The following is a 115,343-nucleotide window of genomic DNA, read 5'->3' on the forward strand; positions in this document are numbered from 1 at the left end:
GGACGACAGGCCGCTGATGGCACGCTGGTGCCGGACGATGTTCGTCGCGACGATCCTGACGGGGTCGTTCCTGCTGTTTCTCGTCCAGCCGATGGTGGCGCGGATGGCGTTGCCGCGGCTGGGTGGCGCGCCGGCGGTCTGGAACTCGGCGATGCTGGTGTACCAGGCGCTGCTGCTCGCGGGCTATGCGTATGCGCATTGGCTCGGCCGGGTGCGGCCGCGGGCGCAGGCGGCGATCCATATCGGCGTGCTGATCGTCGCGGCACTTTGGTTGCCGATCGGGCTGATCGCGATGGACCTGCCGGCGGATGCGTTGCCGGCCTTGTGGGTGCCGTGGCTGCTCGGGCTGTCGATCGGGCCGTTGTTCTTTGCAGTCTCTGCGCAGGCACCGTTGATCCAGCGCTGGTTCAGTGCGGCCAGCGGCGGTGGCGATCCGTATGCGCTGTATGCTGCGTCCAATCTCGGCAGTTTTGCGGGGCTGATCGCCTATCCGCTGTTGGTCGAGCCCTTGATGGCGATCCATGCGCAGAGCTTGTTGTGGAGCGCGGGCTATGTCTTGCTCGTCGTACTGGTGCTGGCTTGCTCCACGCGCCTGCCGAAGACCCTCGCGAGCGAACACGTCGTTGCCACCAGCGCGCCGCCGGGTGCCAAGCGGATCCTGCATTGGATCGCGTTGGCGCTCGTCCCATCGGGGCTGATGCTCGCGACGTCGACCTATATCTCGACCGATATCGTCGCGATGCCGCTGCTCTGGGTCATTCCGCTCGGGCTGTATCTGCTGAGCTTCAGCGTCGCGTTCGCCAACGATCGCTGGCTGGCCGACCTGCTGACGCGGATCGCGCCGATCACGATTTTGCTGTTCGGCGGGGTCATCATGAGCGGTGGCTACACCGAGCGGCCCTTCTTCAGCGCCGGTATCGCGCTGGTGCTGCTGTTCATGATCTCGGTCGCGCTGCATACGGCGCTCTATCGCAAGCGGCCGGCCCCCGACCGGCTGACCGGCTTCTATCTGGCGATGTCGGCGGGCGGGGCACTCGGCGGCGTGTTTGCCGCGTTGGTGGCGCCGGTGGTGTTCGACTGGACCTACGAATATCCGCTGCTGATCCTCGCGGCGGGGGCGCTGGTGCCGCAGGTCTATCTGATCGCGCGATTGCGCAATTTGTGGATGGCGAGGGGAGGGACGAAATGGGTCGCGCTCGCTGCGATCGTTCTCGTCCTGCTGGCCGTCGCCGGTCTGCGTACCGGTAACCCCGACGGCCTGTTGGGCGACAGCCAGCAGGGTATCGCTTTCCTGATCGTCGCGACGATCGGCTTCGCGGCGATCGGTGCGCGATTGCCCTACATGATCGTGCTGGCGGGCTCGCTCGTCCTGTTCGGCGGCTATCGCTCGCTCGAGCTGTCGATCGAGCCCGGCGCGCGCGTCCGCAGCTATTTCGGCGTCTATACCGTGCGGGACGAGCCGGGGCCGGATGGCGGTACGCGCGAGCTCGATCACGGGACGACGGTCCACGGCATCCAGCTGCGCGGTTCGCCGGCGCGTGAGCGGACGCCGACCACCTATTACGCGGTCGGTTCGGGTGTGGGGCAGGCGATGCTCGCCGCACCCGCGCTATATGGTCCGACCGCGCGGATCGGTGTCGTCGGGCTCGGGACGGGGACGCTGTCGTGTTACGCAAGGCCCGGCCAGCGCTGGCGGTTCTACGAGATCGATCCGGCGGTGGTCGCCATCGCACGCGATACGGGCCAGTTCACCTATCTGTCGCGATGCCTGCCCAACCCCGATATCCGGATGGGCGATGCGCGGATTGCGCTGGCGCATGACGCGTCGAACAGCCTCGACCTGCTCGCGCTCGATGCGTTCTCGTCCGATTCGGTGCCGATGCATCTGATGACGCGCGAGGCGTTCGCGACCTATGGCCGGGTTCTGGCGCCGGGCGGTCTGTTGCTGGTGCATATCTCCAACCGCTTCATCGATCTCGAACCGGTGGTGGCCGCAGCGGCACGCGAGGGCGGCTGGACCGCGGTGATCCTGCGGTATCGTCCCTCAAGCGTACTCGTCGACCGTGCCTCGGCGTCGGACTGGGTGGCGTTGTCGCGTGATCCGCGCGCGATTGCGGCGTTACGCGCGAAGGACCCGGGTTGGGCCACGCCGACGCCGCGAAAAGGCTTTGCGGGGTGGACCGACGATTACTCGACGATCCTGCCGTTGTTGAAGGGGTTCTGAGCTGTCGATCCTCCCCTGCCGGGGGGAGGAAGGGCGCGTTTATGCCGAGGGCAGGCTCGCCTGGATGCGCGCGATCGTTGCGCCCTGCCGGTCGGCTTCGGCCTGCGCCTTGTTGCGGATCATCGCCAGCGCGGGATAATCGGGCTGCAACTTGGCCGCACGGTCGGTGGCACGCGATTCCATGTCGGTGACCAGCGACGAACTCTGCGCGCGCCAGTCGTCGAGCCCGGCGAGGGCGGTCTGCGCCGCGATCCACGGCTCGCTGCCGACCGCCGCACCGCGCGCGGTCCGCGCCAGCGTCTCGGCCTTCGCTGCATCGCGCGCGAACCCGGTGGCGATCGCGTCGAGCTTGCCAGACAGCGTCGCGATCTCCGCGTCGAGCGCCGGATCGGGGGCCGCGACCGCCGCTTTCACCGTGGGTTCGGCAAAGCCGAGCTTCTCGATCGGCCGGGCGCCGAGCGACGGGTAGCTGGTCCTGTCATGGCTGCACGCACCCGTTGCGAGGACGAGCGCGAGCGATACGTGACGGAGCGAAGCGGCGTGTTTCATGTCCGCCGCTCTATGCTGCGAAAGCTTTGCGCACAACTTTCTCGCGGCAAACCCTTGCACCGCCGAAAATGCCTGCTATCAGCGCCCCTCCAGTGCACCCATAGCTCAGCTGGATAGAGCATCAGACTACGAATCTGAGGGTCGGGCGTTCGAATCGCTCTGGGTGCACCAGGATTTTCCGCTTCATAGCGGGCTTGCCGAACCGGACACGGGACGGCGATGCACCCATAGCTCAGCTGGATAGAGCATCAGACTACGAATCTGAGGGTCGGGCGTTCGAATCGCTCTGGGTGCACCATTTTCCTTATAGCGGCGGGTCGCGCGAGAGCCGTTTCTACAGCATCGATGCGGTATCCGGACGCGGTCCGTGGTACCACCACCGATCCCGGGCCGCCGCAATGCGACTTTGGCCAAGCCGCGGCGTTGAGATGCCGGACCATATTCAGGAGATCACGATGCGGCGTACGGGCAAGGGATTGATCGGGGGGGCGCTGCTGGCCGCGGTGTCGGGGCTGGGGCTGTCACTCTATTCGAGCCGGCTCGCGCGCCATGCCGAAGACCTGGTGCCGCCCGACGGACGCTTTCTCGACGTCGACGGGGCCCGACTTCATTACATCGACGTCGGGTCTCAGACCGGGCCGACGATCGTCATGATCCACGGCCTCGGCGGACAATTGCGCAACTTCAGCTATGCGCTCGTCGATCTGCTGAAGGACGAATACCGCGTCATCGTCGTCGATCGGCCTGGCTCGGGCTATTCGGTCGCGACCGGGAACACCACGCCGGGGATCATCGCGCAGGGTGCGATCATCGCCGACTTCATCCAGAAGCTCGGGCTCGATCGGCCGTTGTTCGTCGGCCATTCGCTGGGCGGCGCGATCGGGCTGGCGGTCGGGCTCGACCATCCGCACCTCGTCCGCGCGCTGGCGTTGATCGCGCCACTGACGCAACCGCTGGAACAGGTGCCCGAGAGTTTTCGCGGACTCGCGCGGATTCCTGCCGGCGCGCGGCTCGCCTTCGCGCAGGTGCTCGGTACGCCGCTCAGCCGGCTGACGGCGACCAGGACGCTGCAGGGCGTGTTTGCACCCGAGGCGGTGCCCGAGGACTTCGTGACCCGCGGCGGCGGTGCGCTCGCGGCGCGACCGGTCGCGATCGCCGCGGCGGCGGCCGATCTGGCAGGGGCGAATGACGACGTGACGGCGATGGCGGCGCGCTATGGCGAAATCCAGCTTCCGACGCGCATCCTGTACGGGCGGCAGGACGCGATCCTCGACCCGGCGTGGAATGGTCACCGGACCGCGGCGGTTATTCCGGGGGCGAAGATCGACACGATCGAGGGCGGGCACATGATCCCGATTACTGCGCCGGAGGCGTGTGCACGGTTCGTGCGGGCTGCGTTTGCGGCTGGGTGAATTTGTGCCTGGGGTCAGCGTACTCGAGTGAACTATCCACCCCGGCGTAGGCCGGGGTCCAGTTGGAAAGGTCGATGTAACTGAGGACGGCGCTCCGTTAGCGACGTTCCCCAACTGGGCCCCGGCCTTCGCCGGGGTGGTTGCAGCATGGTCGGCACCGACACACAGCCAATTGAGCGGCAACCCCCGCTCCTTGTTCTCCCGCGAAGGCGGGAGTCCAGTCTGGGCTCCCGCCTTCGCGGGAGAACAAGCTTTAGGTAAGGTTTAGCCCGCGACGGGGAGCTTCACCTTGCCCTTGTCGTCTCGCTCCAGAGGCCCGTAGGACAGTACGACCTCCAGCAGCAGCGGGCCGCCATGGATGTGCGGGAACAGTTGCCCGCCACGCGACTCTTCCCACTTCACGTCGTCACCCAGCGCTTCGAGATCGATCGCCGCCACGTGCAGGTCCGACTGCCCGGCGAAGTGCTTGTCGACCGTCTCCGTCAACTGCTCGGCGGTCGACAGGTGGATATAGCCATCGGCCACATCCACCGGCGCGCCCGCGAAGCTGCCGCTTTCCAGTGTGGCCAACTGTTCGCCGGTCAAGACCTTGTACGCGATCGGATCGCGGATCATTCGCCGTCCTCCGGACCTGCTGCGTCGTCTTCGCCGATCGTCGCGCCGGTATCCGGTGCGACCTCCGGCACGGCGTCCGCCAGGTTGATCTCGGCGTCTTCCTCGGTTTCCTCAATCCGTGCGGCGGAGACGACATGTTCGCCCTTCGCCACGTCGAACAGCTTCACGCCCGCCGAGTTGCGGCTGATGACGCGGAGCGACGCGAGCGTCGTGCGGATCAGTTTCGCCTGGTTGGTCACCAGCATCAGCTGATGGCCCTTCGCCGCGGCGAAGCTCGCCACGACGGGGCCGTTGCGCGCGATGTTGTCGATGTTGGTGATGCCCTGGCCACCGCGGCCGGTGCGGCGGTAGTCATAAGCGCTCGACAGCTTGCCGTAACCATTCTCGCAGACCGTCAGGATGAACTGCTCGCGGTCCTTGAGGTCGTTGTAGCGGTCGGCGCCCATGCCGTGATCGCCCTCGCGTTCGCCCTTCCACGGTGCGAACTTGAGATACGTCTCGCGCTCCTCGGGCGTTGCGCCGACACGGTGGAGGACCGACAGCGAGATGACCTCGTCGTCGCCCTTCAGCGTGACACCGCGCACGCCGGTCGACGTCCGGCTCTGGAACTCGCGCACGTCGTCGCCGGCAAAGCGGATCGCTTTGCCGAGCTTGGTCGCGAGCAGCACGTCGTCATGCTCGCTGAGCAGCGCGACGCCGATCAGCTTGTCCTCCGAACCCTCTTCAAAGCGCATCGCGATCTTGCCGTTCGACGGCACGTTGGTGAACGCATCCATCGCGTTGCGGCGCACGAGCCCGCGCTGCGTCGCGAACATCACGTGCAGGCGGCTCCACTCGCTCAGATCCTCCGGCAGCGGGAGCACGGTCGAGATCGTCTCGCCCGGCGCCAGCGGCAGCAGGTTGATCATCGGCCGACCGCGCGTGGCGGGGCCACCCTCGGGCAGGCGCCAGACCTTGTAGCGGTACACCTTGCCGAGGTTCGAGAAGAACAGCACCGGGGTGTGCGTCGAGGTGACGAACAGCTCGGTGACGACGTCCTCGTCCTTCGTCGACATGCCCGCGCGACCCTTGCCGCCACGCGCCTGCGCGCGGAACGTGTCGAGGCTGGTGCGCTTGATATAGCCCTGCATGGTCACGGTGACGACCATGTCCTCGCGCTCGATCAGATCCTCGTCGTCGATGCCGTTGGCGGCGGCGGCGATCTCGGAGCGGCGCGGGGTGGCGAACTCGTCGCGGATCGCGATCAGCTCGCCGCGCATAACCTCGTACAGCTTCGCACGGTCGCCGAGGATGTGGAGCAGCTCGCCGATCGTCGCGGCCAGCGCCTTCAGCTCGTCGCCGATTTCGTCGCGGCCGAGCAGCGTGAGGCGGTGCAGGCGGAGATCGAGGATCGCGCGGACCTGCGGCTCGGACAGCTTGTAGATGCCGTCGGCCTGCTTGTCCTCGACCGCCTCGACCAGCGCGATGTACGGCGCGATCTCCTCGACCGGCCATTCGCGCGCGAGCAGCTTGCCGCGTGCTTCGGCGGGGCTCGACGAGCCGCGGATGATCTTGACGACTTCGTCGAGGTTGGTGACCGCAATGACGAGGCCGAGCAATAGGTGCGCGCGCTCGCGTGCTTTGGCCAATTCGAACTTCGAGCGGCGGGTGATGACCTGCTCGCGGAAGGTGATGAACGCGCCGATGATGTCGCGCAGGTTGAGCAGCTCGGGACGGCCGCCGCGGATCGCCAGCATGTTGGCGGGGAAGCTCGACTGCGCGGGCGTGTGTCGCCAGAGCTGGTTGAGCACCACGTCGACGGTCGCGTCGCGCTTCAGGTCGATGACGATGCGGACGCCCATCCGGCTCGATTCGTCGCGGATGTCGCTGACGCCTTCGATCCGCTTGTCCTTGGCGGCTTCGGCGATCTTCTCGACCAGGCCGTTCTTGCCGGTCTGGAACGGGATTTCGGTGAGCACGATCGAGCGACGGTCGCCCTTGCCCTCCTCGACGATATGGCGCGAGCGGACGATGATCGAGCCGCGGCCGGTCTCGTAGGCGGACTTGGCGCCTGCACGGCCGAGGATGATCGCGCCGGTCGGGAAGTCGGGACCGGGGACGATCTCGAACAGTTCCTCGGTCGTGATCGCGCCATTGTCCATGTAGGCGAGGCACGCGGCGATGACTTCGCCGAGATTGTGCGGCGGGATGTTGGTCGCCATGCCGACCGCGATGCCGCCCGCGCCGTTGACCAACAGGTTCGGGAAGCGTGCCGGCAACACCGAAGGCTCGCGCTCCGAGCCGTCATAGTTCGGCGTGAAGTCGACCGTATCCTTGTCGAGATCGCCGAGCAGCGCGTTCGCGACCTTTCCGAGACGGGCCTCGGTGTAGCGCATCGCCGCGGGTGGATCGGGATCCATCGAGCCGAAGTTGCCCTGGCCGTCGATCAGCGGCACGCGCATCGACCAGTCCTGGGTCATGCGGGCCAAGGCGTCGTAGATCGAGCTGTCGCCGTGCGGATGGTATTTACCCATCACGTCACCGACGATGCGCGCGGACTTGCGGTAGGGCTTGCCGGCGACGAAGCCGCTTTCGTGCGCGCCGTACAGGATGCGGCGGTGGACGGGCTTCAGGCCGTCGCGGACGTCGGGCAGCGCGCGCGCGACGATGACGCTCATCGCATAGTCGAGATAGCTCGACTTCATCTCGTCGACGATCGAGATCGTGGCGATGCCGGCGGGCTCGCCGCCCTGGGGTTCGGCGAGTATGGTCTCGTCGGTCAAATCTGAACGCTTTCGGCTTGTTGCGGTATGATGACATACCTTAGCCGAGGGGGGGGCACCTTACTACCCCCGCGCACGCGTACGCACGCGAGGGAGCAAGGTTTCATCGTTAATTTCGGGCTTATTTGCAGGCGGTCTTGGTCTTGTTGCCGGCGAGCGAGCAATCGTACGTCACGGTCTTGCCGTTCGCGAGCTTGGCGCTGACCATGCGGCCCTTCTTGACCGTGGTGGTGCGCTTGGCGACCTTGGTGTTGCCCGTGGGCGTGGTGGTCTTGGTCGTCGTGGTGTGCGTCGCGACGGTCTTCGGCTGGACGGTCTTGGTCTGAGCCTGAGTGGCGGCAACCGCTGCGCCGCCGGAGAGCAGCGCGCTACCGGCGAGGATCGCGAGGGGGAGGGACTTCTTCATGCGGGTATCCTCTCGTTTCGGCCTTGATGGACGATGTGGAGAGACTGCGCCGGAGGACCTGAACGGAAAATGGCAGAAGGGTGAAATCTGCGTCATGCATTGTGCATTAGTTTTTCCAACACCCTGTCATTCCCGCGGAGGTGGGAACCCATACTGGCGAACCTTGCGACTTTATCGCTGCCGTCTGAGCATATGGATCCCCGCCTGCGCGGGGATGACGGGGTGTAGGATAGGGGAGTAGGTTTTGGCGGCGTTAGGGCGTAACCTCGGCGCCGTCCCAGGCGAACAACTTGCCGCTGTCCGGTGCGCGCAGGCCGTCGATGACGTCGAGCAACTGCACCGCCGCCCGGTCGGCCTTGAACAGGTTGCCGGGGGTGACGTTGCCCTGGAACGGGCGGGACAAACCGGTGTCGACCGTGCCGGGATGCAGGCCGACGACGATCCCGCTCGAGTTCCGGCGCTTGTCCTCGATCGAGATCGTCTTCACCAACTGGTTCAGCGCCGCCTTCGACGCACGATACCCGTACCAACCACCGAGCTTGTTATCGCCGATGCTACCCACGCGAGCAGACAGAACCGCGAACACGATCCGCCCCACCTTCGGCATCGTCGGCAGGAAGTGCTTCGCCACCAGCGCCGGCCCGATCGCATTGACCGCGAAGTTGCGCGCCATCCACACCGGATCGAGCTCGCGCATCGCCTTTTCCGGGCCCTTGTCGCCGTCGTGCAGCAACCCCGTCGCGACGATCACCAGCGTCGGCGAGCTGATCCGCAAAGCCGCCGCCGCAATGCTCGCCTCGTCCTCCAGATCCAGATGCCGATCGCCACTCTCCGACCGCGCGAACCCATGGACCTTGTCGAAAGCCCCCTCGTCGATCAGCGCCTCTTCCAGCGCCTTGCCGATCCCGCCCGACACACCGATGACGACCGCGCTGCTCACTTGCGCACGAACCGGAACTGCGCGTCGCTGCTGCCCGCCGCGTCATACGCATAGCCGTCGCTGTCGAACCCCTTGATCCCTTCGATGTCGTCGACCCGGTGCTCGACCAGCCAGCGCGCGACCATCCCACGAGCCTTCTTCGCATGGAAGCTGACGAACTTCTGCGCCTCGCCTTCGCGGAAATCGATCGCGACGACGCGGATCGAATTTGGCAGCTTGCCGTCCGCCGCCGCCCAATATTCCTGGCTCGCGAGGTTGAGGATTGTCCCCGATCCCTCCGCCTCGACATCGTCCGCGAGCAGCTTGGCGATCCGGTCCCCCCACCAGTCGGTCAGCTTCGTCTTCCGCGGCGCCCAGCGCGTGCCCATCTCCAGCCGGTAGGGCCGCATCAGGTCGAGCGGTCGCAGCAACCCGTACAGCCCCGACAGCATCCGCACGTGATCCTGCGCGTAATCCACCGCCGCCTCGTCGAGCGTTTTCGCCTCCAGCCCGGTATAGACGTCACCCGCGAACGCGAACATCGCCGGCCGCTCGGGCAGCGTGTCGAAATCGCGGAACCGATCCGCGTTCAGCTTCGCCAGCGCCGGCGAGATATGCATCAGCTCGGACAGCTTCTTTTGCGTCAGGTGCGCCGCTGCATGCGCGAGCGTTTTCGCCTCTTCGCTGAACCGCGGCGCGGTCGGGTCGAGCTGGGGTAGCGCGCTCTCGTAATCGAGCGTCTTGGCGGGCGAAAGGACAGCGATCATGCCCGCGATCTAGCGACCGCAATGGGTGCGTTCAATCGACGTTCACGCGCAAAAACGCTTTGATGGGATCCAAGCCGCTTGCTTGAACGTATCCACGACGGACCATATAGCGTCGCCGCGCGCCACGAAGGTATTCGAGGTCGGCGCAGAGGGAGAGTTTCCGCATGAAGACCATTTCGAAGCTTGCACTGATTGCGGCGTTCGCCACCGGCACGAGCGGCCTCGCGCTGTCGACGCCTGCGTTCGCCAAGGACAAGAAGGCCGACGCGGCGCCAGCGATGAAGCTGAGCCCCGAAGTCCAGAAGCCCGGCGTGGCCGCGCAGACCGCGCTGGCCGCCAAGGATTTCGCCGGTGCGCAGACCGCGATCGACCAGATCGATGCCGCCGCCAAGACCGATTACGAGAAGTATATCGGTGCTGCGCTGCGCTACCAGCTCGAGAACGACAAGATCGTCGCGACGCAGACCGCCAACCCGAACGCGCCGGTCAACGAGACCACGCTCGCCAAGCCGCTCGATGCGCTGATCGCCAATGCGGCCACCCCGGCGGCGGATCGCGGCAAATATGCGTATCGTCGCGGTGCGCTCGCATTCAACGGCAAGCAGTATCCGATCGCGCTCCAGTATTTCGCGAAGGCCAAGGAACTCGGCTATACCAACCCGGACCTCGGGCTGCAGATCGTCAAGGCGAAGATGGAAAGCGGCGACGTGACCGGCGCGACCGCCGATCTCGACGCTGCCATCACGCAGATGACCGCGTCGGGCCAGAAGGCCCCCGAGGATTATTATCGGTACGCGATCGCCAAGTCGTACGCCGCCAAGCGTAACGCCGATACGATGGCATGGCTGAAGAAGTGGGTCACCGCCTATCCGTCGGCCAAGAACTGGCGCGACACGCTGATCCTCGCGGGGATCCAGCAGAACGCGCTGATCACGCTGGACGAAGCGCAGAAGGTCGACATCTTCCGCCTGATGCGGGCGACCAACTCGCTCGCCGACCAGACGGACTATCTGCAATATGCGGACAGCGTGAACCGTCGCGGCCTGCCGAGCGAAGCGCAGGCGGTGATCAAGGAAGGCATGGCGCAGGGCAAGATCCCCGCCGGTAATGCGATGTCGAAGGGCCTGCTGGCCGACGCGACCAAGAACATCGCTGCCGATGGTCCGCTCGCTGGCCTCGAAAAGCGCGCGACGACCGCAGCCAACGGCAAGCTCGCCGCGGGTACGGCCGATGCGTATCTCGGGCAGAACAACTACGCCAAGTCTGCCGAGCTTTATAAGCTGGCGTTGACCAAGGGTGGTGTCGACGCCGACGACGTGAACCTGCATCTCGGCATCGCGCTCGCGAAGTCGGGCGACAAGGCCGGCGCTGCGGCTGCGTTCGCCGCGGTCAAGGCCTCGCCGAAGGCCGACGTCGCAGGCCTGTGGACGACCTGGCTGGCGGCTCCTGCCGCATAAGTCGATCCGATTGGGTCTGGGGAAGCGGGGTGGCAGCGATGCCGCCCCGTTTTCGTTTCAGGTGACGCGACCGGCTTTGGGCAGCGCGTCGAGGGCCGGTCAGTCGCCGACTACCACGGGGATGCCCGACAGCGCCTTGGCGGTGCGGATGGTCAGCGACGTCTTCACGCTTGCCACGTTGGGTGCCGGTGTAAGGTGGGTCGTCAGGATTTCCTGGAAGCTCTTCAGGTCGGCGGCGACGATCTTCAGGATGAAGTCGATCTCGCCGTTGAGCATGTGGCATTCGCGAATCTCGGGAATGTCGGCGATGTGATTCTCGAACGCGGCGAGGTCGTGCTCGGCCTGGCTGCGCAGCGAGACCATCGCGAACACCGTGATCGGAAACCCGAGCCGGCTCGCGTCGAGATCGGCGTGATAGCCGCGGATCGCCCCGGCTTCCTCGAGTGCACGGACACGGCGCAGGCAGGGGGGCGCGGTCAAGCCGACCTGATCGGCCAGATCGACATTGGTCATCCGTCCGTCCGCCTGCAACAGCGACAGGATCTGCCGATCGATCCGGTCAAAACTCATTTCACGCAACTCCCGAGCAACATCGCAAACCAATTGGTTCGTTCCCCATAGCCATAAGATTGTTGCGGCGAAACGCAATTGTCCCACTATGCGACGAACCCGTCGGCGCCGGAAAATGCGGAGTTCCTTCGAAGAGTCGTGCGCGTTAAGGAATCGCAACGGCGGGCATGCTAGGTCATCCGTTCCGGGAGACAATGTGCGGTTCGACGACAGCCTGAAGACGATCCTCTCTGCAGACATGGCCTCCGAATTCGGAGCGCAGTCGGCATGGCGGCAACTCGTCGACCTGATGGGCCGTGGTCGCATCCCGTGCGACGCGCCGTCGATCGCCAGGTTGCGCATGCTGCGTCCTGAAGTGCCGGTCGCGGTTCGTGCGGCCAGTGCGCGTGCGCTCGCCTTTGCCGCGCCGGATGCGTTGCTGGTCGGGTTCTTCGCCGAAGACGCGTTGGCGATCGCCGCGCCCGTGTTGCGGACCGCGAGGCTGGCGCCGGACGCGTGGCTGGCGATCCTGCCCCGGCTGACGCCCGCGGGTCGCTCGGTCCTGCGCCATCGTCGCGACCTGCCGGATGCGGTCCAGCGCGGCTTGCAGAGCTTCGGGCCGGTCGACTTCATTTTGCCCCAGCCTGAGGCCGTGCCCGATGCGGTAGCGGACGATGATCGGGCCGACGCGGTGCCCCCGCTCGACGATACAGCCGTAGCCGCTCGGGTCGCCGCAGAAACCGCGACGGTCGAGCCGGCGGCGATTACTGCGGAAACAGCCACCGCCGAGCCCGTGGCGGCTGTCGCAGAACCAGCCACCGTGGAGCCTGCGGCTGCGGTGTTGCCGCTGCCGAGCGCGCCACTGAGCGAAACGCCGTTCATCGCGCTCGGCGATGTCGCGCGTGGACTGCCGTTCATGGCGGAGGCACTGCGTCACGCGAAGCTGGCCGAGAGCGCCCCGGCGATCGACGACGAGCAGACTGCCGGCACCGATGTCGAGCGGTTCGAGATCTCCGATCTCGTCGCGCGGATCGAGGCGTTCAACAAGGATCGCACGGTCGAGGCGGGCGCTCCGGCGGCCGTATCCGTCGAAGTGGAGACCTTCCGGTACGAAACCGATGCGCACGGCGTGATCCGGGTGATCGAGGGCGTCGCCCGCTCGGCGCTGGTCGGCGTGTCGCTCGGCTATGCGGCGCGGCAGGGCGAGGCGCAGCTCGATGGTGCCGTGGCGGGTGCGTTCAGGCGCCGGTCGCGGTTCAGCGACGCGCGGCTCGAGGTTGGCGGGCTGTCCGACGCGTTCGGATCGTGGCGGTTGTCCGGCGTACCGGCGTTCGAGCACGCGTCCGGTCGGTTCATTGGTTTTCACGGGACCGGACGACGGCCGCGACGCGACGAGACCGCGGAGCCGGCGCGCGCGTCTTCGCCGGTATCCGACTCGCTACGCCAGCTTGTTCACGAGCTGCGGACGCCGACCAATGCGATTTCCGGGTTCGCCGAGCTGATCGAGACGCAGTTGCTCGGCCCCGTCTCGCCGACCTATCGCGACCGGGCGACGGCGATCCGCACGCAGGCGAGCGATCTGCTCGCGGCGATCGACGACCTGGATATCGCCGCGCGGATCGAAGGCCATGCACTCGATCTGCGCCCCAGCGTCGTGCCGGTCCTGCCGCTGCTCGACCGCGTGGTGGCCGATCTCAAACCGCTCGCGGCGCTGCGCGGGACGAGCGTGGCAATCGTCGCACCGGCGGGCGACTGCGATATCCTCGGCGACGATCGCGCGGTCGAGCGATTGATCGGGCGGCTGATGGCGGCGCTGGTGTCGGCGGGACGGCCGGACGAGCGGCTCTGCATCGTCGTGCGACCGGTCGGGGAGACGGTCACCATCGCGTTCGACCGACCGGCCGCGCTGGCCGCGCATGCGACCGACGTCCTGCTGAGCATCGACGCCGAGCAGGAGAGCGACGACGACGGGGCACCGTTGCTCGGCACGGGCTTCGCCCTGCGGCTCGCGCAGAATCTGGCCGTCGAGCTTGGCGGTGCGCTGACGATCGGCATGGAGAGCCTCACGTTGCAGCTCCCCGCGTCGGAGACGCAGTCCGCCGCCGACCAGCCCGAGCGCGCGGTCGACGAGCACCGGTGATTTCGGACCGCGCGTATCGCCCCGCGCGGCCGACGACCGCGCAACGCATCGTCTGGCCGGACTCGTTCGGGACCCGTTTCACGGTCATGGTCGATGTCGAGGAGGAGTTTGACTGGGACGCGCCGCCCGATCCTCGCAACCGCGCGACCACCGCGATGGCGGCGTTCCCCGCCGCGCATCGCCGGTTCGCCGAGCGTGGCGTCGGGCTTACCTGCATGGTCGATCACCCGATCGCCACGGATCCCCGTTCGGTCGCGATCCTCGCGCGCGTTATCGAGGACGCGCGGTCGGAGATCGGTGCGCAGCTGCATTCGTGGGTCACGCCGCCGTTTGAGGACGGCACCGTTGACACATCGAGCTTTGCCGGCAATCTTCCCGCTGCGGTCGAGGCGGCGAAACTCGAAACGCTGACGAGGGAGATCACCGCGGCGTTCGGCGTTCGTCCTCGCGCCTATCGGGCGGGACGCTATGGCATCGGCCCGAACAGTTTCGACCTTCTGAGGCGACTGGGCTATGAGATCGATAGCTCGGTACGATCGGGATACGATTACCGCGCCAAGGGCGGCCCCGATTTCGGGATGGCGGACGCGCAGGCGTATCGCGTGCAGGGGATCGTCGAGCTGCCGTTGACGACGGTTTTCACGGGTTACGCACGGAAGGGCGGTGCGCGCCTGTTTCGGGCACTGGGGGGAATCCCCAAGGGCAGGGGAGTGTTCGCGCGTGCTGGGCTGTTGTCGCGGATCGCGCTGACGCCGGAGGACATGCCGATCGATGCCGCGCTCGAAGCGGTCGCGGTTGCGGCGGGCGAGGGGCTGCGGTTGCTCAACCTGTCGTTCCACTCGCCGTCGCTGGTGCCGGGGCATACGCCGTATGTGCGCGACGCGGCGGACTTGAAGCGGTTTCACGGGTGGTGGACGACGATGCTCGACGAATTCGATCGCCGTGGTATCCGCAATGCGTCGCTCGATGAAATCCTGAGGGCGCTGGCCTAGCCAGGCGCCGGCTGCAGCGCATCGACCTGGGTCGGTTCTTCATCGCACTTCGAACGCACTCCCCTCCCTGGAAGGGAGGGGCAGGGGGTGGGTCGGTTTCCGCATATTCGACCGCTTGAGGCTCAAGCTGGCCGACCCACCCCCAACCCCTCCCTTTCAGGGAGGGGAGGCTGTTGCGGTTTGGGATTCGTTAGAGCTATCAACTTGGCGCGAACGTAGCTGAACGCCGAAAACCAGAAAGGGCGGCCCGTTTCCGGACCGCCCTCTCGGTAAGCAATACTGAAAGCGAGATTAGCGCTTCGAGAACTGGAAGCTGCGACGGGCCTTCGCCTTGCCGTACTTCTTGCGCTCGACGACGCGGCTGTCGCGGGTCAGGAAGCCTGCTGCCTTCACCGAGGCGCGCAGCACCGGCTCGAAGCGGGTCAGAGCCTGGCTGATGCCGTGCTTGACCGCGCCGGCCTGGCCCGAAAGGCCACCGCCCTTGACGGTGCAGACGACGTCGTACTGACCTTCGCGCTCGGTGATGCCGAACACCTGGTTGATGACGAGGCGCAGCGTCGGACGTGCGAAATACACTTCCTGGTCACGACCGTTGATCGTGATCTTGCCGGTGCCGGGCTTGACCCAGACGCGGGCGACGGCGTCCTTACGACGGCCGGTCGCATAGGCGCGGCCCTGCTTGTCGAGAATCTGCTCGCGCAGCGGCATCGGCTCGCGGACGGGCTCGTTAGAGACCGGCGCTGCGAGATCGCCTTCGCTGGTCGGCAGAGCCTGCTCGGCGGGGGCAGCCGGCGCGGGCTGGTTGGTCAGGCTCGCGAGATCGGCGAGCGACTGGCGGTTGTCGGACATTATGCGCCCACCTTGTTCTTGCGGTTCATGCTGCCGATGTCGAGCACGGCAGGGTTCTGTGCCTCGTGCGGATGCTCGGTACCCTTGAAGATACGCAGGTTGCGCATCTGCTCACGACCCAGCGGGCCGCGCGGGATCATGCGCTCTACGGCCTTTTCGAGAACGCGCTCCGGGAAGCGGCCGTCGAGGACCTTGGCGGCAGTGATGCCCTTGATGCCGCCGGCGTAACCGGTGTGCTTGTAATAAATCTTCTTCGCGGCCTTGTTGCCGGTGAAGCGGATCTTGTCGGCGTTGATCACGACGACGTTGTCACCGCAATCGACATGCGGGGTGAACGACACCTTATGCTTGCCGCGCAGGACGTTGGCGATGATCGATGCGGCACGACCGACGACGAGACCTTCCGCGTCGACGATATGCCACTGCTTCTCCACCTCAGCCGGCTTCGCCGACTTGGTGGTCTTCATGAGCGCCTTCATGGGCGTTAGACCTTCCAGATTGAATGCAAGCGCACCAAGGGGAGGCCCCGCAGCGCGAATGCCGGCCTAATGCTGAAAGGGGGGCTTCAAGTCAAGCTTTCCGCCGGTTTCCTGACGGGTATTATTATACCCGCTGCTTCAGGCCCCGTTGATTCAGGCGGGGTGCGCTGCCGACTGCGTGCGCGGCGAACATCGCCGCGATCAGCAGGAGCGCGGCATTGCCCTGATGCGCGACGGCGACGTCGATCTGCACGCCGGTCATCAACGTCGCGATGCCGAGCATGATCTGGAGCGTGACGAGCCCAACGACGAAGAACCCCGCGCTGCTGCCCGTCTTGGTCGCCTTGATCGCCAGCCAGATCAGCCCGGCAGCGGCGGCGAAGGCGAACCAGCGGTGGATGAACTGCACGACGATCGGATTGTCGACTGCGTTGCTCCAGGCGGGATTGACCATCGGTACGTCGGCGGGGAACAGCCCGCCGCCCATCAGTGGCCAGCTTGCAAAGGCATAGCCGGCGTCGAGCCCGGCGGTGAAAGCACCATAGACCAATTGCACGAACAGCAGCGCCAGCGCGAGGATCGCGACGGGTGCGAGCCGGGCAGGGGCGGCGAGCGGATTGCGGTGCAGCGCCATCAGGTCGAGCGCGGTCCACACGATCCCGGCGAGGATCGTCAGTGCGGTCAACAGGTGGACGGCGAGTCGGATGTGGCTCACGTCGGTGCGCACCGACAGGCCGGAGGCGACCATCCACCAGCCGATCGCGCCCTGGAACGCGCCGAGCGCCAGCAGAGCCGACAGCCGCCAGCCATAGCCGACCGGGATCCGCTTGCGGACCGCGAACCAGATCAGCGGCGCGGCGAAGGCCAGACCGATCAATCGTCCCCACAGCCGGTGCAGATATTCCCAGAAGAAGATCGCCTTGAACCCGCCGAGCGTCATGTCGGCATTGAACGCGGCGTATTCGGGGATGCGCTTGTAGGCGGCGAACTCGGCCTGCCACTGCGCGTCGGTCAGTGGTGGAATGATCCCGCTGATCGGCTTCCACTCGGTGATCGACAGCCCCGACTCGGTGAGCCGGGTGATCCCACCGATGACGACCATCGCGACGATCAGCGCCGCCACCGTGTACAGCCACAGGGCGACCGCACGAGGACGGGCTTTGGTGAGAAAGGCGGCGCTGGGTTGTAGCATGGCGGTGAGATAGTGCTTCGCGCGGCGCGGCGCCATCGCTTCGTGGAATGCCATTGCTTCATGTTGCCGGACTTGGTGAGTTGGGGGCGTCAAACCCCTCTCCGTCATCCTGACGAAAGTCAGGATCCAGAGCCTCGAGGGGTGCGTGCGTTACTCTGGGACCTGACTTTCGTCAGGATGACGGACGAGCAGTATGACGCGATCCCGGACGGTCATGCGGCCAAACCAACCCCAAAACTCTCCGCAAGAAAAATGCGATGTAATGTTGTATCCTTTCGTTGAGCCATCTATATCCGGGACACGATGACTCCCTCCGCCACGCATACCCACCGTTTCGCCGGTCTCGATCGCTACGCGATCGGGCTGTCGGGGCTGTGCATGGTGCATTGCCTGGCGACGTCGGTACTGGTCGCGTTGATGTCGACCGCGGGCGGGTTCCTGCTCGACCCGATCTTCCACGAAGTCGGCCTGACGATCGCGATCGGCCTCGGCGCGCTCGCACTAGGCCGCGGCGTGCTCAATCACGGCTATATGATGCCCGCCGCGATGGGCGCGCTTGGGCTCGGCATCATGGCGGGCGCGATGACGCTGCCGCACGACAGCGGCGGCGGCGAGACCTTGTGGACGATCGTCGGGGTCGGCCTGCTCGCGTTCGGCCACGATCTCAACCGTCGCGCCGAAAGCTGAGCGGGTTGCTGGAACCCTTCCGGCATCCTACTTCACCCAGCATGGCGCACGCTCACACCCACACCGAACCGCAGGGCGCCGATCTCACCGTCGCGGCGCAGACGACGCTCGAAAAGGCCGGTGAGCAATGGACGACGATGCGGGCGAGCGTGTTCGCTGCGCTGGCCAGCTTCGAGAAGCCCGCCTCGGCCTATGATATCGCCGAAGCCGTCTCGAAAGCCGAAGGACGCCGGGTCGCGGCGAACAGCGTGTACCGCATCCTCGATCTGTTCGTTGGCGCGAACCTCGCGCGGCGGGTCGAAAGCGCCAACGCCTATGTCGCCAATGCGCATCCCGATTGCCTGCACGACTGCATCTTCCTGGTCTGCGACTCGTGTGGCCAGACCACGCATCTCGATAACGACACGATCACCAAGGGTGTGCGGAACGCGGCTGAGGCGGCGGGCTTCTCCCCGGTGAGGCCCGTGATCGAAGTCCGCGGGCGATGTGCGGACTGCGAGGCGAAGTAGAAGCTTACCCTGCACGCGCAATCTCATGATTGAGCCGTCCCTCCCTGGAAGGGAGGGGTAGGGGTGGGTCGGCTAGTTTTGGCCAGTACCGCCTGATACGGAAGCCGACCCACCCCCGGCCCCTCCCTTCCAGGGGGGGCAGAAGGGAAAGCTTTTACCTTAGATCCTTCCCCATCCGGATCATCGGCACCGGGACCTCGCCCGGCGTCTCGATCCGCTCGATCGGCAGATACCCGCAGGCCCGGTACAGTGGCTCCCCGGCCAGCGTCGCCATCATTTCCGCGCGCGCAAACCCAGCCTCTCGCGCGGCAGTTTCGCAGACCGACAACACCAATCGTCCGACGCCCCGCCGCGTAAAGTCTGGGTCGGTATACATCGCGCGTATCCGCGCCGCGTCGCGCGCCGGATCGAGCAGCGCCGCGTCCCGCAACGCTGTGCTGTGATCGCCCCCATACAGCGTTGCCCGCCGGCTCCACCCGCCACACCCGGCCAGCTGACCGTCCGTCTCGACGAGCAGGTACGTCCCATCCGCGATCAACTGCGTGTCCAGTCCCATCACAGCGCGGCTCGCCACGACCTGCGCCGCGTGAGAAAATCGCTTTGTAAGGCACCGATCGCGCGCCCCATAAGTGCCGAGATCGCCGGAATGTCCGTCACGTCGGCAACACGGTGCGTAAAGTTCATAAGCGTGCACTTCCCAAGCGATTTCAGTGCGAATGCTACGCCATGATACGGTAACAATCGACACGATACGCGCACTGCATTAAGCCGGTACGATGGCCGACCTTCCATCGACACCGCTGCTCGACACAGTTTCGACGCCCGACGACCTCCGCAAGCTGCAACCGGACCAGCTCCGCCAGCTCGCCGACGAACTGCGTACGGAGACGATTTCCGCGGTCGGCACCACCGGCGGGCATCTCGGTTCCGGGCTCGGCGTGGTCGAGCTGACCACCGCGATCCACTATGTCTTCGACACCCCGCGCGACCGATTGGTGTGGGACGTCGGTCACCAATGCTATCCGCACAAGATCCTGACCGGCAGACGCGACCGGATCCGCACGCTGCGCCAGGGCGGTGGCCTCAGCGGCTTCACCAAGCGAAGCGAGAGCGAATACGATCCGTTCGGCGCGGCGCATTCCTCGACGTCGATCTCGGCGGCGCTGGGCTTTGCGATCGCCAACAAGATTGCGGGGACGCCGGGCAAGGGCATCGCGGTGATCGGCGACGGCGCGATGTCTGCCGGCATGGCGTACGAGGCGATGAACAACGCCGCGCAGGCGGGCAACCGGCTGGTCGTGATTCTTAACGACAACGACATGTCGATCGCCCCGCCGGTCGGTGGACTGTCGGCGTATCTGAGCCGGATCGTGTCGAGCCGCGAGTTCCTCGGCTTCCGCGATCTGGCACGCAAACTCGCCAAGCGGCTGCCACGGCCGATCGCCAGTGGCATGCGCAAGACCGACGAGTTCGCACGTGGCATGACGATGGGCGGTACGTTGTTCGAGGAATTGGGCTTCTACTATGTCGGCCCTATCGACGGCCATAATCTCGAGCATCTGATCCCGGTGCTCGAGAATGTCCGCGATGCGGAGGAGGGCCCGATCCTCGTCCACGTCGTCACCAAGAAGGGCAAGGGTTACGCACCCGCCGAGGCCGCCGCGGACAAATACCACGGCGTGCAGAAGTTCGACGTGATCTCCGGCGTCCAGACCAAGGCGCCCCCGGGGCCGCCGCAATACCAGAACGTGTTCGGTGCGCAGCTCGTCGCCGAGGCCGCCAAGGACCCGCGGATCTGCGCGATCACCGCGGCGATGCCGTCGGGCACCGGGCTCGATGCGTTCGCCAAGGCGTATCCCGACCGGTTCTTCGACGTCGGCATCGCCGAGCAGCACGGCGTCACCTTTGCGGCCGGCCTCGCCGCGCAGGGGATGCGGCCGTTTTGTGCGATCTATTCGACGTTCCTCCAGCGCGCCTATGATCAGGTCGTGCACGACGTGGCGATCCAGAACCTGCCGGTGCGGTTCGCGATCGATCGTGCAGGCTTGGTCGGCGCGGACGGGGCGACTCATGCCGGATCGTTCGATGTCACGTACCTCGCGACGCTGCCGAACTTCGTCGTGATGGCCGCGGCGGACGAGGCCGAACTCGTCCACATGACGCACACCGCGGCGCAGTACGACACCGGCCCGATCGCGGTCCGCTATCCGCGCGGCAACGGCACCGGTGTTGCGCTCCCGGAGACGCCGCAGTTGCTGGAAATCGGCAAGGGCCGTGTCGTGCGCGAGGGCAAGAAGATTGCGATCCTGTCGCTCGGTACGCGTCTCGAGGAAGCGCTGAAGGCCGCGGAGGTTCTCGAAGCCAAGGGGTTGAGCACGACGGTAGCGGACCTCCGCTTCGCCAAGCCGCTCGACGTCGATCTGATTCGGAAACTGCTCACGACGCACGAAGTCGCGGTGACGATCGAGGAGAACTCGGTCGGTGGCTTCGGCGCGCACGTCCTGACGATGGCGTCGGATGAGGGGCTGATCGACGGCGGGCTCAAGCTGCGTACGTTGCGTCTGCCCGACGTGTATCAGGATCAGGACAAGCCCGAGGTGCAGTATGCCGAAGCCGGGCTCGACGCGACCGCGCTCGTCGATACCGTGCTCAAGGCGCTCCGCCACAATTCGGGCGGGGTTGCCGAAGCGCGCGCATGACCGGGGCTACCAAGGGGCTTGTGATCATCGTTCTGGCGGTGGTCGTGATGGTGTCGTTGAATATTGCGATGTGGCGGCGGATGCGGGGTGGGCTGGCTGCGGCGAAGGCCGAGCAGGCGGCGAACCCTGAGTTGTTTGATGAGGACGGTTCGCGGATTTCGTAAGCTGGCGTTGTAGGCAGGCACCACCCCGGCGAAAGCCGGGGCCTAATTGGCAAGCGTTGATAACGAAGCGCGGTCCCCGTTACTACGACCTCACCAATTGGGCCCCGGCCTTCGCCGGGGTGGTGTATGGTTTGGGGGGCGTCACCCACCCAGATAATGTGTCTGTGCGGCGTCAGTCGCACTCACCGCAAGGATTGAGCGCGCCTTGCTCGGCGGTAGAGCCTGTCCCCGACCATCGCCACTCGCCGCGATGACGCGCTCCAGCAGATCTTGCCCTTCGCGCCACCAGCCGATCCCGCTCGCGGCATTCAAATGCCCTTGCGGCCCGGCATCGACGAAGTGGCTACCCCAGTCCGCCGCCATGCTGTGCGCTCGCTCGGGCGTGACCCAGGGGTCGTCGCTGCTCGCCACCACGATCGACGGGAATGGCAGGGGCGTGCGCGGCGTCGGCGAGAAGCCCTTTAGTTCGGCCTGCGCGCCGCCGCGATCGACATCCGCCGGCGCCACGAGAAGCGCGCCCGCGACCGGCCAGCCATAAGGCTGTGGACTTAGTTCGGCCGACCACGCCACCGCAAGGCACCCGAGGCTGTGCGCGGCGAGGATCACCGGTGCCTGTGCCTGCCGGATCGCTTCGTCGAGCCGCGTCACCCAGGCGTTGCGGTGCGGCGTGTTCCACATGCCGAGCTCGACGCGCACCGTGTCGGGCCGCGCCTCTTCCCATAACGTCTGCCAGTGCGAAGGACCCGATCCACCAAGGCCGGGCACGGTCAGGATCGTCGGCTGGACGGAATCATACGGTGCGAAAGAACCCACAGCGCTTCTCCTTCTCCAAAACCTCGTTCTGCGAGGTCGGGAGCGTGGCCGAAGGACGCTCTAGGACACGCCATCCGGTCACGATCCCATGCGCTCAAGATAATCCTACCGCTTCGGTAGGCAATGACATTGCGGCGAAAGGAAGGCAGCTTGCGGCAATCGGATCAGACGGCGATACGCACGCCATGGTGAAGGTACGTGCAGACCAAATGCTGGTCGACAGGGGGCTGGTCGAGTCGCGGACGCGCGCGCAGGCGCTGATCATGGCGGGCCTCGTGTTCGCGGGGACGAAGAAGGTCGACAAGCCGGGGCAGACGCTCGCGGACGACGTGCAACTCGATGTGCGCGGTCGCGATCACCCCTGGGTCTCGCGTGGCGGGATCAAGCTGGCGCACGGCCTTGCGCATTTCGGTTGGGACGTGACCGGCGCGGTGGCAATCGACGTCGGTTCGTCGACCGGCGGCTTTACCGACGTCATGCTGAAGAACGGCGTGGCTAAGGTCTACGCGGTCGACAGCGGGACCAACCAGCTTGCCTGGTCGCTGCGGCAGGACGAGCGCGTCATGGTCCACGAACAGACCAGCGCGCGGATCCTCACGCCCGCGCATATCCCGGAGCCGATCGACCTGATCGTCTGCGATGCGAGCTTTATCGGTTTGGCCAAGGTGCTCGAGCGGCCGATGTCCTTCGCCAAACCTGATGCGCGACTGATGGCGCTAGTCAAACCGCAGTTCGAGGCGGGGCGCGGCGAAGTGGGGAAAGGCGGGGTCGTCCGCGATACCGCGATCCACCAGCGCGTCTGCGACGAGGTCGCGGCGTGGTTGACGGGACAGGGGTGGAGCGTGATCGGCGTGGTCGAGAGCCCGATTACGGGGCCTGAGGGTAATGTCGAGTTCCTGATTGCTGCTTTGCGTGGCGAGAGTTCGACGGTCGAACAGCCGGCATCGGACGTGCCAAACGATCCCCAAACGTCCCCGTCATCCTGACGAAAGTCAGGATCCAGCGCCACGCGGGGCGCGCTTGGTATCCTGGGTCCTGACTTTCGTCAGGATGACGGCGTGGGGAGGTAGCGTACCGGAATGAACCACTAGCGGAACGATTATCCACCAAACTCGGTTTACCGATCGCAAAATGCACGCCAGGACGAGCGCGTGTAGAGGCGAAAGGATTTGTGTGGGCGGTATCGCTTCGAAGGGCCAGTTGAGGATGTCGTTCCTCCGCTGGGCGGTCGTGACCGTGCCCCTGATCCTGCTGCTGGGGTTCCTATCCGGACGATCGGTCAGCGTCGGCAACGAGAATGCCTGGTACATGGCGCTCGCCAAACCTGCGCTGAACCCGCCGGGCTGGGTCTTCCCGGTCGTCTGGACAACGCTCTACATCCTGGTCGGGCTGGCGCTCGCGATGATCCTCAACGCGCGTGGCGCTCGGTTGCGCGGCTTGGCCGTCGGCCTGTTCGTCGGTCATTTCCTGCTCAACCTCGCCTGGACGCCGATGTTCTTCGGCGCGCACAAGATCGGCGCGTCGGTACTGGTGATCGTCGCGATGCTCGTGCTGTCGATCGCCGCAACGGTCGTGTTCGCGCGCATCCGCCCCGCCGCGGCGTGGCTGATGGTGCCGTATATGGTGTGGATCAGCTTCGCCGGCGTGCTCGCGTTCAGCATCGGGCAGTTGAACCCCGGCGCCGAAACCCTTGCGCCCGCCAGCCATACGTCCCAAATGCTGTGACGCAGCAGCCGTTTCGGCATTCACTGGGATTTTGAAGCAATGCAGTCCGAAAACCGCGTGTTCGACGATATCGTCAAGGTCTTGAACGGCGCGGCCGGTACGCTTGCAGGCGTCGGTCGCGAAGCCGGTTCGGGTGCGCGCGAGCGTGCCCGCGAATGGCTTGGCGGGCTCGACTTCGTCAGCCGTGAAGAGTTCGATGCGGTCAAGGCGATGGCCGCGGCCGCGCGCGACGAGAACGATGCCCTGAAGGCGCGTCTCGATGCGCTCGAGGCGAAATCGACGGTCAATGCGCCGCTCGGGGCGTCTTTCGACTGACTTTTCCACAGTTTTCCGCAGAATTGGGGCCGATGGGGTTGTCGGGGCGTTTTTGCCTCGGCACCCTTTGTTGTGCGATAAGGATCGCCAGGACCCTGTGATGCTTGAACACGCCGACCACGACCACGAAGACGCCGCTCCGATCGACATGCTCGAAAGCTATTACGCTGCGCATGGCTGGGAGCATGAGCGCCACGACGACGAGATCGTCGCGACCGTCAAAGGCAGCTGGGCGACGTACGAGTTGCGCGCGTTGTGGCGTGAAGACGATAGCGTCCTGCAATTCCTCGCTTTTCCCGATATAAAGGTGCCCGACGAACGCCGTCTCGCGGTGTACGAGACGATCGGCCTGGTCAACGAACAGCTTTGGATCGGTCATTTCGAACTCTGGTCGACGAGTGGCATTCTGTTGTTCCGGCACGCGGCGATGGTCGACGGCGGCGACGACGGGACGATGTCGCTGGAGGCCGCCGAACTGCTCGTCGAATCGGCGATCGAGGAGTGCGAGCGGTTTTATCCCGTGTTCCAGTTCGTGCTGTGGGGCGGCAAGAGTCCGAAGGAAGCGATCGCCGCGGCGCTGATCGAAACCCACGGCGAGGCATGAGCACGCGCTTTCCAGCAGGTCCGCTTTGGCTGATCGGCTGCGGCAACATGGGGGGTGCGATGCTGCGGCGCTGGATCGCCGCCGGGCTCGATCCTTCGACTGTGACGGTGATCACGCGGAGCGGGAAGGGGGCGCCCGAGGGAGTCCGCTCGCTGACCGCGCTGCCTGACGAGAATGCCCCCGCAACGCTGATGCTTGCGCTCAAGCCGCAACAGATCGATGCAGCGCAGGCCATGCTCGCGCCCATGCGGGGTGCGCCGACGCTGCTGCTGTCGATCCTGGCTGGGGTCGATCACGCGACTTTGTCGGAACGATTCGCAGCGGATACGATGGTTCGGGCGATGCCCAACTTGCCGGTGGCGATCGGCAAGGGCGTGACGTCGCTCTATACGGTCGCCGCGTCGGACGAGGCGATCGCAGCGGCAGAGGCCTTCGCCGCCCCGCTCGGTCACTATGAATGGATCGCCGACGAAGCGCATTTCGATGCGGTGACGGCGCTCGCAGGCTGCGGCCCGGGATTCGTATTCCGATTCGCCGATGCACTGGCCAAGGCAGGCGCCGCGCTGGGGCTGCCAGCAGGGCAAGCGGCGCGGCTGGCGATTGCCACGCTCGAGGGCGCGGCGATCATGGCGGCCGATGCGGATGTATCGCCTGCCGTCCTGGCGGACCGCGTGGCGAGTCCGGGCGGATCGACTCGGGAGGGTATGAAGGTGCTGGACCGCGACGATGCGTTGGTTGCGTTGCTCACCCAAACATTGGCTGCGTCCGAGCGGCGCAATGCCGAGATGGCCGCCGCCGCGCGCTGACGTGGGCGCTCAGCCGCGCAGGCCGAATACCTGCGAGCGATCGCTTTCCGGGACCAAGCCTTCCAGCACCGCCCAGAACCCCGAGACCGCGCTCTGTCCGGCGCTGGCATAGGCTTCGGCCATGCGAATCCGCGCCGCCTCGAACAGGTCGCGTTCCATTTTCGCGCCTTCCGGGGTGAGCTTCAGCAACCGTTGGCGGCGATCGCGCTCGCCGGGGCGCGTTTCGACCAGCTTGCGTTCGGCGAGCTCGTTCAGCACGCGGCCGAGCGATTGCTTGGTGATCGCCAGCAGCGACAGCAATTCGCTCACCGTGAGATCGGGTTTGCGCGCGATGAAATACAGCGCGCGGTGGTGCGCCCGCCCGAGTCCTTCTTCGGCGAGGCCCTGGTCGATCGACCGCGTCAGGTGGCTATAGCCGAAATAGAGCAGCTCCATGCCGCGGCGGAGTTCGGGTTCGCGAAGGAACAGGGGCGACGCAGGCGAAGCTGTGGCAGACATGTTGACCGGTTTAGCCATCGCCCGTAGTCGTCGGCAACCCGCCTTGAGAGAGAATTCGATGTCCGCTCCAGCTTTTACGCCCTCTTCAACCTTCCGCCACGAGCCAAACGCGGCTCCGGTCGAGGCGAACGAGCGCGCGAAGCGGCTGATCGATCCCGGATTCGGGCGAGTCTTCACCGATCACATGGCGATGATCCGCTATAGCGATGCCGAGGGCTGGCACGATGCGCGGATCACTGCGCGTGCGCCGCTGACGATCGATCCGGCGTCGTCGGTGCTGCATTATGCGCAGGAAATCTTCGAGGGAATGAAGGCGTATCGACTCGCGGACGGCGGCACTGCGCTGTTCCGTCCCGAGGCGAACGCGCGCCGCTTTCAGGATTCGGCGCGGCGTCTCGCGATGCCGGAACTGCCGACCGAGCTGTTCCTCGAATCGGTCGAGCGGCTGGTCAAGACCGACGCGAACTGGATCCCGGAGAGCGACGGCGGCGCACTGTACCTGCGCCCGTTCATGTTCGCCTCCGAAGTGTTCCTCGGCGTGAAGCCCTCGGCCGAATATCTCTACATGGTGCTCGCGTCGTCGGTCGGCGCGTATTTCAAGGGTGGCGCGCCGACCGTGTCGATCTGGGTGAGCCAGCAGTACACGCGCGCTGCACAGGGCGGCACCGGCGCCGCCAAGTGCGGCGGCAATTACGCCGCCAGCCTGCTCGCGCAGTCCGAGGCGATCCGCAACGGCTGCGATCAGGTCGTGTTTCTCGACGCGGCCGAGCGCCGCTGGGTCGAGGAACTCGGTGGGATGAACATCTTCTTCGTGTTCGACGACGGCAGCATGGCGACGCCGGCGCTGACCGGCACGATCCTTCCCGGTATTACGAGGGACTCGATCCTCACGCTCGCGCGGGCTCAGGGCATCACCGTGCGTGAGGAGGGCTACACCTTCGATCAGTGGCGCGCCGATGCGTCGAGCGGCCGGCTGGTCGAGGCTTTCGCCTGCGGCACCGCGGCGGTGGTGACGCCGATCGGCACGGTGGCGAGCCCCGAGGGGCGTTTCACGATCGGTGACGGCGCTCCCGGTGCGCTGACGATGCGGATGCGCGACGCGCTCGTCTCGATCCAGCGCGGCACCGCGCCCGACGACAACGCCTGGCTGCACCATCTCGCGGTTTGACGTCCGCGAGGGCTTTTCACGCGGCGCGGCCCCGCTATAAGGCCGCCTCTGTTGGGGCGTCGCCAAGTGGTAAGGCAGCGGCTTTTGATGCCGCCATGCGCAGGTTCGAACCCTGCCGCCCCAGCCAATCCTTGATCTATTCTGCCAAGCGAACCGGAAGCCTCGATGTCTCCGGCTCTGGGTGAATTCGACCATCGCGTTGCGTCAACCGACGCCAGATGATTGCCTGGCTTTTCCTTTGAACTAATCCTGACGACCAGTCCCAGCGCGTCGGTGAGGCGCACAGCACCATAACGCCGTGCGAATACGCCGCGACGGGTACGGCGCGGCAGTCCGTGCGACAAATGAGGGTACGGCGAACACGGCGGAGCACAGCGCCGAGGTTGACGTTGTCGTTACAATATAACATTGCGGGGCAACGGAGAAATCAAACTGTGTCGACCGTGACTGCCGCTACATCCCCCACCGCAACGTCCGCCACTTCGCCAGCCGTAAGAGACGACGTCGTTTCTACGGCGCCGGTGCGCCGTGGTGCTCGAATCGAGTCGATCGACGGGCTGCGCGGGCTCGTCATGCTGTTGATGCTGGTCGATCACACCCGCGAATTCTTCTATTATGGTCATCAGGTCGCAGATCCGATGGACCTGACCACGACGTCGCCCGGCTTGTTCTTCACGCGGCTGGCGGCACATCTGTGCGCGCCCGTCTTCGTCGCGCTGACCGGGCTCGCCGCGTGGCTGTACGGCGCGCGCAAGCCCGTGATGGCGACCTCCGCCTTCCTGGTGAAACGGGGGGCGTTCCTGATCGCGCTGGAACTGACGATCGTCGGGTTCGCCTGGTCGTTCACCGTGTCGCCAGCGACGGTCTTCCTGCAGGTCATCTGGGCGATCGGCTGGTCGATGCTAGCCTTGGCCGCACTGGTGCATCTGCCGCGCGTCTGGATCGCCGCGATTGGTTTGACGATCGTCGTCGGGCACAATCTGCTCGATCCGATCACCTTTGCAGTGGGCGAGCCCGGACATGCGATCTGGGCCGTGCTGCACGATCGGGGCTTTGTCGACCTGTGGGAAGGGACGCGCGCTCGGACCTCCTATCCGGTCTTGCCGTGGATTGGCGCGATCGCGCTGGGCTATGCGATCGGCCCCTGGTTCGCGGCTGCGACCGCGCCGACGACGCGGGTTCGCCGGTTATGGATGGTCGCGGCAGGCTTGCTGGCCGCGTTCTGTTTGGTGCGCGGGCTGAACGGCTATGGCGATCCGACCCCGTGGATCGGGGGCGCGACCCCATTACTCACAGCCATGTCGTTTCTGAACGTGACGAAATATCCCCCGTCGCTCGATTTTCTGCTGCTGACGCTGGGGATCGGATCCGCCTTGCTGGCGCTATGGGACAGCCGCTCGCCGCGGTGGCTGGCGGTGTTGGGCAGCGCGCCGTTGTTCTTCTATATTCTACATCTCTACGTGCTGCATCTCGTCCAGATTGCTGCCGGCGTAGTGCCCGGTGCAGCAGGGGTAGACGTGCCGTCGGTCGGCTGGATCTGGCTGATTGCCGCCGCAGTGCTCGGGCCGCTCTGCCTCGCGACCCGGTCATTCGCGACGATGAAGCGCAAAAGCGATCGGTGGTGGATGCGGTATCTGTGATGGCGACGCTTTTGAGAGGGTACTTCAGGAAGAGTGACCGTGTTGCCGAGGCGCAGCCTCTGCGAGTGCTACACGGCCGACTTCCGGCGCCTGGCAGGAGCCGCTCGTCAATTGTGCCGGCGTGATGGCGTTGGGACGTCCGCAACTCGGCGGGTAGTTGGCGTTCTCGCGTAAGCGCTGCCGCTCCAACAAAAGCGGTTTATATCTGGCGCTCGCCGCATAACCTGTCTCGTGGGCTATGCTTCAGATCGATCGCAGTTGAGCTTCGTCTCCGCCGATGCGTCGGCATCTGCGGAGACCTCAGGACGGTGGGTTTGTCAGGCGGCCTTCGCGGCCATCCGCGCGGCGAGCTTCTCTTCCTCGGTCCAGACTTTCCGCACGCGCTCCTTGGTCGGCTTGATCTGCTTGACGGGGCCGCCGCCGAGCACCGGAGCGCGCTGGGTGGAGTGGCGCGCGACTTCGCAATGCCATTCGTGATCGTCCTGGACGGTCAGCGTGCGACCGATCTCGCGTTCCACGTCATGCAGCCAGGCGCGTTGCTCGGCATCGCACAGCGTGATCGCGAAGCCACTGCGACCGGCGCGACCGGTGCGGCCGATGCGGTGGACATAGCTCTCGGGCAGGCTCGGCAGGTCGTGGTTGAACACGTGCGTCACGGTATCGACATCGATCCCGCGTGCGGCGATATCCGTCGCCACCAGAACCTGCACGGTGCCGGCACGGAACGCGTCGAGCGCGCGCTCGCGCTGGCCCTGCGACTTGTTGCCGTGCAGCGCCTCGGCGGTGATGCCCTCTTCGCTGATGAATGCACACACCTCGTTGGCGATGTTCTTCTGGAGCGTGAAGACGACCGCCTGGCCCATGTCGGGGGTGCGCAGCAATGCGAGCAGCGCCGCCTTCTTGTTGGCGGCGTCGAGGAACATCACCGACTGGTCGATCCGGTCGACCGTCGTCGACGGCGGCGCGATCTCGACCTTGGCCGGATCGCGCAGCAGGCTCTCGGCCAGCGCGGCGATCGACTTCGGCATCGTCGCCGAGAACAGCAGCGTATGGCGGTCCTGCGGCAGCGTCGCGACGATCCGCTCGATCGGCTTGGCGAAACCCATGTCGAGCATCTGGTCGGCCTCGTCGAGCACCAGCGCCTCGAGCGCGGACAGATCGCACAGCCCCTGGTCGATCAGATCGAGCAGACGCCCCGGTGCTGCGACGATGATGTCGACGCCGTCCTTGAGCGCGTTGACCTGATGGAACTGGCTGACGCCGCCGAAGATCGTCGTCACGCGCGGCTTGATGTGTCGGCCGAAACTCTCGAAGCCCGCGGCGATCTGCGACACCAGTTCGCGCGTCGGGGCGAGCACGAGCACGCGCGCGCCGCCCTTGGGCGCCGGCCGGGGATCGGCGGCAAGGCGGTGCAGCAACGGCAGCGCGAAGGCGGCGGTCTTGCCCGTGCCGGTCTGCGCCATGCCGAGCATGTCGCGGCCCTGCAGCAGCATCGGGATCGACTGCGCCTGGATCGGCGTCGGGTTGGTATAGCCCTCTTCCGTTAGCGCCTGCAGCAAAGCCGGGGCGAGGGCGAGATCAGCAAAAGTCATGGTCATGGTCAAGCGGCGCCTCCGGCGCAGAGCAAAGCGGCACCGTGAAGGGCTTGGCATAATGAGGAGGCGCGCGTCTAGGATCGATGCTGCACCGCGTCAATGTGGAAAGCGATGGGCTGCCTCAGGCCCTCAGAGAGCGCTCGCCCCACGACCCGGTCATCTGCGGCGGGCCGCACCGGAGCCATCCGTGTCCAACGCTACGCTGACCGCCTTTCCGGTGTAGGCGATCGTCCTACCGATGCCTTCGCCTAGCCCGACACCATTACCTGCGCCGACCGACACCACGTGGAAAATGCGCGCGGCCGACATCCCCGGGTAGCGGCCCTGCCGCGCGCCGATCGTCAGCGTCCCGGTCTTGTCGTTAAGTGCAAGATCGATCGTCGCGCGCTCGCCGCGCCGCCAGCCCTGGCCGTCCCCGGCATCGTCGTAGAGCGTGAAGCGTCCGTCGCGACCGCGGTATACGCGCAGTTCGGTCGGCAGCGTTGTCGACTGTTCGGCATATTGGACGCGTTGCCCCAGCGGCAGGATCGTCCCCGCCGCGATGTGCACCGGGATCTGGCCGATCGGCGCGGCCACGGTGACGCGCGTGCCGCCGGCCAGCCGTGCGCCCAACCAGAAATCATACCAGTCCGCACCCGCCGGCAGATAGACCTGCCGCGACGTCGCACCCTTCTCGACCACCGGGCTGACCAGGATCGACCGGCCGAACAGATATTCGTCGCGCATGTCTCGCGCCGCTTCGTCGTGCGGGAACGCCATTCCTGCCGGATACAGGAACGACGCGCCGTGCTGCGTGACCTGCCACGATTGCGCATACAGGAACGGCAGCAGCCGGTAGCGCAGCGCGACCGCATCGAGCAGCGGACCGCGAGCGGTCTCGGGGAAGCTGTAGACCTCCTTGCCGGCGCCGGTTCCGTGGATGCGGAACATCGGATTGAACACGGCGAACTGGAGCCAGCGGGTGAACAGCTCCTGATAGGCGGGATCGTCCGGGCTGCCGCCGAAGAACCCGCCGATGTCGGCCGACCAATAGGGAATGCCGGTCATCGAGAAGTTGACGCCGGCGGGGATCTGCGCGCGGAACACGTCCCACCGTCCGGCAACGTCGCCCGACCAGGTGATCGCGGCATTGCGCTGCTGCCCGGCCCACGCCGACCGCGTCAGGATGATCGGGCGCTTGGTGGCGAAGTCGGTCGCCATGCCATCGTGCACCGCGCTGGTGTGCATCAGCGGATACGCGTTGTAGACGTCCGCGCCGGATCCGATCGCGGTCCGCACGTCGCGCATCTCGCCCCAGTGGCCACCGAGTTCCGCCTCGCTGCCGTCGAGCCAATAGCCGTCGAAGCCGACCTTGCCCAAGCGCTCGGACACAAACCGCCAATAGGTCGCGCGTGCGGTCTTCGAGAACGCGTCGTACCAGCGGCCTTCGCCGGCGGGATAGACGTTGGGATAGGTCTTTGCGTACAGCCCGCCGACCGCGTCGAGCGCATTGGTCGTGTCTAGGTCGCGGTCGAACCGGGGCCAGATCGACACGATGCTGTGTACATTCTGCCGGTGCAGCGTATCGAGCATCCCCTTGGGATCGGGATAGCGCGCCGGGTCCATCCGGTGGCTGCCCCATTCGCCGGGCTTCCAATATTGCCAGTCCTGGACGACCGCATCGAGCGGGATCTTCATCGCACGATAGCGCGCGGCGACGCCCAGCAACTCCGCCTGCGATCCGTAGCGCTCCTTCGATTGCCACAGCCCCCAGGTCCAGCGCGCCATCAGCGGTGCTTGCCCGGTCAGGCCTCGGTAGGCGCCGATCACGTCGTCGACGTCGGGGCCGCCGAACAGGAAATAATCGATTCCCTTGCCCGCCTGCGATCGGAACACGATCCGGTCCGTGGCCTGCGGTACGGCGACCGCGACATCGGTCACCGCCGGGTTGTTCCAGAACAGGCCGTAGCCCGCGCTGGAGACGAACACGGGGACGCCGACATCGGTGTTGGCCTGCTGCAACCGCACCGTCGTGCCGCGATAATCGAGCAACCCGGCCTGATGCTGGCCAAGGCCGTAGATCGCCTGGCCGCCGCCGATCTCGAACCGCTGCTGGACGCGACCGTCGGGCTCCGGCGCGTCGCCCAGTCGTCGGGTCACCGGATCGCTTTCGCCGATCAGCGGCTTGCCGTCCGCCCCAAGCAATGCGACCCGGCCATCGGCCTTCGCGACCGTCACGCGCATCGAAGGGGTCGCGATGGTGAAGCGATCCACGTCTTCCGTCATCGTCCAGGCGACGCGCGCGGGCGTGCCGAGGACCGCGAGACCGGTGTCTAACTCTGGCACATGGGCCGCAGCGACCGTCACGCGGATCGCACGCTCGCCCCACACCGTCACGCGGAGGACGCCACCAGGTACCCTGAACCGGGCGCCGTCGCTGGTCTTCTGCTCCAACGTCGTGCGCGCCGCCGGAGCTTGCGTCTCGGAGGATTGCCAGGGAGTCTGTGCGCCCACGGGAGTGGCGCTGGCGATCGCGCCGACCACTGCCGCGCCGATCCAAGTATGTCGCATGCGTCCTCCCGGTCCGGACTTGAACGCCGGCATGACAGGAGGTTATGTCAGAGTATTAAGCGGGTCAAATGATCCGCCACTCGACCGCAATGGCTACGCCGTCCGCTGAGCATCACCGGCGGGCGGAACTGTCGAGCATGCGCGCCGGACTGACGATCGCGCGGTTACGTCCCTCGCGCTTCGCCTGATACAGCGCGGCATCCGCGGTTTGGATAAGCGTCGTTCCATCGCGCGACATGTCGGGGTTCCAGGTCGCGAGCCCGAACGACATGGTCGTCGATCCGAGCCGTTTGCCGCTCTGCTCCAGTGTGAGATCGGCGATAGTCTGCCGGACGATTTCGACGCGGTTCAACAGCGTTTCGGCGGTCGTCCCCGGCGCGATGATCGTGAACTCCTCGCCACCGAAACGGCACACGACGTCGCCGTCGCGGAAGCGGGCGCGCAGTTCGTTGGCAACCGCGTGCAAGACGAAGTCGCCCGCATCATGCCCGAACTCGTCGTTGAACCGCTTGAAGTGATCGATATCGCACATCACCAGGCTGAGCGGCGGACCGCCACGCACGGCGCGGGCGATCTCGATCGCCAGAGTCTCCTCCATGTAGCGGCGATTGAACAACCCGGTCAGCGGATCGCGGATCGTCTGCTCGCGCAGGTCGCGCTGCAACCGGTGATTGACGAGCGCCGAGGCGATGTTCTCGGCGAGCACCGTCAGCTGAAAGCGGCTGTCGCCGGTGATCATGCCCTGCAGATACAGCACGCCGATGACTTCGCCGGACGCGAGGAGCGGCTCGCAGTGATAGACCGTCGCCGCGTCGCCAACGTGCGCGCAGACGATATCGCCGCCCGGTACCGCGACGAAGTGGCTCTGGCCGCGCCGCAACGCCCAGCATTGGTCGGGCGCGAACCCGTCGGTTTCGATCGCGACGCCGCCCCAGGTCGCCATCGGCGTCAACAGGTTGCGCGAGTTGTTGTGGACGAACAGCGCGCCGGGCAGTCCCGGCAGCACGCGCGGCACGAACAGCTGGACGATCTGCGCCAGTTCCATGTCGGTGCGCGCGGCCTGCATCCGGTGCGCCATGCCACCGAGAAGCTCGATCGCCTCGCCGCGCTCGCGCATGCTGCTGGCGTTGCGGACCAGTTCTCCATTGGCGTGCTGAAGCTGATGCTCGCTCTGCACCTGTTCGGCCACCGCAGCCTCGAGCAGTTCGGCCATCGCGTTGTAGCCCATTGCAAGGTCGTCGAACTCGCGCGAACCCATCGCGCTGGTGATGCGGGCGCTGCGGTCGCCCTTGCCAAGATCGGCCATCGCCTCTTTCATCAGGATCGAGGGCTGCTTGATCCCACGAATGACGAGCCCGGAGACGAGGATCACGATCAGCGCGATGATCGCAACGCCGGCGATGGCGAGCCGGCGCACGCCCGTCAGCCGCTGCCCCGCCGCGTCGGTCCGCTGCGTCTGAAGGTTGCGCTCCTCGCCGAGGAAAGTTCGCGCGCGCACCGCGATGGTCGACATCAGGTCCCGACCGCGCCCGCTGGCCACCATCGCCGCGGCCCTGTCGAAATCTCCCACCTGGCCGAGGTCGAGGGGACCACGGAGAACGGCGGTACGTTCGCGGATCAACCGACGCAGTTCGTTTGCCCGCATGTTCTGAACGGGGTTGTCGGCGGTGAGCAACACGACCTGAGAGATATCGCTCAGCGAACCCGTGATGCGATCTTCGAACGACTGCGCGAACACCGGGTTGTGCGTGATGATGAAGCCGCGCTGGCCCGACTCCGCGTCACGAAGCTCGCCGAGTGCCTGGGTCATCGTCTCGATGACCTCCGCCGAATGCGTCACCTGACCGAAGCTGTCGCGTGTGTCGAGCGAAGCGTGGATGAGCAAGGCCGCGAGTGCCGTAAGGGCAACGACCACGACGACGCCCAGCATGGCTATGCGCGAGGAGAGCGACGACAACATGTCTTAATTCTAGCGCGAAAGACGTTGCCAAAGTCTGACCATGCCGGAAAAATTCGAAATGGTTTCTTACCGTCCAAGCCATATCCGCTCGGCAGTGCGCCGGTTGAACGCCGTCATTGCCGCGGCGGCAGGCACGCCGGGCCGCGCGAGGAGCACAATCAACCCGAAGCGGGTTTATTGATATATGTTGTCGAAATTATACGTAACTTGTTAGTGTTTCGCAGGCAGTTAGGTCCGCAAGACCATGCCAAACCAGCGAAATTTTCGAAGCGAATCGTCGCGTGGCAGCCATTGGCGACGCGCGGCGACCAGTGCGCGCGACGATATCGTCTTTGCGGGTCGGACCGCGGCCGGTCCCTCGCTCGACGATTCCGCGGATCGAACGGGCATGCTCGGCACGGCAATCCGGTTCGCCGCGTCGCTGCTGAACTTGGTGCCGTTTTCGCGCGTCGTCGCGGGTCCGAAGGCGGTCATCGTCCTCCTCGTCCTGGCGGTTACGCTGTGCCTCGGCACGCTGATCTACGTCCAGCATGCCAACAGCGTGATCGTCGACCGCGACATGGACGCGGCGGTGTCGTTGAGCGAGATCGCGGCACGGTTCGATCACGAAGACGGCAACCTGTACCGGCTGATGGTCGACGAAGCGGCGAGCGGACCGTCCGCGGGCGGCGAACATCGTCTCGGCCGGATCAGCGCCCGGATCGATCGGATCAGTGCCGATCTCGCGGCGCAGCAGCAGGCGATGTCGCCGCACGATCGCGCGCGTGCCGCCAACGTCGTCGTCGAACTCGCGAAATATCGCGAGGCGGTCGACGTGGTCTCGTCGATGCTGGAGATCGATTTCGCGACCAGCGTCGGCATGCTTCGGCCGTTCCGCGCCAATGCCGATCACGTCCTGACGGCGATCAAGGGTATCGCCGCGTCGGGCATCACCGACGCGCACCGCCATGCCGAGGAGGCCGCCTGGCGGACCCGTCTGCTCGTCGCGCTGGTGACGACCGCGATGCTGATCGTCGCGGCGCTGTCCTATGCCTGGCTTGCGCTGGCGGCGACACGGGGGACGCAGTTGCGCGCGGAAATCATCCGGCGCGGCGTCGCCGAACAGGAAGCGTTGCTGCTGGCGCGAACCGACGCGCTGACGGGGTTGGTCAATCGACGCGTGTTCGTCGGCGATATCGAACGCGCGGTCGGCGCGGCGCTGGCGTCCGACAGCAGATTGTCGGTGATCCTGACCGATCTCGACAGTTTCAAGGACGCCAACGACACGCATGGCCACGCGGCGGGCGACACGGTGCTGAAAGTGGTCGCGCACCGCCTGCGGGTCGTCTTCGGGGCGAACAGCACGATCGCGCGGCTGGGCGGCGACGAGTTCGCCATCCTCCTGCCGCAGGACCAGGAGCATAGCGACGTGATGGCGCTGGCCCACCAGGCGAGCGTCGCGTTGCATGAGCCGCTCGTGTGGCGCGGCAACATGATCAAGGTCGGCGCGAGCATCGGCGTCTCGCGGTTCCCCGAGGACGGATCCGAACCCGACGACCTGCTGCACGCCGCCGACATCGCGATGTACGAGGCCAAGCGCGACCGGATACGACGGGTCTGCCTGTTCGCCCCGGCGATGGAGCTCGACCGTCTCGAACGGCGCCGGATGGAGCAGGAGCTGTGCGATGGCATCGTGCGCGGCGAGATACGGCCTTTCTATCAGCCGATCATGCGGTTCTCGGATGGCCAGCTCTATGGCTTCGAGGTCCTCGCGCGCTGGTATCATCCGCGTCTGGGGTTGTTGACGCCCGACAGGTTCGTCCGGATCGCCGAAACTACCGGGCAGATCACCGAGATGACCAAGTCGGTCCTGCGTCAGGCCTGTATCGACCTCAGCCATATGCCCGATCATCTGCGGATGGCGGTGAACATATCGCCGATGCAGCTCGAAGAGCCGAACCTCGCCGAGACGCTGATCGGGATCATCCGCGATGCGCACGTGATCCCGTCGCGGATCGAGATCGAGATCACCGAGGACGCGGTGATGGACGACGTCGTCGCCGCCGAACGCGTGCTCGACACGTTCCGTCGAAGCGGGATCTCGATTGCGCTCGACGATTTCGGCACCGGCTATTCGAGCCTGTCCCATCTGCGACGGTTCAAATTCGACAAGATCAAGATCGACCAGAGCTTTGTCAGGTCGATGCACGAGAGCGTCGAAAGCGAAAAGCTGATCGATGCGATCGTCGCGCTGGCGGTGAATTTCGGTATGGAAGTGACCGCCGAGGGCATCGAAGACGCGCAGACCGCGAGCCTGCTCGCACAACGCGGTTGCACGCAGGGGCAGGGCTATTTCTTCGGCAAGCCGACCGCGTTCGCACAGGCTGCCGCGCTCGTCACGCGCGGTGAGCGCGAAGCGGCGTGACAATGTCTGTGCCGTATCGCGCGCGGTCCGCAGGTGGCGCGCGTCGACCCAAGCCAGCCACCATATTATCCGCGACGACCCGTTTTCCTACGGGCACCGGGCATCGCTCATTGCCGAACCCGCAGTCATGCGGGACTAACCCTTAGGATCAACGTGAAATCTCTGTCGTATCTCGCGGGTCCCATCCTCGCCTTTTCGGCCGTGCTGCCGACGCAGCCGGCACCGTCGGCGGTGCTCAACGTGCCGGTCGCGGCGCGTGTCATCACCTTCGTGCAGCCGGCACCGGTCGGCGTCGTGCCGGTCGCGATCGTGTACGAGCCCGGCAATGCCGCATCGGAAGCGGACGCGGCGGATATGGAACGCGCGCTGTCGAACGGCATCACGATCGGCCGGGCGACGCTGCGGACTCGGCGCGTGGCCGTGTCGAACCTCGAACAGCTGAGCGGGGTCAAGGCCGCCTTCGTGACGACGGGCCTGCGCGCATATCAGGACGAGGTCGCGGCAGCGGCCGGCGCGCAGTCGGTTCTGACGATCACGGCGGACTCCGCCTGCGTGATCAGCGGGAAGTGCGTCGTCGGCATCACCAGCCCGAACCGGACGCAGATCATCGTCAGCAAGGCGGCGGCGCGCCGCAGCGGTATCCGCTTCGGCTCGGCATTCCTCATGCTCGTCAAGGAGGTCTGATCGTGCGGTATCGTACTTCGCTTCGTCTTGCCGCAATCGCGAGCCTGCCGCTCGTCGCGATGCCCGTCCATGCGCAACGCATGGATTACGACCTGCTCAGCCAGACGATGGGCGAACCCGTCACCAAGAGCGTCACCGGCAAGCCGCAACGCCAGTCGGAAAGCCCTGCATCGACGATCGTCATCAACCACGACCAGATCCTGCGCTCGCCGGCGAAGGACGTTCCGAGCCTGCTCAATACCTATGCCGGGATCGACGTGAACCACTGGACCGTGGGGCAGAGCGACATCGCGGTGCGCGGCGGCGTGCAGACCTACAACCCGCGGCTGCTCGTGCTGGTCAACGGGCGCCAGGTCTATCTCGATCATTACGGAATGACCGACTGGAACCTGCTCGGCATCCAGCTCGAGGAAATCCAGCAGATCGAGCTCGTGCGCGGCCCGGTCGGTGCGCTGTTCGGGTTCAATGCGGCAAGCGGCGTCGTCAACATCATCACGATCGATCCCCTCGCAAGCCGCAAGATCTTCGCCACCGCGGAGGCCGGCAATCATGGCTATGGCCGGATCGCCGGTGCGCTCAGCATGCCGGTCTCCAGCGCGATCGGACTCCGGGTGTCCGGCGGGCACATGCGCGAGAACGAGCGCGCGATACCGACCGACCAGATCCAGCCCGCGCGCGCCGACGACGTGATCCGCGACGATGCGTCGGCGACGGTCGATGCCGATCTCGATGCGCAGACCCAGTTGAGCGTGACCGGCGGCTATGCGCGCAATCGCCAGTTGGAACTGCTCGTCACGCAGATCTACAGCGAACAGCTCTACAGGACGCGCAATATCGGCGTGCACGTCGACCGCGACACGCCGTGGGGCAGCATCACCGCGCAGGTGTACAACAACTGGCTTGATGCCCGATACGGGATCGGATCGAACGATCCGGGACGCGCGCCGATCGCCGCGCTCCAGACGTTCGACCTATCGGCACGCACCCTCGTCGCGCAGACCTCGGCGCTGGTCAGGCTGAGCGGCGACGATACCGCGCGGATCGGCGTCGAGTACCGCGACAACCGCGTCGACAGCGGCGTGACGTTCTCGCGGATCACCGACTATTCGGTCCTCTCGGCCAATGCGATGCTCGACGTGCGGGTCGCCGATCCGCTGTCCGTGAACCTTGCCGGCCGGATCGACACGCTGTCGCTGGGGCAATCGGGGACGATCGCCGCGATCACTGCCAACACCGCGCGCGACTTCGACCGCTCGTTCACCGCATTCAGTTTCAACGCGGCGGCGGTCTATCAGCCGGGCGTCCGGCAGACCATCCGCTTGAACGGTGGGCGCGCCGTGCAGGCGCCGTCGCTGGTCGTGTTCGGGATGAACATCCCGGTGACGTTCGTCGGCGTACCGCTGCCGGTCGTCGTCGCGGGCGATCCGGCGATCAAACCCGTCGAGGTCTGGAGCGCGGAGCTCGCCTATGACTACCGGATCTCCGACGCGCTGGAAATCAAGACGGTGGCGTTCTTCACCCGCACGAACAACGCGATCGCCTATCCCGGTGACAATCCGGTGCTCGAGATCCGCGGCGTGACCGATCCGTTCCTCGTCACGCGGGTCGCCAATATCGGGAATTTTCGCACATACGGCGTGGAGCTGTCGGCCCGGGGGGCGATCCGGGACCATGTCACCTGGCGGGCGAATTATTCCTTCACGCAGACCGACGAGGCATTGCCGGCGAATGCTCGGGGCATCGAATATGCGTTCGTACCCGGCGAAGCGACCGCCCGGCACAAGGCCAATCTGGTGATCGATTATAGCGGCGCGCGGTGGTCGGGATCCGTCGTCGGCCGGTACACTTCCGCAACGCGTCAGCTCAGCACGCGGCCCGATACGTTTCTCGATCTGTTCGACGTGTCGGCCGCGCTCGCGCTCGACGCGAAGGTCGGCGTCCGCCTGTCACGGACGGTCTCGGCCTGGGTTGCGGGCGAGAATTTGACGCACGCGTCCGGCGCCACCAAGTCGCCGCTGCCCGCGGATACGCGGGTGCGATCGGGGATCAGCGTTTCGTTCTGACCGCCCCGATCACGCGCCTACGCCGCGCTCGTGGGCCCAGACCACCGCGGCGCTGCGTCGGTTGACGCCGATCTTGGCATAGAGTCGCGCGACATGGTTACGGACCGTGTTGCGCGACAGGCCCAGGCGCTCGGCGATCGCCGCATCGTCGAAATCCTGGCAGATCAGTTCGAGCACCTCGCGTTCGCGTTTGCTGAGATCGGTGGAGGGCGCGTTGGTCCCGGGCAGTGCACGCGGATTACGTAGCGTCGCCAGCTTGTCCATGATCGAGCGGCTGAGCCAGTTGGCGTCCTTCATCACCGCGTCGATCGCCTCGACGAGATCGAGTTCGCCGCGCCGCCGTGCCGAGATGTCCTGATACAGCCATAGTACGCACGGTTCGCCGTCGACGCTGATCCGTTCGGCGGACACTAGGCAGTCGAGCCCTTCGCCGTTCTTGTGGAGCAGCCGGACATCGTGGCCGCGAAAGCCGCCGCGCTCGCGGATCTCGGTTTCGAGGCCCTCGCGTTGCACCGCATCGTTCCACAGCTGCAGATCGTCCGCGACCATGCCGACGACTGCTTTCTCGGTGTAGCCGGTGAGCGTCTTGAACGCGGCATTGACCTGCGCGATGCGGTTGTCGTCGCCCTGCGTCACGACCATCGCGATCGGTGCCATCTCGAACACCGAGGCGAAGTGGCGTTCGGTGGCCTGCAACGCGCGTTCGGCCTGACGGCGCGGTTCGAGATCGGCAAAGGTGAACAACAGGCAGTCTTCGTTTGCGACCTCGATCGGCTGGCCGGCGAGCACAACCAGCGTCTTGTCGCCGCTCGCCAATGGCAGCTCGGCTTCGAGCTGCGGGACCGTCTTGCCTGCGGCCACGCAGTCCCTGACGAACGGCTTGCGCTGCACCTCGGTCAGGAAATCGAACTCGAACAGCGTCTTGCCGATGATCTGGTCGCGGCTGTAGCCCGACAGGTCGAGAAACCCCTGGTTGACGAGCACATAGCGCTGGTCGGCAACGCGGATGATCAGCGCCGGTGCCGGGTTGGCATGGAACATCGCCTCGAACCGATCCTCCGCATCGAACCGTTCGGACACGTCGTTGATGACGAGCCCCAGGCAGTCGGGTTCGCCGCCATCCTCGTCCATGACGATGTCGCGAACCTGATGCACCCAGCGCGGCTCGTCCGCACCCGCCGGGCCGACCTCGACGATCAGGTCGGGAAAGCTCTCCCCCGCGAGCAGCCGCATCAGCGGGTATTCGCGGCGCGGGATCTTACGGTGGTTCCGGTGGCGCAGGTCGAACCGCGCGGCGTAATCGTCGGCGGTCTCGCCCAGATCCTTCACCGAGGATATCCCGTGCATCTTCAGGGCCGCGGGGTTCGCGCTGAGGATGACGCCGGTCGGATCCATCAGGATCACGCCTTCGAGCAGCCCGGTCATGAGCTGTTCGAGATGGTGCAGCGTGGGGGCGTGGAGCGGCGGATGCGGGGTCTTCGTCATACCCCGTCCAGCGCCGACGGGGGGCATCGGGTTCCGCCCAGAAAGGCTCAAAACTACCAATCACCCCGGTATTTCTGCACCAACCGGCAAAAGTGGCGAACTGAACGGAACCGCGGGTCCGACTGTTAAGCATCCCGTATCACACTTCAGGAAGCCTCATCATGAACCTCATCATCCTCCTAATCGTCGGCGGACTCATCGGCTGGGTCGCCAGCATGATCATGCGGACCGATGCGCAGCAGGGGATCTTCCTCAACATCGTCGTCGGCATCGTCGGCGCGTTGCTCGCCGGGTTCCTGATCACGCCGCTGATCGGTGGCGCCTCGATCATGGACGGCGCGCTCAATATCCAGTCGATCCTGATCTCGCTGGTCGGCGCGGTCATCCTGCTCGCGATCATCAACCTGTTTCGTCGCGGCACGGCACGCTGAGAAAACGGGGCGGTCGTTGCAGCGTGGAACTGCCGCCCCGACTGCGGATTATCGAAGAACAAGAAACAAAGGAGAGTATGATGACTGTTCGAGCATTTATGGCCTGTGGCGCAATGCTGCTGGCGTCGAGCGCCGTCGCACAGACCGCGACGCATACCGGCGCGCACAACCCCGCGATCAAGAACAACGACGCCGCGCATGTCGCCGCCCCCGCCAGCGGCGCCAATTCATTCTCGCAAGACCAGGCGCGCGGCCGGCTGACCAAGGCCGGCTATCGGTCGGTGTCGGCGCTGACCAAGGACAAGGACGGCGTCTGGCGGGGCATGGCGACCCGCGGCGGCAAGAAGGTCCATGTCGGGCTCGACTACAAGGGCAACGTGACCGCGCGCTGATCCCAATCCTTAGGAGAGAAACGATGACCAAGACACTCACACGCCTGTTCGACGACTATGCCGACGCAACCGCCGCGCTCCACGATCTCGAGCGACTGGGCGTACCGCATAGCCATATCAGCATCGTCGCGAGCAACGCCGACGGCGCGCACGGCGATACGGACACGACGCTCGGCGACGTCGACGATCGCGGCGATGTCAGCCGTGGCGTCTCGACCGGCGCAGCGGTCGGCGGCGTCGGTGGCCTGCTTGCCGGGCTCGGCCTGCTCGCAATCCCAGGCCTTGGCCCGATCGTCGCGGCGGGCTGGCTCGCCTCGACCGTGGTCGGCGCCGGAATCGGTGCGGCCGGCGGGGCCGCGACCGGCACGATCGTCGGCGCATTAAAGGACGCAGGCCACTCCGAAGAAGACGCGCATGTCTATTCGGAAGGCGTCCGCCGCGGTGGCACGCTGCTGAGCGCGCGCGTCGAGGACGATCTGGTCGCCGAAGCCGAAGCGGTGCTCGATCGCAACCGCTCGGTCGACGCGACGACGCGCGGCGCGGCGTATCGCCAGGACGGTTGGAGCCGCTTTGACGAGGCCGCCCCCGCCTATACGCGCGACGAAGTTGCCGCTGAGCGGAACCGGTATCGGCCGACGACGACGTCGACGACCTACTGAGCGAACGCTGCTTGAATGAAGACGGCGGCCTGTTGGAAAACAGGCCGCCGTTTTTCATCAGAACCGCGTGGAAATCGTCGCGCCGTAGGTTCTCGGATCGCCTGGCTGGCCGACGATCAGGCCGGTGCTGCCGGACTGGGTTGCGAGCACATCATAGTAATGCTCGTCGAACGCATTGCGCAGCCAGAGAAACGCGTTGATCCCTTCGCGCTCGCGGAACCCGACGCGGAAGTTGCTCAGCGAATAGCCGTTGATCTCGGTATAGATCGACTCCGACGGGTTCGACGAGAAATGCGAGCGGTAGCTGCCGTCATAGCCGACATAAACCTGACCATCCTTGCCCGCGATGCGCGCCGGTAGGTCGTATTCCGCGCCGTACGAGAGCGCGAATTTCGAGACGCCGGGCAGGCGCTGCCCCGAGATGTCGCAGCTCGCCGGGCTGTACGACGGCCGGGTCGCAGTGCCGGCCTGGCCCGCGGGGCTCGCCGGGTGCGTCGCATCCGCCGCGGTGCCGCCGGTCAGTTCGGGCGGGCAGGGCGCATCGACGAACTTGACGTATTTGGCGTCGGTGTAGGCGCCGTTGACGTACAGGTTCAGCCGCTCCGACGGCCGGAACGCGGAGTCAAATTCGAGACCGCGCGTGCGCACCTTGCCCGCATTAGCCAGATAACCGCGCAACACCGAATACTGGTTGTTGGTGACGGTCGCCTGATAATCCGCGATCTCGGTCCAGAACCCGGCGATGTTCAGCGTCACGCGCCGATCGGCGAACTGCGTCTTCAGCCCCAGCTCGTAATGATTGACCTTTTCCGGCTTCACGGTCGCCGACGCGAGGATCGGATTGTTGTTGGCGTCGAGCGGCAGGCCCGACAGGTTGATTCCGCCCGATTTATAGCTGCGCGCATAGGTCGCATAGGCGTGAATGTCGGGGGTCACGGTGTACGACGCGGTGATGTCGCCCGACAGGTTCCAGTTGTCGAACGTCGGCTTGTAGCTTTGCGGCGCGAGCACGCCGCGCTGATCGGCTGTCAGCGTGGTGCCGCCATTGCCGGTGGTGACGACGGAGACGTAATCGCCGTCCTTCTTGTCGTAGTTCAACCGCAGGCCGGGCGCGATCTGAAGCTTGTTCGTGGCATGCCAGGTGAGCTTTCCGAACAGCGCGGCGCTGGTGTTGGTGAAGCCGATCGTGTTGCGGCTGGTCAGCCCGTCGAGCACCGACGGGTTGCAGGCCGCGGTGGTCGCGGTCGCGCATCCGGTGGCGCCGGGCGCGACACCGTTGCCGGGATTGAGCAGGAACCGGCTCGCCGCGGGGCCCTGCACCTGAAGACCCTGTGTATCGATCGTCTGGTGGAAGTAGAAGACGCCGACCGTGTAGTCGACCGCGTGCGTGCCGTTCGATCCGACCCGCAGTTCCTGGCTGAACTGGCTCTGCTGCGACGGGTTTGCCGAGACCGGGGTGATCGGCAGGCCGATGAAATCGCGATCGTTCGACGGATCCCAATGCCAGAACCGCCACGCGGTGACCGACGTCACCGTCGCCGGGCCGATATCCCAGTTCGCGAGCAGCGATGCGCCGCCCAGTTCCTGCTTCGCGCGCAGCGGCGTATCGACGTCGGTCACCCGGTCGAACGCGTTCTTCGAGGGCACGACATAGCCCTGCGCCGCGGCGAGCGCCGCATATTGCCGGTTGAGCGGTCGCTGCGTCGTGCCGACCCGCGCATAATATTGGACGCAGCAATTAGGGTTCTGCCGGCCGTAATCGCCGTACAGCGTTAGGTCGAGATTGGAGGCCGCGCGCCACAGCAGCTGGCCGCGAAATCCGAGATTGTCCTGGCTGTTGAGATAGGTGTCGGTGCGCGAATTGTAGATCGTGCCGCGCCGTGTCGTGATCGACGTCGACAGCCGGATCGCCAGCTTGTCGTCGACCAGCGGCCCCGACACCGACGCCTTGCCCTGGAAGAAATCGTAATTGCCGCCGCTCAGTTCGACGCGCGCCTCGGGCGTGAAGCTCGGCGCGCGTGTGGTGACGTTGATCGCGCCCGCGGTGGTGTTCTTGCCGTATAGGGTGCCCTGCGGTCCGCGGAGGATCTCGATCCGCTCGGTATCGGTGAAGTCGAACGTCGCCGAGGCGATGCGGCTGTAATAGACCTGGTCGACATAGATGCCGACGCCCTGTTCGATGCCGTCGTTGGTCAGCCCGAACGGCGCGCCGAGCCCGCGGATGTTGGCGGCCGAATTACGCGGGTTGGTCGAATAGAATTGCAGCGTCGGCGCGAGCTGCGTGATCCGGCTGACGTTGTACGCGCCGGTGTCGGCGATCGCAGTGCCGCCGATCACCGACATCGCGATCGGCACGCTCTGGACGGTTTCCGCGCGGCGGCGGGCGGTGACGAGGATGTCGCCGCCTCCATCGCCCGACGCCGGGCCTGCGCGTTCCTGCTCGCCTGTGGACTGCGCCGATTGCGCGGCCGACGTCGCTACGGGTGCTGGCTGTGGCGGCGGGGTCTGCGGCACCTGCTCGGCACTCTGTAACGTCATCAGCAAAGCAGTCAGCACCATATCGCGTCCCCCGAACCTGTGCCGATAAACTCCATTGATATAGTGGGATTACCAATATCTATTTTGATCGGATGCCTAAAGCTCAGCTTTGAGGGTGCGGGATGGTGGCGCCGGCCGGACGGTATATAGACGCGGGAATGACGAAGGAGAGCCGCATGAAACCGCCGATCGGACGCGATACGCGTCTGTGCATGTCGCTGTCGGCGAGGCCCGGCAATTTCGGCACCCGCTTTCACAACCGGCTCTACGCACTGACCGGGCTCGACTATGTGTACAAGTCGTTCTCGACCACCGATCTGCCCGCGGCGATCGGCGGGATCCGCGCGCTGGATATTCGCGGCTGCGCGATCTCGATGCCGTTCAAGGAGGCGGTGATCGCGCTGCTCGACGGTCTTGCACCATCGGCGAGTGCGATCGACAGCGTGAACACGATCGTCAACGACGACGGTGTGCTGACCGGGCACAACACGGATTACGGCGCGGTCGTCGATCTGGTCAGCGATATCGATCGATCGCTCTCGTTCGTCCTGCACGGCTCGGGTGGGATGGCGAAGGCGGTCGCCGCCGCGCTGAGCGACAGCGGTTTCCGTGATGGCACGATCGTCGCGCGCAATGCGGCGGCTGGGCGGGCGCTCGCCGATCTGTACGGATATCGTTGGGCATCCGAAGCGAGCGGGGCGGCGGCGCTCCTGATCAACGTGACGCCGATCGGCATGACCGGGGCGGATGCGGACGCGCTGGCGTTCCCGCCCGACATGATCGCGGCGTGCGACATCGCGTTCGACGTAGTGCAATATCCGCCCGAGACGCCGTTCCTGCGCGCCGCCGCGGACGCGGGCAAGCGCTGCATCACCGGCACCGAGGTCGCGACCCTGCAGGCGCTGCAACAGTTCGTGCTCTACACCGGCGTGACGCCCGACGCTGCACAGGTCGTCGAGGCGGCCGAGTGGGCGCGCGCGAACTCTTGATCCGCCCGCGCGCGCCTATTTCGTCAGGTCGGTGAGCAGCGAGCGGTAATAGGTGATCGCCAGCGGGATGTTGTCGATCGGCGTCCGCTCGTTCAGGCCGTGGCTGAAGTCGTCGGACTGCTTGATGAAGGTCGGGCTGATGCCGTAGCTCGGCACGCCGACCGAGCGGTACCACATCGAATCGCTCGCGCCCGCCGACATGCTCGGGAAGATCGGCACGCCGGGGCGGATCTTGGCCATCGCCGTCTTGACCGCACCCATCAGGTCGGCACGCAACGGCGAGGCGTCGGTCGGGTTGGAGCCCTCGGTGACGTCGCTGAACTTCACGCCCGGGTCGGCGGCGACCTTGGCGAGTTCGGCCATCACGGTCGCGGGTTTCACGCCGGGGAAGATGCGGCAGTTGATGTTGGCGGTCGCGCGCTGCGGCAAGGCGTTGAGCGCATGCCCGCCGCTGATCATCGACGTGACGCAGGTCGTGCCGATCTGGCCGACATAGCCGGGGTTGGCGGCGAGCGTCTCGATCGCCTTCTCGTCCTTGGGATTGGCGGCGAAGGCGCGCATCGCGGCACCGATCTCTGGTGTCTGGCGCGGTGCGACGCCCTCGAAATAACCCTTGGTGATCGGCGACAGTTGCGGCGTGAATCGATACTCGCCGATTTTCACCAGCGCGGCAGCGAGTTGGTTGATCGCGTTCACTTTGCGCGGTGCGGACGAGTGGCCGCCGGCGCTGGTCGTTTCGAGCTGGAAGTCGGCATAGGTCTTCTCGGCCGCGCCGACCGTGAAATATTCGGCCTTGCCGTCTTCGCCATACAACCCGCCGCCGCCGTCGATGTTGAGCGCCATTTCGGCAGTCTTGAGCCGGTCGGCGATCAGCGACGACGTCTTCATGACGGTTTCCTCGTCGCCCGACAGCGCGAGGACGATGCCGCGCGTGGGTTTGTAGCCGGCCTTCTTCATGTCGAGCAGCGTCGCGATCGCGAGCGCGGCGTCGAGCTTCATGTCGGTCGCGCCGCGGCCGTAGAGATAGCCGTTCTCGACCACTGCGGTAAACGGATCGCGTTGCCAGTCGGCGGGCTTGGCTTCGACCACGTCGATATGCCCCGCGATGACGATCGGCTTCAGCGCCGCGTCGGTCCCCTTCCAGGTGGCGATCAGATAGGCGGTGTCGTCGACCGGGGTGATCGTCACGTCGCTCGCCGCAAAGCCGCCGCCGACCAGCACCGACTTCAGATAGGCTGCAAGCTGCGGCGTCTGGTTGCCGGGACCCCGCACGCTGCGAAACGCGATCATCTTCTTGGCGATTTCGAGGCCGTTGGTGGCGGCCGGCGAGGTCGTCGTCTGGGCGGTGGTGGGAATCGCGGCCGTCACGGCAGCGCAGGTCAGGAACAGCTTCAGTGTCATCGTATGTCCTTGAATACGCATTAGAACTTGGCGCCGGCCCGAAGCCCGATCGTGCGCGGGGTGCTGGTGACGATGTAGGTCCGCTGCGAACACGTTCCGCATTGCTGGTAGCGGGACAGTTCCGCGCGTTCGTCCCAAAGGTTCTGGACGAACACCTCGAAGGTGAAGTTGGACAGCTCCGCGCCGACCGAGGCGTTGCCGGTGGTGTACGCCTGAAGCCGCCCCAGCGTCGCCGCCTGCGCCAGCCGGATATCCGCCGACGCTGAACTCTGATGCGCGACGAGGCCCTGGATATACGCCTTCGCGGTGCCGATCGGCATGCTGTAGCGCGCGGTACCGCTCGCCTTGAAGCGTGGCGTGATCGGCAGGCGCGTCCCCGATGGCGCGAGCACGTCGGTGCCGTCGCCGCTGCAGATCTGCGTCGCGCACAGGTCGTTGCGCGTCTTTGCATCGGTGTACGAGCCGGCGGCGGTCAGCGAGAGGCCGCCGGTCGAGAAGTTCGCGTCAGCCTCCGCGCCGCGGATCCGCGCGTTCGGGCCGTTCTGGATGATCGTGAAGCTGTTCGCGCCGAGGAACGAGAACTGGAACTTGTCCCATTGCTGTTGATAGATCGCGGCGTTGAACCGCAATCGCTCGAACAGCGTCGTCTTCAGGCCCAGCTCGTAATTGGTCAGGAAATCCGCGTCATACGGCGCGACATCGCCGCGACGATTGATCCCGCCCGGGCGGAAACCGCGCGAGAAGGTGGCATAGGCCAAGACCTTGTCGGTCGGCTTGAAGGTAAGGTTGAAGCGGTAGGTCGCGCCCTGGCCCTGCGTCTTCTTGGGGATCAGCCCGGTCGTCGTGTAGGTCGCCAGATTGGTGCATGGCGAGCCCGAGACCGTCGCCGGCAGCAGCGTCGAGGTGTCGCCACCGTCCAGATAGGCCTGCCGCAGGGTCTGGCCATTGGCGAGATAGCATCCCGCGACTCCGGTCTGGCCGCTGCCCGCCGCATTGAACGGCGTGGCGGTGTAGGGCCGGCCGTCGGCCGGATCGACTGCCGGATTGCGTCCGAACCCGTAGAAGCCGATCAGCGAATTGTCGTAGATGTACGCGCGGCCCCCTGCGGTTGCGGTGAGGGTCGGCAGGATGTCGAAGCTCGCCTCGCCGAACACCGCATAATCGGTATCAACGCGCTTTTGCTGGGTCAGCCACAAGGTGCCGGGCGATCCGTTGACCGACACCGCGGTGCCGAGATTGGCGATCTGGTAGTCCTGGAAGATCGCGTTCGTCTGGCGCTGGTAGAAGGCGCCTGAAACGACCCGGAAGCGATCCGCCGATGGCGAGGCAACGCGGAATTCCTGGCTGATCTTCTTGAAGTGATCGGTGCCGATGATCTTCTGCCGCGGATCGATCGTCTTGCCCGCATTGTCCTGGTAAAAGAAATAGCCGGCAAGCCCACCGACCGAGGAATAGGCCGAGTCATACGCCTCGGCGTAATCGGTATAGTCGCTCGACGTGAAGGTCTTCCGGTCGAGATACGCGCCGGCATAGGTGACGTCCCAGTTGCCGACCTTGCCCTCGATCGTCAGCGCGCCCTGCATGAACCGGTCGCGGCGGTATTCGGGGAAGAAATGCTGGACCTGGAGATCGCCGACCTTGGGGTCGTAGCCATAGGTGCCGTGGTTGCGCTGTTCCTGGTACAGGACGGTCGGCGTCACGGTCCAGTTGCTGTCGAGATCGACCTTCAGCGCCGCGCGGCCACCATAGGTCTCGGTGTCGTTGTAGTTCTTCTTCACGAACGCTGCGTTGTCGACGACCACGCCGCCGTTCGCGGAAGTGCATGACGTCGCGGTCGGCTCGGGCAGATAGCTGCGGCACCCGGCGACGTTGTCGATATAGCCTGCATCGCGCTGATAGAAGCCGACCACGCGCAGCGCCGCCGATCCGGACAGCGGCATGTTGAGCATGCCTTCGAGCTTGCTGCCGATGCCGCCCGACTTGACGCTGTTTACCTCGCCGTCGACGCGGCCGTAGAAGCCGCTCAGATCGGGCTTGTTGGTGATGATCCGGATCGTGCCGGCTTCGGACGACGCGCCGTACAGCGTGCCTTGCGGCCCAGCGAGGCTCTCGATCCGCGCGATGTCGTAGATGTGGACGTCGAGCGTGCCGCCGATCGTCGTCACCGGCTGCTCGTCGAGATACGTGCCGACCGAGGGCAGCGGGCCCGAATGATTGCCGTCGCCACCCGATGCGACGCCGCGCATGTAGACGACGGTCGATCCCGGCTGCGTGGTCTGGAACGACACCGACGGCAGCAACTGCGTATATTGGTTGAAGTTCGAGATGTTGAGATCGTCGAGCCGCTTGGTGCCGATCGCCTGGATGCTGATCGGGACGCTCTGGATGCTCTGGTCGCGCTTCTGCGCGGTGACGACGATGTCGCCTTCGTACTCGCCGGCGGTTTGCGCGGCAGGGGCGGCAACCGGCGTCGGGGCGGCGGCAGGATCGGTCTGGGCGTAGGCGGGAGACACGATTGCCGACGAGGCGAGAAGTGAGCCGATCAACAACCGACGATCGAATATGTGCATGCGCGAGCCCCCAAGCGATTATGCGCAGAGACTGTGGTGCAGTGCAGCGAACGTCAAACGAAGCCGGCGTATTTTGCAGCTTTATTACGCGAGCGTGACGTTTTTGCCACGGATCATGCGCGCAGCAGGTTGCCGAGCGCAGTTTTCAGCGGGTCGAGCCACATTTCGTATGGTCGCCAGGCGTCGACGCCGTCGCGGTTGATCGGGCGGCGGACCTGTTCCGAACTTGCGGTGCGCACCGCGCGATCGGTCTCGTGAAACGCGAGGCAGGCGGGCTCGTAGTCGAGCCCGCACACTGCGAGCAGCGCACGGACCTCGACCTCGGTGTTGTCGATCAGCGCTTCGTGATCGACGCGGTGGACGCGGCCCGGTGCGACCGTGTCGACGTGACGCATCAGCCGGACGTAGTCGCGGAAATAGCGGCCGAGATCGTCGAGCGAATAGCTGAACGTCTGCCCCCTCGCGTAGTGCTGCTTGAAGTTCGAGAAGCAGCAGTCGAGCGGATCGCGGCGTGCGTCGATGATCCGGGCGTTGGGCAGCGCGAGCAGGATCAGCGGCACATGCGCCCAGTTGTTGGGGAGCTTGTCGATGAAGAACGGGCGCTCGGTACGGCGCTGGATTGCGGCGCGGCGCAGATACTCGTCGCCGAGATCGCGCAATGCCTCCGCCGACAGCGTGTCGATCGCGCCCGGATAGTCGGCGATGCCGCGCGCGATCGCGGGCATGTCGGGGAGTTCGGTGGTGCCCTCGACCAGGCTGTGGCTGGCGAGGATCTGTTCGATCAGCGTCGAGCCGGCGCGTGGCATGCCGAGCACGAAGATCGGGTCGGATGCGTCGCATCCCTGGCCGCGGCGCGCGTCGAGCAGCGCCGGGGTCAGTACCGCGATGCTGCGGTCGACGAACGCGGTGGTCTCGTCGGCATCGTAGCTGATGCGCGTGCGGCGCAGCGTGTTGCCGGCGTCGTAATGCGCGAACGAGCGAGCGGCGTCGCGGCGATCCTCGAACGCCTTGCCGAGCGCGAAGTCGAGGTGGAACCGGTCCTCGTCGCCGAGGTCGTCGCGCGCGAGCGCCGCCTCCATCGCCGCGATATCGTGGTCATCGAACCGCACCGTCTTGAGGTTGGCGAGGCTCCACCACGCATCGCCTAGCGTCGGTTGGAGCGACAGCGCGCGCCGATACGCGGCGATACCGTCGTCGCGGCGCCCGACGGTCTTGAGCATATGGCCGTAGCTCAGCCACACGCGCGGTTGATCGGGGGCGTCGTGCAGCACCTTTTCGTACAGCGTGATCGCATCCTCGAACCCACCGAGCCGACCGAGCGCCGCCGCTTTCAAATTGGCGTGGCCGGGATTATCGGGCTCGTCGGCGATCACCGCATCGAGCAACTTCAGCGCTTCTGGCGCACGGTTCTGGCGGTAGAGCACGAGCGCGAGGTTCGCGCGCGCCGCGGTGAAGCCGGGGGCCAGTTCGACCGCACGCCGCAACAGCGTCTCGGCATCCTTGTACCGCCCGATCCGCCCGGCGAGTTCCGCCAGCATGCGGATCGCGCGCGCATCGAACGGATCGCGCTTGAGATAGGCCTTCAGCAGCGGTTCGGCGACGTGGAGCTGATTGTCGTGCAGCGCCAGCGCGGCCTGCATCAGGTCGCTCGACCAGCGGGGAGTGGGGAGGGAAGCCATCGCGCCGAACAGTCGGAGAGCATGGCGCCAGCGTCAAGCAGGCATCCGCACTCGCGCACGCATGCCCGACCTACGCCGTCACGCGGTCAATGCGTCCACGCATAGGGACCGACGACGGTCCCAACGAACCCACCCGCGGACTTTGTGCTGAGAAAGCGTGCGTCGACCTTGTCCGACAGCGTGCGTCGGGAGCCAGCGACCTGATAGTCGAACGCCATCGTCCCGCCGTCGGCGCGGATCGTCAGCGTGACGGGACCGGCCGCGACGGGCGCCGACGCGACCAGCCGCTCGCGCCCGTCGGCCGCGGTATACAGCGCGACGACGGTCTTGCCGGCGATCCGCGTGACCCCGAACATCAGATAGTTTCGGTCGCTTTGCATCGCCGCGAGGCCGGCACGGTCGCCGTCGGTGTTCGGTGCGAACGTCACGGTGGTCGACATCGTCGCCACGTGATGCTGCTGACGCCGCCCGACGAACGCGGGCACGCCCGACAGGTCGCCGATCGGCGTGCCCTTGCCGAGCACGAGGTCGCCGTGATCGAGCCGGTAGAAGGGCTGTTTCGGGGTGCGCACGCCGATCCACTGCATCGCGAGCTTGGTGCCGTCGAACTCGTCGACATAGCCGAAATCGCCGCTCGTCGGGATCTTGGGGGCGGGTTGTTTGGGGAGATTAGGCGCCTTGCCGACGAACGGTATCGCCTGGCCCTTGGGCAGGATGATCGGCCAGCCATCCTTCCACGTCACGGGCAGGAGGAACGTCTCGCGACCGATGTTGTAATAGTCGCCATCATACGGGCGCACCGCGAGGAAGGTCGCCCACCAGTCGCCCTTCGCGGTCTGGACGAGTTCGGCGTGACCCGACGAGGTGATCGGATTGGGTCGTGCGGGATCGAGGTCGCGCTGCGTCAGGATCGGATTGCCCGCGAACGGCACGAACGGCCCGCGCAACTGCCGCGATCGGAACACGACCTGCGAATGGTTGACGCTCGTGCCGCCTTCCGCCGCGGTCAGGTAATACCAGCCGTCCTTGCGGAAGATATGTGGTCCCTCGATCCACACCGGCTTTTTGGTCAGGTCGACGCCGCCGTTGATCAGCTGCGTGCTCTCGCCGACCATTTTCCCCGCACGCCAGTCGAATTCCTGGATCCAGATCGCGCGGTGGCCGTCGTAGCGCGGCGGCTCGTTCGGCGCGCGGTTGTTGACGACATACGCCTTGTCGCCCTCCCAATAGATCGACGGATCGATCCCCTCGAACGGCAGCCAGGTCGGATTGGACCAGGGACCCGCCGGGTTCTTCGCGGTGATGACGAAGTTGCCTTTGCACTCGACGCAGGTGTTGACGATGTAGAAGGTGCCGGCGTGATACGAGATGTCGGGCGCGAACACCGCCTGCGAGGTCCGCATGCCGGTGAAGTCTAGCTGCTCGGGCCGATCGATCGCGTTGCCGATCTGCGTCCAGTGGACGAGATCCTTCGAGGTGAAGATCGGCAAGCCGGGGAAATGCGCGAACGACGACAGGACAAGGTAGAAGTCGTCGCCGACGCGGGTGACCGACGGGTCAGGGTAATAGCCCGACAGGATCGGATTGCGGTACTCGCCGGGGCCAACCTTGGCCTGCTCCTGCGCGTGTCCGTCATAGGTGAAGCGGCTGAACCGGGGGGCGTCGCTTGCCGAGGCCGTGGCGGCGGCCGTGCCTGCAAGCAGGACGGCGGTCGCGCGCAGTGCGGCGCCTGCATATCGATCGAAGCGCGTCATGGTGGTCCTCTCCCGTCGTCTCGCGGCACTGAACGCGCCTGCTGCCTCAACACTATAGCGCTAACATTCTCGAAGGCCAGCCGCGTGCTCCGATGCGGCCGCAGGTGGCTTGGGGGTAGCTAAGATACCGGTACCAAGTTACGCTCCGTCCCGACGCAGGTGCAACGGGCGGCGTGGTGAGTGTCGGACAGGGTCCGGTCTTCCGCAGATTCGCTCGTGACGATCGCGGAAGGGAGAAGGATGACCGAATTGTCCGCCAAGGGAGCGCGCATATCGCCGTCGCGTCGCGAACTGCTCGAAGGCGTGGGAGCTACTGTCGCGCTCGCGGTGCCGGCATTGGCGTTGCCGACGACCGCCGAGGCGAAGATGTCCGCGCCAGGTGAAACGCGGTTATGGTATCGGCAACCCGCCAAGGTGTGGACCGAAGCGCTGCCGGTCGGCAACGGGCGGCTCGGTGCGATGGTGTTCGGCGGCACGACGGGCGAGCGGTTGCAGCTGAACGAGGACACGTTGTGGTCGGGCGGGCCGTACGACCCGGTCAACCCGGACGCGGGGGCGGCGCTGCCCGATGTGCGGCGGCTGATCGATGCGGGCGCGTTCGCCGAGGCGCAGACGCTCGCCAATGCGCGGCTGATGGGCGTGCCGAAGACGCAGATGGCGTATCAGCCGGTCGGCGATCTGCTGCTTGATCTGCCGGGCGTAGCGGGAGAGGCGAGCGCGTATACCCGCGAGCTCGATCTTGATGCGGCGATCGCGACGACCAGCTTCACGCTCGGCGGGACGCGGTTCCGGCGCGAGGTGTTCGCCTCACCGGGGGAGCAGGTGATCGCGGTGCACATGACCGGCGATCGGCCGTTCGACCTGCTGGTCGGGCTGACGTCGCCGCAACCGGACGCGGGCGTCGTCGCGGCAGGGGGGATGCTGACGCTGACCGGTGGCAATGCCGCGCGGGCTGGCGTTGCGGGCAAATTGCGGTTCACGGCGCGCGCGCGCGTGGTGGCGGACGGCGGCAAGGTCGCGGCGGATGGCGAGCGTCTGCGCGTCACCGGTGCCCGGTCGGTCACGCTGCTGGTCGCGATGGGGACGAGCTATCGCCGGTTCGACGATGTCGGCGGCGATCCCGACGCGGCGACGCTGGCGGCGGTCGAGGACGCGGCGCGGCGCGGCTTCGCTCGGCTACGGTCGGACGCGACCGCTGCGCACCGCGCGCTGTTCCGGCGGGTGAGGCTCGATCTTGGCCGGACGGCGATCGCGGATCGGCCGACCGACGAGCGGGTGCTGGCCGATCGCGCCGCGGCCGACCCGGCGCTCGCCACGCTGTACTTCAATTACGGGCGCTATTTGCTGATCGCGTCGTCGCGACCGGGGAGCCAGCCGGCCAACCTCCAGGGGATCTGGAACGCGGAGACGAGCCCGCCCTGGGAGTCGAAATATACCGTCAACATCAATACCGAGATGAATTACTGGCCGGCCGAAGTCACTGCGCTGCCCGAATGCGTCGCGCCGCTGGTGCAGATGGTGCGCGAGCTGGCGGTCACCGGCGCGCGGACGGCGAAGACGATGTACGGCGCGCGCGGCTGGGTGTGTCATCACAACACCGATCTGTGGCGCGCGACCGCGCCGATCGATGGCGCGCAATGGGGGCTGTGGCCGACCGGCGGCGCGTGGCTGTGCACGCATCTGTGGGACCATTACGATTATAGCCGCGATCTCGGGTTCCTGCGGTCGATCTACCCGCTGCTGCACGGCGCGGCGTTGTTCTTCCTCGACACGCTCCAGACCGATCCGAAGACCGGCGCGCTGGTCACCAATCCGTCGCTGTCGCCCGAGAACGTGCATCCGAAGGGCGCATCGATCTGCGCGGGGCCGGCGATGGATATGCAGATCCTGCGCGACCTGTTCGACCAGACGGGCAAGGCGGCGACGTTGCTCGGCACCGACGCGGCGTTCGTCGCGCAGCTGGCGGCGGCACGCGCACGGCTGGCGCCCGACAAGATCGGTCGCGGCGGCCAGTTGCAGGAATGGCAGGCGGACTGGGATGCCGATGCGCCCGAGCAGCGCCATCGCCACGTCTCGCATCTCTACGGCCTGTTTCCGAGCGAGCAGATCGGCCTCGACGCGACGCCCGCACTCGCCAACGCGGCACGGCGTTCGCTTGAGATCCGCGGTGACGAATCGACCGGCTGGGCGACCGCGTGGCGCGCGAACCTGTGGGCGCGGCTGCGCGACGGCGAGCACGCGCACCGCATCCTCGCCTATCTGCTTGGCCCCGCGCGCACCTATCCCAATCTGTTCGACGCGCATCCGCCGTTCCAGATCGACGGCAATTTCGGCGGGACGCGCGCGATCGCGGAGATGCTGATGCAGAGCCGCGGCGACGAGATCCTGCTGCTCCCGGCATTGCCGCGCGCGTGGCCGAGCGGGTCGATCACCGGCCTGCGCGCACGCGGCGCATGCGTGGTGGACGTGCGGTGGGAGCGCGGCACGCTGACCGAAGCGGTCCTCCGTTCCACGATCCACGGACGCCGCCGCATCCGGCTGGGCGACCGCACCGTCGACGTGACGCTGGTGCCGGGGCGCCGCGTCAGGTTGCGCGGTGCCGGATTGACGCAGGCATGACCGCCGCCTGCCCATCTTCTCAGCTCTTCGAGGAATCGCACCCATGACGAAATTCCTGATGGCCGTGCTCGCCTTCGGGCTGGCGATATCCGGCGCGGCGCATGCGCAGGTCGCGACCACCACGCCGCCGCCGGTCGCGGGTGCCAAGCCGGTGACGGTCGAGCGGATCACCGTCCATTCGCGCGCGATCGAGGGCAATCTCGAGGGCAACAGCGCGGATCGCGCGGTGCTGGTGATGCTGCCGCCGAGCTATCGCAGTAGCCCGACACGCCGCTATCCGGTGGTCTACGCGCTGCACGGCTATTCGATCGGTGCCGAGCAATGGGCCAAGGAAATCCACGTCCCGCAGACGATCGAAGGCGCGTTCGCGAAGGGCGCGCGCGAGATGATCGTCGTGCTGCCCGACAGCAAGACGGTGCACAATGGCTCGTTCTATTCCAGTTCGGTCACGGTCGGCGACTTCGAGCAGTTCATCGCGCACGATCTCGTCCGCTATGTCGACGCGCATTACCGGACGCTGGCGGACCGCCGCAGCCGCGGGCTCGCGGGGCATTCGATGGGCGGCTACGGCACCGCGCGGATCGGCATGAAGCATCCCGACATCTTCGGTGCACTCTACATGATGAGCCCGTGCTGCCTGTCGATACGCGCGCTCGGCACACCCGACGCGGCGGCAGAGAAGACTCTGCGGGCGCTGCGCTCGCCGACCGAAAGCGCCGGCCTGTCGTGGGGATTGCGCGCGCAACTCGCGACCGCGGCGGCGTGGTCGCCCAACCCGAAGGCACCGCCGCTGTTCCTCGACTTGCCGATCAAGGACGGCGTCGCGCAGCCCGACGTGATCGCGCGCTGGGCAGCCAACGCGCCACTGTCGATGCTCGATCAATATGTCGGCAATCTGCGGCGCTATGCGGCGATCGGGCTCGACGTCGGCGATCGCGACGGGCTGAAGGGCGATGCGATCGCGCTGCACGAGGGGCTCGACCGCTACGGCATCACCAACCAGTTCGCAGTCTATCCCGGCGATCATACCAGCGGTGTCGCGGGGCGCGTCCAGGACGTGATGATCCCGTTCTTCTCGCGCACCCTGGCGTTCGCACGATGAGGGGCGGGTCGTTGATCGCGGCGCTCGCGTTGCTGGCGATACCAGCGTCGGCGCAGGTGTGGCGGTCGGATCAGGGGAACGGGAATTTCCGCAATCCGGTGTTGTTCGCGGACTATCCCGATCCCGACATCATCCGCGTCGGCCGCGACTATTATTTCGCGACGACGACGTTCGCCAACGTGCCGGGAATCACGATCCTGCACAGCCGCGATCTGGTCAACTGGACGCTCGCTTCGCATCTCGTCGATCGGCTCGAGGGGAAGCCCGAATATGACCTGAAGGGTGGCAACGCGTATCGGCACGGGCTCTACGCTTCCTCGTTACGCTATCACGCGGGCACCTATTATCTCGCCAATACGCCGGTCGGGCAGAAGACGCGGATCTGGTACGCGAAAGACGTGCGCGGGCCGTGGCGCTATCACGAACTGGAGCGGGAGGCGTTCGACCCCGGCTTGTTCATCGAGCCCGACGGACGCGCGTATGTCGCCACCGCCTCGACCGCCGACGGCACGGTCACGCTGCTCACGCTCGACAAGGATCTGGCGCACGTCACCGACGCGCGGAAAATCCATTATATCAAGGGTGCGGAGGGCTCGAAGATCATCCGCCGCGGTGCGTATTATTACCTGTTCAACGCGTTGCCGCCGCGGCTCGGGCTGACGGTGTCGCGGTCGCGCAGCCTGTTCGGGCCGTGGGAGACGCGCGACCAGATCGACGACACGACCGGCGGGCATCAGGGCGCGCTGGTCGACCTGCCCGATGGCCGGTGGTTCGGGTTCGTCATGGAGGATAGCGGCGCGGTCGGCCGGATGACCAATCTCAGCCCGGTGTTCTGGCACGACGACTGGCCGGTGTGGGGCACCGCGGACGCGCCCGGTCGCGTACCCCGGCTCGCGCAAAAGCCGATCGCCGGGTCTCCGTTCGCCGAGCCGGCAACTTCCGCTAATTTCGCGGGTCCGCGTCTCGGCCTGCAATGGCAGTGGAACCATAACCCGGACCCGAGCCGCTGGTCGCTGACCGCGCGGCCGGGCTGGTTGCGATTGAAACCGACGGTCGCGCCACGCTTCTGGTCGGCGCGCAACACGCTGACGCAGAAAGGGCAGGGGCCGGCCAGCCGCGCCGAGGTGAAGCTGGACATAGGCCATCTCGCGCCGGGCGATCGATGCGGGTTCGGGACGCTGGGGCAATATAGCGGCAACCTGACGATCGAGCGCGACGCCAGCGGCACGGCCGCGGTGGCGATGGAGGTGACCGAAGACACCGTCGACGGCGCACGCACCGCAACGCGCGGTCGCAGCGTGATCGGTGCCCGCCGCGCGCTATGGCTGCGCACCGAGATGGATTTCACGATCGATCGTGCCCGCGTCGCGTACAGCCTCGACGGCCGCCGCTGGACCGGGCTCGGCGGCGACTTCCCGCTCGCCTTCGCGTGGCGGACGGGGACGTTCCAGGGCGAGCAATTCGCGCTGTTCTGCTATGCGTCGAGCCCAAGTAGGGGCTGGCTCGACGTCGACTCGTTCACGCTGAGCGCGCTCGAACCCCGATCTACGTTCAAGTTCCGGAATGCGCCGCCACGGTAATCATCGCCGCGGCGCGACGGGTATCTCGAACGTGCCGACCGGGAGCATCGCATCGTCGGACAGGTTCACCGCTGGCGCATCCGCCCAGGCATAGCGGACGCGGGTGACGGGCTTGCCGTCGCCCGGCAGCGTCACGGTGGTGCCGGCGACGCTGCCCGCGGCATAGCGGCAGGTGCCCGGCGCGGTGTCGCACAGTTCGAACCCGATCGCCTGGTTCGCACCGCGGGCGTGGAGCGCACCGGTCACGTCGCCGAAGCGTAGCGCGATGCTGCCATCGGCCCCGGCGTCGGCCGCGGCGATGGCTGGGCCGGACGGCCCGCCGGGCGCGCCATAGACCGCCGACCGCATGACCTTCGCGAGGCGTTGCCCGACCTCGTGCTTCTCGCCGGGATGGATGTCGAGCGCATCGCCGATGTCGAGCGCGACCGCGATCCCGGTATGGCGGTCGGCGGCAGCGACGCGGCGCTGCGCGTCGCGGACATAGCCCCAGCCGCTGTCGCTCGGCGCGTTGGTCGGCTTGCCGTAGTTCGCGAGCTGGACGATCCCGAACCCCGTCTCGGGCGTGCCGAACCGCGTGCGCCAGTCCGCGATCAGCGCGGTAAGACGGCGGTCGTAGCCGGGGATGCCGGTGTCCGACTCGCCCTGATACCAGGCGATGCCGGCGACCTTGGTCGACGCCAGTGGCGCGATCATCGCGTTGTACAGCGTGCCGTCGCCGTTGATGTCGTCCCACGGCACGCGCGGTGCCGCGCCATCGAGCCGCTTGGCGATCGCATAGCGCCAGCCGCTGCCCAGCGCGGCGCTGCTGCCATCGGCGAAGGTCACGCGCATCGTGTCGGCGGGGCCGGTCATGCCGCCGAACGCATAGACGTCGTCGTCGTTGACGGTGATGACGTTGGCGCCGGGCTTCAGCGTGCCGACCGGCAGCGTGTAGACGCGCGCTTTGCTGGCGAGGCTGCTGCCACCGACGCCCTGGCCGTTGACCCAGGTCCGGTCGGCATCGTCGATCGTGCCGAGCGACAGGATCGCGGGTCCGCGCGCCTGCGCCGCGGTGACCTCGACGGTCCGCTGATACCAGATCATGCCGTTATAGTCGGCGAGTTCGGGCACGCCCCAGGTCTCGAAATTGGTCATTGCCGGCACCGGCTTCCAGTCGAGTGCGGCTGCCGGCTGCCACGGTTCGCGGCCCATCGCGTCGCCTGATCCGGCGCGCCACCAGCTTTCCCAGATCGTCGATGCCTTGCGGTCGGCGGCAGCGGGATCGCGCGCGTACAGGGCTAGCAGATCGGCCTCGGCGCCCAGGCCTGCCTTGCGCAACGCGGAGTCGCTCAGCCATGCACTGATCCGCGATCCGCCCCAGCTCGAATGGATCGCGCCGATCGGCACCTTGGCGGTGCGGCGCAGCGCCTGCACCATGTAGAAACAGGCGGCGGAAAAGGTCGGTACGGTCGCGGGCCCGGCCGCAGCCCAGTGCGGTTGCTCGGCGAAGCGCGCGACGGGGCTTGCCGCGGAGACCTTGGCCACGGTCAGCAGCCGCAGCTGATCGTCGACTGCCGGATGCGCGTCGGGGAACAGCGTCTGCGCATTCTCGACCGCCAGCTCCATATTGCTCTGGCCCGAGCACAGGAAGACGTCGCCAATCAGGATATCGCGCACCACCGCGGCACCGCTGTTCGCCGCGATCGTCAGGTCGTAGGGGCCACCTGCGGGCAGGGCGGGCAGGCGCGCCTCGAACCGGCCGTCGCGCCCTGCCTTGGTCGTCACGGTGCGACCGGCGAGCGCGATCAGGATCGTCTCGCCCGCCGCCGCATCGCCGCTCAGCACGATCGGCTGGCCGCGCTGGATCACCGCATGATCGCCGAGCACGCCATCGAGACGCGGCGCTGCCAAGGCCGGGGAGGCCGCACCGGCGATAGCGGCGTAAAGCGCGAGGCGCAGGGCGGTCTTCATCGGATCGTTTTCCTTGAGGTTCGGATCGAACAGGGATCGACTGCGAGGCTCAGATCGGCTGGAGCCCGTGCTTGACGATGCGGTCGATCAGGTCGCGGTGACCGGGCAGGCTGCTCATCATGCGCTGCGTCTGGAAGTGGTTTTCGCGGCGGGCGCGGCGCGCCAGTTCGGCGTCCGCCTCGATCGTGCCCGGCATCACCGTGGTGCGTGCGCCCATGCCGTAAAGCACATATTGATAGCTGGCCGACGGAAAGACCTCCTCGGCGCGGTCGAACTCGTCATGGATCCACGGCGATTGATATTGCCACAGCTCCATCAGCCCGCGCAGCCGGTCGGGGATCGTCTCGGGGCGGACATTGTCGCGCCAGAAGTCGGTGTCGGTCCGCTTGGTCAGCGTATAATGCAGCTTGAGGAAATCGATGATCCGGCCCCAGCGATAGGTCGTCGTATCGTTGAAGCGGTTGGCGACGACGTCCATCACCTCGCGACAGACGGGCATCTGCTCGGCGATCATCTTGGCGGACAGCTCGATCAGGACGATTGCCGACGCCTCGAGTGGTTCGAGGAACCCGGCGGCGAGCCCGACCGCGACGCAATTGCCCTTCCAGAATGTTTCGCGGTGGCCGGCGCGGATCGAGAGTTTCCGGACGGGCAGGTCTTTTCCTGCCGGACCGATATACGCGCGCAGTTCGCGTTCGGCGGCGTCGACGTCGATATGGCTGCTGGAGAAGACATGCCCGACGCCGCGGCGGTGGGGCAGGCCGATATCCCAGATCCAGCCGGCCGACTGCGCGGTCGAGATGGTGTGGCTGGCGATCGGATCGTCGGGGCGCTCGTACGGCAGCTGCACGGCGAGCGCGGTGTCGCAGAACAGCGTGTCGGTGCAGCAGCGGAACGGCACACCCATCGCGTCTCCGATCAGCTTCGCGGCAAAGCCGGTGCAGTCGACGAACAGGTCGCCCTCGATCGACACGCCCTGCGCGGTCTCGACGCGTGCGATATCACCGGTCTCGTCGAGGATGACCTCGGTCACGTCGGCCAGGACATGGTGGACGCCCAGCGTGTCGCAGCAATGGCGTTGCAGGAAATGCGAGAATTTCCCCGCGTCGAGATGATAGGCGTAGTTCGCGACGCCGTCGAACTCGGGCGTCGCCATCGTCTTGGGAGCGAGGCCCTCGTCGCAGATCCGACCTTGCGGCGTGACCGCGTCGCAGAAGCTGTCGGCGCCGTCCTCGGCCAGCCAGTGCGGGGCGAGGTTCAGCGAGCCGAACTGCTGTGGCAGCATCAGCGGGTGGTAATAGCCGTCATCGACCGCGCCGGTGGTCCAGCGGTTGAACCGCGCGCCCTGTTTGAACGCGGCGTTGCAGTGGCGGAACAGCTCGGTTTCCGACACGCCCATCTTGCGCAGCGTGGCGCGCAGCGTCGGCCACGTGCCCTCGCCGACGCCGATGGTCGGGATGTTGGGCGATTCGACCAGCGTCACGGTGAAGCCGTGTTCGCGCTGGCCCTTGTGCCGCGCGGCGATCACGCCTGCGGTAAGCCAGCCGGCCGTACCCCCTCCGACGATGACGATGTTTCTGATCTGGTGCATGGGTCAGCGTATTCGAAAAATGGCGGAGCACAACATCGTCATGCTCCGCCAGGGGGGAGAGCTCAGAAGCGGAAGCGCGCGCCCAGCGTGTAGCGGCGACCGTAATCGAACACGTCGAGCAGCTGGTTGCTGTAGCGACCATGCGTGCTCTGCTGGTTGTTGTTGACGTTCAGCGCCTCACCGAAAATGCTGAAATTCTTGGTGATGTCGTAGCTGCTCGTCAGATCGACCTGGAAGCTCTGGTTGACGAAGGTCGGCTCCGCCCCGAACGAACCGGTATTCTGGTTCTGCCCGAACTGGAGGAGATACTTGTCGCGCCAGTTGGCCGCCGCACGGAACTGGAATCCGCTCTTGTCGTAGAAGCCGACGAAGTTCGCCGAATTGGCGAGCCCCGTCACCGCGAAGCCGGTCTGCGAGATATTCTTGTCGTCGTACGGCCGGTTGGTGTTCACGAACGTCGCGTTGGCCTGGAAGCCGAAGCCGGTATCGCCGAACACCTGTTGCCAGGCGAGTTCGACGCCGCGGACCGTCGCGTCGGGACCGTTGACCTGCTGCGATACCGCGAACGATGCGGGTTGGCCGGTGGTGGGATCGACCACCCCGTTGATCGTCTGCCGCGTCACGCCGCCGATGATGAAGTTGCTGACGTTCTTCAGGAAGAAGTTGACCGACAGATACGAGTTGCGGCGATAATACCATTCCGCACCCAGATCGAAATTGTCCGCGAGATACGGTTTCAGGTTCGGGTTGCCGCCCGCCGCCGACAAGGCTCCGACGCGTTGGCCATTGCCGACGTTGAGGACCGGAGTCAGCAGGTTGAGCGCCGGACGGGTCAGCGTCCGCGAGGCATCCGCCCGCAGTACCAGCTTGTCGGTCAACTCGAGCTTCATGTCGACGCTCGGCAGCAGGTAGGAATACGAGCTCTTGTTATTGACCGCCTGGATCTCGGTGTAGGTCGGGATGCTCAGCAGCGTCGGATCCGCCGCGCTCGTGACGATCGAGGTCGGCAGGCGTCCCTGACCGGTCGCGTTGAGATTGGTCACCTCGTTGCGGACGCCCGCGTTGAAGGTGAACGGCAGGCCGCCGACTTCGGTCTTGAAATTGGCGCTGACATAGAGCGACCACGTCTTTTCCTGGACGCGCAGGACGCTGCCCGGATCGACCGCCTCGTCGAACGCGCCGGTAAAGCCGTTCACGCCGGCATAATTATAGCCCGGGATGTTCTGCGTCTGCGGATTGCCGAGGCTGCTCAGGTAGTTCTGATACGCGACCGGGCTGAACACGAAGACCGACGGCGGCAGGCTGCCGTTGAACCCCGGGATGAAGTTGTTGAGGCTGACCGAGCCCTTATACAGATTGGCCGGCAGCGGCGAGATCCCGGTGTCGCGACCCGACGGCCCACCATAGCCGGCATAGGCCTGCCAGAAATTGTTGGTGAAGGTGCTTTGGTTGCGGAAGTTGAAGGTGTCCTGGTAATACTGGCCACCCGCCTTCAACGTCAGATTGTCCTGTTTCCAGGTGGCATTGCCGCGAAACTGGAACAACTGATCGGTATTGTGCTGCGTCTGGTTGACCGTGACGTGCGAGCCGATCAGCGCGGGATTGGCCCAGTTTGCGGCATCGCCGGCGGGACCGAAATTGCTGATCGACGGGAAGGAATTCTTGCTGTCGCCATCGACGTTGAAGCGCAGCGTATTGCCCAGATTACCGCCATAACCGATGTCGCCGTTGCGGCTGCCGATCACGTTGCCCGGGTTCAGCCAGCTCTTGGCATAGGCGCCATCGGCTTCGAGCGTGAGGTTCTCGGTCGCGTCGTACTTGACGTTGAGGCCGGTCTGGTTGGTCTGCAGGATCTGCTTGTTGAGCGCGGCGGTGAAGTCGGTCGGCGTGCCGACCTGCGTGAAGTCGGTCGCGGTACCGTTCTTGTCGAGCGTCACGTTGCGCAGATCGCCCTGGTTGAACCAGACGCCGAACGCGTAATTCTCCTGCTTGATGGTCTGGCGCGAGAAATTGTTGTCGAGCGTCACCATCAGATCGTCGGACGGATGATACTGCAGCGAGATCCGCGCATCGATGCGCTCGTCCTGCACCCGCTGCTGCTCGGCGCCATATTGCTGCGGGAACCAGCCGGGGATGTTCTGGCGGTTGGCCGGGTTGGCATAGGCCGCGGACTTCGGGTCGCTGGTCGGCGTGCACGCACCGGCGCTGCCCGCGAGCTGGCAGCCTGCAAAGTTGCCACCGGGCCAACCCGAGACATAGACGCGATTGGTATCGGTATCACGACGGGTGTAGATCACGTCCGCCAGCAAGCCGAACTTGCCGTCGGCGGTGGTGGTGCTGACCAGCAGACCGCCGGTCGGCACGATCCTGCTCGCGCGATCCTGGATCGAGCCCGACGCGGTCGTCGCGACGCGGAAACCGGGGTGATCGAAGGGATTCGGGAAGGCGATGTTGACGGTCGCACCGATCGAGCTCGAGGCGAGCGAGACGTCGGGGGTCTTGAGCACGCTCAGCTGGCCGATGAAATCGACGCCAACGGTGCTGAAGTCGATCTGGCGGCCGCCGGTCGCGGTCGAGATGCGGCGACCATCGTACAGCGTGGTGTTGAAATCGCCGCCGAAGCCGCGGACCGTGATCCCGGTCGGTTCGCCGCGCGATCCCGAGCGCTGGATCGAGACGCCAGGCAGGCGCTGGAGCGAGGCGGCAACGTTGGAATCGGGGAACTTGCCGATGTCTTCGGCAGAGATGACGTCGACGATGCCCGACGAGGTGCGCTTGAGGTCGAGGTTGCGCTGGAGCGATCCGCGCAGACCGACCACGACGATGTCGTCGCCCGTGGTGTTACCCTGCGACGCGTCCTGCGCGGTCGCGAGATCCTGCGGCTGGCCCGCTTCGGTCGCAGTAGTCGTGTTGGCAGTGGCGGGTACGGCAGGTTGCACGGCGGCAGGGCGATCGGTCGTCGCATTCTGAAGATTGGTCTGGTCCTGCGCCAGCGCGGGCGATGCCCAGGCAAGCGCGGCCATGCTGCTCGCGCATGCCAGCGCACGGGCCCGACGCGCACGTCCGCGGTCGCCGAGTATCGAACGGGTATCCAGAGTCATTTCAACATCCCCTCAACGACGCCGCGTGCCCCTTATCGAGGGGCTATCCGGCAATATCTTGCGCGATGCGTTGAGTCGGATGCCCGACCCACACCATCACGGTAGCGCTCACAATACGCCAAGTCGCAACCATTGCAAGCTCTTGTAGGAGTGAATGCGAAGGCCCTTTGCAAGGGTATTCGGGTGTGCGAGTTCGGACCGCAGACGCGCGAACCAAAGTCGCGCGCGCAGGAGGATCGGATGCCGACATGGGAAATGTTGAACCGCGAACAGCATGCCGCGCTGCGTGTCTCGCGCGCCTGTGACGCAACGTGGCATTTCGCGCAGATCGTCGCGGACGAGTTCCCGCGCGCCGCGCCCTATTACCCGATCCTGTTCACCAAGCATCCCGAGACGGGGGCGTTTTATGCCGGGGTAGTGATGGGACTGGAGCCGGGCGACAATCTGCTGACGGTCGACGGCGCGTTGCCAGACTACCGCCCGGCCGATCTCGAACGCCAGGGGTTCTTCGTCAACGACGGCCAGATTGTGATCGACCGCGAGCATGCCGGCTTCGCGGCCGCACGGGGTGAGGCGCTGTTCGAGATCGACGGCGAGCCCACGCTGGCGTTGAAGCGCGTGCAACAGGCGCTGCATATGCTCCAGGAGGGCATCCCCGCGACCGACGACGCGATCAAGCGGTTCCTGTCGCACGGCCTGTTGGAGCCGATCGACGTCACACTCGATTTCGACGACGGTAATCGGCTGCGGCTCGACGGACTGTACACGATCAGCCTCGACGCGCTCCACGCCTTGCCCGATGCCGCGGTGCTCGACCTTTTTCGCGCAGGCGACCTGCAACTCGCCTATGCGCAGACCGGATCGGTTCGCCATATCCGGACGCTTGGCCGAATCCGCAACGCGCGACTGTCGGAAGGGCGCGCGTGAGCGATACGCTCGCCGAGGCGCTGACCGATCCCGAGCGGTTTCGCGCGCAGGTCATGACGCCGGGTCAGCCGGTGCTGATGCGCGGCGCGGCGCGTGCGTGGCCGCTTCTGGCCGGGGACGGGGTGCAGGGGGTCGCCGACCAGTTGCTGCGGCTGGAGACGGGAGGCTCTGCGGAGGTGTTCGTTGGCGAACCGGCGATCGGTGCGCGCTATCATTACGACGCGACGATGGCGGGCTTCAACTTCATCCGCTCGACGATGCCGTTTCGCGACGCGCTGACTCGGATACTCGACACCGCGGCCGAGCCGGGGCACGCCAGCATGTATATGGGATCGCTCACCGCGGAGACGTTCTTTCCCGGCGTCGAGCAGATGACCCGGCTGCCGTTCGTCCCGCCCGAGGTGCTACCGCGGATCTGGATCGGCCATGCCTCGACCGTCGCCTGCCATTACGACACGATGGACAATGTCGCGTGCGTTGCGGCCGGGCGCCGCCGCTTCACGCTGTTTCCGCCCGACGCGATCGGCGATCTCTATGTCGGGCCGATCGATCATACGCTGGCGGGCCAGCCGATCGCGCTGGCGGTGGGCAGCGCGCCGGGCGACCCGCGCTTCCTCCGCTTCGAGCAGGCGAGACATCGCGCGCGCGTGTTCGATCTGGAGCCGGGCGATGCGCTATACGTGCCCAAGCTCTGGTGGCACCAGGTCGAGGCGACGGGCGACGTCAACGTCCTGGTCAATTTCTGGTGGGACGGGTTCGCGGCCGGCCCCGACCAACCCTATACCGCGATGCTGCTGGCACTCACCGCGATCGCCGAGCGTCCGCCGGCCGAACGCGCGGCGTGGCGCGCATGGTTCGATCACTACGTCTTTCGTCCCGACGGTCATCCGCTCGCGTTCCTGCCGCCGGAGCGGCATGGCGTATTGGGCGCGACGAAGGAAAATCAGGGCCGCATTCGGGCGCTCGTCATGCGATTGCTGCGGGGCGGTTGAGCCGCGCGGGTGTCGACCCGAGCACGATGGCAAGCCCCGCCAGCGCGCCGACCAGCGGAATCGACCACGCCATCGTCAACAGGAGGTCGCGGCTCTCCTGGACCAGCGGCTGCCCGACGGTCCAGCCGATTGCCGATAGCCCGCGACCGAGCAATGCGCCGCTCAGGCCGCCGCCGACCTTCAACGTCAGCAGCAGCAACGCGACCGGCAATCCTTCGAGGCGGACGCCGGTGCGGCGCTCGCCGTGATCGACCGCATCGGCGAGCAGGATCCAGATCATCATCTGCAACCCGGCATTGCCCGCGCCGAACACCGCGATCCCCGCGATCATCGTCGCGGGTCCGGCGGCGAATATGCCGAGGCCGATCGCAATCGCGACCAGCGCGAACCGGAGCACCACGCGGCGTTCGCGGCGGCGGGCGAGCGCCATCCAGCCCGGCAGCGTAACGAGCTGCGCCAGTGCCAACGTTGCCAGTGCATGGCCCGTCCAGCCCGCGTCGTGGATCACGCCCTTGCCGATATAGGCGACCGATCGCGCCAGGACCGGCAATGTCAGCGCCTGCGCCAACGCCAGCGCGAGCAGCATGAGCAGCGGCCGGTTGCCGACGATCCACGCGAACGATCCATTCTGCGCATGCGTGCTCATGGGAGTCGATCGGGGCGCGGCGGCTGCCGACAACCACAGCGTGACGACGTAGGCGACTGCGGCAAGACCCGCGACGACCACCAGCGCGTGGCCGCCGTCGCGATCCGGATCGACGAACGCTGGCGCGCAATACGCCACTGCCAGCGTCCCGCAGCAGCTGAACATGTAGCGCAGACCCGACACCGTCGTCGCGGCGCCCGGCGTCCGGGTCAGCTGCATCATCAGCGCGTTGTGCGCGACGTCGCAGACCGAATAGGCGCTGCGGAACAGCAGCACGATCGTGATCGCCCACACCATGATCGCATGTTGCCCGAGCGATCCCGGTGCACCCGGTCGCAGGAAGAAGATCGCGAAGAAGATGCCGACGACCGGTGCGCCGACGAACAGCATGCGACGGTACGCGCCGAGCCGGTCGGCGGACCGATCGACGAGCCGCCCGAGCAGCGGATCGCAGACGCCGTCCCAGACGAGGCCGATCATCACCACCAGCCCCGCCGCCGCGGGCGATATGCCCCAGCGCTCGGTCAGGATGAACAGCAGGAAGAAGTCCATCGTCGAGGCGAGGACGTTCTTGCCGAAATTGCCGCTGGCATAGCCGAGCATCTGTACGCGTCGCACCGGGCTGCGATCGCCGGGGATATCCGGTCTAGCGGGGGCGGCGGTGTCCATCGCCCGGGACTTTAACGCCGATGTCTTGCAGTTGCGGGACAATTCGTCCGTCTCGTGCGCGGGTCGTGATCGTCAGCGTGCCGCCGCGGAGCAACGCGGCGTGGTCGACACGGAAGTCGGGCAGGGCGCGTCCGTTCAGGCTGGCGCGTGCTATCATACCGTCTTCCGGTCCGTCGCGGCGGATCGTCAATCTGCGTCCGTTGCCGAGATCGATCTGCGCGCGATCGAACGCAGGGGTCGTGACCACGTACCACGGCTCGCCCGGCACCAGCGGATACAGGCCGAGCGTCGCGAACACGTACCACGCGGTCATTCCGCCGGCATCGTCGTCCATCCCGTCGGCGAACCCCTGCGGCGACAGCGCGAAGCTGCGACCGACGAACGGCACCGGCAGCTTGCCGCTGTTGGTATAGGGGTGCGCGATCGGCTTCGTCAGGATCGTTTGGACCAGATCGGCGGTCTGCTGCGGCTGGCCTAGTGCGGCAAACATCCACGGCACCTGGATATCGGGCTCGTTGGTCATGTTGAACAACCCGGCATCGAAGAAATGATGCAGCTCGCCCAGCAGCCGCTCGCGCCCGACCGTCGCGGTCATCCACGGCAGGTCGAAGATCGGCGCCCAGCGATATTGCCACAACGTGCCCTGATACAGCCCGCGCGCCTTGACCACGTCGCCGTCCGCGCCCGGCGTCTGGAACACCGATCGCCACATTGGGCGATAGCTTTGCGCCTTAGCGGTGAAGGTGCGCGCGAGATCGGTGCGGCCGAGATCGCGCGCCAGTTCGGCGGTCGCCCAATCGTCATAGGCCGCCTCGATCTGTTCGTCCGGCGTGCCGCGCTTGAGCGTGTCGCTGTCCGCCGCCATTCCCGCCAGCGCGGCGGCCGCATCGAACGCGATGCCCTTGCGATGCATGTCGAGTAGCGCGATCCCGGCATGCTCGGTGCGGACCGTCAGGAACGGTTCGTGCGGGGTCGACCATTGCGCCTTGCCGCCCGCGTACAGCGCGACCAACGAGTTTGCGATGTCGACGCTGCGCTCGGGCTGGAGCAACGCGAGCAGCGGCATCTGCGTGCGGTAATTGTCCCATAGCGACCAGTTCGCGTAGCGCGTCCGGCCCTTCGGCGAAGTCTGGATCGTGCCGTCCTTGTCGCGGTGCCGCCCGTCGGGATCGTCGATCGCGACCGGGGTTTCCATCACGCGGTAGAGCGACGTGTAGAACAGCGCGCGTTGGTCTCGCGAGCCGCCGAGCACGACACGACCCAGAATACGGTTCCAGGCGGCGCGCGTCTCGGTCGCGACGGTGGCGAGGGACTTGCTGGCGATTTCTCTATCGCGAACCGATGCCGCGCCGGCTGCGTCGACGGTGGACAGGCCGGTGCGGATCTCGATCGCATCGCCCGCTTTGCCGGTGAGGTGCAGCGTCGCCAGATCGCCCGCGCCGGTGGTCAGCGTCTGGTGGATCGGCCGTCCGTTGACGAGGATCCGGCTGGCGGTGTGGAGGTGATAGGCGCCCTGATCGCAGACCGTGCCGGCCTCGAGATCGGCGCGGAGGTCGTCGCTGGCGAGGCTCGCCCAACTGGCTGCCAGTCGCTTTGAATAGCTGTGTCGCGGGTCGATCCGCAGATCGACCGCGCCGGCGCGAGGCAAGGTGAAACGCAACACGCCTGCGCCGCGCGTCGCTGCCATCTCGGCGAGGATGCCGTGGTCGTAGCGGACGCGGTACGTCCCGGCGCGTGCAGTCTCGCTCGCCTTGTCGATTAGTGCGGCGCCGGTGCTGCCGGCATAGCGCAGCGAGATCATCAGGTCGCCGCCCGCACCACCGCAGCCCACGCCGACGCCGCGGGTATGCGAAAAGCCGAGCAATGTGGTCGCTGCGTGATCATAGCCCGCGTGGTTGGCGGGGCTGGTATCGGGGCCGAGCTGCATCATCCCGAACGGGGTGACCGCCGCGGGGGAGAGTTGGCCGAAGTCCGCGAGCGCGCCGACGAACGGATCGACGAGGTCTGCGGGGGTTTCTTGTGCGGTGAGGGCGGCGGGGGTGAGGAGCAGGCCAAGAAGGAGGGGGTATCTCGCCCTCCTTTTGCGTAACCACCCCGGCGAAGGCCGGGGCCCAATTGGAAAGGTCGGCGTAATGGAGCGTGAGTCTCTGTTACAACCGTCCCCCAATTGGGCCCCGGCCTTCGCCGGGGTGGTGACACGGGTGTTGGAGACTGACCGCCCGAAAGAATCGCTCATGGATCGAGAGGATCGCGCGGATCTTGGCGCAGCGATAGCCGCGACGGCCGGAATTCGAGATCGTACACCGACAGCCGCCGGCCCACCGCACCCGGTAGATATCCAAGCTCCGCGCGGTTGCGGTCGGTGAACGTCGCGCTCTCGATATACTTGCTCTGCTCGGCGTCGGTGACGATCAGCGTCGGCCGGTCGAGCGGGATGCCGAGCGCGACCATCCGCCGCGTCGCGTTGCGCAAATTCGTGGTCGTGTGCCGCGCATACGGCTCCAGGATCACGTGGTCGGCGGGAATGCCGTAGCGCTCGATCAGCGCGCGGCGGATCTCGACCGCCTCGACGAACCGCGTGCCGCGCGGGTGGACCGCGCTGCCCGAAACCAGGATGAACGGCGCGAGACCCTGGCGATAGCGTTGCGCGGCGAGCAGCGCGTGGAGCTTGCTGCGGGGGCTCAGCACCGTCGCGCTGTCCTCGGGGCCGACGCCGGGGACGATCAGCAGCGAGTAGCGGTACGCGCTCCAGTTCGTCCGCGCCGCCACCGCTTGGGCGCGCGCATTCTCGCGCTGATCGAGCGGGTCGAACCGCGTCGCCGCGGTCGCATCGTTTGCGTCGAGCAGCGCCACCGCCAGCCGCACGCTCGCGGCGATCGTGTCCGGCCGTGCCTGCGATGCCGCCCGCGCGGTATCGATCGCGACCTTCACGCTGTCGGCAAAGAAGGGCGTATCGGCCGCGAAGACCGGCCCGTCGATCTTCGGATAGCGCCCCGGCAGCCCCAGTCCGTAAACCCGCAGGACGACGTTCAGCGCTTCCAGCTCCTGGTCGACCCCCGCCGCCACCGACAGGTCCGCATTCTGCCGCACGCCAGCCTTCCCCAGCCGCGCCACCGCTGCCGCGACCGCCGCCCGGTCCTGATCGCTCCACATCGTCGCCTCGACGACGCACGCCGGCCCGTCGCCACACGCGGCAATCCGCGCCGCCCGCGCCCGCGTGTCGAGGCCCGGCAACCGGCCGAGCGCGCTCAGCATCGGGAACAGCCGCTGCGACAGGCCTTCGGCAACGGTATCCGTCACCGCTACCGGAGCGGTAGTCTCCGCCCACACCGGGGCGGCCGCCGTCATCGCCAGCGCCGCAAGCATCAAACGCAGCCCCGTCACCAGGACTTGCTGACCACGAGGCGAACGTTGCGGCCGAAGATCGGACGGCCATAGATCGCGTCAGCGGTGCCCTGGCCGCTCAGCTGGTCGGTGCGGGTATTGCCTTCGGTCAGGCCCTTCGCGTTGAACAGATTGTCGCCGACGACCTGCATCTGCCACGTGTCGTGGGTCAGCGTCATGCCCGCACCGACCGTCTGGTACGAAGGCAGCGCGGTGTTGTTGAAGAAGTCGACATAGCGTTTGCCGGTATATTCGTAGCGGCCGTACAGCTGCACCGCATTGCCCGCGACGTCGAAGTCGACCGAGGGGCGGATGTTGCCATAGATCTTGGGCTCGCGGACGATCTGGTTGCCTTCGACGGCGCCGGCGCTTGCGCCATTGGCGTTGGTCAGGCTCTTGTACTGCGGATCGCTGACCGTCAGCGCGCCGGTCACTGCGAAGCCGTGCGGCAGCGCGAGGTTGCCGTCGATCTCGATGCCCTTGATCTCGGCCTTGCCGATGAACGGCACCGACTGGTCGTTGCGGCCGGTGACCGGGTCGAGCGCGACGAACGACGCATTGAGCGGATCGTAGCGCGTATAGAAGCCGATCAGGTACAGATAAGACCGGCCAAACGCCGCCTTCAGACCGACCTCGTACTGGTTCGCCTTAGAGGTGATGATCGTCGGGTTGATCTGGTACGTCACCTGCGTCGACGGCGGTGTCTCGAGATGCGAGGCACGCGCGTAGGCGCCGAGATGCTGCGTGACGTCGTAGTTGATGCCGCCCGTCCAGTTGGTGATGCTCGGGCTCAGCTTGGAATTGATGATCTGGCCGGTGAACGCGCGCACCGCGTTGTCGGCCAGCGTGTTCGGATCGCCGAGATTGGCGGACGTCGTCGCGAACGCAGAGCCCTTGAAGCTGTAGCGCTCATGGCGGATGCCGCCGTCCAGCGTCAGGCCCTTGACCAGTTCCCACGTGTCGTTGGCGTAGAGCGCGTACATCGAGGCGTCGGTGTTGCCGCGGTTGAGCGTGGTCGTATAGCGCAGCACGCCGTTGTCGGTGATCGAACCGACCGCCTGGCCCGCGGCGTTGTACGCGATCAGGTCGAGCGTGCGCGGCTTGCCCTTCACCTCGAGCAGATAGTCCTGATACGCGACCTCGTTGGTTTCGCCGTACAGGCTGCCATACACGCCGACACGCAGGTCATGCGTGCCGAACCCGGTCGCGATCGACCGCGTGACGCTGAGATCGCCTTGCGTCGAATAATATTTCGAGACGACGTCGCGGAACTGCGCCGGCACGACGAGGCCGGAGGCGGCGTTGGGATCATAGACCTGCGCGCCGTTGGTGCCGGCAATCGCGTAGCCGAGTCGCGTCACGCCCGCGCCGAATGCTGTCCTTGCCGCAGTCAGGTTGCTGGCGGCAAAGGCGTTGGCGTCCGACGGGTTGCTGGTCGAATAGAGCGCGTCGAAATGCAGCTTGCCGACGCTGACGCCACCCTTCGCCGCGACCTTCCAGCCGTCGTAGTCCGCGTCGTACTGCACGCCGACATTGCCGAACTGCGTGTGGCGACCATTGCCGAGATCGGCATTGACGTTGCGCGTCGTGCCGTCGGCCTCGCGGAAGCGGATATCGGCGTTGCGCAGCGCGGGCGAGTTCATCGTGCCGCTGAAGAAATCGATATACTGGTTGAGCGACTTGCTCGGATCGCGCGGGTCGGCGGTCGGGATCGGCAGGTAGAACACGTTGTGGTCGTTCAGGTAGTTGCCCGAGATCCGCAGCGATCCGTTGCTGAAGTCGTGTTTGATATTGCCGCGGATCTGGCCACCGCGATCGTTGGGGAAGCCGTTGTCGCGGTAGCCGTCGTGATGACGGATGAACCCGCCGATCGCGTAATAGGTCGAATCGTCGATCGGCCCCGCTTGATACGCGTCGAGCCGGTAGAGGCCGGTGTCGCCGAGCGTCACCTGCGCCTTGCCGCGCGTCGTATCGGTGCCCGACACGGTGATGTTGTTGACGATCGCGGCGGCATAGCTCGCATAGACCGGGGCAGGGCCGCCACGCACGACCTCGACGCGCTGCGTCATCAGGTCGAACCGGTTGATGCTGTCACCGCGGAAGAAGTTGCCGTCATTCTCGTGGAACATCGGCAGGCCGTCCTGCTGGAACGTGACGAGGCCACCGTCGCTCGGCAGACCGCGCAGGCGGATGATGTTCTGGACCTCGCCGCCGGTGTTCTCGACTGCGAACCCGGGCAGCTTGCCGAGCAGATCGGCGAAGTTGATCGGCGCGAGCTTCTGGATGTCGGCGTTGCTGAGCGAGTTTACCGCGTAGGACACGTCGAAGCGGCGCTGCTGACGCGCGGAGCCGGTTACGATGATGTCGCTGCCGGTTTCGGGCGTCGCCGCGTCCGGTGCAGGTGCGGACGGGGCCTGCGTTGCGGACGCGTCGTCGGTCGACGCGGTCGTCGGTGCAGGCGTCGTCGAAGCAGATTGGGCCCAGGCCGGCGTGTACGCCATCATGCCGAGTGCGATCAGTGCGCAGCCACCGCGCAAGCGAGTCTTCGTCATCAATTGGTTCCCACCCTGTGTCCTGACGCAGCCGCTGGGCGCGCAATGTGACAATTTTAATTAATTTCACGAAATAAACTAATGGTGTAGCCGATTGTCGTGAAAGCGTGCGGAGGTGTCACACATGAGGCTCAGGCTGGACGACGACGAGCGCCGGATCATGCAGGTGCTGCGATCGACGGGCTCCCGGTCGCGCAAGCAGTTGGCGGTCGATCTCGCGATGAGCGCATCGAAGCTTACCCGGCTGTCGAGCAACCTGCTGGCGCACGGCCTGATCGAGGAGTGTGCGACCGCGGATGCCGTCACGCCAGGGCGCCCGGCCGTCCCGCTGCGGATATCGCCGCAGGCGGGCTATGCGGTCGGCGCGATGCTGCACCGCGGGCTGATCGAGGTGGCGCTGGTCGATTATGCCGGCGGCGTGATCGCGCACAGCTCGCAACCGTTCGACGATCCCGACCCGCGCGTGTTCGCCGCGTGCGTAACCGCGACGATGCACGATCTGGCGATCGCGAACCGCCTGTTGGGCCGGCGGCTGCTGGGGGTCGGGATCGGCGTCCCCGGATCTTCGACGTCGCCCGAGGGGAACAAGCGCTGGACGGTGGACAGCCTGGCGGTGTGGCGCGGCATCGACCTCAAGGCGCTGTTCGAGGAGCATATCGGCCACCCGGTCTGGATCGAGAACGATGCCAACGCCGCGGCGCTCGCGGAATATTATATCGGCGGCCTGATGCGACGCTGTTCGACCGCGGTGGTGATCCTGCTCGGCCACGGGATCGGCGCGGGCGTCATCATCGAAGGGCGTATCCTGCTGGGCGCGATGGCGAGTGCCGGGGAGATCGGTTGTCTCTATCCCAGTACCGACGCGCGTCCCTCGACGCTCGATCTACTGGTGACGCTGCGCGCGGCGGGGTGCGCGATCCATTCGCTGGTCGATTTCGACGCGGCGATCGCCGGGTACGAGGATGTCGTCGATCGTTGGGTGCGGCGCGCCGCCAGCCAGATCGCGGTGATCGTCAACTGGGGCATCGCCTGGATCGACCCCGGCGAGTTCGTGATTTCCAGCCCGTTACCCAATCGCATCCTGACCGCGCTCGTCGAGCATATCGATTTCGCGGCGATGCACATCGGCGATCACGTCGCCACGCCGCCGCGGATCTCGGTGTCCACGCTCGAAGGCGCCGCCGCGACGATCGGCGCCGCGCTGCTGCCGATCCACGCGACGACCGTGCCTTGATCCGGCGAACCCACTTGCGGGCAGGGGGGGGCGATCGACAATCGGTGTGATGCGCGAGATCCGTTCATATCCTGTCATCCCCGCGGAGGCGGGGACCCAGATGCTCAAACGGTCGCGATCATATCGCGAGGTTTGCCAGTATGGGTTCCCGCCTGCGCGGGAATGACGATTGCATGTTTGACAGGAACAAGCGCCCACGCACGTTCCACGCTGAGTGCCGATCCGAAGGTCTCCCCCGACGCCGTTAGCGCGCCGCCTTCACATAGCGGTCGAACCACGCGATCGCCCGCTGGCGCACGTCCGCGGACTGTTCGGGCCCGGTCACGCAATGCCCGGCATCGGGGTAGATCACCAGGCTGACTGGGACGTTGCGGTCCTTCAGCGCGTGCCACCATTCGATCGACTGCGTCGGTGGCACCTCGATGTCGCGCTCGCCGACATAGATGAAGGTCGGCGTCTTCGCGCGCTTGGCCTGGTAGATCGCCGAGACGTCCTCATACGCCTTCATGTCGTCGTACATCGACTTGCCGAAGAACGGCAGCAGCCACTGGTCGATACCGTTGGTGCCGTAATAGCTGACCCAGTTCGACAGCCCGGCACCCGCGACGATGCCCTTGAAGCGATCGGTCTGCGTATTCGCCCACATCGCCATGAACCCGCCATAGCTGCATCCGCCCAGACCGAGGCGCTTGTCGTCGACCGGTGCGACGCGCTCGACCGCGTCGATTCCGGCGAGGATATCGCGCAGATCACCGCCGCCGAAATCGCGCTTGTTGGCGGCGGTGAATGCCTCGCCTTGGCCGTAGCTGCCGCGCGGATTGGGCAGGAACACGTAATAGCCGGCTTTCACCAGCGCCGCGTTGAGCGAGGTCGGGTACAAATAGTTCGGCGTGGAGGCCGCCGACGGCCCGCCGTGGACGATCGTGATCATCGGCGCCTTGCCGGTCGGTGCGACGCGGGGGGCAAGCAGCCAGCCCTGCACGTCATAGCCGTCGTTTTTCCAGCTTATGCTGCGCGCGGCGGCGAGGGCCGGGGCGGCGTCGTTGTCATGCGTGACCTGCTTCACCCCGGCGCCGGGGGCGACGATCGAGCCCGCATAGATTGCCGGCGCGCGTTCGTAGTCCTGCACCACCGCAGCGGCGACCCGGCCATCCGCGGAAAATGCCGCGCGACCGTCGCCCGCCGCCGTACTGACGGGCTTTGCGAAGCCGGGGACGACCGGCTGGCCGGGTGTCAGCGTGCCGAACTGGACCTGGTCTCCCGCGAGCGTGACGACGCGCAGGCCCCCTCGGGTCCAGTCGATCGTCGTCACGGTGGACTTGGCACCCTGCGTGATGTTGCGCGGTGTCCCGCCGCCGAGACCGACCGTGTAGACGTCGCCGCCGATCGATCCGAAGTCGCTCATCAACCCGCCGATATAGGCGACCGACCGCCCGTCCGGCGAGACGCGCGGCTGGTTGATCTGCATCCCCGGCTTGGCGATCGCGCGAACCGCGCCGCTCTGCGCATCGATCGCATCGAGCGTTGCGACCCACCAGTTATTGTCGCCATTGCCTAGCGCGGTGGTCGCGACGAAACCGCGTCCGTCGGGCGTCCAGTCATATTCGTAGACATAGCGGCCGGCCGGCGACAGCGGCTTTACGGCCTCGTTGCTGCGCGTGATGTCGAACACGGCGAGGCGTTGCTCGTCGTTCTTCTCGCCGATCTCGCCGATCATCCGCACGCCCGCCTGCGTCGCGCCCGATTCCTTCGCGGCGCCCAGCGTCACCAGCAACGCGATCCGCTTGCCGTCGGGCGATACCCGCGGCGTCTGCGCGATGCCGCCGATCGTCGCGATGGTGCGCGTCGTCTTGGCATCGGCATAGGTCAGGCGCACCGTGCCCGCGGTGGTGTCGCGGCTGAGGAACACCAGATCGCCGTTCGGGGCGAACGTCAGTCCGGCATAGCTGCACGTCGGGCACGGATCGATCGCCCGCAGCACGTGGCCATCGGCGGCGGCGCGGATCGTCACGACATTGTGACCGCCATTGCCCTCGATCGTCGCCATCCGGTCGCCCGCCGCGGACAACGCCAGACCGCCATATTGATGCAGCGTCTGCGCGGAGGCCGGCGCGGCGGCGGCGAGAAGGGCAACGGCAAGGGTCAGGCGCATCGAAAGCTCCGGCAGACGGCAAGGTGTCGCCATGCTTACCGCGTCCACCTCAACCCGCAAGCGGCGACGCGCGGACCGGATCGAACATCGAATCGCCGCGATGCCGGTTGGTGCGTCAGGCCGCCCCGCGCGCGACCTTCCAATAGGTCGCGTACCGCTCGTGCGCGATGCGGTGATACGGGATCAGGCGGATCGGCTGCCCCTCGGCCGATACCGTCTTGAACTCGAGCGGGCTCGGGCCGGGCTTTACCGTCGCAGCGAGCGTGTCGGGATCGCCGGCCAGGTCGGGTGCGGTGAACGGCGTGGCGTTATACTCGCCGTATTTGCGTTCGCTGACGATGATGTCCGATCCCGGCGCCAGTCCTTCGCGTCCGAGTGCGCCGGCGAGTACCAGCGGGCCGTAGGTGAAGGCGACGATGTCGGGTGCGGCGGGCGCGCGTTGGACCGCGACCTCCATCGCCAGCCGCAGGTCGACCCGGTCGCCGTCGCGCCACGTTCGCGCGACGTCGACATAGCTGCCGGGCGCGGTCGATCGCGCGGTCTCGACGCCGTTGACCAGCACGACCGCGGTGTCGCTCCAGTGCGGATGCCGCAGTTTCAGCGTCGCGGTGGTCGGACGCTTCGAACTCCAGCGCAACGTCGTCGTGGGTGTCTCGGGAAAGCTCGTGGTTTGCGTGACGACCGCATCCTTGTCGCGCCACCGCACCGACGACGGCAGGAAGAGGTTGACGTAGAGCGCGTCGGCGCCGTGAAAATAGATCGAATCGCGGTATTTGACGTGGTTTTCCATGCCGGTGCCGGTGCAACACCAGAACGAGCGCTCCGGCGTGTGATACAACTTCATGTAGCCGGGGCGGGCGCCCTGGAAATAGGTCGCCATGCCGCTGTCGGGATCCTGCGACGCGAGGATGCCGTTGTAGAGCGTACGCTCGTAGTAATCGGCATAGCCTGCCTGCGGATCGTGGAGGAACAGCGCCCGCGTCAGCTTCAGCATGTTGTGCTGGCAGCATGTCTCGGACCCCTTCGCGGAGAAGACGTGATCGGCGAAATCGGCCATCGGGAAGAAGTGTTCGTTGTCGCCGTGCCCGCCGGTGGCGAACGACCGGGTCCGCGCCACCGTCTGCCAGAAGAACGCGGCCGCGACATGGTAGTCGGGGTTGCCGGTGATCTCCCACACCCGTTGATAGCCGATGATCTTGGGCAGTTGCGTGTTGGCATGCATGCCGTCGAGCATGTCGCGGCGCTTGGCGAGCGGCGCCATGATCGCCTTCTGCGCGAACCGCTCCGCCGTCTGTTTGTAGTCGGCATTGCCGGTCATCGCGAACAGGTCGGCGAACACTTCGCTCATGCCGCCATGCTCGGTTTCGAGCATCGTCTCGAACTGCGCGTCGCTCAGCGGACGCGTCGCGATCACCGCCCAATCGGCGAATTTTAGCAGCACCGCGCGTGATGCTGCGCTGTCCGCCAGCATTGCCCCGTCACGCAGCCCGGCATAGACCTTGTGCAGGGTATACCACGGCACTCCGGTGATCGGCTCGCCCCGCAGATGCGCCGCGACCAGTTTCGCCCCGTCGGGGAATGCACAGATCAAACCGCTGTCCGCCGCCTTCTGACATGCAGCCAGTTCGCGCGCGATATAGTCGACCCTCCGCTTGTACACAGCATTGCCCGTCGACCGGTACGCCAGCGCGCACGCCGACAGGTAATGACCGAGCGTGTGCCCGTGGCAATTGATATCCGCCCAGGTCGGATCGGATTCCCATCCGCCATAGACGGGCGCCTTGGGCTTCAGCCCTGCGTTCACGCGAAAATTGTGGAGCATCCGGTCCGGCTGCAACGTCAGCAGATACGCCTCGGTCTTGCGCTGCGCCTGCAGGAAGGGACCGTCGCCCAATGTGACGTCGCCGAGATCGAACGGCATCACCGTCGCCGCCGGTCCTGACGCCAAGATCGGTGCCGGTGCTGCGACGGCGGACCGGGTGGCGGCCAGCAGCGCTCCCCCCGTCAGCGCCGCCGTCCCTGTCCCCACGAGAAAATCTCGACGGGACCTGCCCGCGCAACATCCATCCGCCAACATCTCTCTCCAGATCGATTTTTGTCAGAGTATTAGTATTCGGCGGGATGTCAAAGCTGGCACGACGATTTCACCAAACTGATGAACGCCGCTCCGCAATACGCGCGACCCAAAAAGTTTAGCAGGGCGCAGATCGCGGGAGCGGTGCCTTTCCATTTTTCCTGCTCGTCAGCGCATCGGCGAAGAAGGCTGCGGCTGGCCGTGATGGGAAATGGCCCGAGCACCGCTGGTTCGCTCGGCAAAACTGGTAATACAGAAGCGCTATATTTCTTGCGATTATCTCGGTGTCCGGCCACCTGCGCCTCCGAATTGGCCATGCCGGTGGGTCTTGACTCGGTCACCAGTCGACCTAAAGGTACCGCTATCAATAGCCTGCTCAAGACAGGCATGATCGGGGGTTGGATGGGTTTCGCGCTTCATTTTCTGCAATCAGCACGCCGGAGCAATCGATGCTCCGCGCCGACTGACGCGCGTCCAAACTTCCACCGACCATAAACGCGTTCCCGCCGCAACGTCGGCGAGGCTTCAGAGAGGATTCTGATCATGACCCCTTTTAAAACGGTATCGCGTCTGACGCGCGCGGCGTTGCTCGGCGCGACGACGATGGCCGCAGTGTCCGCGACCATGGCCGCAGCGCAGACCATACCACCGACGCAAGATCCGTCGCCGCCCGCGGCTCAAGGCGCGGCCCCGGCCGCAGCAGACCCTGTTGCGCCGGCAGCGGCGCCCGCGCCGGCCGCGACCCTGCCGGATTCCGATCAGACTCCGGGCGCGATCGATGCAGCGAACAGCGCCGATATCGTCGTCACCGGCTATCGCTCCAGTCTCGCCAAGTCGACCAACGCCAAGCGTGCGGCGACGGGGTTTACCGATTCGATCTTCGCGGAGGATATCGGCAAGTTTCCCGACACGAACATCGCGGAATCCTTTAACCGCATTCCCGGCATCACGATCACGCGCGACGTAACGGGTGAAGGCACCAACGTCGCGATCCGCGGGCTGGGGTCGAACTTCACCAACGTGACGCTCAACGGCGCGACGATCGCGGTGGCGTCGTCGGGCGCGACCGATGCGCAGGGCACCGATCGCTCGGTCGATCTGAGCTTCTTCCCGACCGACCTGTTCACCAAGCTGACCGTCAACAAGAGCTACACCGCCGACCTTCTCGAAGGCGGCGCGGCCGGCAATATCGACCTTCGCTCGGCACGGCCGTTCGATCGTGCGACCTCGTTCCTGGCCTATAACGTCCAGGGCACCAAGCAGTCGCCCGAGGACCGGATCGGTGCGCGTGGCTCGCTGATCGGCAGCTGGCGCAACGACAAGTTCGGGATCCTCGCGGGCGTGTCGGCACAGCGGCTGTTCACCGACACGCGCGGGTTCGAGACGATTGGCTATACCAATCCCGCGCTGACCGCCGCGCAGTGCGGCGCGACATCGGGGTGCAACACGACCGGCGGCGGCAACTGGACGATTCCTGCGGTGGTACCGACGGGCGCCGGTGCGGGGCTGGTAGCGGGGACGCCGATCAACAGCGCGTTCCTGCTCGCGAACAACCCGGGCGCATCGATCCAGCAGATCGACAACGCGCTGCTGCCGCGTCTCGGCCGCTCGACTAGCATCCGCGGTCCGCGTGATCGGTTCAACGCGATCGTCAGCGCCGAGTGGCAGCCGACCGACACGCTGCACCTTTATGTCGACGGGCTGTACGGCTACAAGAAGAACGACCTGATCCGCGAGAACGTGGCCTGGATCGTACGCAACGGCGCGGTGATCCCGACCAACCTGACGTTCGACAAGGCGGATTGCACGATCGGTTGCGTCGTCACCGGCGGCACGTTTGCCAACGCGCAGTTCTTCAACGAATTCCGCCCGTATACCGAGACGACCAAGCTGTTCAGCGTCAATCCCGGCGGCGAATGGGAGATTTCGGACACGCTGAAGCTCAACCTTCAGGGCAATTACGCACGCTCGACGTTCCACCGCGAAAGCCCGTCGGTGGGCATGACCACGCCGCTCGGCGTCGGCAACACCGTCACCTACACGAATACCGGCGGTGTCCCGTCGATCCAGAGTGCGCTGGATCTCAACGACCCCGCCAATTTCGGCTGGAACGCGGGCAGCCGCGTGAACATCCAGGACGAGCGCCGTCTCAACACGAACAAGGGCGCCCGCGGCGATCTGACGTGGGGCGGCAAGGCGCTCAACCTGAAGGTCGGTGGCGCGTTCGACGACGTGTCACGTCGTATCCAGGGCTTCGACAACAGTCAGGCGTATCAGAACGCCGTCTGCGGCAACAATCCCAGCATCTTCGTCCCCTCGCCCAATTCGCAGCCGCCCTGCGAAGGGTTGAACGCGCCCGGCGTGATCCCGGCGGGTTATCCTTCGTATCCGGGCTACGGCACCGGATCGACGGCGGGCATGGCGGGTCCGGTGACCTATGGTGGTTCGCTGATCCCCAACTCGGCAGCGCCGACCTATCTGAAGCCGGGCCCGGCCGGGTTCGTGACCGTCGATTGGCCGAAGTTCGCGGCCGCCAGCAACTATGACCAGTTTCACGACAACGCGCCGGAGACCGGTGCTGCCAACACCGGGGCAAGCGGCGGCACGATCCGCGAAGTCGTGAAGTCGGCGTTCGCAACCGTGAACGGCGAGCAGGAACTGGGCGGCAACATGCTGCGGTTCAATGTCGGCTTGCGCTATGTCAACACGATCCAGACGATCTCCGGGCGGGTGTCGTTGCCCGATCCGCGCAACACGACGGCGACCGGTGCCGCACTGCCCGACGGCAGCCGCTATCCGAACCTCGTCACCAACGTGTCGACGCGCAACGAATATGCGAAGTGGCTGCCTGCGGCCACCTTCGCCTACGACGTGAGCGAGCACGCCGTGGTCCGCGTCGCGGGCTCGCGGACGATGACCCGCCCCGATCCGTCCGCGCAGTTGCCGGGCGTCAATTTCGGCGCGCCATCGGCGGATCAGGCAACGATCGGCAACCCGGCGCTGAAGCCCTATCTGTCGACCAACCTCGACCTCGGCTTCGAATATTATACCGGCCGCGAGGGTGTCGTCAGCTTCAACGCGTTCCGCAAGTCGATCGAGGGCTTCACCAACACCTTCATCAGCACGGTGCCGTTCTCGAACCTGTCGCAGTACGGGATCACCTACGACACGCTGAACCCGACGCAGCAGATCGCGCTCAACTCGCGTGGCGGACCTAATGCCGCGCAGGTGCAGGTCACGTCGCAGGTCAACGTGCCCAACAAGCTGACGATCAACGGTCTCGAATTCCAGTGGGTCCAGCCGCTCGACTTTATCACCAAGCACATCGGCGTGACCGGGTTCGGCTTCAACGCCAACGCCACGGTGGTCGACCAGCGCAGCGATGGTCCGGCGACGGCGTTCGGCGTGGCGCCCTTCACCTACAATATCACCGGGTATTACGAGAAGCACGGCGTGATGCTGCGGGTGTCGACGACCTCGCGTGAGGGTTCGCAGAACAGCGGTGCGGCGCAGAACGGCATTCCGGCAGCGGCGTTGTTCGGCACCGACTATACGACCTACGACTTCTCGTCGTCGTTCGATCTGGACAAGATCTTCGGCCTGAAGAACGCCCCGCAGCTGACGGTCAACGTGGCGAACTTCACGAACGCGACGCTGCGCTCGTACTTCCAGTTCGAGAACGCGACCTTCACGCAGTACAAGCCGGGACGTCAGTTCCTGGTTGGTCTGCGCGGCACGTTCTAGTCGGTGAGCGGGGCGATCGCGATGCGGCCGCCCCGCCGCTCATTTGGCGGGGTAGCGCGGTCGCGACCGTCGTCGAGATACTCGCCAACCTACTTCCCGGCGTAGCTGATGTGTGATCCTCGACAGCTACCGGCGCGGCGCGATCTACGGCGCGAGTGAACTGGCAGGGGAAATCGGCATATCGTTGTGGTGTTGGCGGGCATCTTGGTCCTGAACCCGGTGAATTGGCGCAGGGTGCAGGGCGAGTTCGGCGACGAGGTGTTAAGCCGCCGTTGCGGCTCCACGAAGAGCCGGTGGTGGGCGGCATGAAACATCGCCCCCGCAGCACGCGGTCCGATATCACCAGATACATGCCGATCCCGAGAATGCATCGCTCGCAGCAGCAAGGGCGCCGTGATGGGCAAATCGCAGCACGAACCGGTGGCTCGGTGGTGGGGAACGAAGGATGAAGGAGCGGATCTTATGGCGCGGGCCGTATCGCCTCGTGCCTCGATGAGCGCTGCCGCATTTGCGATGCTTCCCGCAGCCACGTTTAGTGTCGCAGCACGAGCCCGAGACATTGATCCGCGGACCGGGCTGCCGACCCGCATCGGCGCGGCGGCGCTCGCTTTCTTCGCGGGTCGCTGTAGACATTCTGGCAAACAAGGGGATTGGTAAGTCCGATGGCGAAATCTGTATCCCGCAATGGACCGGTAAGAACTGGCGCATACGACGTCCCGGCCGACGATCGTCTCTATCAGCGTATCGCGCGGCGCCTGGTCGAAGAGTTGACCGCCGGGACCTACGCGATCGGCGATCGGCTGCCCGCGGAGCGGGAACTCGCTATCGAATATGGCGCAAGCCGTCCGGCCGTGCGGGAAGCGCTCATCGCGTTGGAAGTGCAGGGCTTTATCGAAGTGCGCGTTGGCTCCGGAGCCTATGTCTGTCGGTTGCCGGGGCAGGGCGAGGAGCCGGGATTTGCGATCACCGCGTTCGAACTGACCGAGGCCCGGATCATGTTCGAGGGTGAGGCGGCCGCGCTTGCCGCAGCGCAGATCACCGATGCGGAACTGGATGTGCTCGACCGTCTGGTCGAGGCGATGACGACCGAAAACACGCGCGTCGAAGTGACCGAGATCGCCGATCGCGACTTTCATATGGCGATCGCGAAGGCGACCCGGAATGCCGGTGTCGTCCGGACGATCGAGGATCTGTGGCATCTGCGATCGACATCGCCCGAATGCGCGCTTCTCCACGCCAAGGCGCGCAACGCCAAGGTGCGCCCCGTCATCGCCGAACACACTGCGATCGTTGATGCTTTGCGCGCGCACGATGCCGTCGGCGCGCGCGTGGCGATGCGCGGGCATCTGACATCGGTCATGGATCACCTGCTGTTCCAGACGGAGGAAATGGCGATGGAACAGGCACGGCTGGCGCTTGCGGGCACCCGGCAACGCTATGGCGGCAGCGCCAGATCGTGAAACGCGCGCGTGCCGGCGCTTGCAAGTTGTCAGACCAATTAGATCGCTGCTATTACGATGCCGCACGCCAGCGTAGCGTGGACAGGACGGGATGATCGGCGAATGATGATGACCCAGACCATGCGCTGGTTTGGCCCGCGCGATCCGGTGCCGCTCCAGGCCATCCGGCAGGCTGGTGCGACCGGAATCGTCACGGCATTGCACGAGGTCGCCAATGGCGACGTCTGGACGACGGACGCGATTGCCGCGCGCCGGATCCTGATCGAAGAGGCCGGCCTCGAGTGGAAGGTGGTCGAAAGCCTGCCCGTCGCCGAAGATCTGAAGAGGCGCACGGGAGACTGGGACCGGCTGACCGCGGCCTATATCGCCAGCTTGCGGAATCTCGCGGGGCAGGGCGTCGAGGTGGTGACCTATAATTTCATGCCGTTGCTCGACTGGACTCGGACCGATCTGAGCTGGGCGTTGCCTGATGGCGCCCGCGCGTTGCGGTTCGAGCTTCAGGCGCTTGCCACCTACGATATCCATATCCTGCGTCGCCCGAATGCCGACCGGGATTACGCGCCCGAGCTGGTTGCCAGCGCCGCCGAGCGGTTCGCGACGATGGACGCCGCCGCCCGCGATACGCTCGAGCGGACGATCATTGCCGGGCTGCCGGGCAGCGAGGAGAGCTTCAGTTCGGCGCAACTGCTCGAGCAGATCGAGACCTATGCCGAGGTCGACGCGGCGGCGCTGCGGGCGAACCATATCGCGTTCCTGGAGGCGGTGTGTCCGGTTGCCGAAGCGGAAGGTATTCGGCTGGTGGTGCATCCCGACGATCCGCCGTTTCCGATCTTCGGCTTGCCGCGCGTGGTCAGTACCGAAGCGGATGTCAGCGCGCTGGTGACAGCGGTGCCTTCGGTCGCGAACGGCCTGTGTTTTTGCAGCGGCTCGTTCGGCGCGCGCGCGGACAACGACTTGCCGGGCATCGTCCGGCGGCTCGGCGACCGCATCGGCTTCGTCCATCTGCGATCGGTACAACGCGAGCCCGACGGTGCCTTTCACGAGGCTGCGCATCTGCAGGGCGATGCTAACATGCCGGCGATCATGACCGAGCTGGCGGCCTTGCAGGCACAAACGGGCCGCAGCCTGCCGATGCGTCCCGATCATGGTCACCAGATGGCCGACGATCTGAACAAGCGGACCAATCCCGGCTATTCGTTGATCGGACGGCTTCGCGGGCTCGCGGAACTGCGCGGGTTGGAGTTGGGCCTGGCGTACGGCAAAGCGGCGGTCTGATGGATGGCGGCGATGGCGGGGCAGCATCGCTGCGGTCATGGGTCGTTGCGATCGATACGCCGCCTATCGGAGCGATCGCACTGGTCAGCCGCCAACACGGCTTTTGGTTTGACATGATTGCGGCCGGTCCGTCATGGTATCGCTATCAGAGGTGGCTCGGAAGATTGTCGCGTTTACGATAGGAGATCACGGTGTCCGGCATCAGATCGAAGCGATCGCGCACGGCCTTGGCCCTGCAGCCACGCTGCAAGGGGGCTGCGGCAACACCCTGATGCCTGCGACGATCGGGCAGGAGGTCGCGCCGACGACGTCGCCCTTGGCCCCTATGGCCAGCGCAATCGCTTGATGCGCGAACATCCTTACCGAAAGTCCCTGGAGGACCATCGATGCCAAAAATCGTTTCCGCTCGAGTCATCGTCACCTGTCCGGGGCGCAATTTCGTCACGCTGAAGATCGAATGCGACGATGGTACCACCGGGCTCGGTGATGCCACGCTCAACGGCCGCGAGCTGAGCGTCGTCAGCTACCTCACCGACCACGTCGTGCCGTGTCTTATCGGCCGCGATGCACATCGGATCGAGGACGTCTGGCAGTATCTCTACAAGGGCGCCTACTGGCGCCGCGGCCCGGTGACGATGGCGGCGATCGCTGCGGTCGATACGGCATTGTGGGACATCAAGGGCAAGCTCGCGGGGATGCCGGTGTACCAGTTGCTCGGCGGCGCGGCGCGCGATGCGTGCATGGTCTACGCGCACGCCAACGGCACGACGATCGAGGACACGATCGCGGTCGCCAAGGCCGAGCAGGCGAAGGGCTACAAGGCGATCCGGTTGCAATGCGGCGTACCGGGGCTCGCCTCGACCTACGGCGTCGCCAAGCACGGCGCGCGCTACGAACCCGCCGACGCCGACCTGCCGAGCGAAAGCGTGTGGTCGACCGAGAAATACCTCCGCGTCGTGCCCGAACTGTTCAAAGCCGCACGCGAGGCGATGGGGTGGGATGTTCATCTGCTCCACGATATCCACCACCGGCTGACGCCGATCGAGGCGGGGCGGCTGGGCAAGGCGCTCGAGCCGTACAACCTGTTCTGGATCGAGGATCCGACGCCGGCCGAGAACCAGGAGGCGTTCAAGTTGATCCGTCACCACACGACGACGCCGATCGCGGTCGGCGAGGTGTTCAATTCGATCTGGGATGCGAAGGACCTGATCCAGAACCAGCTGATCGACTATATCCGCGCGACCGTCGTGCATGCGGGTGGCATCACGCACCTGAGACGGATCGCGTCGCTCGCGGACCTGTACCAGGTGCGGACGGGCTGCCACGGTGCGACCGATCTGTCGCCGGTGGCGATGGCGGCGGCGCTGCATTTCGGGCTGTCGGTGCCCAATTTCGGCGTGCAGGAGCATATGCCGCACACCTACGAGACCGATGCCGTCTTCCCGCACGCGTACAGCTTCGACGACGGCATGATGCATCCGGGGGAGGCGCCGGGGCTCGGCGTCGACATCGACGAGGAGCTTGCCGCGACCTACGATTACAAGCGCGCCTATCTCCCGGTCGCGCGTCGCGAGGATGGCACGCTGTGCAACTGGTGAACGCGGCCATGCCAGCAGCCGAGAAACCTCGCGGCAAAGTGCGGTGGATCGTCTGCGCGCTGCTCTTCGCCGCGGTCGCGCTCAGCTATATCGACCGGCTTGTGTTGCCGGTGCTGAAGCCCGAACTTCAGGCGCGCTACAATTGGAGCGAGCAGGGCTATGCCGATCTCGCGATCGCGTTCCAGGCCGCATATGGCATCGCCTATGTGCTGTTCGGGCGGTTCGTCGACCGGGTCGGCGCCAAGATCGGCTATGCGGTCGCAGTGACGCTGTGGACGATCGGTCATGTCGCGCACGCGCTGTTCACCAGCGCCGGCATGATGATCTTCGCACGTATCCCGCTCGCGATCGGCGAGGCCGGTGCGTTTCCGGCGGCACTGGCGGCGGCGAACGAGTGGTTTCCGCAACGCGAGCGTGCGCTGGCGATCGGCATCTTCAACGCGGGCTCCAACGTCGGCGCGATCCTCACGCCGTTGATCGTGCCGGTGATCGCGGTGACGTTCGGCTGGCGGATGGCGTTCATCGCGACCGGCGCGCTGACCGTGATCTGGCTGGTCGCCTGGCTCGCCTTCTACCGATCGCCGCGCAAGCATCCGCGCATCACGCCCGAGGAACTGGCATGGATCGAGGCTGACCCCGTTCCCGCCGCCAAGCCGGTCCGCTGGCGCACGCTGCTGCGGCTGCGCCAGACCTGGGCATACATGCTTGGTCGGTTCCTGATCGATCCGGTGTGGTGGACCTTCCTGTTCTGGCTGCCCGACTTCTTCAACCGGCAATACGGCGTGAAGATGCTCGATTTCGGTCCGCCGCTGGTCGCCGTGTATGTGCTGGCCGATGTCGGATCGGTCGCGGGCGGCTGGTTCTCGTCGCGGCTGCTGGCACGCGGCCAGACGCCGAACCGCGCACGGAAGACTGCATTGTTCGCCTGCGCGCTGTTCGCGTTGCCGATCATCTTCGCGGCGCAGGCACCGGGATTGTGGTGGGCGGTCGCGGCGATCGGCTTGGCGTGCGCATGCCACCAGGGCTTCTCCGCCAACGTATATGCGATCCCCGGCGACCTGTTCCCGCGCGGCATGGGCGGATCGGTGATCGGTCTTGGCGGGCTGGCGGGGGCATGCGGCGGCATGCTGATGGCGAAGTTCGCGGGCACGATCCTCGCGGGTGTCGGCAGCTATGGGCCGATCTTCGTGGTCGCCGGCTGCGCCTATTTCGTCGCGCTGCTGGTGATCCACCTGCTCGTACCGCAGTATACGCCCGTCGATCCGGAACGCCTTGCCTGAGCCCGCCTGATAGGGCGGCAATCGCGAGGCTGTCGGCAACGGGGCCGGGAGTCTGGCTAAATCAAACGCGGAACGGGCGAATGCCGCTGTCAGCTCTTAAGCGCGCGACCTGTCAGACGCGTTCGGAGCAGCCCGCCGAGGTCGCCAAGTGGGTCGATGGCGAATAGCCCGAGCGTGATCGACCAGAACGGTCCTGCGGTCCGTGAACATGACCGTTCCACGCCGGCAACGTGCCTGCGATCGCCACGCGTCGCCCGTCGCGGTCGTCATGCGCGTGCGAGTGGCGGTTCGGACCATGACGAGCGTCCGGTTTCCAGTCTTCCGGCGATCCGGCGGCGGAAGGCGGGATCGGCGGGGGCGGTGACGAGGATATCGTACCAGCCGCCGGTCTCGGCGAGCGACAACGGATGAGGCCGCCCGTCGCCACGCCAGCTGCGATGCGCCTCGGTATGGCGCAGCGAGACGGCCTTCAGACCTAGCGGCACCGTCACCGAAAGCGTTTCGCGCGCCGGCTCGAACCGCCACGACACGGCTTTGGCGATCTTTTGCCCGGCGAAGTGGCGATGAAAGCCGTTCGGGCCGAGCAGCCACAGATCGTAGCGTCCTTCGTCGTCGAGCGGCCATGTCGCCGCGATGCGATCACCGGCGGCGAGCGTGTAGCGCCGTGGGATACGATCGAGCCGGTGGCGATCGTAGACGTGGACGACCGCCGGCGCGCCGCCACAGGCAAGGTCGAGCGTAATCCCCGCCGCGCCGATCTGTGCGACCGTCACGTCCAGATCATAAGGGAGCGCGCGCGAGGGTCGGATACCGGGTTCCTGCGGCGGGCGCGCACCGGCCGCGGGCGCGCGCGGATCGGGTTGCCCCTTCAGGGCGGCGGCGCGTGCGGCGCTCGCGCGCGGGTCGGGCAGCGGGGCAGGGGCTGCGTCGTTGGCGCGCCTGAAGTCGAACGCCGAGGTCAGGTCGCCGCACACCGCGCGGCGCCAGGCCGAGATGTTGGGTTCGGCCACGCCGAAGCGCGTTTCGAGGAAGCGGATCACCGAGGTGTGATCGAACACCTGCGAATTGACCCAGCCGCCGCGGCTCCACGGCGAGACGACGTAGCACGGTACGCGCGGGCCCAGACCATAGGGGCCGCCGCGACATTCGGGTGTATCGGCCTTCGCCTCGCCGGGGCTGGCGACATGGTGATAGTCGGCGGCGGTGGCGATGCTCGATGCGCCCGCGAAACCGCCCGGCGCGCTGGCGTCGGGCGAGGGCGGGGCGGGCGGCGGTACGTGATCGAAGAAGCCGTCATTCTCGTCGAACATCACGAACAGCGCGGTCCGCGCCCAGGTTTTCGGGTCGGCGGTCAGCGCATCGAGCACCGCGGCGGTATAGGCTGCGCCCTGCGCCGGGCTCGACGGGCCGGGATGCTCGGACCCGGCCGCATTCGCGATGATCCACGATACCTGCGGCAGCGTCCCGCCGACGACATCGGCGCGCAACCGGTCGAGCCCGTGCGTGGTCATCGCGCGATCGTGCAGCGCCGAGCCGGGCGCCGCACCGCGATAGGCGGCGAACCCGGCCAGCGGGTTGTCGGTGAAATTGTCCGCCATGTCCTGGTAGATCCGCCAGTCGATGCCGGCGGCCTGCAATCGCTCGGGATAGGTGGTCCAGCGATAGCCCTCGGGCCAGCCCCCATCGGCGGGCAGGCTGTCGTGCGAATTGCCGATCGCGGGGCCACCGTGCGTACCGGCGGGGTCGTTGGTGCCGGTCCACAGCATGATGCGGTTGGTGTTGGTGCCGGTCTGGATCGCGGCGTGATACGCGTCGCAGATCGTGAATGCCTCGGCGAGCGCGAACTGGAAGGGCAGGTCGGCGCGCGCGAAATGGCCGAGCGAGCGTTCGGTCTTGGCCGCGGGCCAGCGCGCCATCCGGCCGTGATCCCACGCCGCCTGCGCATCGGGCCAGGTGTGCGGGGTGCCCGCCATGCGCATCAGCGCGAAATGCTCCTCGGTCGACAGATGAAATGGCGCAACGTGGCGACCATCCGCCGTTTCCTGCGACCAAATGTCGCGATTTCCTGGCCTTTTAACGGGGAGCGGAATGGGCAGCGGATCGGCAAAGCCGCGAACGCCGCGCAAGGTGCCGAAATAATGATCGAAGCCGCGATTCTCCTGCATCAGGATCACGACGTGATCGACATCGGTTATCGTGCCGGTGCGGATATCGGCGGGGATCGCGAGCGCCCGCCCGATCGCGCTCGAGACGGTACCGGGCAGCACGCCCGTCGTGGCGGCGGCGAGTCCGGCGCCGATCAGCGTACGGCGGGTGGGATGGTCGATCATCGTGGCTCCATCATCAGGTCGAGCCCGGCGAGCGCCGAGTCTCCGCGGACCCGCGCCGAATAGCGCAACGCGCCTGTCCACGCGATCATAACGGCGGCTGATACGCTGAAATAGCCGATCGCCAGCCTGCGAGAGCCATTGGGTAAGCTGCGAACCGCTTCGCCACGCGTTAAGGCGGTGTCGTGGGCGCGAGCGGAAAGCCCAAGACGCAGGCAAGGTCCATCGGCGCAGTCACTTATGTCCTGATCAGCAAGCCGAGCGTTCCCGCCGATACCCGGAGATCGCGCCCGCCGTGATCGCAGAAGCGATACTGCGCTCCGGCCGAAAAACGACCTAATTTCGGTTAAGATGATTTACTCGGCAAATGGCATCGGCGTGCGCAACCTTCAAACTGAACGATGCGTTAACAGCTGAAGGTATCGGTCTGTCTTGAAGACATGTGCATTGGGGTTGGTTTCTATTGTTTATTATGGCGATCGCCCTCGGTGGATGTTTGAAGGGGCCGCCGATCGAGTTTGGCCTTACCGAGGACACCGGCGGACATATCACCTACGCGCTGGGTGCGGCGCTGGCGTTGGCGGCGCGCGATGATGTCGACACGGTTGAAATTGTCACGCGGCTGATCGAAGACGATGACCTCGGCGTCGCCTATGCCGTGCCGTACGAGCCGGTATCGGCGAAGCTCGGAATCCGGCGTATCGCGACCGCGAACCGTCGCTATCTCGGCAAGGGGACCGGCGCTGCCGGCCGCCCGGCCTTCGCGCAGGCGTTGATCGACCATATCGAGACGCTCAAGCGGCGTCCCGATGTGATCCACGCGCACTTCGCCGACGCTGCCGACGTCGCCATGCTGGTCCGCGAGCGTTTCGGCATCCCTTTCATCTATACCGCGCATTCGCTCGGCATCGAGAAGGCAGGGTGTTCGTCCGGCTCGAACGGGACGCTGGCGCCGCGGATCGCCGAAGAGGATCGCGCGATCTCCGCCGCCGACGCGATCATCGCGTCCTCGCGCGACGAGGCCGAGCGGCAGTTGATGCTGTATCCATCGGCCTGTCCTGCGAAGATCCACTGCGTGCCGCCCGGCGCGGGGCTTGCGGATAGCGCACCGGCAGACCCGACCAGAGCGAGGGCCTTGATCGCGCCGTTCCTGAGGGCAGTCGACAAGCCGATCATCCTCGCTATCGCGCGTCCCGTCGCCAAGAAGAACCTGGTCGGGCTGATCGATCTGTTCGCGTCCGACGCGCGGCTCCGCGATCGCGCCAATCTCGTCATCGTCGCCGGGCTGCGCGACGGGCCCGATACCGGTGAGGACGAACAGCGGGCGGTCATCGGCGGGCTGCTGGCCGGGCTCGACAGGCACGACCTCTACGGGACGCTCGCCTTGCCCAAGCGCCATACCGCGGGCGATGTCGCCTCGCTCTATGCGCTCGCGCAGGAAACGGGCGGGGTCTTCGTCAACCCGGCGTTGACCGAGCCTTACGGTCTGACGCTGACGGAGGCCGCCTTACATGGTCTGCCGGTTGTGGCGACCTGTCACGGCGGTCCGGCCGACATTGTCGCAAGACTGGGTCACGGCACGGTCGCGGACCCGCGCGACCATGCCAGCTTTGCCGGTGCGATCAACGCGCTGCTCGACGATCGGATCGCCTGGAAGCGCGCCTCCCGAGCCGGGCGCGTGAACGCTCGGATGCTCGACTGGAACGGCTATGCCGCGCGCTTCGTCGCGATCGTCGATGGTCTTCGCGCGATCCGGACGGTGCAGCCGCGCCCATCGCGGCTGCTGCTGTGCGATATCGACAACACGCTGACCGGATGCACGGTCGGCGCGCTCAGCATGGCGGCGTATTTGAAGACGCAGCCGAACCTCGCCTTCGGGGTCGCGACCGGGCGGTCGTTGCAGGAAGCGGAGCGGTTGCTCGGGGAATGGGGGCAGCCTGCGCCCGCGGTCCTCGTCACGTCGGTGGGTGCCGAGATCTATTGGCGCGACGGTGCGCGGCTGATCGCCGATGCCGACTATAGCGCGCATATCGACGCAGGCTGGGAGGCCGATGCGGTCGACCGGCGAGTCTGTGGGTTGGCGGGTGTCGAGCGGCAGCCGGCGGTCGAACAGCGGCGTCACAAGCGCAGCTATTTCGCCGAAGAGCCCGCGGTGGTCGCGGCCATCCGCGCGGCGGTGGCCGACCTTCCGGTACGCGTCATCCACAGTCACGGCCGTCTGCTCGACATCGTTCCCGAGCGCGCGGGCAAGGGCGCGGCGATGACGTGGGTAGCAGGCAAGCTGGGGATCGCGCGCGATCACGTCTATGCCGCGGGCGACAGCGGCAACGATCTCGATATGCTCTCGATCTGCCGCAACGGCATTCTCGTCGCCAATCACAGCAGCGAGCTTGCCGGGCTTGTCGGACGCCCCACCATCTATCTCGCGCGGGGGGCGCATGCCGCCGGTATCGTCGAGGGTATGCGCGCCTTCGCGATGGAACGCGCGGCATGACGCGGCCGATCGGGTATTTCGTCCATCATCAGGGGCGCGGCCATGCCGAGCGCGCGGCGGCGATCGTCAACGCGTTGCCTGCCGACCGGCCGGTGGTGCTGTTCTCGGCAAGGGCCGACATCTTCCCGCCGCTCGCGTCGAACGTGACGATCCGCACGATCCCGTCGCTGTTCGAAGTGACGGGCGACGAACCGATCGGACTGGCGAATGTTCGCACGCCGTCCAGCCTTCACTGCGCGCCGCTCGGGTGGAAGAGCATCACGCATGCGGTCGCGACGATCGCGACCTGGTTCGACGCGGCCCGTCCTGCCCTGTTCGTCACCGACGTCTCGGCGGAACTCGCGCTGCTCGCACGGATCGCGTCGGTCCCGTGCGTCAGCGTCCTCCAGCACGGCGACCGCAGCGATGCCGGGCATATGGCGGCGTATGAATCCGCGCTGGGCATATTGGCGCCCTATTCGGCATCGCTCGAGCAGCCGGGGCGGCCGGACTGGATGCTTGCCAAGACGCATTACGCCCCCGGCGTCGGGGTGGAGATCGACCCGATCGACCGGAGCGCGGCACGGACCGCGCTCGGCCTGCCGCTCGACGCCGAGATCGTCGTCGTCGTCGCCGGCAGTGGTGGCAATGGTACGCCCGCGACGCCGCTCACGCTGGGTGCGCGCGCCGAACCGGACACGCTCTGGCTGACGATCGGCGCGGTCGAGCAGGAGTGGCACGCCACCGCGCCCGGTAACCTGCGGCATCTCGGCTGGGTCGACACCCCGGCGCTGTCTATCGCGGCGGCGGACCGGGTCGTATCGTCGGCGGGCAATACGACGGTGCACATGATCGCGGCGATCGGCCGGCCTTGGATCGTGGTTCCCGAATGGCGCTATTTCGACGAACAGCTCTGGAAGGCGCGAACGCTCGATCAGGCGGGCGCGGCGACGATGCTCGAGCATTGGCCGTCGCATGCCGGCGCGTGGATGGACGCCTGGACCCGCGCCGCGACGCTCGACCTGTCCCGGCAACACGCGCTGTATGCCGCCGATGCCGCGCGGGAGGCGGCATCGTGGCTTGCCAAGGTCGCGGACGACGCCTGGGCGCAGCCGGTCGTCGCGCTGCCGCCCGATCCTGCACCTGCCTCGACTGAACTTGCACACTCTACCCACCATGCGAAAGCCTGACATGACCGTCTCGATCTGTACCCTCGCGCATGACCGTGCGGCCCACCTCGCCAATGTCGTCCGGGCGCTCGACATGCAGACGACGGCGCCCGACGAACTCGTGATCGCGGTGATGCAGGCCGACGCGTACGACCTGCCCGAGACGCGGTTTCCGATCCGGCAGATCATGATCGGCGCCGACGGTATTCCGCTGGCCGCGGCGCGCAATGCGGCAGCGCGGGCGGCGCAGGGCGAACAGCTGATCTTCCTCGATGTCGACTGCATCCCGGCGCCATCGCTCGTCGCGGACTATCTGGCGCAGCTGGGGGCGGTCGATGCGGTGCTGATGGGCGAGGTGCTGTACCTGCCATCGGGTGCGACCGCGGAGGGGCTCGATTTCGCGCGGTTCGCCGCGCTCGGCGTCAAGCATTCCGAGCGGGCAGGGCCCCCCGTCGAGGCCTTGGGTGACTGCACCGACTATCGCTGTTTCTGGTCGCTCAACTTCGCGATGCGGCGCGCGACGTTTCTTGCACTCGGCGGGTTCGACGAGCGGTATGTCGGCTATGGCGGCGAGGATACCGATTTCGGGCGGGTCGCGATGACCGCGGGCATCCCTATCCACTGGGTCCGCGGCGCGCGCGTCTATCACCAATATCATCCGCACCACATGCCCCCGGTCCATCATGTCGACAGCGTGATCGCCAATGCCGCGCGCTTTCGCGACAAATGGGGGCATTTCACCATGGAGCATTGGCTGAAGGCCTTCACGCTCATGGGGTTGATAACGCTGCGCGAAGGCGAGCATGTGCGGCTGCGCACCGTGTCCGAGGAGGATCTCGCTTTGACCCGGCAACAGGTCGACCAGCCCTATGCGAGTACCTCCGTGGTGCTGGCGCAACTCGAGGCGCGGGCGCCAGCGATCGCGGCCGCATAGGCGCGTTCATAGCCCTCGACCATCGCGGTCAGCGAGAACAGCCGGGTCACCCGGTCGCGGCATGCGGCGCGCGGGATCGCGGCAGCACGGCCAATCGCCTGCGCGAGCGAGGCGGCGTCGGTCGCCAGCGCGCCGCAATCGCCCACCACCTCGCGTATCGCGCCGCGATCCAGCGCGGCAACGGGAACGCCGCACGCCAGCGCCTCGGCGGCGATCAGTCCGAACGGCTCGTCCCACATCGGCGTCGATAGCAATACCGATGCCGTGCCGATCGCCTCGACCAGCGCGTCGCCGCCGAGATGGCCGCGATAGACGCGGGCGTGATCGAGCAGCGGTGCCACCTGGTCGGTGAAATAATCCATGCAGTCGATCGGCCCGACCACGTCCAGCTCGATCCCGGCCAAAGTCGCCGCCTCGAGCGCGACCGCGGTACCCTTGTTCGGGGTGATACGGCCTGCCCAGATCGCCCGGCCATCGCCGACGGCGTGAAACCGCCACCGGGCCGTATCGATGCCGTTGTGAACCACCGACACCGTTGCCGGCGGCGTCGTCCACCAAGTGGCGAGATGCGCGTGCGATGTCACGGTCTGCCGCAGCCAGTCCGCGCTGGTATCGGCGACCGCGTTCGCCAGGCCGGCAAACGGAGGCACGTGGAGCGACGTCACCATCGCCGTACGGTCGCGCTTCGCCAGGACATGCAGCGTCGGGTGCATCGTGTTGTTGTGGACGATGTCGTACGCGCCCGCGCCGATCGCCTCCCATGCTTGCCCGAACGCCGCATCCTGGAACGCGGTCAGTTGCGGCGTGCCATGCCACTGCGCCCAGGGCATGACCGCTTCATAGTGGCGCTCGGCGATCGGGTGCAGAGGCAGCGCAGGGTCACTGTCGCCGCTGGCGAACAGCGTGACGTCGTGCCCGCGCGCGACCAGCGCGGTGACGAGTTGATGGCAATGCGCTTCCATGCCACCCATGAACGGCATCGCGATCGGATGCCGCAGATGGGCGATGACGGCGATCCGCAAGGGGGCGTGGTGATAGGCTGGCTTAATCGAACCGTCATCGGTGGTCGTCGTGCTGCTGTCGAAATCGTGGCGTGTCATAGCGGAGGAACCCACGACCGAAGGGATTGTGCCCGGACGTCGAGTGCGCGCTCGAACCGACCTGCTTGGAACTATCGAACGAGACCGGGCCGACGTCGAGCAGCCAGTGCCCGCGGGACCTATTTGCGGCCAGCTAGGAAGGCGTTGGGATTGTGCGGTCGCCGCGCTGCTCATCACCGTCGACCGCACTGCGCGTTGGACCCAAGCTTGCTGCCCGTAGCCATATCCCCGCTCGTGTGTTGTTGCGAATTCGAAGCCGATGACGGTTGGTTCTACAAGGGGACCTATGAAAGGATGTTCGAAAACGTCCGCTAAGCTCACGGCGGCCTGTTTGGTAGCCTGCTACAGCGTGATCATGCTGACGAGTCAGTGGCTGCCTGGAGGACCTGTCCTACCATTACCGCTGGTCTTGCTCGGGGATGGAACGGCGATAGACTTGAACGATGCGACCCCCGAACTCAAACCAGCCGGCGACCAAGGCCGCATGGTCGGCCATTGCAGCGGGCGATTCCGCGTTTTTGCCAGGCGACGCGCTAGATTCCGCACAGGCAAGGCTGGGTGCTTGGGCCCTCTATCTTGGTCTGTTGGCAAGCGTGGCCATGCTGATCATCGGTGCGATCTTCGAGATCGGTCCGTTCGCCTGGAGCGAGGGGCTCGTCGATCGTCTGTTCGGGCACGATAGCGTCACGGTGGCCGGGCTCCCCGTGGTCGCGCTGACCTTGTGGTTGCCGCATGCGGTCCTGCGGTGGCTTCCCCGGCGTCCGGAACGCTCGTTTCTGTGCGGCATGCAGGACGCGCTCGATCCGAAACGCAATCCAAACTGGCGGTCGCGCTTGCCCACCAGCACGCAGAAAGCGCGGTCTTTGCGCCGCAGCCGCGCAGGTGCGCTTATCGCGGCGGGGGTTTTCGCCGTAGCCGCGGCGGCCGGCTATGTCCTCTTCGGCCGGACGCCGCCAGATGCGGGCAAACCGTTGCCAAGGCTGACAATAGCGGCACTCGCCCGCAAAGGTGGGGGCGAGATGCCACGCTATGCACGGCTAGCCGACGCGCTGCCGGGTTACGATCAGGCATGGCTACGGCGCTGGAATACGCGAACGAGCAGCTACGAGGACTATTACCTGCCGCTCCGCGCGCCTGGCCAATCCCCGACCGATCCGGTCACCGTCGTGATGCTGGCAAGCTATCCCGCCAGCGGAGCCGGGCCCGAAGCCGATCCGCCGGTCCCGCCGATCGACGGGGCGCTTTCGATGGTGCGCCTGCCGACGTGGATGCGCGCCAGGATGCGGGAGCATGGCTTCGAATTGGCCGAGAATGCGGTGTTGCTGCGGCGTATGGCGCTGGAGGGGCGTATGCCCGCCGCGGACGACGTCGGGCAGATATTATCGGTTATTTTTGGCGGTACGCTGACCCTGTGCTGCCTGATGATGGCCTGGCTGTGGACGCGTGCGCTGCGCACGATGCAGCCTGAGCGGTGAATGCCGCTACGCCGGCGCGACAAATCGGCACCTCTGCCAGAGCCACGCGCAGCGGGGCGGTGTCGATTTCGCGGCTCACCTTGATCCCGCCGAGCTACGCGGAGATGCGCAAGGCTGCAGCATGACAGCGGCGTAGATCTCGACGTCTACGCTGATCAGCATCCCCACCTTGCTTCGCTCCACAATCACCAAGGTCGCCGTACCCATGCCGTTGGGCGTTCGCGGCGAGCGCGGGCGGCGGAAACGATGTCAGTTCGGCAACCAAGGTATGATCAGGATGAACTGATGGTGGTGCCCAAGGATATTTCTCTCGAGGTAGCAATGGTCTCGACAGGACCACTTCCGATTGACGAACCGCGACGTCCAATTCAGGATCTTCAACAGCGGTCGAGACCGCCGGGGGTATCATGATCAAGTTTTCGTCTTCGTCGAAGCGCACGACGCCGGGGCGCAAGCTCGCCATGACCATCCTGCTGGGGCTGCTGCTGTCCATACCGCTCTTCGCCACGTACCTGCTGGTCTATGACCGCGAGAGCCAGTCGCAGGTCGCGCGCACGTCGATCGTCGAGGGCTGGGGTGGCCCGCAGCGCATCGCCGGGCCGTTCCTGGTCATTCCGTTCAGCCGCGTGGTGACGCGCGATACGGTCGAAAGCGGGCGCACCGTCCGACGGACCGATCATGAGGACAAGCTGTTGTTCGTCGCGCCGACGCGCTCGGCGATCCGTACGCGGATCGATGCGGAACGGCGGCATCGCTCGATCTACGAAGCGGTAGTGTATCGCTCGCGCGTCCAGATCGCCGGCCAGTTTCGCCTGCCCGACTTCGCGGCACTGAACATCCCGCCGGATAGCCTGCGCCTAGCGGATGCGGAGATTCGTGTCGGGATCGGCAACGCCAAAGGACTTGCGGGGTCGCGGCCAGCGATCCGCGTCGACGGCCGGACGCTGCCGCTGATCCCGGGGGCCAGCCTGGCGACGACCAGCGGCAGCGGCTTCACCGGGCGGGGGCCGATCGCGGCAGGCGTCGGGGCAGCCAACGCGGCGTTGCTGTTCGATGTCGCGTTCGATCTGCGTGGCAGCGACGAACTCTCGTTCCTGCCCTCCGCCGAACAGACCAGCATCGACGCGCTCTCCGCCTGGCCGCACCCGTCGTTCACCGGGGCCTTCCTGCCGAACCGGACACCAGGAGCATCGGCGTTTCCGGCGAACTGGCAGATCGGCAATCTTGCGCTGAACCGGTCGGTCGTGACGATCGGCGAGCAGGAGATGGGGGCGGACGATGCGGTGACGATCGGGCTGCTCGACCCGATCAATCTCTATTCTCAGGTCAATCGCGCGACCAAATACGGCTTCATGTTCATCGGCTTCACATTCCTCGCACTGCTGATGTTCGACATCATCGGCGGCGCGCCGGTGCCGGGCGTCGCCTATCTGCTGATCGGTGCCGGACTGGTGCTGTTCTTCATTCTGCTGCTGGCACTCGCCGAAGTGATCGGGTTCCTCGGCGCCTATCTGGTCGCCAGCCTCGCGGTCGTCGCGCTGATCAGCAGCTATTCCGCGGCGATCCTGCACAGCTGGCGGCGGGCGGGCGTGGTCGCGGCGTTGCTCGCCGGGCTCTACGCGGTCCTTTACGTTCTGCTCAGCCTCGAAGCCTATTCGCTGCTGATCGGCTCGGGCATGCTGTTCGCTGCGTTGGCGGGCGTGATGTACGCCACCCGTCGGATCGACTGGGGCGGCGTCGCGGCATCCGACGAGGAGGATGCCGCGCTCGGCTAGGCGATAGGTCTCAACGCTGCAGGTCTCAACGCTGCGATTCCGCAAATTCCAGGGCATCGCCGATCGTGTCCAGCGTCGGCATCGCACGCGCGGGCAGGGTCTTCCAGCGGACCTTGCCGAGGGTTTCGTCCTCGATCGTGCCGGTCGTGACCTTGGTCCGGTGGGTCAGATAATTCGCGCTGAACAGTTCGGTCTCGCCACTGCCGCGATGGGTGTAGTCGCGGTCGAAGCCAATGAGCCGGAAGTGTGCGCCGTCCCAGCGAAACGACAGGGTGTTGGTGCTGGTCCCCCAGCCGCCCATGCTGCGCCAGACACCCAGCCGAAGACGGATGATGCCGGCGCTGACCGTCAGGCCGTCGTCGCCGAGCGGATCGTCCATATACGGATCTTCGAGCCGCGGGATGACGGCGGCGTTGACGACCCGCAGCGTGTATCCAGCCGGAGCACCAACCGCAGCGATTAGCACGCGCGGGTTGGTATCGAGCGGCCCTGCTCCGCGATCATGACCGATCACGCAACGTTTGTCCGCGCCCCTCAGCACCGCGACGATATCGGGACGGCCGTCCTTGTCGAGATCGGCCCGCACGGATCGTTCCACCTTCCACCCGGGCGGGGCGAAGCCAGCTGCGGAGGCGGCGACACGTCCCGGTTTCGGTAACGCGGGCAGCGTCATCGGCGGAATTTCCAGCGCCTCGCCGGGCGAGGACGGTTGGGTTACAGCGATGCAGATCGCAGCGGCAGCAAGAGCAGGCATTGTCGCGTATCCTGTCGATGGGGGGGCATACGGGCGGCGGTTTGAGCACGAGCAGACGTTCGACCCAACGTACCAACTTCCGCAGCCTACAGCTGCGCCGACGGGATCAGAAGCGCGAGGTTGGGACTGCGGCAAAGAATTCGCGGTGGCAGAATCCATCGGCGAGGCTGGCACCTGAGTCCGACCAGCCGATCATCACCGACTTACTGACGGGCAGATAACCACGGTCGGCATCGAGCCGTTTTGCAGAACGGCGCAGGCTTGGCGTATATAGCGGCATACCCCGTGACCGAGTCACGCACGCAAACAGAAAGACCGCTGTGGCAATGCGTCTGCGCCTTCTATTGGGTAAGCGCCACGAGGCCGGCGCCGAGGATGGTTTTGGCCAAAGCCTATTTGAGGATCTGCAGTTCCTGTTCAGGTTCCTGCAGTGTCGGCGGCGTATCGTTGTCTGGTGTCGTCCGTCGACGAACGAAGCCGCCACTATCGCCGCGCACCCCGTCTTTGGGAGGTTCGGCGATGCTACTGTCGCAGTGGCGGATGTCGACGGGGCAAGATGGATCGTACGCGAAAACGATTTTTACGGCTGGCCCGACCCGCCGCGCTACGCCTTTTTCGCGGTCGAGGGCGATCGGATCACTGCAACCGGCGGCTTTACGTTTTGGGTGAAGGCGTGGTCTTATCCCTGCGCGGATAGGAGCGCTGGTACGGTCGTGTAGAACGCCGCACCGTCATCATCGTCGGCGCGCTGCAGCGCGCACACGCCCCTTGCGGTCGATCACGGCCCAACGTCCGCCGCCCATAGTGGAATGTTCGTCGTCGAGCCTTTGCTCCTTGCATCCGGTGCAGACCTCGGCCCGACCATGATCGAACGGATAGCCCCAGTTATATCCGGTCACGAGAACGGGACGCAGGGCGTGATCATAATAGATGAGCTTGCCGTGGCGAAGTCCGCGTACCAGCCCCTCCCTGAAATAGTCCGGGCCGTTGTCGAGGATGAAGACGGTCGCGGCTCGCCCGTCTCGCCTGACATAGGCGATGCCACCGCAGCTTCCGGCACCTCCTATGCGGACCTCCGCCAGACCGCCTTCGAAGGTCATCCGCGCGAGATGTGCCGGGTCGATATGCGGTACGTCATCCTCGATCCGTGCGCAGGGTCCGTGTGGTTCCAACTCGCCGCCCCGCGCCGCATAGGCGCAATCTAGCGGAAAGGCCGTTGCTGACGGGGGGGCCGCAAGCAGCGTCACGGCGAGCACAGCGATCACGATACCCGGTCTTCCGGCGCGGCCTGCGGATCGTTCTTGCACCGGACGATAATCATACGGAAACTTCCCTGCCGTTTGAAACGTGTCCGAACATCGATACCGCCCGCCGTAACAGTCGCCCGTGCTGATATGCCGCATTGACCCAAGATAAGCGACCGCGCCATGGTGACGTCATGCGCGACGCCTTCATCACTCGCACCGCCCAATTCTTGCCTGGGCCACCGATCAGCAACGCGGCGATGGGCGATCATATCGGACACCTGTCCCCACAATCGGATCGCCTGGGACGGCTGGTGCTGCGGCAGAACCGCATTCGCACCCGCCATTATGCGATCCGGGCCGATGGCACCACCGACTGGACGCTGGCGACCCTTGCTGCGGAGGCGGTTCGCGCGCTGCTGGCGGATGCGGAGATCGACCGGCGGGAGATCGGCTATCTCGCTACCGCGACGACGCAGAACGATCTGCTGGTGCCCGGGCTGGCAAGCGGGGTCCACGCCGCGTCGGGTCTGCCGCCGCTGGAGATCGCGAGCCTGCAGAGCGTCTGCGCCAGTGCGATGATGGCACTGAAATCGACCGCGCTGCAGATCCGTGCGGGCGAGCACCGCGCCGGTATTGCCGTCGGCGCCGAGTTTGCCAGCCGCTATTTTCGCCCCGGCCAATATCGCGGCACGGCCACGCTAGGCGAAGACGGCACGCTGCCTGCCGACGCCGAATTCCTGCGCTGGACCTTGAGCGACGGCGCGGCCGCGCTGGTCGTCGAGGATCGGCCGGCACAGAGCGGCCTGTCGCTGCGCATCGACTGGATATCGGTGCGCTCGTTCGCCGATCGTTTCGGCCCGTGCATGACCGGCGGCAGCGCGCCCGGCCCAGGCGGCGCGGTCCTGCCGTGGAGCCTGCACGATGGCGCCGAGGCCGCCGCGCGCGCCGGCGCGTTTCAGCTGAGACAGGACGTCGACACACTGCACCGGATGCTGCCGGTATGGCTGGGCGAATTGATGCGGCTGGTCGACGAAGGCAAGGTCGACACTGGTAAGGTCGACTGGTTCTTGTGCCATTTCTCCGCGCATTCGTTGCGCGAGGAGATGGTCCGGCTGGCCGAGCGGGCAGGGTGCATGATTCCCGAGGAGCGGTGGTTCACCAACCTCTACGACAAGGGCAATGTCGGTGCGGCGGCGCTGTTCCTGTTGCTCGACGACCTGATGCGCTCAGGGCGGCTCGTACCCGGCCAACGAATCCTGTGCGCCGTACCCGAAAGCGGCCAGTGCGTGATGGCGTATGCGGCGTTGACCGTGGTGGAGGGGGAAAGATGAGCATGACCGACCAGATCGAGGCGACCAACCGCGGCCTCGCGCGCGTATGGATAGAATTCGAAAGTGCGCTGATCCAGGTGCCGGTGATCGCGCGTCTGACCGGTGGGCGCCTGCGCCTCGAGGAGTATCGCAGCCTGCTGCGCAACCTGCGTCAACAGGTGGTGGAGGGTGGCCGCTGGATCAGTCGTGCCGCGTCCAGCTTCGGTCCGGCGCACGAGGACCTGCGGGCGATGTTCATCACCCATGCCGCCGCCGAGCATCGCGACTATCGCCTGCTCGAACAGAATTACGTCGCCGCCGGTGGCACGCTCGAGGAGATCCGGTCGGCGCCCAAGAATATCGGGACCGAGGCACTGAGCGCGTTCATGTATCAGGCGGCATCGCAACCCGACCCGGTCGGTCTGCTCGGCGCGATGTTCATCATCGAAAGCCTCGGCAATCGCCTGGCCGGACCGTGGGCGGACAAGCTTGCCGCACAGCTCGACCTCGCGCCCGATGCGCTGACGTTCCTGCGGTATCATGGCGAGAACGACGTCGCGCATATGGCCGAGTTCGACCACGCTCTGACGTTGGCGGTGGGGTCCGGCGGCGAGGCGGCATCCGCGACGATCGTCCGCCATGCGCAAATCGTGGCGCGGCTGTACCGGCTGCAGCTCGAGGAGCTGGACAATGGCTGAGTATGCCGCCCCCGGCCATGATCCGAACGATCCCGACCCCTGGCTGGCGCTGGCGTTGGACCGCTCGCTGCCGTTCGAGCCCATAGCCAAGGCGGCGTTGATCCGGGACCAATCCTCGCGCTGTCGCCAGTTCTTGCTTCCGCTGGTGCGGCCGTTCGCCCGGCTGACGATCATCTTCGCCCAGCTGGTCCACACGATCAGCCCGCGCTGGCCCCATGCGCCCAAGTTCCTGCACCGGTCGATCGCACTGGGCATGAAGCATTTCCTGTCGCGCGACGCCAATCTGCTGATCCTGCGTCACTTCCACCTTGGTGCGCAGGTCCTGCGGTTCATCTCGGACAATGCCACGCCGGGTTTCCATCCGCCGCTGAAACCCATGACGCCGCGTCGGATCGACGATGTGCGCGAGGACCTGTTCCTCAATCACGATCTCAACATCTACAATTATCTGATCGGCCTCAATCGTGAGCTAGAGCGACGCGGCACCAGCGTCGAGCGCGTCGACAGGATTGATTTCTCCGCGATCACCGACGAGATCGTGCTCGATCCGTTGCCCAACGGCCGCCTCAACATCGTCGATCTACAGACCGCGATCGAGCTTTACACGCCGGCCTATGCGATGCTGCTGACCGATCGCGATTTCTGGCGTGCCGCCAATTCGCTGCAGCTCGACGAGACGATCGGTCTCTACGTGGCGCGGCTGACGGGCGAGGAAAAACATCTGGCGATGATCAATAATCGCCACCCGCTCGTGCCCTTCTCAACGTTGGGTGCCGGTTTCCGGCTCGTGCTGCACGGACTGTCGACCGAGGTGCTTCACGGTTTTCTGCGTGAACTCAAAGCGCGCCAGCGCGATCAGCCGATGCCGGCTGCGACTACCGCTCCATAAGGCTCCGAGCTTCCGCGTGCCGGGGAAACGGTAAAATACTCACGGCTGTTGGTCCCTTCGGCAGTGCTCGCGCGCCAACTTGAACAGACGATCATGATCGTCTCGCTGTACCCTTCGCTAGCGGTGCTTAACCTCGGTGACAGGGTGTACCGACGACACCCGCCGATCGAGATGGGCGGCTGGTTGTTGATGGTCTTCGTCATACCGGCCGCTGCCCGAGCAGGCCAGTTCGCCCTGCTCGTATCGACGCTGTGGCAATGCGGCAAAGGCCTGCGATGCTCCGGCACCGTTCGCAAAGTGGCATCAGATCGCCGACTGGTGCCGCTACAGAGTATCGGCTTGGGTTCGATCGATATCTCCGGCATGATCGATGCCATGGCCCAAACCCCGTCTCTCACCTTCCTGCCCGATCCGGACCGCGCTTCGACGACCGGCCCCGTGCGCGTGAGCGTTCCCGTGCGCCTTGCCGCTGCGCTGCTGCTTGCCACGGGTGCCGCTCCGGCCGCCGCGTGGGAACCGGTTGCGCTTCCCAATGCGGTCAAGGCCAAGCTGCCTGCCGGATATATCGCACGCGTGGCGTCCTGCAGTCGTACTTTGGACCCACCGCAGCCGATCTGTATCGTTGTCGTCGCACGGCCTGACGAAGGCGGACAGCCGGGGGGCGCGGTGCGAAAAGCGCCCGCTCGTCCATTGCTGGTCTATCGCCTTTCGGGCGGCGTCGCCAAGCTGATCGTCCGTAACGACCGCATCGTGCTGCGTCGCGACGAAGGCGGACAATGCGACCCGGTCGAAGACGCCGGCCATATCGCGATCAAACGCCGTTACTTCACGCTCGAGAGCGGGGTCGCGTGCGGCCAACACTGGACGGACTTCACCACGTTCCGTTTCGATACGGCGCTGCGGTCGTTCGTGTGGCAGAACCGTATCTTCGAATCCTTACGCCTGAACAGCGACGCTGGACCGAACGCTCAGGCATTGGTCTCCGACGGGCGAAAGGTCACGCGTGCAGACCCGCGGCACCCGATACGACTTGACGCCTATCGTCCGCGATGATCGCGCGCTGTCGCGTACCACCAGATAGGGACCGCGCCCCCGCGGCGCGCGGCTGCTGTTACCGTCGCGCGCCGTCAACCGGTGATGAGATGTAGGGTGCGGGTGGCGGGAGCGATGGTGACGCCGCGGCCCCAGTCGAAAGCGAAGAAATCCTGTTCGACGCCATCCGCGAAGATCACCCCGCCGTCGTTCATCCGCGACGTGACCGCGAGCGGCATGCCCGCGAGCTTGCCGGCCCGTAGCGAGGTCGCGGTCGCCACGCTGGGGAAGGGTTCGCGCACGAAGAAGCCGACCGCGCGCTCCTGGGGATCGAGCGGGAGCGCGGCATGCGTCGCCTCCATGATCGAGCGTGCCCAGCCCGTGGCGCCGGTCCCCGACGCAACGATCAGCCCACTCGACGATTGGTCCTCGGCCTGATCGCCGCACGTGATCCGGTAGCGCGCCGACTGGTGGCTGCGATGACCGACGAACACTTCGTTCAGCGCCAGCAGCCGTTCGCCGGTATCCAATCGCGCTTCGACCATCGTACGCTGCTCGGCAGGCGCCGCACCCGCGACGCTCGCTGGCAGCAGCGCGGCCAGGCGGGGGAGCGGTATGCGTACCAAGACGCCGTCGTACAAATCGGGAGCGGGGTTGAGCCCGAGTACGGGCTGCCCGTCGAGATACTTCGCAACGTTGGCGACCAGCCCGTCCTGCCCGACGGCGACGATTACGTCCTCCGGGCCGAACAGGAATCGATCGAGATCGGCACGAGTGACACTCGCCTGACGCCAGTCGTCAGGGACGAGCGAGCGGGCCTGCTGCAGCGTCGCGTGGAAGCGGCGGTGCCGATCCTCGATCACGTCGATGTCCTGGCCCCGCGTCTCCAGAAAGAACTTCGCCTGCCCACGCGTCGCGTGCCGCGCGAGCAGGAGGTCATAGTCGGTCTCTCGGGTAACGAAGACCGCGCGCGGGGCGTTGGTCGCCATCAGCGGGGCAGCGCGGTCTGAGCCGTCGGGGCTGGCTGTGCATTGCGGAATTCGCCGAGCACGGTCGCGAGCAGGTCGGGCGTGATGTTCAGATGCTCGATCGTATCCAGCTTGCCGGCCAGCTCGCGTGCGGCAAGCCCGAGCATCACCCCGGTCGGCAGGTCGCGGTAGATCGTCATCCGGGCCTGCTCCGCTTCCGCCTTGGCACTCTCGACCGTGCGGATACGCTCGGCCTCGGCCCCCGCCTCGACCTGCTGCGCCTCGGCCAGACCAGTTGCGCGGTTGCGGGCGTTCTCCGCCTCCTGCGTGATGAGCAGCATCTCGCGGCGTGCAAGCTCGGTACGGTTGGCGAGTTCGTTCTCGGCGATCGCACGCTCCTTCTCGACCGCGAGCGCGCGGCGTTCGAACGTCGCCTGGTCGGCCTTCTGCTGGAGCGCCTCGAACGTCGGGGTCTGGAGCGCGCGTTCGAGTTCGCTTGATGGTGCGAGGTTGGTCAGGCGAACCGCGGTGACCGCGATGCCGATTTCGTTCAGCGCCGGATCGTTGGCGAGCGCAGCCTCGAGCTGGTGGCGCAGCGGCTCGGGACCGGCATCGAGTAGCGCCCGCACCGATCCTTGCGCGAGATATTGCAGCGCTGCCTGGTTGACGAGCCCCGCCAGCCGCGTCTCGATCCGCTGGATCGGCTCGCTCTTGTAGGCGCCGGTGAGCAAACCGAGGCTGAAGTCGACGCGCGACGCAAGCAGTTCGGGATCGGCGACGTGCCAGGTCAGCGTGCCCTGGATCGCCACGCTCTGGAAATCCTGGCTGCGACCCTTCACGAATATCGCCATCTCGCGGTCGTCCATCGGCAGTTCGGCGATGCTGGCGGTCTCCGGGCGGAACCAGAAGACCAGCCCGCGGCCACTCTGCTTCACCTTGCCGCTGCGGTAGCGGATGACGTGGTTGCTCGCATCACTGCGCAATTGGGCCACGAAGCCGAGGTTCTTGATCGAGGCCATGACGGTTACTCCTGTATCGAATGATGACGGAAAAGTTCGGCGGGGCGGAACGAGGCACCGGTCTCGCGCTCACCGGTTGCCACCAGCGTGTTCGTGGCGAGCATGCGGCGGCGAAAGGCGGGCTTGTTGAGCGGTCGCCCGAGGATCGTTTCGTGGACGTCCTGGAGCGCCCGCAGCGTGAAGCGTTCGGGCAAGAGCGCGTAGGCGACATCCGAATAATCGAGCTTCCCGCGCAGCCGAAGCATCGCGAGCCCGAGCATATCGGCATGGTCGAACGCCAATGGCAGCGCGTCGCCATCCTGCGACCGTGCCGCGACCGGGCCACCGGTCTCGCCGGACCACGGGACGACGAGTTCTGCCAGCGTCAGATCGGGCGCCGCCTTCAGTGCGGCGGCGAAGCGATCGGGCGGAAGCAACGCGAAATACGCCACGCTGATCACCCGGGTGCGGGGGGCGCGGTCGACCGTGCCGAACGTGTAGAGCTGCTCGACATACGCGTCTGCCATCCGCACTTTCGTTGCGAGCACGCGGTGTGCCGCGGCATCGAGACTCTCGTCGATGCGGACGAATCCACCGGGGAGCGACCACGCGCCCATGCAGGGGTGTTCGGCGCGCTGCATGAGCAACGCTGCGGGCCTGCCATTGAGGACGCTGACCAGGATCAAATCGACGGCGACCGACGGTCGCTCGTACCGATGTGGATCATATCCATCAAGGAACTCGGTCTCGTTCATATGACCCATATATCCTTCCGGCATATTTCTAATATGCGATGTGGATATATGTCAATCGTTATTGCATCTGCAGCGTGATGGTTCGTGGGAGAGCCCATTTCCGGCAGGATCGCAGCGATTGAGATAGCCGAGCGATCATATCCGTCTCGGGGTTCGGCATTTGACGAGTCGTGCAGACTTCGAGGGGGGTGCCAACCAGCTAAGATAGAGCACAGCGCTGGTCCTGTTTTGTTGGACTATTGACAGGGCTACGCAAAGGAGGAAAAAGGTGTGGTAACGTTACCAGACTAAAGCTGGACGATAATGGGAGGATGACGATGGCAATCGGGTCGAGGACGTTGCGCGCACGCGGACGGCAGATTGGCGCCACCAGCCTTATGGCGATGGCCGCATGCATGTTGTCTGCGCCAGCCTGGGCACAAGCGCAGGGCGAGTCTGCCGCGCCGCGCCCGTTAGCGCCTGTAGCGCCCGAGGGCATTGTCACGACGCCGGTTCCTCAGCAAATCGCTCCTGCAGCGTCGGATCCCGCCACGGTCGAACCGGCGTCTTCGCCGGACATCGTCGTCACCGGATCGCGAATCACGACCGGCGGTTTCACCGCGCCGACGCCGACGACGGTGATCGACGCCAACGCCATCGCCGCCAATGCGCAACCGAACGTCTTCACCACGATCGCCCAATTGCCGTCGTTGCAGGGGTCGACGGGCACGAGCACCGGTACGTTCAGCACGTCGAGCGGCACGCAGGGGCTCAGTTCCTTCTCGCTGCGCGGCGTCGGTGCGATACGCACGCTGACTCTGATCGATGGTCAGCGCGTCGTTGGTGCCAACGTCACCGGCGTGCCCGACGTAAGCCTGTTCCCGCAGCTTCTCATCAAACGCGTCGATGTCGTCAACGGTGGTGCCTCGGCCTCCTACGGATCGGATGCGGTCGGCGGGGTCGTCAATTTCATCACCGATACCCGGTTCAAGGGCATCAAGGGCAACGTCCAAGGGGGCATCACCACCTACGGCGACAACGAACAAATCCTTCTCCAGCTCGCCGCTGGAACGAGCTTGCTCGATGATCGCCTGCACATCGTCGCCAGCACCGAATACGCGCATGAGAACGGCATCGGCGGCGGAGACTTCGGCACCGAACTTTCTGGCGGACGCGACTGGTTTCGGCAATCGACCTTGATCAACCGCAACGTCCTGAACGACGGATCGCCGCAATATCTGTTCCGGGATTTCGCTCAGCCCTACAACTATACCAAGTTCGGACTGATCACGGCGGGGCCCCTGCAGGGAACCGCGTTCGACCAAGCCGGCAACCCGTTCCAGTTCCAATATGGCTCGAACGGCACCCCGGCGCGCGACGCGGCAGGGACCGTCAATGGTTGCCTGCCCGGCTTCTGTATCGGCGGCGACCTGTCCGGCAACGTCGATGCCGGGCGCTCACTTCAGTCGCGGCTCCAGCGTGTGAACAATTACGGTCGGATCGGCTTCGACTGGGCGCCCGACAACGAGATCTATTTCACTGCCAATATCGGTCAGGTAAAGACCAACAACCAGCCGGTCGGCGGCCAGAACCGCCCGAACCTGACGATCCAGTGCGCCAATCCGTTCGTACCCGCCTCGGTCCAGGCCGCCTGCACCACCGCGGGGATCACGAACTTCCAATACGGCACGAGCAACGCCGCCTTGGGTAACACGCAGGTCTATACAGATCGTCGCCAGTATCGGTTCGTCGCTGGTGCCAAGGGGCGTCAGTCCGTCGCCGGGTCCGACTGGACCTACGACATGTATTACGAACACGGCACGAACTATTCCAATATCGACGTCAACAACGTGCTGCTGTCGAACCGCTTCAACCAGGCGATCAATGCGACGACCATGAACGGGGCGATCGTGTGTGCCGATCCTATCGCGCGTGCGAACGGGTGTCAGCCGCTCAACATATTCGGCGGCAATCCGTCGCAGGGGGCGCTCGGCTACATCATGCCCGACAAAGGCCCGTACCAGCGAACCCGCCAGACGCAGGACGTGGTCAGCGTCAATTTCTCCGGCTCTCCATTCAGTCTTTGGGCGGGGCCCGTCTCGTTCGCCTTCGGCAGCGAATTCCGGCATGAATTCTATACCGTGCGGGCCGATCCCTACGGCGCGGGCACCGGCGCTACGCCGAACACGCCCGACTATCCCGCCGATCCCACGCTGCTCGCCGGGGGCAACAACTGGTATGCCGGCAATTACAAGAATGGTAGCGGCGCCTACAGCGTGAAGGAAGCGTTCGTCGAAACCGACGTGCCGATCCTCAATTCAAAGGGAACCGGACGCGCGACGATAAACGGCGCGATCCGCGCGACCGACTACAGCACGTCTGGCACCGTCTGGGCGTGGAAGCTCGGTGGAACCTGGGACCTGCCGGTCGATGGCCTGCGCTTACGCGGCGTGACCTCTCGCGATGTCCGTGCGCCGAACTTGTCGGAGTTGTTCGCGGCTCCGGTGACAACCACGCTACCGGGATTTTTCGACCCGTTCCGCAACGTCAACGTGCTTGCGATCCAGAACACGATCGGCAACACCGCGCTCACGCCGGAGATCGCGCGTAACACCACTGCGGGCATCGCGTTTTCCGGATCGTCCTGGCTGCCGGGTCTCAGCCTGTCGGTCGATTACTACCATATCAAGATCAAGGACGTGATCTCCAGCCTCGGCGCGGCGGATATCGTCAACCTGTGTTTCCAGAACATCCTTCCGGAAAGCTGCGGTGCATTCAATCTCAACAACCCGGCCGGGCCCAATTTCATCAACGTCCAGGCGTTCAACCTTGCATCGATCGATACCGAGGGCCTGGATATCGAGGCGAGCTATCGCTGGCGGCGTCCGCTTGGCTTGCCGGGCAGCTTCACGCTGCGCGCGCTGGCTACCAATATCCGCAAGTTCGTGACCGATACGGGGCTGCCCGGAACGATCCCCAACGATACGGCGGGCGTCAACATCGGCAGCACGCCCGACTGGAAATGGCTGGCGACGCAGACCTATGCCAATGACGACTTCTCGCTGTTGCTGCAGGAGCGCTGGTTCAGCGACGGGGTGCTTGGACATCAATATGTTGAATGTTCGCCCGGCAATTGCCCGGCGTCGACGAACAATCACCCTACGATCGACCGGAATTTCATACCGGGCGCCTTCTACATGGACGTCGGCGGCACGTATAACCTTACCAAGCAGGTGACCGGCTATTTCAAGGTCGACAACGTGTTCGACAAGGATCCGGCCAGATCCCCGTATTTCGTCAATCCGCAGTTGTACGACGTCTATGGCCGGACCTTCCGCGTCGGCGTCCGGTTCAGCATGTGATGCAGGATCGATCGGGAACATCGATCATGCGTCGAGTTCGCGTCTGTCTCGTCGTCACGCTCGCGGCCCTGACGATCGGGGGGTCGCCGATCGGGGCGGCTCCTGGCCGGGACCCCGCCGCCGCCGTCCGCGGCGGCAACCCGATCATTCGGGACAAGTTCACGGCCGATCCGGCGCCGCTGGTCGTCGGTAATACGCTGTATCTCTATGTCGGGCATGACGAAGCGCAACGCGACGAGATGTTCAACATGCGCGAATGGCTGGTCTATTCGACCACCGACATGAAGACGTGGACGGATCACGGCGCGATCATGAACGTAGCCGACTTCAAATGGGCCAAGAAGGACGCATGGGCGTCACAGGCGATCGCCAAGAACGGCAAATACTGGTTCTACGCGGCCGTCGAACACGACAAGACGCATCCGGGCAAGGCGATCGCGGTCGCGGTATCGGACACGCCGACCGGTCCCTTCGTCGATGCCAAGGGATCGGCGTTGATCACCAATGCCATGACGCCGAAGGGGACGCATAGCTGGGAGGATATCGATCCCACCGTGCTGACCGACGACGACGGGACGACCTGGATCGCGTGGGGCAACCGGCAATGCTACATCGCCAAGCTGAAGCCTAACATGATCGAGATCGACGGTCCGATCCATGAGATCACGCCGCCGCATTTCGAAGAGGGTCCCTGGCTGCACAAACGGGGAAAGCTGTATTACCTGACCTACGCGTCGCTGGATCGTGCGGCGCAGCGCGACGAGCACGTGTCTTATGCGACCGCGCCGTCGCTGGCCGGACCGTGGACCTATCGTGGGCTGCTGACGGGGTCGGGCAAGTACAGTTTCACGATCCATCCGGGCATCGCGCAGTTCAGGGGTAACTGGTATCTGTTCCTGCACAACGCGTCGCTTGCGATCGGCGAACTGAATGGCGCGATCGGGCGCCGCGCGGTTACCGTGGAGCATCTTCGCTACAACCCCGACGGCACGATGGTTCCTGTCGTTCAGACCGACGCTGGTGTTTCTGGTTCGGTATCGGGATCGGCAGGCGGTGCGGGCTGACCCGCCGTACCGGGGACGCTCAACTCGTCGGGGTGATCGCGCATGGAGGGGCGGTCGATTCCCGTTCGACAAGCACATGGTCGAGAATTTGAGACTTGGCCGTAGCCTTCCCGGTGCCCCCGCCCTGGCGCATAGCCTGGATGAGCCGTTGCAGCGCCTCCGCGGCCAGCGCGCGGACCGGTTGGCGTATCGTCGTCAGCGGCGGCCAGAGCGTGACCGCGGCCGTGCTGTCGTCGAACCCGACGACGGTCAGGTCGCTCGGCACATCGAGATGGCGGCGGTGCGCGACGGAGACTACCGCCGCGGCCATGTCGTCGTTGCTCGCGAACACGGCCGTGGGCGGTCGCGACCCGGCCAGCAATGTCTCGCCGGCGATCAGACCGGAGGCGTAGCTGAAATCGCCTTGGACGATCTGCGTTTCGAGCGCGCCGTCCTCTTGTATCGCAGCCTGGAATCCGGCCAGACGTTCGGTCGCGGCGGACTGGTCGAGATTGCCCAGCACGAAGCCCAGATGGCGATGGCCGAGCCCGATCAGATGGCGGGTCATGTCGTAGGCCGCCCGGTGGTTGTCGATGCCGACGCAGATCGCGCCGGGGGCAATGCCGCCGACGATCGCGAGCGGCAGGTTCGCGTCCGCGACGATCGCGCGGATGATCTCGGACTCACCGAGCGGCGGCGCCAGGATCATGCCACCGATCCGCGATGCGATGAGCCCCTCGACCGCGGCACGGGTCGGTGGCTTGCCGTTCTCGCCCTTCAACAGGATCAACTGCGCGGCGTGGATCGAGGCCTCCTCGAACACACCGGCGAGCAGGTCGCTCATGAACGCGGCGCTAGGGTTGGAATAGATCACGCCGATCCGGACCTCGCGCGAGGTGACCAGATTGCGCGCCGTCAAATTGGGCGTGTAGTTAAGTTCGGCGATCGCATCGGTCACCAGCGCGCGGGTCTCGGCACGCACGCCTGCGTCGCCGTTGATGACTCGCGACACCGTCATCGGCGATACATTG

The 115,343-nt window shown here is 66.0% G+C and carries 87 protein-coding genes, 3 tRNA genes and 1 pseudogene (2 of these 91 only partly in view); 50 read left to right on the forward strand and 41 right to left on the reverse strand.

What is annotated here, in order from left to right; translation table 11 throughout:
• Window positions 1-2,224 carry the 3' portion of a fused MFS/spermidine synthase gene (locus tag ASF09_RS02105; protein ID WP_235529512.1) on the forward strand. 20 nt of this gene lie to the left of the window's left edge, so the window shows 2,224 of its 2,244 coding nt (coding positions 21-2,244); the start codon falls outside the window, past its left edge; its stop codon occupies window positions 2,222-2,224.
• Between the two features lie 39 nt (window positions 2,225-2,263).
• Here ASF09_RS02105 and ASF09_RS02110 read toward each other — a convergent pair whose 3' ends face one another.
• Window positions 2,264-2,773, reverse strand: coding sequence for a hypothetical protein (locus ASF09_RS02110; protein ID WP_060524203.1), 510 nt, complete (start codon window positions 2,771-2,773; stop codon window positions 2,264-2,266).
• Between the two features lie 94 nt (window positions 2,774-2,867).
• Between ASF09_RS02110 and ASF09_RS02115 the strand changes: the two genes are divergently transcribed.
• The 3 genes from ASF09_RS02115 to ASF09_RS02125 all read left to right on the forward strand — a co-directional run bounded on the left by ASF09_RS02115 (window position 2,868) and on the right by ASF09_RS02125 (window position 4,185).
• A tRNA-Arg gene (locus tag ASF09_RS02115) sits at window positions 2,868-2,944 on the forward strand.
• Between the two features lie 50 nt (window positions 2,945-2,994).
• Window positions 2,995-3,071, forward strand: a tRNA-Arg gene (locus ASF09_RS02120).
• A 130-nt stretch (window positions 3,072-3,201) separates the two neighbouring features.
• The gene (locus tag ASF09_RS02125; protein ID WP_235529514.1) at window positions 3,202-4,185 is read left to right on the forward strand and encodes an alpha/beta fold hydrolase; all 984 of its coding nucleotides are present in this window, start codon (window positions 3,202-3,204) and stop codon (window positions 4,183-4,185) included.
• A 264-nt stretch (window positions 4,186-4,449) separates the two neighbouring features.
• Here ASF09_RS02125 and ASF09_RS02130 read toward each other — a convergent pair whose 3' ends face one another.
• The 5 genes from ASF09_RS02130 to yaaA all read right to left on the reverse strand — a co-directional run bounded on the left by ASF09_RS02130 (window position 4,450) and on the right by yaaA (window position 9,654).
• The gene (locus ASF09_RS02130) at window positions 4,450-4,800 is read right to left on the reverse strand and encodes a DUF952 domain-containing protein (RefSeq protein ID WP_060524205.1); all 351 of its coding nucleotides are present in this window, start codon (window positions 4,798-4,800) and stop codon (window positions 4,450-4,452) included.
• A complete protein-coding gene (gene gyrA, locus ASF09_RS02135) occupies window positions 4,797-7,562 on the reverse strand; it encodes a DNA gyrase subunit A (RefSeq protein WP_056062720.1) in 2,766 nt (921 codons plus the stop codon). Before gyrA ends, ASF09_RS02130 begins: the two co-directional genes overlap by 4 nt.
• A gap of 121 nt (window positions 7,563-7,683) precedes the next feature.
• Complete coding sequence (locus ASF09_RS02140; protein WP_060524207.1) at window positions 7,684-7,968, reverse strand: hypothetical protein; 285 nt, start codon at window positions 7,966-7,968, stop codon at window positions 7,684-7,686.
• A gap of 253 nt (window positions 7,969-8,221) precedes the next feature.
• Window positions 8,222-8,908: an SDR family NAD(P)-dependent oxidoreductase gene (locus ASF09_RS02145; protein ID WP_060524209.1), complete on the reverse strand. Its 687-nt coding sequence runs from the start codon at window positions 8,906-8,908 to the stop codon at window positions 8,222-8,224.
• Window positions 8,905-9,654, reverse strand: coding sequence for a peroxide stress protein YaaA (yaaA, locus tag ASF09_RS02150; protein ID WP_060524211.1), 750 nt, complete (start codon window positions 9,652-9,654; stop codon window positions 8,905-8,907). The genes ASF09_RS02145 and yaaA overlap by 4 nt, the downstream gene beginning before the upstream one ends.
• A 164-nt stretch (window positions 9,655-9,818) precedes the next feature.
• On the opposite strand from yaaA, the gene ASF09_RS02155 reads away from it, so the two are divergent.
• Window positions 9,819-11,111, forward strand: a complete 1,293-nt coding sequence (locus tag ASF09_RS02155; protein WP_060524213.1) for a hypothetical protein — start codon at window positions 9,819-9,821, stop codon at window positions 11,109-11,111.
• A gap of 99 nt (window positions 11,112-11,210) precedes the next feature.
• Here ASF09_RS02155 and ASF09_RS02160 read toward each other — a convergent pair whose 3' ends face one another.
• Window positions 11,211-11,681, reverse strand: coding sequence for an Lrp/AsnC family transcriptional regulator (locus ASF09_RS02160; protein ID WP_056047776.1), 471 nt, complete (start codon window positions 11,679-11,681; stop codon window positions 11,211-11,213).
• Between the two features lie 196 nt (window positions 11,682-11,877).
• Between ASF09_RS02160 and ASF09_RS02165 the strand changes: the two genes are divergently transcribed.
• A complete protein-coding gene (locus ASF09_RS02165) occupies window positions 11,878-13,800 on the forward strand; it encodes a sensor histidine kinase (protein ID WP_235529516.1) in 1,923 nt (640 codons plus the stop codon).
• Complete coding sequence (locus tag ASF09_RS02170; RefSeq protein ID WP_060524214.1) at window positions 13,797-14,792, forward strand: polysaccharide deacetylase family protein; 996 nt, start codon at window positions 13,797-13,799, stop codon at window positions 14,790-14,792. The genes ASF09_RS02165 and ASF09_RS02170 overlap by 4 nt, the downstream gene beginning before the upstream one ends.
• Window positions 14,793-15,083: 291 nt before the next feature.
• Here the strand turns inward: ASF09_RS02170 and rpsI are convergent, their stop codons facing one another.
• From rpsI to ASF09_RS02185, 3 genes are all read right to left on the reverse strand, one after another.
• The gene (gene rpsI / locus ASF09_RS02175) at window positions 15,084-15,641 is read right to left on the reverse strand and encodes a 30S ribosomal protein S9 (RefSeq protein WP_082443995.1); all 558 of its coding nucleotides are present in this window, start codon (window positions 15,639-15,641) and stop codon (window positions 15,084-15,086) included.
• Window positions 15,641-16,120, reverse strand: a complete 480-nt coding sequence (gene rplM / locus ASF09_RS02180; RefSeq protein ID WP_060524218.1) for a 50S ribosomal protein L13 — start codon at window positions 16,118-16,120, stop codon at window positions 15,641-15,643. Before rplM ends, rpsI begins: the two co-directional genes overlap by 1 nt.
• 124 nt (window positions 16,121-16,244) lie before the next feature.
• On the reverse strand, window positions 16,245-17,312 hold the full coding sequence (locus ASF09_RS02185) for a COX15/CtaA family protein (protein WP_060524917.1): 1,068 nt from the start codon (window positions 17,310-17,312) through the stop codon (window positions 16,245-16,247).
• 303 nt (window positions 17,313-17,615) lie between these two features.
• Here ASF09_RS02185 and ASF09_RS02190 point away from each other — a divergent pair, with 303 nt between their 5' ends.
• Window positions 17,616-17,999 (forward strand): MerC domain-containing protein, encoded by a 384-nt coding sequence (locus tag ASF09_RS02190; protein WP_056047781.1) that lies wholly within the window; start codon window positions 17,616-17,618, stop codon window positions 17,997-17,999.
• A gap of 41 nt (window positions 18,000-18,040) precedes the next feature.
• Complete coding sequence (locus tag ASF09_RS02195; RefSeq protein ID WP_060524220.1) at window positions 18,041-18,508, forward strand: Fur family transcriptional regulator; 468 nt, start codon at window positions 18,041-18,043, stop codon at window positions 18,506-18,508.
• Between the two features lie 154 nt (window positions 18,509-18,662).
• Here ASF09_RS02195 and ASF09_RS02200 read toward each other — a convergent pair.
• Window positions 18,663-19,192: pseudogene (locus tag ASF09_RS02200) on the reverse strand (GNAT family N-acetyltransferase).
• 92 nt (window positions 19,193-19,284) lie between these two features.
• Between ASF09_RS02200 and dxs the strand changes: the two are divergent.
• Window positions 19,285-21,207, forward strand: a complete 1,923-nt coding sequence (gene dxs, locus ASF09_RS02205) for a 1-deoxy-D-xylulose-5-phosphate synthase (RefSeq protein ID WP_060524222.1) — start codon at window positions 19,285-19,287, stop codon at window positions 21,205-21,207.
• The gene (locus ASF09_RS19980) at window positions 21,204-21,371 is read left to right on the forward strand and encodes a hypothetical protein (RefSeq protein ID WP_156359134.1); all 168 of its coding nucleotides are present in this window, start codon (window positions 21,204-21,206) and stop codon (window positions 21,369-21,371) included. The genes dxs and ASF09_RS19980 overlap by 4 nt, the downstream gene beginning before the upstream one ends.
• Window positions 21,372-21,512: 141 nt before the next feature.
• Here ASF09_RS19980 and ASF09_RS02210 read toward each other — a convergent pair whose 3' ends face one another.
• Window positions 21,513-22,184: an RBBP9/YdeN family alpha/beta hydrolase gene (locus ASF09_RS02210; RefSeq protein WP_060524224.1), complete on the reverse strand. Its 672-nt coding sequence runs from the start codon at window positions 22,182-22,184 to the stop codon at window positions 21,513-21,515.
• Between the two features lie 185 nt (window positions 22,185-22,369).
• Between ASF09_RS02210 and ASF09_RS02215 the strand changes: the two genes are divergently transcribed.
• The 5 genes from ASF09_RS02215 (at window position 22,370) to ASF09_RS02235 (ending at window position 25,634) form a co-directional block, all read left to right on the forward strand.
• Window positions 22,370-23,170 (forward strand): TlyA family RNA methyltransferase, encoded by an 801-nt coding sequence (locus ASF09_RS02215; RefSeq protein ID WP_082443996.1) that lies wholly within the window; start codon window positions 22,370-22,372, stop codon window positions 23,168-23,170.
• A 220-nt stretch (window positions 23,171-23,390) separates the two neighbouring features.
• Entirely contained in the window at window positions 23,391-23,909 is a 519-nt protein-coding gene (locus ASF09_RS02220; RefSeq protein WP_060524919.1) for a TspO/MBR family protein, read from the forward strand.
• Between the two features lie 39 nt (window positions 23,910-23,948).
• Window positions 23,949-24,224, forward strand: coding sequence for an accessory factor UbiK family protein (locus ASF09_RS02225; RefSeq protein ID WP_060524229.1), 276 nt, complete (start codon window positions 23,949-23,951; stop codon window positions 24,222-24,224).
• A gap of 100 nt (window positions 24,225-24,324) precedes the next feature.
• Complete coding sequence (locus ASF09_RS02230) at window positions 24,325-24,828, forward strand: YbjN domain-containing protein (protein ID WP_056047803.1); 504 nt, start codon at window positions 24,325-24,327, stop codon at window positions 24,826-24,828.
• Window positions 24,825-25,634 (forward strand): pyrroline-5-carboxylate reductase family protein, encoded by an 810-nt coding sequence (locus tag ASF09_RS02235; protein WP_060524231.1) that lies wholly within the window; start codon window positions 24,825-24,827, stop codon window positions 25,632-25,634. Before ASF09_RS02230 ends, ASF09_RS02235 begins: the two co-directional genes overlap by 4 nt.
• A 9-nt stretch (window positions 25,635-25,643) precedes the next feature.
• On the opposite strand, the gene ASF09_RS02240 is transcribed toward ASF09_RS02235, so the two are convergent.
• Entirely contained in the window at window positions 25,644-26,132 is a 489-nt protein-coding gene (locus ASF09_RS02240) for a MarR family winged helix-turn-helix transcriptional regulator (RefSeq protein ID WP_231420344.1), read from the reverse strand.
• Between the two features lie 58 nt (window positions 26,133-26,190).
• Between ASF09_RS02240 and ASF09_RS02245 the strand changes: the two genes are divergently transcribed.
• From ASF09_RS02245 to ASF09_RS02255, 3 genes are all read left to right on the forward strand, one after another.
• Complete coding sequence (locus ASF09_RS02245) at window positions 26,191-27,300, forward strand: branched-chain amino acid aminotransferase (protein ID WP_060524233.1); 1,110 nt, start codon at window positions 26,191-26,193, stop codon at window positions 27,298-27,300.
• A gap of 52 nt (window positions 27,301-27,352) precedes the next feature.
• Window positions 27,353-27,427: transfer RNA gene (locus tag ASF09_RS02250), tRNA-Gln, on the forward strand.
• A 394-nt stretch (window positions 27,428-27,821) separates the two neighbouring features.
• A complete protein-coding gene (locus ASF09_RS02255; RefSeq protein WP_060524235.1) occupies window positions 27,822-28,940 on the forward strand; it encodes a DUF1624 domain-containing protein in 1,119 nt (372 codons plus the stop codon).
• A 317-nt stretch (window positions 28,941-29,257) separates the two neighbouring features.
• On the opposite strand, the gene ASF09_RS02260 is transcribed toward ASF09_RS02255, so the two are convergent.
• The 3 genes from ASF09_RS02260 to ASF09_RS02270 form a co-directional block, all read right to left on the reverse strand.
• Window positions 29,258-30,538 carry a DEAD/DEAH box helicase gene (locus ASF09_RS02260; protein WP_060524237.1) on the reverse strand — a complete coding sequence of 427 codons (1,281 nt, stop codon included), beginning with the start codon at window positions 30,536-30,538 and terminating at the stop codon, window positions 29,258-29,260.
• 153 nt (window positions 30,539-30,691) lie between these two features.
• The gene (locus ASF09_RS02265) at window positions 30,692-33,085 is read right to left on the reverse strand and encodes a glycoside hydrolase family 31 protein (protein WP_060524239.1); all 2,394 of its coding nucleotides are present in this window, start codon (window positions 33,083-33,085) and stop codon (window positions 30,692-30,694) included.
• A gap of 112 nt (window positions 33,086-33,197) precedes the next feature.
• Window positions 33,198-35,045, reverse strand: a complete 1,848-nt coding sequence (locus ASF09_RS02270; RefSeq protein ID WP_082443998.1) for a diguanylate cyclase — start codon at window positions 35,043-35,045, stop codon at window positions 33,198-33,200.
• A gap of 40 nt (window positions 35,046-35,085) precedes the next feature.
• On the opposite strand from ASF09_RS02270, the gene ASF09_RS19985 reads away from it, so the two are divergent.
• The 4 genes from ASF09_RS19985 (at window position 35,086) to ASF09_RS02285 (ending at window position 40,196) form a co-directional block, all read left to right on the forward strand.
• Window positions 35,086-35,226, forward strand: a complete 141-nt coding sequence (locus ASF09_RS19985) for a hypothetical protein (RefSeq protein WP_156359135.1) — start codon at window positions 35,086-35,088, stop codon at window positions 35,224-35,226.
• Between the two features lie 63 nt (window positions 35,227-35,289).
• Window positions 35,290-37,449: a putative bifunctional diguanylate cyclase/phosphodiesterase gene (locus tag ASF09_RS02275; RefSeq protein ID WP_060524241.1), complete on the forward strand. Its 2,160-nt coding sequence runs from the start codon at window positions 35,290-35,292 to the stop codon at window positions 37,447-37,449.
• 153 nt (window positions 37,450-37,602) lie between these two features.
• Window positions 37,603-38,133 (forward strand): YfiR family protein, encoded by a 531-nt coding sequence (locus ASF09_RS02280; RefSeq protein WP_060524243.1) that lies wholly within the window; start codon window positions 37,603-37,605, stop codon window positions 38,131-38,133.
• Between the two features lie 2 nt (window positions 38,134-38,135).
• Window positions 38,136-40,196, forward strand: a complete 2,061-nt coding sequence (locus ASF09_RS02285; RefSeq protein WP_060524245.1) for a TonB-dependent receptor plug domain-containing protein — start codon at window positions 38,136-38,138, stop codon at window positions 40,194-40,196.
• Between the two features lie 9 nt (window positions 40,197-40,205).
• On the opposite strand, the gene ASF09_RS02290 is transcribed toward ASF09_RS02285, so the two are convergent.
• Window positions 40,206-41,681 (reverse strand): helix-turn-helix transcriptional regulator, encoded by a 1,476-nt coding sequence (locus tag ASF09_RS02290; RefSeq protein WP_060524247.1) that lies wholly within the window; start codon window positions 41,679-41,681, stop codon window positions 40,206-40,208.
• Window positions 41,682-41,842: 161 nt separating this feature from the next.
• Here ASF09_RS02290 and ASF09_RS02295 point away from each other — a divergent pair, with 161 nt between their 5' ends.
• The 3 genes from ASF09_RS02295 to ASF09_RS02305 all read left to right on the forward strand — a co-directional run bounded on the left by ASF09_RS02295 (window position 41,843) and on the right by ASF09_RS02305 (window position 43,163).
• A complete protein-coding gene (locus ASF09_RS02295) occupies window positions 41,843-42,112 on the forward strand; it encodes a GlsB/YeaQ/YmgE family stress response membrane protein (RefSeq protein WP_060524249.1) in 270 nt (89 codons plus the stop codon).
• Between the two features lie 77 nt (window positions 42,113-42,189).
• Window positions 42,190-42,504 (forward strand): hypothetical protein, encoded by a 315-nt coding sequence (locus tag ASF09_RS02300; RefSeq protein ID WP_235529521.1) that lies wholly within the window; start codon window positions 42,190-42,192, stop codon window positions 42,502-42,504.
• Window positions 42,505-42,527: 23 nt separating this feature from the next.
• Window positions 42,528-43,163 (forward strand): hypothetical protein, encoded by a 636-nt coding sequence (locus tag ASF09_RS02305; protein WP_060524251.1) that lies wholly within the window; start codon window positions 42,528-42,530, stop codon window positions 43,161-43,163.
• 57 nt (window positions 43,164-43,220) lie between these two features.
• On the opposite strand, the gene ASF09_RS02310 is transcribed toward ASF09_RS02305, so the two are convergent.
• Window positions 43,221-45,722 (reverse strand): TonB-dependent receptor, encoded by a 2,502-nt coding sequence (locus tag ASF09_RS02310; protein ID WP_082443999.1) that lies wholly within the window; start codon window positions 45,720-45,722, stop codon window positions 43,221-43,223.
• A 155-nt stretch (window positions 45,723-45,877) separates the two neighbouring features.
• Between ASF09_RS02310 and ASF09_RS02315 the strand changes: the two genes are divergently transcribed.
• Entirely contained in the window at window positions 45,878-46,690 is an 813-nt protein-coding gene (locus ASF09_RS02315) for a shikimate 5-dehydrogenase (RefSeq protein ID WP_060524922.1), read from the forward strand.
• A gap of 15 nt (window positions 46,691-46,705) precedes the next feature.
• Here the strand turns inward: ASF09_RS02315 and ASF09_RS02320 are convergent, their stop codons facing one another.
• The 4 genes from ASF09_RS02320 to ASF09_RS02335 all read right to left on the reverse strand — a co-directional run bounded on the left by ASF09_RS02320 (window position 46,706) and on the right by ASF09_RS02335 (window position 54,094).
• Window positions 46,706-48,091, reverse strand: coding sequence for a M20/M25/M40 family metallo-hydrolase (locus ASF09_RS02320; protein ID WP_156359136.1), 1,386 nt, complete (start codon window positions 48,089-48,091; stop codon window positions 46,706-46,708).
• Between the two features lie 20 nt (window positions 48,092-48,111).
• On the reverse strand, window positions 48,112-50,637 hold the full coding sequence (locus ASF09_RS02325; RefSeq protein WP_235529522.1) for a TonB-dependent receptor: 2,526 nt from the start codon (window positions 50,635-50,637) through the stop codon (window positions 48,112-48,114).
• 137 nt (window positions 50,638-50,774) lie between these two features.
• Window positions 50,775-52,340 carry a tetratricopeptide repeat-containing sulfotransferase family protein gene (locus ASF09_RS02330; protein WP_235529524.1) on the reverse strand — a complete coding sequence of 522 codons (1,566 nt, stop codon included), beginning with the start codon at window positions 52,338-52,340 and terminating at the stop codon, window positions 50,775-50,777.
• Window positions 52,341-52,426: 86 nt separating this feature from the next.
• Complete coding sequence (locus tag ASF09_RS02335; protein WP_060524259.1) at window positions 52,427-54,094, reverse strand: glycoside hydrolase family 43 protein; 1,668 nt, start codon at window positions 54,092-54,094, stop codon at window positions 52,427-52,429.
• Window positions 54,095-54,334: 240 nt separating this feature from the next.
• Between ASF09_RS02335 and ASF09_RS02340 the strand changes: the two genes are divergently transcribed.
• Genes ASF09_RS02340 through ASF09_RS02350 form a run of 3 tightly spaced genes read left to right on the forward strand, consistent with a single transcriptional unit; the run spans window position 54,335 to window position 59,395 of the window.
• Window positions 54,335-56,713: a glycoside hydrolase family 95 protein gene (locus tag ASF09_RS02340; RefSeq protein WP_060524261.1), complete on the forward strand. Its 2,379-nt coding sequence runs from the start codon at window positions 54,335-54,337 to the stop codon at window positions 56,711-56,713.
• Window positions 56,714-56,756: 43 nt separating this feature from the next.
• Window positions 56,757-57,815, forward strand: coding sequence for an alpha/beta hydrolase (locus tag ASF09_RS02345; RefSeq protein WP_060524263.1), 1,059 nt, complete (start codon window positions 56,757-56,759; stop codon window positions 57,813-57,815).
• An 11-nt stretch (window positions 57,816-57,826) separates the two neighbouring features.
• Entirely contained in the window at window positions 57,827-59,395 is a 1,569-nt protein-coding gene (locus ASF09_RS02350) for a glycoside hydrolase family 43 protein (RefSeq protein WP_235529526.1), read from the forward strand.
• On the opposite strand, the gene ASF09_RS02355 is transcribed toward ASF09_RS02350, so the two are convergent.
• From ASF09_RS02355 to ASF09_RS02365, 3 genes are all read right to left on the reverse strand, one after another.
• Window positions 59,396-61,345, reverse strand: coding sequence for a sialate O-acetylesterase (locus tag ASF09_RS02355; RefSeq protein WP_060524267.1), 1,950 nt, complete (start codon window positions 61,343-61,345; stop codon window positions 59,396-59,398).
• Window positions 61,346-61,394: 49 nt separating this feature from the next.
• Window positions 61,395-62,936, reverse strand: coding sequence for a tryptophan halogenase family protein (locus ASF09_RS02360; protein ID WP_060524269.1), 1,542 nt, complete (start codon window positions 62,934-62,936; stop codon window positions 61,395-61,397).
• A gap of 62 nt (window positions 62,937-62,998) precedes the next feature.
• Window positions 62,999-66,037 carry a TonB-dependent receptor gene (locus ASF09_RS02365; RefSeq protein ID WP_060524271.1) on the reverse strand — a complete coding sequence of 1,013 codons (3,039 nt, stop codon included), beginning with the start codon at window positions 66,035-66,037 and terminating at the stop codon, window positions 62,999-63,001.
• Between the two features lie 240 nt (window positions 66,038-66,277).
• On the opposite strand from ASF09_RS02365, the gene ASF09_RS02370 reads away from it, so the two are divergent.
• Both ASF09_RS02370 and ASF09_RS02375 read left to right on the forward strand, forming a co-directional pair.
• Complete coding sequence (locus ASF09_RS02370) at window positions 66,278-66,964, forward strand: SapC family protein (protein WP_060524923.1); 687 nt, start codon at window positions 66,278-66,280, stop codon at window positions 66,962-66,964.
• Entirely contained in the window at window positions 66,961-67,956 is a 996-nt protein-coding gene (locus ASF09_RS02375) for a cupin-like domain-containing protein (RefSeq protein ID WP_060524273.1), read from the forward strand. Before ASF09_RS02370 ends, ASF09_RS02375 begins: the two co-directional genes overlap by 4 nt.
• Here ASF09_RS02375 and ASF09_RS02380 read toward each other — a convergent pair.
• The 4 genes from ASF09_RS02380 to ASF09_RS02395 form a co-directional block, all read right to left on the reverse strand.
• Window positions 67,931-69,220 (reverse strand): MFS transporter, encoded by a 1,290-nt coding sequence (locus tag ASF09_RS02380; RefSeq protein ID WP_162237214.1) that lies wholly within the window; start codon window positions 69,218-69,220, stop codon window positions 67,931-67,933. The genes ASF09_RS02375 and ASF09_RS02380 overlap by 26 nt on opposite strands.
• 28 nt (window positions 69,221-69,248) lie before the next feature.
• Window positions 69,249-71,387, reverse strand: a complete 2,139-nt coding sequence (locus tag ASF09_RS02385) for a glycoside hydrolase domain-containing protein (RefSeq protein ID WP_443024951.1) — start codon at window positions 71,385-71,387, stop codon at window positions 69,249-69,251.
• Between the two features lie 116 nt (window positions 71,388-71,503).
• The gene (locus tag ASF09_RS02390; protein ID WP_200912497.1) at window positions 71,504-72,655 is read right to left on the reverse strand and encodes a YdcF family protein; all 1,152 of its coding nucleotides are present in this window, start codon (window positions 72,653-72,655) and stop codon (window positions 71,504-71,506) included.
• A complete protein-coding gene (locus ASF09_RS02395) occupies window positions 72,652-75,207 on the reverse strand; it encodes a TonB-dependent receptor (protein ID WP_082444003.1) in 2,556 nt (851 codons plus the stop codon). The genes ASF09_RS02390 and ASF09_RS02395 overlap by 4 nt, the downstream gene beginning before the upstream one ends.
• 124 nt (window positions 75,208-75,331) lie before the next feature.
• Between ASF09_RS02395 and ASF09_RS02400 the strand changes: the two genes are divergently transcribed.
• A complete protein-coding gene (locus tag ASF09_RS02400; RefSeq protein WP_082444004.1) occupies window positions 75,332-76,441 on the forward strand; it encodes an ROK family transcriptional regulator in 1,110 nt (369 codons plus the stop codon).
• 244 nt (window positions 76,442-76,685) lie between these two features.
• On the opposite strand, the gene ASF09_RS02405 is transcribed toward ASF09_RS02400, so the two are convergent.
• The 3 genes from ASF09_RS02405 to ASF09_RS19990 all read right to left on the reverse strand — a co-directional run bounded on the left by ASF09_RS02405 (window position 76,686) and on the right by ASF09_RS19990 (window position 81,008).
• Complete coding sequence (locus tag ASF09_RS02405) at window positions 76,686-78,593, reverse strand: S9 family peptidase (RefSeq protein WP_060524277.1); 1,908 nt, start codon at window positions 78,591-78,593, stop codon at window positions 76,686-76,688.
• A gap of 115 nt (window positions 78,594-78,708) precedes the next feature.
• Entirely contained in the window at window positions 78,709-80,670 is a 1,962-nt protein-coding gene (locus ASF09_RS02410) for a glycoside hydrolase family 127 protein (protein WP_060524279.1), read from the reverse strand.
• Window positions 80,671-80,717: 47 nt separating this feature from the next.
• Window positions 80,718-81,008, reverse strand: a complete 291-nt coding sequence (locus tag ASF09_RS19990; RefSeq protein WP_156359137.1) for a hypothetical protein — start codon at window positions 81,006-81,008, stop codon at window positions 80,718-80,720.
• A gap of 202 nt (window positions 81,009-81,210) precedes the next feature.
• On the opposite strand from ASF09_RS19990, the gene ASF09_RS02415 reads away from it, so the two are divergent.
• The 5 genes from ASF09_RS02415 to ASF09_RS02440 all read left to right on the forward strand — a co-directional run bounded on the left by ASF09_RS02415 (window position 81,211) and on the right by ASF09_RS02440 (window position 90,024).
• A complete protein-coding gene (locus ASF09_RS02415; protein WP_060524281.1) occupies window positions 81,211-84,411 on the forward strand; it encodes a TonB-dependent receptor in 3,201 nt (1,066 codons plus the stop codon).
• Between the two features lie 662 nt (window positions 84,412-85,073).
• On the forward strand, window positions 85,074-85,871 hold the full coding sequence (locus ASF09_RS02420) for a FadR/GntR family transcriptional regulator (protein ID WP_060524283.1): 798 nt from the start codon (window positions 85,074-85,076) through the stop codon (window positions 85,869-85,871).
• A gap of 102 nt (window positions 85,872-85,973) precedes the next feature.
• On the forward strand, window positions 85,974-87,146 hold the full coding sequence (gene uxuA / locus ASF09_RS02425) for a mannonate dehydratase (RefSeq protein ID WP_060524284.1): 1,173 nt from the start codon (window positions 85,974-85,976) through the stop codon (window positions 87,144-87,146).
• A 386-nt stretch (window positions 87,147-87,532) separates the two neighbouring features.
• On the forward strand, window positions 87,533-88,744 hold the full coding sequence (manD, locus tag ASF09_RS02435) for a D-mannonate dehydratase ManD (RefSeq protein WP_060524286.1): 1,212 nt from the start codon (window positions 87,533-87,535) through the stop codon (window positions 88,742-88,744).
• Window positions 88,745-88,752: 8 nt separating this feature from the next.
• Window positions 88,753-90,024 carry an MFS transporter gene (locus ASF09_RS02440; protein WP_060524930.1) on the forward strand — a complete coding sequence of 424 codons (1,272 nt, stop codon included), beginning with the start codon at window positions 88,753-88,755 and terminating at the stop codon, window positions 90,022-90,024.
• A gap of 266 nt (window positions 90,025-90,290) precedes the next feature.
• Here ASF09_RS02440 and ASF09_RS02445 read toward each other — a convergent pair whose 3' ends face one another.
• Window positions 90,291-92,354, reverse strand: coding sequence for a phosphocholine-specific phospholipase C (locus tag ASF09_RS02445; protein WP_060524287.1), 2,064 nt, complete (start codon window positions 92,352-92,354; stop codon window positions 90,291-90,293).
• A 469-nt stretch (window positions 92,355-92,823) separates the two neighbouring features.
• Between ASF09_RS02445 and ASF09_RS02450 the strand changes: the two genes are divergently transcribed.
• From ASF09_RS02450 to ASF09_RS02460, 3 genes are read left to right on the forward strand one after another with little or no spacing between them, the layout of a single operon-like run.
• Window positions 92,824-94,845, forward strand: coding sequence for an HAD-IIB family hydrolase (locus ASF09_RS02450; protein ID WP_082444005.1), 2,022 nt, complete (start codon window positions 92,824-92,826; stop codon window positions 94,843-94,845).
• The gene (locus tag ASF09_RS02455) at window positions 94,842-96,014 is read left to right on the forward strand and encodes a glycosyltransferase (RefSeq protein ID WP_060524289.1); all 1,173 of its coding nucleotides are present in this window, start codon (window positions 94,842-94,844) and stop codon (window positions 96,012-96,014) included. The genes ASF09_RS02450 and ASF09_RS02455 overlap by 4 nt, the downstream gene beginning before the upstream one ends.
• A 1-nt stretch (window position 96,015) precedes the next feature.
• Window positions 96,016-96,927 carry a glycosyltransferase family 2 protein gene (locus ASF09_RS02460; RefSeq protein WP_060524291.1) on the forward strand — a complete coding sequence of 304 codons (912 nt, stop codon included), beginning with the start codon at window positions 96,016-96,018 and terminating at the stop codon, window positions 96,925-96,927.
• Here the strand turns inward: ASF09_RS02460 and ASF09_RS02465 are convergent.
• The gene (locus ASF09_RS02465) at window positions 96,861-98,027 is read right to left on the reverse strand and encodes a glycosyltransferase (protein ID WP_060524293.1); all 1,167 of its coding nucleotides are present in this window, start codon (window positions 98,025-98,027) and stop codon (window positions 96,861-96,863) included. The two genes, ASF09_RS02460 and ASF09_RS02465, sit on opposite strands and share 67 nt — an antisense overlap.
• 584 nt (window positions 98,028-98,611) lie before the next feature.
• Between ASF09_RS02465 and ASF09_RS02470 the strand changes: the two genes are divergently transcribed.
• Together ASF09_RS02470 and creD are read left to right on the forward strand one after the other, a co-directional pair.
• Window positions 98,612-99,502 carry a hypothetical protein gene (locus tag ASF09_RS02470; RefSeq protein ID WP_156359138.1) on the forward strand — a complete coding sequence of 297 codons (891 nt, stop codon included), beginning with the start codon at window positions 98,612-98,614 and terminating at the stop codon, window positions 99,500-99,502.
• 407 nt (window positions 99,503-99,909) lie between these two features.
• Window positions 99,910-101,277 (forward strand): cell envelope integrity protein CreD, encoded by a 1,368-nt coding sequence (creD, locus tag ASF09_RS02475; protein ID WP_060524297.1) that lies wholly within the window; start codon window positions 99,910-99,912, stop codon window positions 101,275-101,277.
• A gap of 25 nt (window positions 101,278-101,302) precedes the next feature.
• Here the strand turns inward: creD and ASF09_RS02480 are convergent, their stop codons facing one another.
• Window positions 101,303-102,031 carry a hypothetical protein gene (locus ASF09_RS02480; RefSeq protein WP_156359139.1) on the reverse strand — a complete coding sequence of 243 codons (729 nt, stop codon included), beginning with the start codon at window positions 102,029-102,031 and terminating at the stop codon, window positions 101,303-101,305.
• A gap of 106 nt (window positions 102,032-102,137) precedes the next feature.
• The gene (locus tag ASF09_RS19995) at window positions 102,138-102,311 is read right to left on the reverse strand and encodes a hypothetical protein (RefSeq protein WP_156359140.1); all 174 of its coding nucleotides are present in this window, start codon (window positions 102,309-102,311) and stop codon (window positions 102,138-102,140) included.
• Between the two features lie 46 nt (window positions 102,312-102,357).
• Here ASF09_RS19995 and ASF09_RS02485 point away from each other — a divergent pair, with 46 nt between their 5' ends.
• The gene (locus ASF09_RS02485) at window positions 102,358-102,750 is read left to right on the forward strand and encodes a hypothetical protein (protein WP_060524301.1); all 393 of its coding nucleotides are present in this window, start codon (window positions 102,358-102,360) and stop codon (window positions 102,748-102,750) included.
• Window positions 102,751-102,765: 15 nt separating this feature from the next.
• Here the strand turns inward: ASF09_RS02485 and ASF09_RS20000 are convergent, their stop codons facing one another.
• Window positions 102,766-103,296 (reverse strand): hypothetical protein, encoded by a 531-nt coding sequence (locus ASF09_RS20000; protein WP_156359141.1) that lies wholly within the window; start codon window positions 103,294-103,296, stop codon window positions 102,766-102,768.
• A gap of 173 nt (window positions 103,297-103,469) precedes the next feature.
• Between ASF09_RS20000 and ASF09_RS02495 the strand changes: the two genes are divergently transcribed.
• The 4 genes from ASF09_RS02495 (at window position 103,470) to ASF09_RS02510 (ending at window position 107,228) form a co-directional block, all read left to right on the forward strand.
• Window positions 103,470-104,609 carry a 3-oxoacyl-[acyl-carrier-protein] synthase III C-terminal domain-containing protein gene (locus ASF09_RS02495; protein WP_060524305.1) on the forward strand — a complete coding sequence of 380 codons (1,140 nt, stop codon included), beginning with the start codon at window positions 103,470-103,472 and terminating at the stop codon, window positions 104,607-104,609.
• A complete protein-coding gene (locus ASF09_RS02500) occupies window positions 104,606-105,286 on the forward strand; it encodes an iron-containing redox enzyme family protein (RefSeq protein ID WP_156359142.1) in 681 nt (226 codons plus the stop codon). Before ASF09_RS02495 ends, ASF09_RS02500 begins: the two co-directional genes overlap by 4 nt.
• Entirely contained in the window at window positions 105,279-106,175 is an 897-nt protein-coding gene (locus ASF09_RS02505) for a DUF6999 family protein (RefSeq protein ID WP_060524309.1), read from the forward strand. The genes ASF09_RS02500 and ASF09_RS02505 overlap by 8 nt, the downstream gene beginning before the upstream one ends.
• 93 nt (window positions 106,176-106,268) lie before the next feature.
• Window positions 106,269-107,228: a hypothetical protein gene (locus tag ASF09_RS02510; RefSeq protein ID WP_156359143.1), complete on the forward strand. Its 960-nt coding sequence runs from the start codon at window positions 106,269-106,271 to the stop codon at window positions 107,226-107,228.
• Between the two features lie 74 nt (window positions 107,229-107,302).
• On the opposite strand, the gene ASF09_RS02515 is transcribed toward ASF09_RS02510, so the two are convergent.
• Genes ASF09_RS02515 through ASF09_RS02525 form a run of 3 tightly spaced genes read right to left on the reverse strand, consistent with a single transcriptional unit; the run spans window position 107,303 to window position 109,928 of the window.
• The gene (locus tag ASF09_RS02515) at window positions 107,303-108,196 is read right to left on the reverse strand and encodes an NAD(+)/NADH kinase (RefSeq protein ID WP_060524313.1); all 894 of its coding nucleotides are present in this window, start codon (window positions 108,194-108,196) and stop codon (window positions 107,303-107,305) included.
• Window positions 108,196-109,194 (reverse strand): SPFH domain-containing protein, encoded by a 999-nt coding sequence (locus ASF09_RS02520; protein WP_060524315.1) that lies wholly within the window; start codon window positions 109,192-109,194, stop codon window positions 108,196-108,198. Before ASF09_RS02520 ends, ASF09_RS02515 begins: the two co-directional genes overlap by 1 nt.
• A gap of 5 nt (window positions 109,195-109,199) precedes the next feature.
• Window positions 109,200-109,928: an NUDIX hydrolase gene (locus ASF09_RS02525; protein WP_060524932.1), complete on the reverse strand. Its 729-nt coding sequence runs from the start codon at window positions 109,926-109,928 to the stop codon at window positions 109,200-109,202.
• A 311-nt stretch (window positions 109,929-110,239) separates the two neighbouring features.
• Between ASF09_RS02525 and ASF09_RS02530 the strand changes: the two genes are divergently transcribed.
• Both ASF09_RS02530 and ASF09_RS02535 read left to right on the forward strand, forming a co-directional pair.
• Window positions 110,240-113,269, forward strand: coding sequence for a TonB-dependent receptor plug domain-containing protein (locus ASF09_RS02530; RefSeq protein ID WP_443024939.1), 3,030 nt, complete (start codon window positions 110,240-110,242; stop codon window positions 113,267-113,269).
• 26 nt (window positions 113,270-113,295) lie between these two features.
• Window positions 113,296-114,333, forward strand: coding sequence for a glycoside hydrolase family 43 protein (locus ASF09_RS02535; protein ID WP_082444051.1), 1,038 nt, complete (start codon window positions 113,296-113,298; stop codon window positions 114,331-114,333).
• Window positions 114,334-114,352: 19 nt separating this feature from the next.
• Here ASF09_RS02535 and ASF09_RS02540 read toward each other — a convergent pair whose 3' ends face one another.
• On the reverse strand, window positions 114,353-115,343 hold the 3' portion of the coding sequence (locus ASF09_RS02540) for a LacI family DNA-binding transcriptional regulator (protein ID WP_082444006.1). The gene runs 59 nt beyond the window's last position; only the last 991 of its 1,050 coding nucleotides appear in the window; the start codon falls outside the window, past its right edge — the gene reads right to left on this strand; it ends in the stop codon at window positions 114,353-114,355.

The organism is Sphingomonas sp. Leaf242 (assembly GCF_001422045.1).
Classification (GTDB): Bacteria; Pseudomonadota; Alphaproteobacteria; order Sphingomonadales; family Sphingomonadaceae; genus Sphingomonas.

Bases quoted from the DNA above. Each gene is read 5' to 3' on its own strand.
- ASF09_RS02110 (WP_060524203.1), bottom strand. From the start codon at position 2,773: ATGAAACACGCCGCTTCGCTCCGTCACGTATCGCTCGCGCTCGTCCTC.
- ASF09_RS02125 (WP_235529514.1), top strand. From the start codon at position 3,202: ATGCCGGACCATATTCAGGAGATCACGATGCGGCGTACGGGCAAGGGA.
- ASF09_RS02130 (WP_060524205.1), bottom strand. From the start codon at position 4,800: ATGATCCGCGATCCGATCGCGTACAAGGTCTTGACCGGCGAACAGTTG.
- ASF09_RS02140 (WP_060524207.1), bottom strand. From the start codon at position 7,968: ATGAAGAAGTCCCTCCCCCTCGCGATCCTCGCCGGTAGCGCGCTGCTC.
- yaaA (WP_060524211.1), bottom strand. From the start codon at position 9,654: ATGATCGCTGTCCTTTCGCCCGCCAAGACGCTCGATTACGAGAGCGCG.
- ASF09_RS02155 (WP_060524213.1), top strand. From the start codon at position 9,819: ATGAAGACCATTTCGAAGCTTGCACTGATTGCGGCGTTCGCCACCGGC.
- ASF09_RS02160 (WP_056047776.1), bottom strand. From the start codon at position 11,681: ATGAGTTTTGACCGGATCGATCGGCAGATCCTGTCGCTGTTGCAGGCG.
- rpsI (WP_082443995.1), bottom strand. From the start codon at position 15,641: ATGTCCGACAACCGCCAGTCGCTCGCCGATCTCGCGAGCCTGACCAAC.
- rplM (WP_060524218.1), bottom strand. From the start codon at position 16,120: ATGAAGGCGCTCATGAAGACCACCAAGTCGGCGAAGCCGGCTGAGGTG.
- ASF09_RS02185 (WP_060524917.1), bottom strand. From the start codon at position 17,312: ATGCTACAACCCAGCGCCGCCTTTCTCACCAAAGCCCGTCCTCGTGCG.
- ASF09_RS02190 (WP_056047781.1), top strand. From the start codon at position 17,616: ATGACTCCCTCCGCCACGCATACCCACCGTTTCGCCGGTCTCGATCGC.
- ASF09_RS02195 (WP_060524220.1), top strand. From the start codon at position 18,041: ATGGCGCACGCTCACACCCACACCGAACCGCAGGGCGCCGATCTCACC.
- dxs (WP_060524222.1), top strand. From the start codon at position 19,285: ATGGCCGACCTTCCATCGACACCGCTGCTCGACACAGTTTCGACGCCC.
- ASF09_RS19980 (WP_156359134.1), top strand. From the start codon at position 21,204: ATGACCGGGGCTACCAAGGGGCTTGTGATCATCGTTCTGGCGGTGGTC.
- ASF09_RS02215 (WP_082443996.1), top strand. From the start codon at position 22,370: ATGGTGAAGGTACGTGCAGACCAAATGCTGGTCGACAGGGGGCTGGTC.
- ASF09_RS02220 (WP_060524919.1), top strand. From the start codon at position 23,391: ATGTCGTTCCTCCGCTGGGCGGTCGTGACCGTGCCCCTGATCCTGCTG.
- ASF09_RS02225 (WP_060524229.1), top strand. From the start codon at position 23,949: ATGCAGTCCGAAAACCGCGTGTTCGACGATATCGTCAAGGTCTTGAAC.
- ASF09_RS02230 (WP_056047803.1), top strand. From the start codon at position 24,325: ATGCTTGAACACGCCGACCACGACCACGAAGACGCCGCTCCGATCGAC.
- ASF09_RS02235 (WP_060524231.1), top strand. From the start codon at position 24,825: ATGAGCACGCGCTTTCCAGCAGGTCCGCTTTGGCTGATCGGCTGCGGC.
- ASF09_RS02240 (WP_231420344.1), bottom strand. From the start codon at position 26,132: ATGTCTGCCACAGCTTCGCCTGCGTCGCCCCTGTTCCTTCGCGAACCC.
- ASF09_RS02245 (WP_060524233.1), top strand. From the start codon at position 26,191: ATGTCCGCTCCAGCTTTTACGCCCTCTTCAACCTTCCGCCACGAGCCA.
- ASF09_RS02260 (WP_060524237.1), bottom strand. From the start codon at position 30,538: ATGACCATGACTTTTGCTGATCTCGCCCTCGCCCCGGCTTTGCTGCAG.
- ASF09_RS02265 (WP_060524239.1), bottom strand. From the start codon at position 33,085: ATGCGACATACTTGGATCGGCGCGGCAGTGGTCGGCGCGATCGCCAGC.
- ASF09_RS02270 (WP_082443998.1), bottom strand. From the start codon at position 35,045: ATGTTGTCGTCGCTCTCCTCGCGCATAGCCATGCTGGGCGTCGTCGTG.
- ASF09_RS19985 (WP_156359135.1), top strand. From the start codon at position 35,086: ATGCCGGAAAAATTCGAAATGGTTTCTTACCGTCCAAGCCATATCCGC.
- ASF09_RS02275 (WP_060524241.1), top strand. From the start codon at position 35,290: ATGCCAAACCAGCGAAATTTTCGAAGCGAATCGTCGCGTGGCAGCCAT.
- ASF09_RS02290 (WP_060524247.1), bottom strand. From the start codon at position 41,681: ATGACGAAGACCCCGCATCCGCCGCTCCACGCCCCCACGCTGCACCAT.
- ASF09_RS02295 (WP_060524249.1), top strand. From the start codon at position 41,843: ATGAACCTCATCATCCTCCTAATCGTCGGCGGACTCATCGGCTGGGTC.
- ASF09_RS02300 (WP_235529521.1), top strand. From the start codon at position 42,190: ATGATGACTGTTCGAGCATTTATGGCCTGTGGCGCAATGCTGCTGGCG.
- ASF09_RS02305 (WP_060524251.1), top strand. From the start codon at position 42,528: ATGACCAAGACACTCACACGCCTGTTCGACGACTATGCCGACGCAACC.
- ASF09_RS02310 (WP_082443999.1), bottom strand. From the start codon at position 45,722: ATGGTGCTGACTGCTTTGCTGATGACGTTACAGAGTGCCGAGCAGGTG.
- ASF09_RS02315 (WP_060524922.1), top strand. From the start codon at position 45,878: ATGAAACCGCCGATCGGACGCGATACGCGTCTGTGCATGTCGCTGTCG.
- ASF09_RS02320 (WP_156359136.1), bottom strand. From the start codon at position 48,091: ATGACACTGAAGCTGTTCCTGACCTGCGCTGCCGTGACGGCCGCGATT.
- ASF09_RS02330 (WP_235529524.1), bottom strand. From the start codon at position 52,340: ATGGCTTCCCTCCCCACTCCCCGCTGGTCGAGCGACCTGATGCAGGCC.
- ASF09_RS02335 (WP_060524259.1), bottom strand. From the start codon at position 54,094: ATGACGCGCTTCGATCGATATGCAGGCGCCGCACTGCGCGCGACCGCC.
- ASF09_RS02340 (WP_060524261.1), top strand. From the start codon at position 54,335: ATGACCGAATTGTCCGCCAAGGGAGCGCGCATATCGCCGTCGCGTCGC.
- ASF09_RS02345 (WP_060524263.1), top strand. From the start codon at position 56,757: ATGACGAAATTCCTGATGGCCGTGCTCGCCTTCGGGCTGGCGATATCC.
- ASF09_RS02355 (WP_060524267.1), bottom strand. From the start codon at position 61,345: ATGAAGACCGCCCTGCGCCTCGCGCTTTACGCCGCTATCGCCGGTGCG.
- ASF09_RS02360 (WP_060524269.1), bottom strand. From the start codon at position 62,936: ATGCACCAGATCAGAAACATCGTCATCGTCGGAGGGGGTACGGCCGGC.
- ASF09_RS02365 (WP_060524271.1), bottom strand. From the start codon at position 66,037: ATGACTCTGGATACCCGTTCGATACTCGGCGACCGCGGACGTGCGCGT.
- ASF09_RS02370 (WP_060524923.1), top strand. From the start codon at position 66,278: ATGCCGACATGGGAAATGTTGAACCGCGAACAGCATGCCGCGCTGCGT.
- ASF09_RS02395 (WP_082444003.1), bottom strand. From the start codon at position 75,207: ATGACGAAGACTCGCTTGCGCGGTGGCTGCGCACTGATCGCACTCGGC.
- ASF09_RS02400 (WP_082444004.1), top strand. From the start codon at position 75,332: ATGAGGCTCAGGCTGGACGACGACGAGCGCCGGATCATGCAGGTGCTG.
- ASF09_RS02405 (WP_060524277.1), bottom strand. From the start codon at position 78,593: ATGCGCCTGACCCTTGCCGTTGCCCTTCTCGCCGCCGCCGCGCCGGCC.
- ASF09_RS02410 (WP_060524279.1), bottom strand. From the start codon at position 80,670: ATGTTGGCGGATGGATGTTGCGCGGGCAGGTCCCGTCGAGATTTTCTC.
- ASF09_RS02415 (WP_060524281.1), top strand. From the start codon at position 81,211: ATGACCCCTTTTAAAACGGTATCGCGTCTGACGCGCGCGGCGTTGCTC.
- ASF09_RS02420 (WP_060524283.1), top strand. From the start codon at position 85,074: ATGGCGAAATCTGTATCCCGCAATGGACCGGTAAGAACTGGCGCATAC.
- uxuA (WP_060524284.1), top strand. From the start codon at position 85,974: ATGATGATGACCCAGACCATGCGCTGGTTTGGCCCGCGCGATCCGGTG.
- manD (WP_060524286.1), top strand. From the start codon at position 87,533: ATGCCAAAAATCGTTTCCGCTCGAGTCATCGTCACCTGTCCGGGGCGC.
- ASF09_RS02440 (WP_060524930.1), top strand. From the start codon at position 88,753: ATGCCAGCAGCCGAGAAACCTCGCGGCAAAGTGCGGTGGATCGTCTGC.
- ASF09_RS02445 (WP_060524287.1), bottom strand. From the start codon at position 92,354: ATGATCGACCATCCCACCCGCCGTACGCTGATCGGCGCCGGACTCGCC.
- ASF09_RS02450 (WP_082444005.1), top strand. From the start codon at position 92,824: ATGGCGATCGCCCTCGGTGGATGTTTGAAGGGGCCGCCGATCGAGTTT.
- ASF09_RS02455 (WP_060524289.1), top strand. From the start codon at position 94,842: ATGACGCGGCCGATCGGGTATTTCGTCCATCATCAGGGGCGCGGCCAT.
- ASF09_RS02460 (WP_060524291.1), top strand. From the start codon at position 96,016: ATGACCGTCTCGATCTGTACCCTCGCGCATGACCGTGCGGCCCACCTC.
- ASF09_RS02465 (WP_060524293.1), bottom strand. From the start codon at position 98,027: ATGACACGCCACGATTTCGACAGCAGCACGACGACCACCGATGACGGT.
- creD (WP_060524297.1), top strand. From the start codon at position 99,910: ATGATCAAGTTTTCGTCTTCGTCGAAGCGCACGACGCCGGGGCGCAAG.
- ASF09_RS02480 (WP_156359139.1), bottom strand. From the start codon at position 102,031: ATGCCTGCTCTTGCTGCCGCTGCGATCTGCATCGCTGTAACCCAACCG.
- ASF09_RS19995 (WP_156359140.1), bottom strand. From the start codon at position 102,311: ATGCCGCTATATACGCCAAGCCTGCGCCGTTCTGCAAAACGGCTCGAT.
- ASF09_RS02485 (WP_060524301.1), top strand. From the start codon at position 102,358: ATGCGTCTGCGCCTTCTATTGGGTAAGCGCCACGAGGCCGGCGCCGAG.
- ASF09_RS02495 (WP_060524305.1), top strand. From the start codon at position 103,470: ATGCGCGACGCCTTCATCACTCGCACCGCCCAATTCTTGCCTGGGCCA.
- ASF09_RS02500 (WP_156359142.1), top strand. From the start codon at position 104,606: ATGAGCATGACCGACCAGATCGAGGCGACCAACCGCGGCCTCGCGCGC.
- ASF09_RS02505 (WP_060524309.1), top strand. From the start codon at position 105,279: ATGGCTGAGTATGCCGCCCCCGGCCATGATCCGAACGATCCCGACCCC.
- ASF09_RS02510 (WP_156359143.1), top strand. From the start codon at position 106,269: ATGATCGTCTCGCTGTACCCTTCGCTAGCGGTGCTTAACCTCGGTGAC.
- ASF09_RS02515 (WP_060524313.1), bottom strand. From the start codon at position 108,196: ATGGCGACCAACGCCCCGCGCGCGGTCTTCGTTACCCGAGAGACCGAC.
- ASF09_RS02520 (WP_060524315.1), bottom strand. From the start codon at position 109,194: ATGGCCTCGATCAAGAACCTCGGCTTCGTGGCCCAATTGCGCAGTGAT.
- ASF09_RS02525 (WP_060524932.1), bottom strand. From the start codon at position 109,928: ATGAACGAGACCGAGTTCCTTGATGGATATGATCCACATCGGTACGAG.
- ASF09_RS02530 (WP_443024939.1), top strand. From the start codon at position 110,240: ATGACGATGGCAATCGGGTCGAGGACGTTGCGCGCACGCGGACGGCAG.
- ASF09_RS02535 (WP_082444051.1), top strand. From the start codon at position 113,296: ATGCGTCGAGTTCGCGTCTGTCTCGTCGTCACGCTCGCGGCCCTGACG.